Origin of the sequence: Pueribacillus sp. YX66, from assembly GCF_041725775.1 — a bacterium.
GTDB lineage: Bacteria > Bacillota > Bacilli > Bacillales > UBA6769 > Pueribacillus.
In genome coordinates, this window is the sequence record NZ_JBEUEL010000001.1 from 1 (window position 1) to 115343 (window position 115343).

Sequence of the window (115343 nt, forward strand, 5' to 3'; positions counted from 1 at the left end):
ACCTTCTGACATTTTTTGTATAGTTGTTAAGGTTGCTTAAGCACCATTATATTGACAGTTCAAGTGAGAGCCCTATCGACTTACACAAAATTCTTGACGGTACCAAAATCGAGTTCATTTTTTCAAAAATTGAGTCAATCATAAAGTTTGCTTTGTCTTTGCTTAGTAGATCCTCTTTTGTTCACCTTATTTTACTCGAATGTCATGTTTTGAATGACAATGCATTGAGACTTCGATTATATTTTTTTATTTCACTTCAAACAAACCTCTCAACTTTTTCTAGAATGAGCGTTTTTATTTTCGATAGTTCTTAAGAACGATATAGTATATTGGTGAATGTTGTAGAAGGATCTAGAATAAAGGAATCGAAATTAATTGGGTAGAGTGTTTTCTTGGATTGTGGTGTTTGGGTGGATGACGATCATTTTTTATTTTATCGCACCAGCCAGCTACTGCATCGAACCATTTAAATCTTGGCTTAACAGAAATGTTTGCACGTCTCGTAAACACGCTTATTCCGAATGCTATGGTGACACCCGATCTGTTCAATTTTTATGTAAGGAAAGCGGCGCATTTTTTTGCTTACTTCGTGCTTGGCATGCTTGCTTTACATGCTTTCATAAAAAGTGGATTACACGGCTGGCGGAGTATTTGGTGTGCTTTGGCTCTATGTGTGTTGTATGCGATCACGGATGAAGTGCATCAGTTGTTTATTGCTGGTCGAGCGGGTCAAGTTCGGGATGTTCTTATTGATAGCGTTGGTGCAATCGTTGGAATTTCACTTTTTTATGTAGTCATCATCCGCGAGAACTTCACGTTAAGAAAGTAGAGATAGGTGGAGTTTTAGTGTTACAAGCTATGCTTGTGAATGTGGGTTAAGTCATGACGCATGAAGTAGAATTGGGAAAACTTAATAAACAGAGTGAGTGGACATCGGATTACGAAATGATTTAGAAAGTAGGGGTAATATGGGGAAAATCGGTCGGAGTGAACTGTGTTCATGTGGGAGCGGAAAAATAGATAACGAATGTTGTAGTCGTAACAATGTCGTTTCAATGTATCATTTCGTACAAAAAGATATAGAGAAGCTAGAACAACATTTGATTGCTTATACGATGAATGAGTTCGAATTTCCATTTTCACAATGTATGGAAGAAGCGTTAATGACAATCGATGTACCTGAAGATACTGATGTTCTTGAAGTTGTAACGCTTTTTGTTGCAAATTGGTTTGTTTTTTCGCGTCCGGTTCTCGGAGGTGAATCGGTTGTAGATATGTTTGTTGATACGTTCACCCATGTTGTGAAACGACCGTTGTTAAAGCATTCATTGCCTCGCTGGAAAGAGGCAAAATTGAATATTTACCGAATTGAGCATATGGTTAGCGGAAGTCGGTTTACAGTGCGACCTCTTTTCGGTGGAGATGAAATCCGTGTTAATATTTTTGAAGATGATCCATTAATTGCTGAAGGATATTTGCTATTAGGGGTTCTTATACCGATTGGAGATGAATATACGTTTTTTACAACGTTTTTAGACAATCAGCCGAAAGATGAAGATGAGTTGGTCAGAGGGTTATTGCGTTTGATGAACGATTATGGAGAAGATGACTTTGAGCTTTTTATCGAGCATTATTTTCCTGAAGTCCTTCATTTGTTTTTATTTGAAGATGCCGTTTATTCGCATGATGAGATGAAATGGGAATCAGAATCGCAAAAGAACGTGGCGGAACAATTTCAGCGTGCAATGGAAGATGCTGGTATGCTTAAGTCGTTTATTGATTTAGGCATTGTGCTCTGGTATTCATTTTGCCAAAAGCGTAATCCAAATATTAAAAATTCGATGCTGTACGTTGCAACCCTCCACTATATTGTTGAAAAAGTGGCGTTTGGTGAAGATGTAGATTTACACCTCGAGCTTGTCAAAGAATATGGGGTATCACCACATCGTTTGTCTGCAACATATCGAGAGTTCGAGCAAGTACTTAAACCAGAGCTAAAAGAATTGCATGATATGATTGAAACGATGTAAAAGCCGGGGTAATCTCACAAGTACAATTTGCAAGTGAAAGTACATAAAGAAGCGACAACGTGTTAAAAGGTGCACGTTGTCGCTTTTTTTCGTGTCGGCAATATAACGTGTCAACTGCCCGTACCTTACAATGTTATGAATTATGTGCATTGTCCAGTTGTCTCGTTATGAATGTTACATCATGTGGAAACGGCTGTCATTTCCGCATCTCTTGGAACTCGATTGGTTTAACTCAGTGGTCGAAAACATTGGACTATTCCAGTTCCTCACCTGTAAAGTAGTTTGCGATGTAATCTGCCCACACTTGGTGTCCTTGTGTCGTTGGTAAGCTGTTTTCATCAATATAATCAAGAATTTCATCGCTTTCATAGTCCGGCCAATTCGACCAATGATTTAAGTAAATTAACTGTTGTTCTTTTGCGAATTCTTTAAGTGCTTGTACTTGACCAGGGTAGTGAACGGCATTATGTATTGGATTTGGAGGCTGAAGTATGATGACGATTTGTTCAGATGCTTCCTTCAGACGATCTGTAATGATTTCGACACTATCAAGAGTATTGGAAATGGCGACTTTTCCGTTATCATTTAATAGAAAAGGCTCGAATAGAACAATGTCTGGTTTCTGTTCAATGACAGATGTATATTTTTCTTGCTGAACGACATTGATTGAAAGGTCATCACCATAGCTTTCTACACTTATTTGAAATAATCCTTTACCGTACGCTTTATCAAGTCTTTTTTGCAATATGCTTGTCCATGTGCCGCTTCCTTCTGCTGTTGCACTTGAACCGACGGCTACGATTTTTAACGGATGATTTTCATCTTTTGCATTTGTAATTTTTTCGGACAAGTTTTCAGGCAAATGGCGAGTCAGTGTTGAGAACTTTTCTGCTTCGGTTTGTTGTTTCTTTTCGACTACAACTGCTTGTTTTTCATTCGCCGTGTTACTTGCGGCATTAATTTTTTGATTCCAATGGATCTTTCCTACAACGATCGAAAGAATGCAAAGAGTGAATATGAGTGCAGTCATTATATTTTTCATTAAATTTCAACCCCTTACGAAAAGAATGGTTCTTAAGAACGATAAGTTTTCTTTATCATATCTGTAACAATCATTTTACGCAATTGTTGTAAAAATGTCTTTGTTGAAATTTCGTTTTCAGTGTAAGATTGTATAGGTATAAATGTCAAAGGAGAGTTCAATATGTCGAACCGTCTGAAAGTGATGACAGTCTTCGGGACGAGACCGGAAGCGATTAAAATGGCACCGCTCGTTCATGAATTAAAAAAAAGTTCCGAGATCGAAACAATTGTGACAGTAACTGCGCAGCATCGCGAGATGCTTGATCAAGTGCTTGATCTCTTTAAAATTACCCCCAATTTTGATTTAAATATGATGAAATCGCGACAGACGCTCGTGGACATAACGACGAATGCGCTGACAGGTCTACATGATATCATTCAAAAGGTAAAGCCTGATCTCGTACTCGTTCACGGGGATACATCGACGACGTTTGTAGCGAGCTTGGCAGCGTTTTATTCACAGACGAAAGTGGGTCATGTTGAGGCAGGATTGCGTACGTGGAATAAATATTCTCCGTTTCCTGAAGAGATGAATCGACAGCTAACAGGTGTGATTGCTGATTTGCATTTTGCTCCGACGACTCAGGCAGCAACGCATTTACGCAAAGAAAATAAACAAGAAAATGCGATCTACATAACGGGCAATACAGCGATTGATGCGTTAAAAACAACTGTGCGTGAAGACTATGCACATGAGGCATTGGAAAAGCTAGGAGATGACCGCTTGCTGTTAGTGACAGCTCATCGCCGAGAAAATTTAGGTGAACCGATGAAGCATATGTTTCGGGCGATTAAACGGATTGTTCACGAACATGATGATGTTCAAGTTATTTATCCCGTTCATCTAAACCCAGCTGTCCGTGAGCTCGCGAATGATATTTTAGGTGATGATCCGCGCATCCATTTAATTGAACCGCTCGGTGTGCTCGATTTTCACAATTTTGCTGCGAGAGCACATTTGATTTTAACAGATTCTGGCGGGGTTCAAGAAGAAGCACCATCGTTAGGTGTCCCTGTTCTTGTCCTGCGTGATACGACGGAGCGGCCGGAAGGAATTAAAGCAGGAACGCTGAAGCTTGCAGGTACTGATGAAGAGACAATTTATGCGCTTGCGTACGAGCTGTTGTCGGATAAACAAATGTATGAGAAGATGGCAAAAGCATCGAATCCATACGGTGATGGGTATGCATCGAAACGAATTGTTGAGGCGATTTTGTATGATTTTGGAAAACGAAGTGAGCGACCTGATCCGTTTCAAGTGATGTGAGATTTTGGCAGCTTTTCTGAAACTTTTTTGTCGTATACTAATTCGTAATTAACGAATGGTGCGACGTGTTTATATAGAAAGTGGTGAATTGATGCAAAAAGGGATTAGAAGAGGGCATATTCGGATGACGCCAGAGCCACCGTTACCACCGCGTAAAAGGCGGCGGAAAAAGAGAAAAACTGGCTTGCAAAGATTGTTTAGGTTTGTCGTCCTGTTGTTTGTAATTATTTTAGTTTACGGCGGTTATGTTTTATATGAAGCGTATGATGCATCGCAATCATTGTATTATGCACTTGAACGTGGAGAGAAGTCCGAACTCCGTGAGAACACTGTAAAAATAGCAGATGATCCCGTTTCGATTTTAATTTTAGGTGTAGAAGAGTATGCGACTGAGGGACAAAATGGACGGACGGATACGATCATGCTCGTGACTCTTAATCCGTATACAAAGTCAATGAAAATGATTAGTATCCCTCGTGATACGCGAATAGAAATTGTTGGAAAAGATCGGGAAGATAAAATCAACCATGCGCACGCGTTCGGAGGAACAGAAATGGCGATTGAAACGGTTGAAAAATTTCTCAATGTGCCGATTGATTATTTTATAAAAATTAACTTTGAGGGCTTTATCGATATTGTCGATGAAATAGGTGGAATAACGGTCGACGTTCCGTTTGATTTTTCTGAAAATACGACGAAAAAAGGGGAGAAAGCTTATTTTAAAAAAGGACCAATGCATTTAACTGGAGAAGAAGCGTTGGCGTATGCACGCATGCGAAAACAAGATCCTCGTGGTGATTTCGGAAGAAATGATCGTCAAAAACAGGTGCTAAAAGCATCGATTGATCAGGCGTTAACGATGACGACGCTGTTTAAAGTGGATAAAATTGCAGATCATATAGGTGATAACATTCAAACAAATTTAAAGCCGATGGAAATTTTGGCATTGCAAAAAAAATATGCAACGATTGATACGTCGACGATCGATAATTTAACGATTGACGGCTCGGATCATTATGAAAATGGTGTGTATTATTTTATCCCGAATGAAATGAGTGTCGATTCGTTACAGATTCGTTTGCGGGTTCACTTAAATCTTGATTAACTGACTAGTCTAATGACAAGTGCTTGTACGTCAGCTTGTCTAAGTAAAAAAGCGGAACACATCCTATATTTGATGTTCCGCTTTTTCCTATTCTCGTTTTATGACAGGCTTTGTTGGCTTTGTTTCCGTTATTTTTTTTAAAAAAGTAATGAGTGGTTGACGATTTTTATCGATTTGACCGACGATTTCATGTGTGAGTTGCAACGTAAGCAATACTAAAATAATGATAAGTAGCGATCCCCAAAGTGTTGATGCGGTAAAAATAATCGCTGAAATTCCAAAGAATGTACTGACACCATAAATGATAAAGACCGTTGCTCTGTGGCTAAATCCCATTGAAATGAGACGATGGTGTAAATGCTTATTATCAGGACGTGTAATTTTTTGCCCGTTTATCATCCGGCGTATAATCGCAAAAAATGTGTCGAAAATCGGTACCGCGAGAATGACGATCGGAATGACTAAACTAAATAAAGTTACACTTTTAAATAAACCAAGTATGGAAATAATTGAAATCGAAAAACCTAAAAATAAGGCACCTGTATCTCCCATGAAAATTTTCGCAGGATAAAAGTTAAAAAAGAGAAATCCGATCGTTGGTCCGAGTAAAATGACAGATAGTGCAACGACAAGCATTTGGTTGTCCAAAACGGACATGATGAGAATTGTTGCGAGCCCGATCGATGAAACGCCCGCTGCCAGTCCATCAAGTCCATCAATTAAGTTGATGGCATTCGTAATTCCGACAATCCATAAAACAGTAATCACGTAACTAAAAATACCAAATTCAAACTTTCCGTACAGTGGGATCGTCACGTATTCAATATGCAATCCAGATGATATGACGACAAGTGCAGCAATAATCTGTCCAATAAATTTCGTTTTCGCTGATAAAGTCATTTTGTCATCAATAATACCAACGATAATAATGATGAGTGCACCGAGTACGATTCTTGTCATATACGGAGATTCGGGAGTTAAATAAAGAAACCCCGCGACAACGCCAAATACGATTGCTAGCCCTCCAAGTCGTGGCATGTCGCCTTCATGAACTTTACGTCCTGTCGGTTTATCTACTATGTTAAATTGATAAGCAATTTTTTTTACAATTGGTGTCGTAATAACGGTAACAATAAATGCTAAAAGGAATGCAATTATATAGTGATAGGCAGACAATGTATCACTCCTTTTTAAGAAAGCATCAGAAGCAACGTATCACACATATCATAGCAGATATTTTTGAAATGGAAAGGAAAAGTGTAAGAAGTTACATGAATGTAATCAAGTCTTACGTTTGGTTTCCCCAATTAGAGCTATTTTTAAGCTCGTTCTTCCAAATATTCTACGTCACCCGTTCGGAATGTCGCTTTTCCGTTCGTCATATTCGTCATCCATTCGATAAAATCCTCTTTTTTTCCTGACTCAACGTAGATCTCCATTTCGACTTGTTCGGCATATTTCGTGTTTTTTATTTTATATGGTGAGTGATGGAGTTCATTTTCAATTTTTCCAATATACGTATAATCAAACGTTGCGTGCATAATTTGCATCAGTGTCCTTTTAACAACGCCGACCGCATTGATACCTTCGGACGTTGCTGAACCGTACGCACGAATGAGTCCGCCCGCACCTAGTTTAATGCCACCGAAATAACGAGTAACAACGACAACTGTATTTTTAAGTTGCCGCTTTTTTAAAACTTCAAGCATCGGTATACCAGCTGTTCCACTCGGTTCACCGTCATCGTTTGCTTTCTGAATTTCATCGTTTTTTCCGATGAGATATGCTGAACAATTGTGAGTGGCATCGTGATGCTTTTTTTTAATGGATTGAATAAAGGTTTGTGCTTCTTCTTCCGTTTCCGCTCGGTTAACATAGGTTATAAATTTTGATTTTTGTATCATAATTTCATGTGTTCCGTAGCCTTTTATTGTATAATAAGTAGATAGCAATTCGATCACCTCCAATTGAACCCAGCCTATTAGCTAATGATATCATAATGCGAACAGCGACTAATTTCCTATTAAAATCCAGTTTGTAACAAAAAAACAATCAGATTGTTAATTAAAATAGGTAGGAAGGTTCTAGTCCGTATGAGGAAAAGTTCGGTAAGGTGAGATGGGGGAAATCTTATGTCATCGAAAAGAATCTCTACGAAGGCACTTGATCAAATACTGAATTCGACAATTCAGAAAGTTTCTGAAAGTAAACAGGAAATTATTGAAATCGGAGAGATATCACGTAAAGAGTACGAAAGACTAGTTAAGAAACTTCAAGAGATTAAAGTTGAAGTGGCTGAAATTATAGATGAAAATGACATACTCGAAGAACGGATGAGGCTCGCACGTAAACGCCTTGCACAAGTGAGTAAAAACTTCAACAAGTTTAACGAGGAAGAAATTCGTACAGTATACGAGCATGCGAATGATCTACAAGTGAAATTGTCGATTCTAAAACAGCGAGAGATTCAGCTTCGTGAGAGACGTGATGAATTGGAACGTCGTCTCATTCAGGTAAAAGACACGATAACAAAATCTGAAAATCTAACAGGACAAATCTCTATCGTGTTGAATTATTTAAATGGGGATTTAAAAAAGATGGGGGAACTCATCGAAGATGCGAATAGAAGACAGGCGCTCGGTTTACGAATTATTGAAGCACAGGAAGAAGAGCGACGTCGACTTTCTCGAGAAATTCACGATGGTCCAGCACAAATGCTCGCGAACATGTTGCTTCGGGCCGAAATTATTGAGAAAAAGTTCAGTTCCGATGATCCGGAAGCAGTCATTCAAGAATTTCGCCAGTTGCGTGAGCTCGTACGTGAATCGTTACGGGAAGTTCGCAGTATCATTTATGATTTAAGACCGATGGCGTTAGATGATCTTGGATTAATTCCGACACTGATGAAGTATTTAAATACAGCAAAAGATAATTTTGGAGTTCCGATTGTTTTTAAAACGCTAGGTGTTGAACGAAGATTGTCATCAAAACTTGAAATTGCAGTTTTCCGTCTCATCCAAGAATCTGTTCAAAATGCTTGTAAACACGCAGAAGCAACAGAAATCGAGGTGAAGGTTGAATTTCAAGAAGAAGCGATTACGCTTTCGGTTAAAGACGATGGAAAAGGTTTTAATGTCGATGAAAAGAGAGAGAATTCATTCGGTCTTATTGGTATGAGTGAAAGGGTTGATTTATTAGGTGGTAAATTTATTATTAACTCATCGCCAGAACGAGGGACGTTAATCTTAATTCAAATACCTGTTGAAGTTAAGGAGGTACAAAATGAAATTTACTATTGAACGAACGATAAAAATTATTTTAATTGACGATCACCCATTGTTTCGCGAAGGTGTTAAACGGATCTTAGATATGGAGAAAAACTTCCACGTTGTAGCGGAGGGAGAAGATGGAATTGAGGCGGTTGAACTCGTCGATCGGTACCGTCCAGATGTCGTTTTGCTCGACATTAATATGCCACAAGTGAATGGGGTTGAAGCAACACGGCGCTTAGTCGATCGATTCCCAGGAACGAAAGTGATTATTTTATCGATTCATGATGACGAAGCGTATGTGACTCATGCTGTAAAAACTGGTGCAGCTGGGTATTTGCTTAAAGAGATGGATGCGGATGCTTTAATTGAAGCGGTGAAAGTAGTTGCAGATGGCGGTGCCTACTTGCATCCGAAAGTAACTCACAATCTCGTAAATGAATATCGCAGATTGGCGACTCAAGGTCCTGAAGGAATGGAAATCGGTTTTAAAGAAATCGAGTACCGTAAGCCGTTGCATATTTTAACACGCCGCGAATGTGAAGTCTTGCAATTATTAGCAGATGGAAAGAGTAACCGCGGTATCGGTGAAACGTTGTACATAAGTGAAAAAACAGTGAAAAACCATGTTTCGAATATTTTACAAAAAATGAATGCGAATGACCGGACGCAAGCAGTCGTCGAAGCGATTAAAAAAGGTTGGGTCAAAGTTAGATAGATTACTAGTGTGTTCAAAAAGGAAGACAACGAGGGGCGAGGTCGACTAATTTTGGTTCGAGACACCTCATGTTTATTCGGAGAAGATTTGTTCTAGGTCATACTCTAAGCACAGTATATTTGATGAAGCATTGTTTAACTCCTGCGGCAATACAGAATTAGCGAGGACTTATTATGTTTCTAGCACGCGTTATGCCGAAAGCATTCATGGGTGCTTGACATGTGAAAGCGTCGAACTGACAGTCATTCTAGGTGCCTTCGAACTTTTTGAACAACCTCTACTAAAGCAAGAGGGAAGTGGGATCAATGGCAAAAACGGCCGTAATTACAGATAGTACATCATATATTGATGATGCGATACGAAAAGAAAAAAATATCGTAATGATTCCGCTCAATGTTATTTTTGGCGAGGAATCATTTCTAGAAGAAATAGAACTAACTGCTGAACAATTTTATGAAAAAATGCGTGGTGCAGAAGAACTCCCGAAAACATCACAACCTGCTGTAGGTGAGTTCGTTCAATTGTATGAAGAGCTTCGTGAGAGTCAGTATACGGATATTATCGTTGTGACGTTATCAAGTGGAATTAGTGGTACATTTCAAGCTGCGCAAACTGCGGCAACGATGGTAGAGAACGTAAATGTATACGTGTTCGACTCAGAGATTAGCTGTTCAGCACAAGCTTTTTTTGTTTTAGAAGCAGCAGAAATGGCTATTGACGGAAAAGATGGGAAAGCGATTGTCACTCGTCTTGACGAAATCAAGCAAAAGGGCATGGAAGCCTTTTTCGTGGTTGATGATTTAACGAATTTGCGCTTGGGCGGACGACTTAGTGGTGCTCAAGCGTTTTTCGGAGGCCTCTTACAAATTAAACCAGTTTTGGAATTTAAAGATGGGAGAATTGTCCCGTTTGAAAAAATCCGTACACGCAAAAGGGCGCTTGCCCGCTTGCGTGAACTGTTTCATAACGATGTACAAGATGGGGAAAAAGTGAATGCAACTGTCATCCATGGCAATCGTCCGGACGATGCTACAGAAATCAAACAAGAACTTGAAAAAAAGTACGACAACGTTACGGTCGATATTAGCTACTTCGGTCCAGTGATCGGGACTCATTTAGGTGAAGGAGCCATCGGTCTTACGTGGTACAAACCGTAATCGTCTCAAATGAGCTAGGGAAGGTAGCTATATGAGGTTCGCTACCTTTTCTAGTGACGGACGGCGATATCTCCATCCCGAGTCACTTCCAAAAATTCAACGTCCTTCTTTATCCCCATTTACATCGATAGCGAAATTGCCTGATTTCGATGCGCCTCCTCGTGATGAACACTTTCGATATTCAACTTCTCTTCAACGAACTTTACAAGGAAAACTTCTTCTCTTAAATGAACTTCCATTTTCAATTGAATTTATTCATACTCACTATGTTCGCGGCTATCTCGGTTATATGAAATCAATTGTAAAACTGAGCGATGGCTACATCTGTCAACGTTGTGGAAATGAAGAACAGCGTTTGTTCTCATCGTTTATTTGTGCACGCTGTGGTGAAGATTGTACGTATTGTAGAAAATGCATCATAATGGGCCGAGTGAGTGAATGTTTACCACTCGTCTATTGGCGTCATGATGAACAAGCACCCATTTGGACAGAGAATCGCACTCTTATGAATTGGGAGGGAGAGTTGTCCCCTGAACAGGCGAAAGCGTCACAAGTTGTCATCGATACGATTGTCAAACGAGGACGTCAACTCGTTTGGGCGGTTTGTGGAGCAGGGAAAACTGAGCTTTTGTTCGAAGGGTTAGCGTATGCTTTTGAAAAAGGGTTGTGCGTTTGTATTGCAACTCCACGAGTTGATGTCGTGTTAGAACTTGAACCACGATTACGTTCTGTTTTTCCGACGGTTCGTATGACAGCTCTTTACGGCGGAGCAGCGCGCGAAGTAGTGGAATGTCAATTATTTATTTCAACGACACATCAGTTGCTCCGGTATCGTCATGCATTTGACGTGGTGATTGTTGATGAAGTTGATGCATTTCCATATTCTTATGATCCAATGCTTGCCTTTGCGGTTGAAAGGGCGAAGAAAAAAGTTGCAGCGACGATATTATTAACTGCGACACCCGATGAAGAACTAAAACGACAAGTAGAAGCGGGGTCTTTAAGTGCGATAAAAATCCCAATCCGCTATCATCGTCATCCACTTCCAGTTCCGCATTTTGTATGGTGCGGAAATTGGAATAAGAAATTGGTGCGCAAATGTAAGCTTCCAAACGTCGTTTTCAAATGGTGTCGAAAACGAATGGAACATAAACAGCCTTTTTTATTATTTGTACCTTCTGTTATAGTAGCTGAACAAGTGAAGGTCATTCTCGGTGTGGAATCGGTCTATGCAGAAGATACAGATCGGAAAGAAAAAGTCGAAAAATTCCGTCGCGGAGAGATGAAAGCACTAGTGACGACGACAATTTTAGAACGAGGTGTGACCATTCCGAGACTTAACGTAGCCGTACTCGGCTCAGAACATGACATTTTTACTGAAAGTGCTCTCGTGCAAATTGCGGGAAGAGTTGGTCGGAGTGCAGATTTCCCGAATGGAGATGTTTGTTTTTTTCATTACGGTAAAACAAAAGCAATGGTTGCAGCACGTCAGCACATTTTAGAAATGAATGAGTCTGTGAGGTGAGAACATGCTTTGTTGTTTGTGGTGCGAACAGCTTTTTCGAGAGACGGTTTCGTGGAGCACAATCTTCGGCATGAAAGAACAAGAAATGCTTTGCGAGAAATGTCGTCATTCATTGACGATTATTTCCGGGGAAATATGTCGAGTGTGTGGACGAATGCTCGAACTTACGTTACCCGAGTATGTCGAAGGGGGGCATTGTGTCGATTGCATTCGTTGGGAAAAGCGGGATGAGTGGGACGGATACTTTTTTGAAAATCGTTCACTGTTCGTTTATAACGAACCGATGAAGCAGTTTATTGCAAAGTTTAAATTTAGAGGGGATGTAGTATTAGTTGAATCGGTGAAAGTAAAATGGAGAGCATTATGGCGAAAACAGTTTAAAGACCAGCTAATCGTGCCGATTCCATTGAGTGAGGAACGCTTATATGAACGAGGTTTTAATCAGTCGCTCATTCTTGCACATTTGTTGACAGATGATGTAAAAGATTTGTTAACTCGCCCGCATCATCTTGAAAAACAAAGTAAAAAATCACGCATAGAACGTGTTCGTTCAATAAAAAATGTGTTTGACATAAAAGCAGAAAAAGTAACGGGGAAAGAAATTATGCTTATTGATGATGTCTATACGACAGGTACGACCGTCCGCAATGCTGCATGCTTACTGTATGAACATGGGGCGACACGTGTGAGTTCTTTAACGTTAGCGCGAGCAATTTAAGTTTTTTTGTAAATAAAAAAAGCAATTTTGTCTTTTTTCCTAAACTATCGCTAATAGTTGACGATAGATATAATAGATAAAGACAAACGTAAACATGCTATCAATCGGATAGTATAAATAAACGAAGTGTTTACTGAAACATACCCTACAGTAGCAATTGGGTTAAGTTTATTGTTGAACAGCCATTATTATATTTCATTTATGGACTGGAGGCAGGCAGTCATGGCTGAACTAGCACATTGTGCAAATTGTGACAAAGTTTTTGTGAAGACGATACGCAACATATGTCATACATGCTATTTAGAAGAAGAAAAAATGTTCGATAAAGTATATGCGTTTTTACGGATAAAAGAAAATCGATCTGCTACGTTACAAGAAGTTCATGAAGCGACTGGAGTACCTGAAAAAACGATTATTCGTTTTGTGAAAGAAGGACGTTTACGGACAGCGAAATTTACGAATTTGACGTATCCGTGTGATTCTTGTGGAGCTCCGATCACGTCTGGTAAGCTTTGCAAAAACTGTGTAAGCAAGATTGAAGCTGACTTAGAAGTTGCTGAAAGAGAAGCAGAGCGAAAAGCGAAAAGGCAAAAAACATATTTCTTGCTAGAAGATGATGAGTAAATGAGGTGAATGTAATGAAAATTAATCCGATTCATTCGATGGGTACAAATCCATATAAAAAAGTTGCAAAAGAGGACATGGGTAAACAAGAAAAGAAAAAAGAACGAGATCAGCTTGAGATTTCAACAGAAGCGAAACAATTGTTAAACGGAACTGAATGGACAGAACGTGATAAGAAAGTTCATGAATTGAAAAAGTTAATTGAGTCAGGGAAATATGAAATCAATTATAAAAAGACAGCTGAAAAACTACTCGATTATTGGAAAAATAAATAGCAGGGATGGCTAATAAATGATGATACAGACGCTTGCTCAACTGTTGAAGATACAACAACGACTCAATCAATTGGCGAAAGAAAAAACAGAATTGCTTAAGCAGAATGAAGTGCAAAGGCTTGAAAAACTTTTAAAAGCGGAAGAGGTTGAGGTTTACCTTTTAGAGGAAGCCGAACGAAAGCGTCAAACCGCAGTAGTTGATTTTATGCGAAAACATGAAATTAAAAATGAAGAGATGACGATGTCAGCACTTTCTCATTATTTAACAGGTAAAGAGAAGGAATTGTTTGAGCAATTGCATGAGAAGTTAATGGAAACCGTTGTTGAACTGAAGGAACGAAATGATTTAAATGAACAATTAACAAAACAATCGCTTTATTTTGTGAATGCTCAACTTGCGATACTTTCACCTGAATCGTCAGCCAACGTTACGTATCAACGGCCGAATCATAAAAATGAAGAGACAAGTAGGCAATCGATTTTTGATTCGAAAGCGTAAAGCGAAAGAAGGGGGAATTACGATGCGATCAACATTTATGGGATTAGAAACAGCACGTAGAGGATTATCGACTCAGCAATATGCATTAGAAACGACTGGAAATAATATAGCAAACGCCAATACACCTGGTTATACGAGGCAACGGGTAAATTTTGAACCAACAGAACCTTATCCTCCAGTTGGCATGAACCGACCAGAATTACCTGGACAAATGGGGACGGGTGTAAAAGCAGGTTCGATTCAACGTGTTCGTGAATCATTTCTTGATCTACAATATCGTCAAGAAAATACGAAATTTGGGTATTGGAATGCTCGCTCCGAAGCGTTAGCACGAATGGAAGAAATTTTAAATGAACCAGGTCAGGATGGACTTTCGGCTACTCTTGATCGCTTTTGGCAATCGTTGCATGATTTAGCCGCAGATCCAAGTGATTCAGGGGCCCGTTCAGTAGTTAGAGAGCGAGGTATTGCTGTTGCAGACACGTTCAACTATTTAAGCCAATCTTTGCTTACAATCCAAGGGAATATTGAGTATGACATCGACGTAACGGTAAAAGAAGTGAATTCAATAGCACAACAATTAGACAATATAAATAAACAGATTGCAGGCATCGAACCACATGGATATTTACCAAATGATTTATATGATGAACGCGATCGTTTGCTTGACAGACTATCCGAAATTGTTGATATTCGTGTCGATTATAAAAAGTACGATGATGAAAAATTTCCACTCGCAGAAGGTGTCGCTTCCGTTACAATAGTCGGTACAGGTCACCAACTTGTTGATGGTCGTAGTCTGACATACAGTGAAATTGACAACTCGATAAAGGTTGAAGGTCAAAAAGGTAAGCTTAGTGCCTTACTAGAAATGCATGAAGAGTATACAGATATGCTTGAGAATTTGGATGAAATGGCGTATGCGTTTGTTACGCAATTCAATGCAGTTCACCGTCAAGGATATACACTTGGTGAAGAGCCAAACAAGACGGGTATTAATTTTTTTGTTGAATTTGAAGATGATGAAATCGAAGGCGCTGCTCGTCAGATTATGCTCGATGAGAAAATTTTAGAATCATTGGATCATATCGCTGCTTCAGGTTCAGATGAACAATACCCAGGCAATGGCGAAAATGCACTTTTGTTAGCGGAAGTGAAAAATAGTATTGTAGAAGATCCAAACAGTAAATTGAATGGCAAAACAATCCAAGGTTTTTATCAAGAACTAATTGGTCAAATGGGTGTCGATGCACAAGAAGCGAATCGTATGAAAGATAATACGATTGCACTTAAAACATCAGTTGATGTGCGGAGAGAATCAGTTAGTGGAGTTTCACTTGATGAAGAAATGATTAACCTCGTGCGATTCCAGCAAGCGTATAATGCATCAGCTCGGGTTGTAACCTCAATTGACGAAATGCTCGATCGAATTATTAACGGCATGGGAATCGTCGGGAGATAATGGATTTACTAGTCTCACAAGTTGAGGACCATGCAGGCCGTTGCCACAAGACGTGTCATTTCGTTAGCTAGCATGTTAATTATGGTGAATGTATAAAGCTCGTTGTCTCGATAACGATGGAAAGGGAGTTGAAGAAAGATGCGCGTTACACAAGGGATGTTAACGGCAAATTTATTGCGAAATTTAAATAATAGTAACGTTCGTTTGAGCAAACTGCAAGAACAACTATACACACAGCGTAAAATTAGCCGTCCGTCCGACGATCCAGTCGTCGCGTTGAAAGGAATGGCTTACCGCACCAACTTGACAGAAGTTGAGCAATATCGTCGCTATTTAACCGAAATGTATAAATGGATGGAAAACTCAGAAGCGGGAATGGAACAAGCAAATGCGATTTTCCAACGGACACGTGAGCTTGTCGTTAAAGCGTCAAACCTCGGAACACATGATCACGAAGATTTGCAAAAAATTAAAGCGGAAATTAGCCAGCTAAAAGAAGCTCTCGTTGACGTTGCCAATACACAAGTCGCCGGGAAGTATATCTTTAATGGAACGGATGTGAATACGAAGCCAGTAACGCTGAATACAGATGGTACTGTCACGATAAATACAGGTACTTATGAAGCATTCATGATTGAAGTGTCAAAAGAGGTTCCTGTCGCTGCTAGTATTGATCCGGAAAGTACATTTGGTGCAGAAATATTTAAATCGTTTCAAGATTTGGAAGAAGCCCTTAAAGATAACCCGCCTAACATCGATTCATTTATTGAAAGATTCCAAGGCCACATCGACGGAATGCTAGCGGAACGTGCGGAATTAGGTGCTCGTTACAACCGTATTGAACTCGTTGAAGATCGGCTTAGCAAGCAAGAAGTCATCGCCCATACAATTTTGAAAGAAAATGAAGGTGCAGATATGGAACGAGTTATTACGGACTTGAAAATGCAAGAGACGATTCATCGGGCTGCGCTTGCTGTCGGTGCTCGCGTCATTCAGCCGAGTTTAATTGATTTCTTAAGATAGAATGGTAGGTGAATCGTATGAATATTCCTCAAATTCGTATGGAATCTCAGTTTGCAAGAATTGGGATTAAGCAGGATAAGCCTATTCAAGAAATTGAACAACCGCCTGCCGAATTGTCAATTGAACAGCCGTCAGCTAATTTGGAAATTGAACAGATTTCAGGGAAGTTAACGATTGACCAAACTGAAGCTTGGGAAGACATGGATATAAAATCAATTTTTAAGCGAACGGAAGAATTTGCTCAGCTCGGATATGATAGCTGGCTAGAAGGGATGGGACGTATCTCTGAACAAGGTGATGAACTCATGCGAATTGAGAATGGCGGCGACCCGATTGTAGAGCAAGCAATCGAAAATAGTAAACTCCCAGAATTTGAGTTTAACGTCGGATGGATCCCATCTCCTTTCAGTGTTAAGATTCACTATGAACCTGGTGAAGCTCGCATACGTGCTACGGTGAATAAACCGGTTATTCATGCAACACCAAATCAACCGATTCACCGTTATACACCAGGGAAAGTGAATGTTTACGTTGCACAACATCATACGTTATCGATTTCTTTTGTAAACTCGAAAGCATAATGATAAGCAACACGGAAGCTGTTGCTTTTTTGTCATTTAATCATAAAAATTTTATAAAGGTGGAATTTGATGATTACGATTGAAACAAAATACAAAGGAGAAATTACGATACATGCAGCGGATGTGTTTACATTTGAAAAAGGGATACCTGGTTTTTCGAATGAAACATCATTTGTTTTTCTGCCTTTTGTAGAAGAAACGCCTTTTTATATTATGCAATCAGTCAAAACTCCGATGCTAGCGTTTTTCGTAACCGACCCGTTTACATTTTTTCAAACGTATGATTTTCAACTTGATGATGCCGTTGTAAACCAATTAAATATTAAGTCAGAGAAAGAAGTGTCGGTTTTTGTCATTTTAACAGTGGCTGATCCGTTTGCGAATACGACAGCAAATTTACAAGCCCCTATCGTTTTAAATGTAAATAAGAAATTAGGGAAACAAGTCATATTAGCTGATGAGCGTTATACGACGAAACATTCGCTAATGTCAAAAACGACGGAGGAAGCCGAGCATGTTAGTGTTGACTCGAAAACAAAATGAATCGATTCAAATAGGTGAAGAGATAGAAATTACAGTTCTTTCGATTCATGGAGATCAAGTGAAAATAGGAATACACGCACCGAAGCATATTGATATACATCGTAAAGAAGTGTACATGTCGATACAGCAAGCGAACGAACAAGCTGCAAACACACCGACGTTTGACGTGAATGCATTCAAACAGTTCTCACAAAAATCTGAGTAAATGGCTAGAAGAGGAGGTACGGAAATGGATGAAATTAAGTCATTATTAGTAGCGATGTTAGAATCACAAGGTGAAATCCTAGTAAAAAATGGACCATATCGAAGCTCGATTTAACGATATTGTATTTCGTATTGAACAATAGACGGAACGGCAAATAAAGCTTGAAAAAGAAGTTGACGAGTTTAAGTCAAACATCGTTGAACAAGTGTCAAAGCAACTCCTTCGAACGAAAAATATTTATCATTAAATAGGCGATAATCCCCATTGTTTCAACGTTTTTCCAATTAAGCTGTTGTCATATTTTTATCACTTTGTTATAAAACGACATGCTTAGCAGTCATTTTGTTACTTTTGTCACAGTTATGAAAATGTTGCCGATGAATTGAAACGTTTTGTAACGAGATCTTTACTTTGTACTCTCCTTTTCTATGCTAGGATTTTAGTAGAAACAAAAATAAATCTATTAAAAACATCAGGAGGGTAACAACATGAAGATAAAACATCTCGTAATTGCAACATTAGTAGGTGTCGGGCTGCTCGGCTCGCAAGTTGGAACTGCTGAAGCAGCAAATCAAGTGAAAGTCCAAACAAAAGTAAACTATCATTCCGTTACAGTTAAAGACTGGAATTCATTTAAAAATTGGTGTAACGTCCAATTCAAAGACTATCAACCTAACAAAAAGCAATCAAATAAGCAAGATTATGAAGTGAAGCAACCAGCTCCACAGCCTGATCAACCTAAGCAAGAACAACCAGCACCTGCACCAACACCTGCACCAACACCTGCACCAGCACCTGAAAAAGAACAACCGAAACAAGAAGAGCAGGTGAACAATGGTTTAACGGCTGAAGAGCAACAAATGTTAAACCTTGTCAATCAAGAGCGTCAAAAGCAAGGCTTACAACCGTTAAAAGCAAACTTGGAGTTGACAAAAGTCGCGCGAGTAAAGGCGAAAGATATGATTGACAACAATTATTTTTCACATCAATCTCCGACATACGGTTCACCATTTGATATGATGAAACAATTTGGAATTTCGTACCGTACGGCTGGAGAGAACCTAGCTGGAAATCAAACGGTTGAAAAAGCACACAACGCTTTAATGAATTCTGACGGTCACCGTGCAAATATTTTAAACGCAAATTATACTGAAGTTGGTATCGGGATTGTAGCTGGCGGACCATATGGAAAAATGTTTGTACAACTATTTAAAGGATAATTGATCGTAGCCTGTTCTTTTATGGGAGCAGGCTTTTTTTGATCATACATATAAACAATTTTAATTTTAAACCGATAAAGAATACAGAAGCAATTTCGAATGAAAAAGTCTTCAGAAATAAACTGTGGAAACATATGAGGAGGGTTTCGCAATGGAGTTAAAAGGACTTTCAAGTGTTCCGAATGTTATCCGCCCTATGAATCGCATTTCTGAAAGCATCTTAGAATTAAAAGACTTGTCACAACAAGGGTCAAAGCAACTAGCGAAAGAGTCTCAAGAACAATTTGGGAACAGAATAAAAGAGCGAGTCGAGGCAGTTAACGAGTTTTTAGTTCCATTAAATTCGTCAATTAAGTTTACGTTTCATGAAGAGCTACAGGAATACTACGTTGAATTGATTGATAAAGATACGCAAGAAGTCATCCGAGAAATACCGCCGAAGAAGTTTTTGGATATGTATGCTGCGATGGCTGAATTTATGGGACTGTTTGTGGATAAAAAAGGGTAAAGGAAGCGGTGAATGTGATGCAAGTGAATCAAATGCGCTTTGCTGGTCTTGCGAGCGGACTTGATACTGAGAATATTATAAAAGAATTAATGAATGCCGAACGGTATCCACTTAACAAGCTTTTCCAAAAGAAGCAAACACTTGAATGGCAACGCGACAGCTATCGCGATGTCAATAAATTGCTGAAAGATTTTGATACGCTTATTTTTGATGGCGTGTTTCGTCAGTCTACTTTTAATAAGAAAACTGTTTCTTCAAGCAATGAAAATGCAGTGAGTGCAAAAGCGATTAATGCAGGCGCGAACGTTTCAGCGCAAATTAAGGTTGATCAGCTTGCTACTTCAGAAGTTTGGGTTTCGGATGGTAGGCATAATTTTAGCTCAGGCGAGAGAACATTAACGTTTAATGTAATACAACCAGGCCAAACAGAATCAACAGAAGTGACGATAGAAATTGGTGAAAACGATACATTTCAGGATGTCCTGCGTAAATTTAACAGTTCTGGACTTGGAGTAACAATTTTTGAAGATGAATTTAACGGTAAACTCGTCATGACAATGGATGCAACTGGTGCCGGAGCGGAAATCCAACTTGCCGATTCAGATACCATTAATTTTATGAGTGAACAATTAAAATTTGGTCTTTCAACGGTAACACATAGTGATAACACAGAGATAACGATTTTGAGAAGCGAAAATTCTGGTAAGAATGCTAAGTTTGAAATTAATGGCTATTCTACAGAACGCACGTCTAATGTATTCACACTTAACGGTATGGAATACACATTAAAAAATGTGACAGACACTCCGGTTACGATTTCGACAGCTACGGATGTCGATAGCATTTTTGATACAGTCGTAAAGTTTGTCGATGAATATAATAGACTTATTGATGAACTCAACGGCAAGTTAATGGAGCCAAAGTATCGTGATTATCTGCCGCTGACAGATGAACAAAAAGAAGAAATGACTGAAAAGCAAATCGAGATGTGGGAAGAGAAAGCAAAAAGCGGATTGTTGCGAAGTGATTCGATCATTTCTGGCGGGTTAAATCAAATGCGAATGGATATGTATACAGGTGTCGAGCTAGAAGATGGAACGAAGCTGTTTTTATCTGATTTTGGTATTTCACCAATGAATGATTATATGCAGCGTGGTAAATTAGAAATTAATGCTGACAAATTAAGGGAAAAAATCGCTGAAGATCCGATGAAGTTGTACGAGCTATTTAACGGTAGTAGAGGAATGGAAAGTACAGAATCTGCAAATTTAGGGATTGCTGAACGGTTACGTAGTTCGATGAAGCAAGTGACGAATCAAATCGAGGAACGAGCCGGGAACAGTTTGCGGACGAACCATCAATTTGTGCTTGGGCGAAACATCATCGACGTCGACAAACAAATTGACCGTATGCAAGATCGACTGAAGAGAGTAGAGGAACGTTATTGGCGACAATTTACAGCGATGGAAAAAGTGATTCAACAAGCGAATCAACAATCGATGTTTTTATTTGAGCAATTTGGCGGCTTTTAGGTCGAGAAGGAGTGATGTTCATGTCAATGAGAAATCCATATGCGGCTTATGAGAATAATTCTGTTACAACCGCAGCACCTGGGGAATTGACGCTTATGCTATATAACGGATGTCTAAAATTTATAAAGCAAGCGAAGCGTGCAATGGAAGAAAATAATTTTGAAGATAAAAACATGAATATCCAAAAAGCGCAAAACATTATTTCAGAATTAATGGTTACGTTAAATACAGACATTCCAATTGCGAAACAAATGATGCAAATGTATGATTACATGAATCGCCGTTTAATCGAAGCAAACATTAAAAACAATGCAGAGGTTTTGGATGAAGTTGAATCGTATGTTGTTGAATTTCGTGATACGTGGAAAGAAGTCGTATTTATTAACCGTAAGGCACAACATAGCGGAAGTGAACGTGTCTAATGAGCATCGTCAAGCAACTTCATTATGTAACAGAACAGCTAAGTAATCATTTGAACAGTGGAATTCAAGACAGCCGTGATTCGTACATTGAAACAATCTCTGAATTGTTAGAGAGGCGGCAATCGCTTATCGCCAGTTTCCCAGGAACGTTTACAGAAGAAGAAAAGCAAATCGGCAAACAGATTGTGACGTTAAACGAACGTGTTGACAAAAAGTTAAAAGAACAGCTTATTTTTTTAAAAAAAGAACTTGACACGTTTCAGCGAAACAAACGCCGTCAAAAGCATTATTCAAATCCTTACAAAGACATAGCAGTCGATGGAATGTATTTTGATAAAAAAAAATAATCGATTTGTTTGACTTCACTTTTCGAACTGATTATAGTGAATGTATAAATGTTAACAAATTGTGAACATTTATAGTAAAGAATGTGTGAAGGGAATGTATGAAGAAACATGCAAGGAAAAGTAAAATGGTTTAATGCAGAAAAAGGTTTTGGTTTTATTGAGCGGGAAGATGGAGATGACGTATTTGTTCATTATTCCGCAATCCAAGCTGAAGGTTTTAAAACGCTTGATGAAGGTGACGATGTCCAATTTGAAATTGTCGAAGGTGCACGTGGTCCACAAGCTGAAAATGTTGTAAAGCTTTAATCGCATTCCCTTCAAGTGTGTGTTCAAAAAGAAGGATAGCGGAAGACAAAGTTGGCTCAATATGCAACATCGAGATCCACACTTCATATGTATGTGTCGAAAGTCGAACAAGTTCTGTGCTACGCAGCGTACCGTTTTGAATACGTTGGAAGTAGTGCAGAACAAGTTGCACGCTTCTGAGCTTTTTGAACAACCTATCAAGATATGGTTCAACATCGTTGGACGTGATCTTATGAAAGAAGGACTGTAATTGAAGCAAACCCTCTTGAAAAATGAACATTTTTTCAAGAGGGTTTCACTTTTTGTTCATAGTTTTTCACTTTTTATTTCAATCGGTGAATTATAATGAAAGTAGGCATCATTTCGACATTTTTTTCTCGTAGTTTAAGAAGGAATAAGGACGGGTAATAAAGAAGTATAGTAACTAGCAAGGGGATCCCCTCTTGTGTCCGCTGGATATAGGTCAAAAGGCGGAAAAATTGCGCGAGGAGGAGTCAGCGATGAAATTTACAATTCGCGGTGAAAATATTTCAGTGACAGATGCTTTACGAGAGTACATCGAGAAAAAAATCAGCAAGCTAGAACGGTATTTCGATTCTCCAACGAATTCAGAAGTACACGTAAATTTAAAAGTGTACAATGAAACCCAATCGATTGAAGTAACCATTCCAATGAAAAGTTTGCTACTTCGGGCTGAAGAACAACATGCTGACATGTATGCAGCTATTGACTTAGTTGTTGAAAAGCTCGAACGGCAAGTTCGAAAATACAAAACGAGAGTAAACCGCAAAGCACGTCAAAATGGCAGTGTGAAGCAGATGTTTTCAACAGCAATTGAAACAAAAACAGAGGAAGAAGATGATTTTCAAGTTGTTCGAACAAAACGGTTTAATTTGAAGCCGATGGATGTGACTGAAGCTATTTTACAAATGGATATGCTTGGACATAATTTCTTCGTCTTTTCAGATGCGGAAACGAGTAATACAAATGTCGTTTACCGCCGCAAAGATGGTAAATATGGACTTATTGAACCAGAATAAACGAAAAAATTTAAAAGCGCAGCGAATGTTCGCTGTGCTTTTTTCACGTTTTATGGAAACTCAAGAAAGGTCGCCTGTTGTATATCAAAAACAGTCTTGATAAAATGATAGAATAACATGTTATTGTAAAAGAATATATTGAGGGGCGTTTACTATGATTGGATTATTGAAAAAAGTATTTCCAAGCTCAAACGATCGACAAGTGAATCGATTACAAAAGCAAGCCGAACGCATCGATCAACTCGCGCCTGACATGGAGAAGCTCTCTGATGGAGAGTTACGAGCAAAAACAGAAGAGTTTAAAGCGAGACTCGAACAAGGTGAAACGATAGATGATCTTATAGAAGAAGCGTTTGCCGTAGTCCGAGAAGCGTCAACCCGTGTACTCGGCATGACTCCATATCTTGTTCAACTGATGGGTGGCATCGCGCTTCACGAAGGAAATATTGCAGAAATGAAGACAGGGGAAGGAAAAACACTTGTAGCAACAATGCCTGTCTATTTGAATGCATTAACAGAAAAAGGGGTTCACGTCGTTACTGTTAACGAATATTTAGCTCGTCGGGACGCTGAACAAATGGGACAGCTGTACGAATTTTTAGGCTTAACAGTAGGTCTTAATATAAGCGGATTAGATAAAGAAGATAAAAAAGAAGCCTATGCAGCTGACGTAACGTATGGTACGAACAATGAGTTTGGGTTCGATTACTTGCGTGACAATATGGTGCTCTATAAAGAAGACATGGTCCAACGTCCACTTCATTTTGCAATTGTTGATGAGGTTGACTCTATTTTAATTGATGAAGCTAGAACACCGCTTATTATTTCTGGTGCTGCGAATAAATCAACAGATCTTTACATTCGCGCGAACCAGTTCGTTAAAATGTTAACGAAAGATACAGATTTTACGTATGATGAAAAGACAAAAAACGTTCAACTGACGGAAGAAGGAATTAATAAGGCAGAAAACTTTTTCGGAATTGAAAATTTATTTGACATTAAACACGTGCAAATTAATCATCATATTAATCAAGCATTAAAAGCTCATGTCGTTATGCTTCGTGACACAGATTACGTCGTGGAAGATGGCGAAGTTGTAATCGTCGATGCTTTTACAGGCAGGTTGATGAAAGGTAGACGGTATAGTGACGGACTCCATCAAGCGATTGAAGCAAAAGAAGGATTGGAAATTCAAAAAGAAAGTATGACGCTTGCGACGATTACGTTTCAAAACTATTTCCGTCGTTATGAAAAGCTTGCAGGGATGACAGGAACAGCAAAAACCGAAGAAGAGGAATTCCGAAACATTTACAATATGAACGTGATCGCCATCCCTACGAACAAACCGATCCAACGTATTGATAACCCAGACTTAATTTATAAAACGGTGAATGGAAAGTATAAGGCGATGATCGAAGAGCTTATTGAACGCCATAAAAAAGGACAACCCGTTCTTGTCGGGACAGTTGCTGTTGAAACGTCTGAATTAATTTCAAAAATGCTGAAAAAGAAAGGCATTCGCCATAACGTCTTGAATGCAAAAAATCATGAACGAGAAGCAGAAATTATTGAAGAAGCGGGAAAAAAAGGTGCCGTTACGATTGCAACGAACATGGCAGGACGTGGAACCGACATAAAAATTGATGAAGAAGTTGCAAAGTTAGGTGGCTTGTTTATCTTAGGAACGGAACGTCATGAAAGCCGTCGAATTGACAACCAGCTTCGTGGACGTTCAGGACGTCAAGGAGACCCAGGAGAATCACGTTTTTATATTTCAATGGAAGACGAACTTATGCGTAGGTTCGGATCTGATAATTTGATGGGCATGATGGATCGACTCGGAATGGATGAAGATCAACCGATTGAAAGTCGCATGGTGACAAGAGCAGTTGAAGCAGCACAAAAGCGTGTTGAAGGTAATAACTTCGACGCTCGTAAACAGTTGCTCCAATATGATGATGTCATGCGTCAGCAGCGTGAAATTATATACAAACAACGTTTAGAGGTTCTCGAATCAGAAAACTTGCGTGATGTAACCGAAAATATGATAAAGTCCGTAATTGAGCGTACGGTCGCTACGCATACACCAGAAGAGGAAGTGCCAGAAGACTGGGATTTACAAGCGATTGCTGATTACATGAATGCAAACCTATTCCAACAAGGTGCAATTTCTGAAAAAGATTTATATGGGAAAGATCCTGAAGAAATGGTTGAAATTTTATTCGAAAAAGCCCGTGAAAAATACGATGAAAAAGAAGAACACTTTGAGCCTGAACGGATGCGGGAATTTGAAAAAGTTATCGTGCTTCGTGCAGTTGATAGCAAATGGATGGATCATATCGATGCCATGGATCAGCTACGTCAAGGGATCCATCTCCGAGCATACGGACAAAATGATCCGCTCCGTGAATATCAGTTTGAAGGTTTTGAAATGTTTGAAGCAATGGTTGCTGCGATTGAAGAAGATGTCGCTCGCTATATTATGAAAGCAGAAATTCAACAAAATATACAAAGAGAAGCGGTCGCAGTTGGGCAAGCAGTAAACCCGAAAGAGGAGACGAGCAAACCAAAGCGTCAGCCAATTAGAAGAGCGGAATCTGTAGGTAGGAATGCTCCGTGCCCATGCGGAAGTGGGAAAAAATATAAACATTGTCACGGTCGTTAAAGTCGTTAAAATCGTTACTCTAAAAGTAACGCAATTGGACATTATGCGATTGAATTGGGGAAGCTAATTGTGAAGCAATTCAAGTATTAACAATAAAATAGTGAAATAATGGATTATGTTGTGCAAAAAACGAAGGGCGCGTGTTGCTTGGCTCGAGCAACAGTAGCACGATTCGTGGATCGGATGACATGAAATGAACTCGATTTAGGTTTACGGTTTCCCCATCTTTATATTTCTCAAAAAAGTAAAAAGGATGTTGATTTATGGAATTAGCAGAAATTCGAAATGAACTCTCGGAAATGAAAGAAAAACTAACGAACTTTAGGGGGTCTCTTTGACCTCGATGCGAAGCTGTCGAAAATAAATGAGCTTGAAAAAGTGATGCAAGACTCAAGTTTTTGGGACGATCAACAGAAGGCGCAATCGGTCATCAATGAATCAAACGAATTGAAAGAAATGGTTGAACAGTTTCAAGCGATAGAAGAACAATATGAAAACTTAGAAGTGTCTTATGAATTAGTGAAAGAAGAAGACGATGAGGAACTTCGAGCGGAGCTTGAAAGCGAGCTTCAACCACTTATCGACGCGATGAACGATTATGAGATTTCGCTATTGCTTAGCGGTCCTTATGATAAAAACAACGCGATTTTAGAACTGCATCCAGGTGCAGGTGGAACAGAGTCACAAGATTGGGCATCATTATTATTGCGAATGTACACGAGGTGGGCGGAGCAAAAAGGCTTTAAAGTTGAGATGCTTGACTACTTACCTGGAGACGAGGCGGGAGTAAAGAGCGTCACCTTACTGATTAAAGGTCATAATGCATATGGCTATTTAAAAGCAGAAAAAGGAGTGCACCGTCTCGTGCGAATTTCGCCTTTCGACTCGTCGGGAAGACGGCATACATCATTCGTATCATGCAATGTTGTCCCAGAGTTTGATGATGATATTGAAATCGAAATTAAACTAGATGAACTAAAAATTGATACGTATCGTGCAAGCGGAGCAGGGGGTCAACACGTGAATACGACCGACTCAGCTGTTCGAATTACACATACCCCGACAAATACGGTCGTCAGTTGTCAATCAGAACGTTCGCAAATAAAAAACCGTGAAAAAGCAATGAAAATGTTAAAATCGAAGTTATATCAATTGCGAATTGAAGAACAAGAACGAGAAATGGCTGAAATTCGTGGAGATCAAAAAGAGATTGGCTGGGGAAGCCAAATTCGTTCGTATGTGTTTCATCCGTATAGTATGGTGAAAGATCACCGGACGAACGTTGAGATTGGGAATATCCAAAGTGTGATGGACGGCGAGATTGATGAGTTCATTAACAGTTATTTACGTTCGCAAATTGGCTAAACATTGTCTTAGAATATTCAAACGTAAATTGGTAACACTAAATTTTAGCATTTTGTTATAAATGTTTCATTTTTAATACAAATTTTCTCTTTACGTTTTGTTATAGTAAAACTTGGGAACATTAATTTTAGGATTAAAATTGAAAGGAGAAAAGACAGTGAAAAAAACTTGGCTTATGATGTTCAGTATGTTTGCTCTTGCTCTGTTGCTTGTAGCGTGCGGTGGCAATGATGACACTGACACTAACACTGGAACTGATGATGGGGGAACAACTGAACAAACCGATGAAGGAGCTACTGACAAGGATGAAGGTACTGATGGTGCCGACGGTGACACTGACGCAACAAGCTATGATGCAGATGCAGCTGAAAGCTCGTATCAACAATCATGTGCATCTTGTCACGGCGGTGACTTAGAAGGTATAAGTGGTCCTGAACTTACGAAAATCGGTGCAAGTCTTTCAGAAGATGAAATCCTTGATGCAATTTTAAATGGAAGAACTGGCATGCCACCAGGAATGCTTCAAGGTGACGAAGCTGAAAACGTAGCAGCTTGGTTAGCTGACAAGAAATAATTTAAAAAAACAGCGCTGAAAACTTAAGCGCTGTTTTTTTAAATCTTTCTTCGCATTTTCCTGCTTTTTTTTCTTCAAAGTCACAATAGAACTTTAATACCGGTTAATCTTGTAAATCCACACAAATTACATACTAAAGAACTAAAAAGGATGATATGGATAACTATTTTTTACTTTTTTATTAAAAGTGGTAGAAAATTGTTACTTTTGTAATGAAAATGTAATGTTATTTTGACTCAAAAAGTCGAATAACAATGCTATAATTGTTTTTAATTTCATTGTACATACATGAAGTGACTCGCAATATTTGGGAAGTGATACGTTTTGATTAAAATGAAAGATGTTTGGAAAACATATCCGAATGGTGTAATGGCCGTCAATGGGATTGATTTCAAACTCGATAAAGGTGATTTTGTTTATGTTGTTGGTCCAAGTGGGGCTGGCAAATCAACGTTTATTAAAATGATATATCGTGAAGAAAAACCTACGAAAGGAAAAATTGTCGTTAATAATATCGATTTAACTAGGTTAAAAGAACGGGATGTACCTAAGTTACGTCGAAAAATCGGGGTTGTCTTCCAAGATTTTAAATTGCTTCCAAAGCTAACAGTCTATGAAAATGTTGCATTTGCACTCGAAGTGATTGAAGAAGCGCCTGAAAACATTAAACGCAAAGTGATGGATGTTCTTGACTTAGTTAAATTGAAAAATAAAGCTCGCATGTATCCTGATGAATTATCAGGCGGTGAACAGCAACGAGTATCGATCGCTCGTTCAATTGTTAACGGTCCATCACTCGTCGTTGCAGATGAACCTACAGGAAATTTAGACCCTGAAACAGCGTGGGGAATTATGGATATTTTTGAAGATATTAACAGTCGAGGGACGACAGTCATTATGGCAACACATAACAAAGAAATCGTCAACACGATAAAAAGGCGGGTCGTAGCCATTGACGGTGGCCGTATCGTAAGGGATGAGCAACAAGGGGAGTACGGCTATGAAGACTAGGGTTATTGCCCGGCATATTCGCGAAGGAATAAAGAGTTTAATTCGTAATGGCTGGATGACATTTGCTTCAATTAGTGCAGTCACCGTTACGCTTTTACTTACAGGTGTTTTCTTAATCGTGTTGTTAAATATGAATTCAATTGCATCACAAATTGAAGACGATGTCGAAGTGAGGGTATACATAGATCGCTCTGCTGAAGAACAACAAGTGAATGATCTGAAAAATCAAATCGAAGAGTTATCTGAAGTAAAGTCCGTTTCGTTTGTTACAAAAGAACAAGGACTTGAAAATTTAATTGACAGTCTTGGAGATGAAGGCGAAGCATTTGAATCGTTAAAAGATGAAAATCCACTTCAAGATATGTATGTGATTAAAACGAACATACCGAAAGATACAGTTGTTGTGGCACAGAAAGTTGAATCATTCGAAGCTGTAGACGAAGTTCGCTATGGAAAAGGGACGGTTGAAAGGCTGTTCAAAGTTGTTGAAGTTTCTCGTAATGTCGGGATTGTCCTAATTATTGGCTTGATCTTTACAGCTTTATTTCTCATTGCGAACACAATTAAGCTAACAATTTTATCAAGACGACAAGAAATCGAGATTATGAAACTAGTCGGTGCAACGAATGCTTTTATTCGCTGGCCATTTTTCGTAGAAGGTTTGCTTCTCGGATTAATAGGCTCAATTATCCCGATTGTCGTCCTCATTATTGGATACAACTTTGTTTTTAATGAATTTAACGCCAAGTTGAAGACGATGTTTATCGACCTATTGCCAGTGTATCCATTCGTTATTCAACTCACATTTATTTTAGTATTTATCGGTGTGTTCATCGGAGTGTGGGGAAGCTTAACGTCTATTAGAAAATTTTTAAAAGTGTAAGTATGGGGGGGTTAGGCTTGAAACAAAAAGTGTTAACAGGTTTTTTAGCTACAATGTTAGCCATTTCTGGTGTGATCGTTGCCCCAAGTATTGAAACTGTGGAAGCTCAATCACTAAGTGAAATACGAACGAAAAAAGTAGAAAATGATGAAAAGAAAAAGCGAAAGCAATCAGAACTTTCAAAGGTTAAAAGTGAAAAAGCTGCAATTCAAAAGCAAGTTAACCAGTTTAATAAGCAAATTGAAAATACCACTAAAAAAATAGTGGAAAATCAAGATAAAATTATAAAGAATCAAAATGAAATTGAAGAACTTGAAGTTGAAATCGAAGAAACTGAAATTCGTATCGCCGAACGTGACGAATTATTAAAAGAACGCGTTCGGTCAATGCATGTGAATGGCGGTGCTATCAATTATTTGGAAGTTTTACTAGGTTCACAGGGTTTCGGTGATTTTCTTGACCGTGTCCTTGCTTTAAATGTCATTGCTGAGCAAGATCGGATCATTATCGAAGAACAAAAAGCAGACAAAATTTTACTTGAAGAAAATAAAGCTGAAGTTGAAAAGCTCGTCGCACAAATTAAAGCGGAACAAGAACAATTAGATGATCTAAAAAAAGAACTGACATCACAGCTTGACCAAAAAGAAAACATGCTCAGTGAAATTAAAGAAGAAGAAGAGCATCTTCATGCGGAGTACGAGGAACTAGAAGATATAGCAGGGTTGTTAAAGGAACAAGAAAAAGCTTTTGCCAGTCAAGTGGCAACGTCTGGTGGAAAAAAGGAATCTAAAAGTACTGGAGGCGGAAAGGTCAATAAGCCTTCACCAAGAAGTGTAAAATCGAATAAGCCTTCACCAAGAAGTGTAAAATCGAATAAGCCGATTAGTAGCAGTGGGAAACTTATTATGCCGACACATGGCATTTATCAAAGAGGGTTTGGAAATGGACATTTTGGAATTGATATTTCAAATATAAATAAACCGCCAATTCGTGCTGCGGCCTCAGGCACTGTAGTAAGAGTTAAAACTGGATGTGCTCCTCGTGTGAAATCATGTGGTGGAGGCTTTGGAAACCATATTATAATTGCTCACACATTGTCCAACGGTGAAAAAATTGCTACATTATACGCTCATCTTGATCCAGGTAGCATTAAAGTTAAAACAGGTCAATCTGTTGCTCAAGGTGCCGTAATCGGAAAGATGGGTAATACAGGTAGAGTAAGTGGACGAACAGGGATTCATTTACATTTTGAAGTACATAAAGGCGGATATAGTGGACGTGGTTCGGCTGTAAATCCAAAATCGTACTTTTAGATTTACCAATATGCGATTGCATATACCAAAACTTTTACAAGTGTAATTTGGGGGTATTTAATTTTGATGAAACGAAAAATAGTGATAGGATTTTTAACAGGGGCACTTGCTATTTCTAGTATTATCGTCGCGCCAAGTGTTGAAACAGCAAATGCTCAATCTATCAATGATGTGCGTGAAAAGAAAAAACAAACTCAAAAAGAACTTTCAAATGTACGGGAGCAAAAGAAAAAGGCAAAAAACGAAGTCTCACAAATTGATTCCCAAATGACCGAAACAACAAATAAAATTGTAAAAAAAGAAGATGAAGTTGTTAAAAATCGTAAAGAGATTGAACGACTTGAAGAGGAAATAAAGGAAGCCGAAATACGTATTGCCGAACGTGATGCAGTGTTAAAAGAACGTGTTCGATCGATGCATGTGAACGGTGGCGCTGTCAATTATTTAGAAGTATTACTAGGATCACAGAGTTTCGGAGATTTTCTCGATCGTGTCCTTGCTTTAAATGTCATTGCGGAACAAGATCGTACGATTATTGAAGAGCAAAAAGCTGATAAAATGGCTCTTGAAGAAAATAAAGCAGAAGTTGAAAAACTCGTTAAACAAATTGAAGAAGAACTAGCAAACTTAGAAAAGTTAAAAGATGACTTAATTACTCAGATGGCGGAAAAAGAAAAACTGCTAGAAGAAATTGCGGAAGAAGAAGAAGTGCTTGATGCGGAGTTTAAAGGTTATGTAGCTGAAGAAAAAGCATTAGAACAACAATTACGAGCAGCTCAAGCGAGGGCAGACGCTGCAGCTAAAGCGAATTCTAGTGGCTCCTCTTCAAGTGGATCCACTGGAGTTTCATATAGGAAATCATCTGGCATGTTTCTCTGGCCTGCAGCAGGTCGCTTTTCTTCTGGATACGGCTGGCGCATACATCCTATATATAAAACAAGAAAACTTCATAAAGGTATTGATATAGCAAATGCAGCCGGTACACCAATTCGTGCTGCAGCTGCTGGTAAAGTAACCGCAGCTGGCTGGCATTCAGGTGGATATGGAAATTATATAAAAATTGATCATGGGAATGGTTACGTAACTTTATATGCTCATTTAAGTTCAATTTCTGTTCGTAAAGGTCAGTCAGTTTCAGCGGGACAACATATTGGAGGTATGGGGACTACAGGTTCATCAACTGGAAATCACCTCCACTTTGAAGTTCATAAAGGAGGAAGTACGGTAGACCCACTCAATCACTTGTAAAAATTAACGTAAGACAAAACATAATGTAAACAAGCCTTGCATATAGTAGAATAGAAGAAAAGCATCGCATCTGATGGTGTGATGCTTTTTTATGTCGAGTTTTTTTAATTTTGTATTGGGGTGAAAAAAGTGAAACTAAGATGGCAGATCGTGACCGTCCTCGTCACTGTCTCTTTACTTGTCGGGGCAGGCGGAACTTATTTAGGGATGGAGTTTTTTGAAAATCGCTCATATTCGACGGGTAGTGATTCGAAAGGGAATTCAACGTCACTTCAAGCACGTGATTTAGAAAAAATCAAAAAATCTTACGAATATATTAGAGAAAACTACGTAGAAGATGTGAACGATCGTGATGTCATTGAAGGTGCCATTAAAGGAATGATCGGTACACTCGAAGATCCGTATTCTGTTTATATGGATCAAGAGACAGTAAAAGAATTCACAGAATCCCTTGATTCTTCTTTTGAAGGAATTGGCGCGGAAGTGAGCATGCAAAACGGAAAAGTAACGATCGTCGCTCCGTTCAAAGACTCTCCAGCTGAGAAAGCTGGTTTGAAGCCGAACGATAAAGTGATTACGATCGATGGTGAGCCAACCGAAGGCCTTGACTTATATGAAGCCGTATTGAAAATTCGTGGTGAAAAAGGAACGTACGTGACATTAGGAATTGAAAGAGCGGGTCAATCAAACACGATTGATATTAAAGTAAAACGTGATGAAATTCCGATTGAAACAGTATATGCCGAACAACAGGAAGTGAACGGAAAAACGGTCGGAATTATTGAAATCACATCATTTTCTGAAGAAACAGCTGCTGATTTTGAAAAAGAATTAAAAAAGCTGGAAGCTACGAAGATTGACGGACTCGTCATTGACGTACGCGGAAATCCAGGAGGTTATTTGCAAAGTGTTGAAGACATTGCTCAACTCATTATTCCGAACACGAAACCGTACATTTTGATTGAAGATCGTGAAGGAAATAAGAAACAGTCCGTTTCACAACTTAAAGAGAAAAAACCTTACCCGATCGTTGGATTAATCGATGAGGGGAGTGCTTCAGCTTCCGAAATTTTAGCTGCTGCATTGAAAGAAAATGCGGGATACGACTTAGTAGGTACGAATTCGTTCGGAAAAGGAACTGTACAACAAACAGTGAATTTAGGAGACGGAAGTCAGTTAAAATTGACGATGTTTAAATGGTTAACACCAGATGGAAATTGGATTCATGAAAAAGGTGTTGAGCCAACAGTTCCTGTACGTCAGCCAGATTACTACTATACGAGCCCGTTGACCGTGACAGAGGAACCATTTGCTTATGATATGAACAATGAACAAATTAAAAGTGCTCAACTGATGCTTGATGGATTAGGATTTGCTCCAGGTCGAACAGATGGATACTTTAGCAAGCAAACGGAAAAAGCAGTCCTCGCATTTCAGGAAACATTTGATTTGCCAACTACCGGTAAAATTGATGAAGAAACAGCAAGTAAACTACAAGAACAAGTTCTTGAGCAAATTCGCACACACGAAAATGACACACAATTACAAACTGCGATTGAGTTGATTGCTGAATGAAATCTATTTTTGAAGTTCATGCAGGAGTTTTAAATATGTCGTCGAAGTAGTTATATTAGCGATATGATATGATGATAGAAACGCCCCTAGTTAACATTTGGGGCGAGTTTTTTCTTTTCATGAACAATACTTCGCTTCCTAATTTTTTATATGTTTGACACGATGTAACTTGAACCGTACGAATAGTGCATGGAAAGAACGATGACAGCAAAACATCGTTACTGCTTCGGTAGGTTTTGACTAACAGAATTACGGTGTTGGAGGTTAAGGCATGGTACTCGCTTTTTTGACAGAACTCGGCTATGGTTTTTTAAGATTATTTATGAATCCTGTTTTTTATATGGCATTTATCTTATCGTTTGTACTTGCTTTTCGCCGGATCCATAAAGAACGGCTTCATTTTCATACACGCGTGTATGATGTCGTCACTAATTTGTATCAAATGCTCATCCCCGGGCTCATTGCTGGATTTATATTGTATGGACTGTTTATTGGGCTCGGCCTTATGCTTTCTGAAGGGATTATTGTTCTACTTATGGCGGTGACGATGTTATTCGGCTTAACGTTACGCCCGCGTTTTCTCTCTCCAGCATTTGTCATTTTTTTTACAACTGTAATTATTGTTTTTATGCCGAAGTGGGAAGTAAATCACGCTGTGCTGAATCGCTGGATGGAAGGCATTCAAGTTGCATTTCTTCCGTATTTGTTTTTGCTCATGACTATTTTCCTTATCGCCGAAGCCATGCTCATTATGTTTCAAGCAAAACGAAGCTCATCGCCGAGAAGAGTGATAGGCAAGCGCGGAAAACCGATTGGTGGTTTTGCGACCGAGAGTCTTTGGCTCGTACCGACGTTTTTATTAATTCCTGGCTCTGGACTAGAGAGATTAGAGTGGTGGCCATTTTTCGGAATGGGTGAATCTTTTGCATTTATATTTGTTCCGTTTCTTATCGGTTACGAGCAGTTCCAAACGTATGATTTACCTGTTAGAGCACTGAGGCGAGATGGAAAACGTCTAGCAGTCATTGCTTTTGTTGCTCTTCCACTAGCGGTTTTTGCACTTCTTTATGACTGGCTTGTCATAGCTTTTCTCGGAATGGCTTTATTAAGTTTTTGTCGGGTGGCGTTATATGTTCACGAACGTAAGCAAAATGCACGTCGACCAGCATTGTATACGCTACGTAATCAAGGCGTGCAAATTTTAGCAATCGTTCCTAAAAGCCCAGCTGCAGACATGAATGTAAAGGTAGGTGAAGTAATACGTCGCGTGAATGGGATTGAAGTGAATAATGCGATTCAATTTTATGAAGCGTTGCAAACAAGCCCGACATTTTTTAAACTCGATGTCTTGGATGAACACGGGGAACTTCGTTTTGAACAGCGGGCCCTGTACGAAAATGAGCATCATGCACTTGGCTTATTGTTTGTGGATAAGCCGCGTGCCAAATATAGTGAAGCAGAAGAAGCCTGAGAAATCTCAATCTCAGGTTTTCCTTATTTTAGATACCGAATATCAGTTCGTTATAGTGTTATTACACTATGTATTCGTGTTATAATTAGATTAAATTAAACGGAAATAGAGAGGGTTCGTTGTGAGTAATCAATTTGAGCTTGTGTCTAACTATAAACCTGCTGGTGACCAGCCTGAAGCCATTGAAAAGCTTGTCAAAGGGATAAAAGAGGGTAAACGATATCAAACTTTACTCGGAGCGACGGGAACGGGTAAAACGTTTACGATGTCTAACGTAATTCAACAAGTGAATAAGCCGACACTCGTTATCGCACATAACAAAACACTCGCTGGACAATTGTATAGCGAGTTTAAAGAGTTTTTTCCGAACAATGCGGTTGAATATTTCGTGAGCTATTACGATTATTATCAGCCTGAAGCGTATGTACCGCAATCAGATACGTATATTGAAAAAGATGCAAGCATTAACGATGAAATTGATAAACTTCGACATTCCGCGACGAGTGCATTATTTGAACGGGAAGATGTCATCATCGTTGCGAGTGTCTCGTGTATTTATGGTTTAGGTTCACCCGAAGAATATCGAGAGCTTGTTTTGTCTTTACGGATCGGTATGGAAAAAGATCGTAATGAGTTACTACGTGAACTCGTTGATATTCAGTATGAGCGGAATGACGTTAATTTTACACGGGGGACGTTTCGTGTTCGTGGTGATATTGTTGAGATTTTTCCAGCTTCACGTGACGAACATTGTATTCGGATTGAATTTTTTGGAGATGAGATCGATCGGATGACCGAGGTTGATGCGTTAACAGGAGAAATTCTTGGTGAACGTGAGCACGTTGCTATTTTTCCAGCGTCTCACTTCGTCACGCGGGAAGAAAAAATGAAGTTAGCGATTAAACGAATTGAAGAAGAACTAGAGGAAAGGCTGAAAGAGCTAAAAGCAGAAAACAAATTGTTAGAGGCACAACGTCTCGAACAACGTACCCGTTATGATCTTGAAATGATGAGTGAAATGGGGTTTTGTTCAGGGATTGAAAACTATTCCCGACATTTGACGTTTCGCGAAGCGGGGGCAACTCCGTACACGCTACTCGATTATTTTTCGAAAGATTGGCTCGTCATGGTTGATGAGTCTCACGTGACATTACCACAGATTCGCGGTATGTATAATGGAGACCGAGCCCGTAAGCAAGTGCTTGTCGATCATGGATTTCGACTTCCATCCGCATTGGATAACCGCCCACTTCAGTTTGAAGAATTTGAGAAAAAGGTAAATCAAGCTGTTTTCGTTTCAGCGACACCTGGGCCGTTCGAGCGTGAACATACTCCAGAAATGGTCGAACAAATTATTCGCCCGACTGGCTTATTAGATCCGACGATCGATGTCCGTAAAACAAAAGGACAAATCGATGACTTGCTCGATGAAATTCAGGAGCGCGTAAAAAAAGACGAGCGTGTGCTTATTACGACGTTAACGAAAAAAATGGCGGAAGATTTAACCGACTATTTAACTGAAATGGATATTAAAGTTCGGTATTTGCACTCTGAAATTAAAACGTTAGAGCGGATTGAAATTATTCGTGATTTAAGGCTCGGTGTGTTTGATGTTCTCGTCGGGATTAACTTGCTTAGAGAAGGTCTTGATATACCTGAAGTTTCACTCGTTGCAATTCTCGATGCGGATAAAGAAGGTTTTCTCCGTTCCGAACAATCGCTTATTCAAACTATTGGACGAGCGGCACGGAACGCGAATGGGCACGTTATTTTGTATGCGGATACGATAACAAGGTCGATGGACGTAGCGATTTCAGAAACGAAGCGTCGTCGGACGATTCAAGAAGCATTTAACGAAAAGCATGGCATTACACCGCAAACGATTCAAAAAGAAATACGTGACGTCATCCGGGCGACTAAAGTTGCTGAAGAATTGGAAACGTACACGACAGAAAAATCATTAACAAAAATGTCAAAAAAGGAACGAGAGACGCTCATTCAATCGTTAGAGAAAGAAATGAAGCAAGCGGCTCGAGATTTGCAGTTTGAACGTGCGGCAGAGCTTCGCGATTTAATGTTAGAATTACAAGCAGAACGATCGACTTAATCAAACGTTTGTTTAAAAGAAGCTTTAACGGAAAAATTTGCGTCGTTTTAGTGGAGAACGTTGTAATTGAATAGGAAGGATGGAGTAGATGGCAGTAGACAAGATCGTTGTTAAAGGTGCCCGCGTCCACAATTTAAAAAATATTGATGTCGAAATTCCTCGCGATCAGCTCGTCGTTGTAACAGGATTATCAGGATCCGGAAAGTCTTCGCTTGCGTTTGATACGATTTACGCGGAAGGTCAACGGCGTTACGTAGAATCATTATCCGCGTATGCACGACAGTTTCTCGGTCAGATGGATAAACCAGACGTCGATTCGATTGAAGGATTATCACCTGCGATTTCGATCGATCAGAAGACGACGAGTCGGAATCCGCGTTCAACCGTTGGAACTGTAACAGAAATTTATGATTATTTGCGTTTGCTATATGCACGTATCGGTCGCCCGATTTGTCCAAAACACGGTGTTGAAATTACTTCACAAACAGTTGAACAGATGGTTGATCGGGTGATGGTATTTCCGGAAAGAACGCGGCTACAAATTTTAGCGCCTGTCGTTTCTGGCCGAAAAGGTGAGCACGTGAAAGTTTTTGAAGAGATTAAAAAGCAAGGCTTCGTACGTATTCGTGTAAATGGAGAAATGCATGAAATCTCTAATGAAATTTCACTTGATAAAAATAAAAAGCATTCGATTGAAGTTGTTGTCGACCGCATCGTCGTGAAAGAGGGAATTGAAACGCGTCTAGCTGATTCACTTGAGACGGCATTAGAGTTGACAGACGGTCGTGTCATTGTCGATGTGATTGGCGAGGAGGAATTGCTTTTTAATCAACACCATGCATGTCCGCATTGTGGTTTTACAATTGGAGATTTAGAGCCACGACTGTTTAGTTTTAACAGTCCTTTTGGTGCTTGTTCAACGTGTGATGGGCTCGGACAGCAGCTTGAAGTTGATGTTGATCTCATCATACCGAACCCCGATTTAACATTAAATGAACATGCGATTGCGGCATGGAAACCGACGAGCTCGCAATTTTATCCGCAACTTCTGAAAGCAGTCTGCGATCATTATGACATCGATATGGATGTGCCAGTAAAAGATATACCGAAAGAGCAACTTGACAAAATTTTATACGGAAGTAACGGGGAGCTCATTTATTTTCGCTATGAGAGTGAGTTCGGTCAAGTTCGTGAGAACAATATCGTTTTCGAAGGTGTCGTTCGAAACATTGAAAGACGTTATAAAGATACGACGTCTGATTTTATTCGTGATCAAATGGAAGGGTATATGACCGAAAAGCCATGTCCATCTTGCAAAGGGTACCGACTAAAAAAAGAAGCACTTGCTGTTAAAATTAACAAGCGACATATCGGAGAAGTGACAGACTTATCAATTAATGAGGCGTTTGAGTTTTTTAGTCATTTAACGCTTTCTGAGAAAGAAAAAGCGATTGGACAGCTTATCTTTCGCGAAATTTTAGACCGACTCGGCTTTTTACAAAACGTTGGACTTGAATACTTAACGTTAAGTCGTTCGGCAGGGACATTGTCAGGTGGAGAGGCACAGCGCATTCGGCTTGCAACTCAAGTTGGTTCACGATTAATGGGTGTCCTTTACGTATTAGATGAACCGTCCATCGGGCTTCATCAACGTGATAACGATCGATTAATTTCTGCACTTGAAGAGATGCGAAATCTCGGAAATACACTCATTGTCGTTGAACATGACGAAGATACGATGATGGCTGCTGATTACATTATCGATATTGGCCCAGGCGCTGGTGCCCATGGGGGTCAAATTATAGCAGCAGGGACACCCGCAGAAATTATTGAGCATGACGAATCACTTACAGGACAATATTTATCAGGAAAAAAATTCATTCCGATTCCTGTTGAACGTCGTAAAGAAACGAAACGATTTCTTGAAATTAAAGGTGCTGCTGAAAACAATTTGAAAAAAATTGATGTCAAAATCCCGCTCGGTGTCTTTACATGCATTACCGGTGTATCAGGTTCAGGAAAAAGCACGCTCATTAATGAAATTTTATATAAAAAATTGGCGCAATCCTTAAACCGAGCAAAAGTAAAACCAGGCAAGCATAAGCATATAAAAGGTTTGGAAGAGCTTGAGAAAGTTATTGACATTGATCAATCCCCAATCGGACGAACTCCGCGTTCCAATCCTGCAACATATACGGGCGTATTTGATGACATACGTGATGTGTTTTCGGAGACGAATGAAGCGAAAGTGAGAGGCTATAAAAAAGGTCGTTTTAGTTTTAACGTGAAGGGGGGACGCTGTGAAGCGTGTCGCGGGGATGGCATCATAAAAATTGAGATGCACTTTCTTCCGGACGTTTACGTTCCGTGTGAAGTGTGTCACGGAAAACGATACAACCGTGAAACGTTAGAAGTGGTGTATAAAGGGAAAAACATTGCTGATGTCTTAAGTATGACGGTAGAAGAAGCATTGGAGTTTTTTACGAATATCCCGAAAATTAAACGAAAGCTACAGACGCTATTTGATGTCGGTCTAAGCTATATTACACTTGGTCAGCCTGCAACGACATTATCGGGTGGAGAAGCGCAACGAGTCAAACTGGCTAGCCAACTTCATCGTCGTTCGAATGGAAAGACAGTATACATTTTAGATGAACCGACGACAGGCTTGCACGCTGACGATATTGCACGTTTGCTAAAAGTGATACAGCGGCTCGTCGATAATGGCGATACCGTGCTTATTATTGAGCACAACCTCGATGTCATTAAAACGGCTGATTATATTATTGATCTAGGTCCTGAAGGTGGCGACAAAGGCGGAACGATCGTTGCGACCGGAACGCCAGAAGAAGTCGCTGAAGTGAAAAAATCTTATACGGGTCAATATCTCGCACCTATTTTAAAACGTGATCGCAAGCGGACGGAAGCGAGATTGAACGTAACGAAATCATAAAAGGGGTGGGAATGATGAGTGAAGAACGTAAAATGGTCTTAAAAATGGTAGAAGACGGAAAAATTTCGGTGGAGGAAGCGGAACGGCTTTTAAACGTATTGAACGAAAAAGCGGAGAAGCAAAAAGACGATCATTCAGATCGAGATGAAGCGTTAACGCCATCTGAATTTGTCGATTGGGAACGATGGGATGAACGAAAACAGTCGTATAAACAACAGTCTAGCGGTTTTAAAATATCGCAATACATCGATAATGTTATTCAAAAAATAAAAGACGTTGATTTTGATCTTAATTTTGGATCGCATGAACAAGTGAATCATATTTTTCAAGATGACACGGATCATTTTCGTGAATTGAAACTAAATATTAAAAATGGATCGATCGAACTCATCCCTTGGAAAGACAACTATGTGCAAATTGATTGTGATGTGAAAGTGTATCGCGTTCGAAACAATGAAGAAGCGAGACAACGATTTTTAAATGAGGTTCATTTCGACATTGTTGATGAAACGCTTTTATTTACGTGTGATGCTCGTGATCTGAAAATAAATGCAACGATCAACATTCCTGAAAAAATGTACGAATGTGTTGAATGTAAGCTATTCAATGGAAGTATGGTCGGCAAGTCAATCCATTCACAAGAACTGAAAGCAAAAACAGTAAATGGAAGTGTGACATTTCCACAAATATTTGCTAAAAAAGCTGAATTTGAAACGGGTAACGGTACGATTACAGTGAGCGGAGAAACGAGTCTCCTTGAGGCGGAAACGATTAATGGGGCAATTGAAGCGACTGGCTCGTTTCGTGATTTTGAGGCGGAAAGTTTTTCTGGTTCGATTACAACGCATTTACTAAGTGAAGGCCATGCATCTTTAAAATCAACGACGAGTGGAATTACGGTCGTTGTTCCAGCTCATCTCCAAGTGAACGGCGAACTATCTTCATCGATCGGAAGCGTTCATTGTAATCTGCATTCATTTGAAATCTTACATGAGAAAAAAGAACTCGCGCAACGACGATTAAAATTCGTGTCAAATAAAAAAGCCGATCAGGTACTAACGTTAGAAGCGAGTACGAAGACGGGTTCGATCACCGTGGCAGAGCAGGAGGGATAACATGTTTCGAAACTGGATCCTTTCGTTAATTGTGAATAGTGTCATCTTGCTCGTCGTTGCTGGGTATTTCCCCTCCTTTCATTTAGATGGAATTGGAGCGGCACTGCTTGCAAGTGTCATTCTTTCGATTATGAACGTAATTGTAAAGCCTATCCTCGTCATTTTAACGCTACCTGTTACTGTCTTAACACTCGGTTTCTTTTTAATTGTCATTAATGCAGCAACACTTATGATGACGTCAGCGTTAATGGGAGATCTATTTGTAATTGATAGTTTTGGTGCAGCTCTCCTCGCCGCAATCGTTATATCACTGCTAAATATGGCGATTCAAAAGATTATTATTGAGCCTTTGCAAAGAAGAAGATAGCTCAGCCTGTTGACAAACGCTTTCATTCTTTGTTGCTCGTCTCGCTTGTACTCTCATGAAAGTGGTTGTTCGATTCGAGTTTTTCCGGTGTACGTACACGATGTATTAGCGCAGACGTTGCCAAAGGACGTGGCAGACTTAGCCAGCGTCAGTTAAATCAAAGTATGATTTGCATACTCCGACGTACAGAATGTCTAGTAGGACGAGTGCTTAACGTTACCATGATCAAATAAGCATTAGTTTGGACATTTCATACGGTTATCATTGATTGTTTGAACGTGGTGTTCTTTGTTTGCGTTTCATTAATATTTACTCTAATGGTCATCGTATTGCTTTAACGCCTTTCACTAGGCGTTTTTTCTTTTCACGATTCATTGTTAAAATAAAATGAAAGGTGTAGTTCGCTCTTAAACCTGTTAAAATGAAAAAGAGTGAATTGGACGAGGAGGAAATGTGCTTTGGCAAAGGTACGGACAGAAGACTTGCTTGAGAGATTTCAATTAGAGCTGATTAGCGGCGAAGATGGACTTCATCGTCCGATCATTACGAGTGACATTTCACGACCTGGAATTGAATTAGCGGGTTTTTTTACATATTATCCAGCGGAGCGGTTGCAGTTACTCGGACGCTCAGAGCTTTATTTTTTTAATACGCTTGCGGATCATGTGAAACGAGATCGAATGAATAAAATTTGTAACGATGAAACACCTGGAGTTATTTTAACACGTGATTTAGAAGCTCCAAAAGAGTTAATAGAAGCTTCGAATGAAAAAGCTGTTCCCGTCATGCGGGCGAATATGACGACCACTCGTTTGTCAAGTAAATTGACGAATTTTTTAGAAAGCAGATTAGCTCCGACGACTGCGGTTCATGGCGTACTCGTAGATATTAACGGTATCGGTGTATTAATTACAGGATCAAGTGGAGTCGGTAAAAGTGAAACAGCACTCGAACTCGTGAAGCGTGGACACCAACTTGTTGCCGATGATTCAGTTGAAATTCGTCAAGAGCAGGACAATACACTTGTCGGAAGTGCACCGGAATTAATTCGACATTTACTTGAAATTCGTGGTGTCGGGATTATTAATGTGATGACCCTATTTGGTGCGGGAGCGATTCGTCCATCGAAAAAAATCTCACTCGTCGTTCATCTCGAAGCTTGGGATCCGAAAAAGCAATACGATCGTCTAGGTCTTGATGAAGATCGTATGAAAATTTTAGATACAGAATTGACAAAATTAACGATACCTGTTCGACCTGGACGGAACCTTTCGGTCATCGTTGAAGTTGCAGCGATGAATTTCCGTTTGAAACGAATGGGTGTCAATGCAGCACAACAATTTTCTGATCGTCTTTCAGATGTGATTGACGATGGGACATTTGACGACTTTTAACTTAATTTCCGAAAGAAGTCTCCCATCCCCAAGGAATGTGCAGGGCAATAGCCTAATGAGTAGGTGGGAGATGAATTTCGATTGGCTTTAGCTAAATGGTCTGATATCATCAGTCTAGATAGATAAAAGGATTGATATATCAATGAAATTAGATAATAATAATCATTCAGTGTTCTCGCTATATTATCATCTTGTACTGGTTGTGAAAGTATCGTAGAAAAGTGTTCACTAATGAGACATCTGATTTTGCTAAAGAGATGTTCATTGAGACAAAATTACTTTGATGGAGTGGAATCATGATAAAGATCATATCCATATTCTATTCAAAGCACATCCTAATTCTGAATTATCAAAGTTCATCAACGTTTATAAAAGCGCAAGCTCTCGATTGATAAAGAAAAATTTTCCTCAGATCAGAAAAAAGCTATGGAAAGAAATGTTTTGGTCAAGAAGTTTTTGTCTGCTTACAACAGGAGACGCTCCAATCGATGTTATAAACACATATATTGAAAGTCAACGTCAAAAGTGAGGTAATTTGATATGATCAAGCAAAATAAAGCTTTCAAATATCGCTTGTTGCCAAATAAGGAACAAGTCGTGTTATTAGTCAAAACTTTCAGATGCGTTCGCTTTGTCTATAATAAGATGTTGGCAGAACACAAAGAAACCTATGTAAAGTTCAAAGATGATAAAGAAATGCTTAAAAAGCAAAAGTTTCCGACACCAGCCAAATATAAAGATGAATTTCCGTTTCTAAAAGAAGTAGATTCTTTAGCTTTGGCAAATGCACAAATCAACTTGCAAAATGCCTATAAAAACTTTTTCGAAGGTCGTGCGGAATTTCCTAAATACAAAAGCCGTAAACACAAGCATTCTTATACAACAAATATGGTCAACGATAATATTAAGCTAGAAAATGGTTATATCAAATTACCCAAGTTCAAAAAGCCAATCAAAATCAAACAACATAGAGAAATTCCCGTTGATTATAAAATAAAGTCTTGTACAATCTCTAAAACAAAGACGGGCAAATACTCAATACGAGAAAGATATTGAGTCAGTAAAGATTCAAAAAGTTGTTGGTTTAGATTTTGCTATGGACGGACTCTATGTCGAGAGTGAACAGGGTGAGAAAGCCAATTACCCACGATACTATCGACAAGCTTTAGACAAGCTAGCAAAAGCGCAACGGATTCTTTCTCGCAAAAAGAAAGATTCTTCACGCTGGGAAAAGCAACGCCTAAAAGTAGCCAAGCTACATGAAAAGACAGCGAATCAGCGTAATAACTTTCTTCATCATAAATCAAAAGAATTGGCAAAAACTTATGATGCCGTGATCATTGAGGACTTAGATATGAACGGAATGTCCCATGCCCTCAATTTTGGAAAAAGCGTTCACGACAATGGTTGGGGCATGTTCACGCTCTTTTTGGAGTACAAGCTAAAAGAACAAGGGAAACAGCTTGTGAAAATTGATAAATGGTTTCCTTCCACAAAGAAATGTTCTTGTTGTGGCAAAGAAAAAGAAATGCCGTTGTCCGAACGTGTGTATAAGTGTTCTTGCGGCTTTGTATTCGATCGTGATCACAATTCAGCAATCAATATCAAAAATGAAGGATTACGCTTATTAGCATAAAGAACATAACTTTTGGAACAAGAGGGTTAGCTCGGTCAATTTCCTGTCGTTAGATGGGATGACCCGAGAAGCCCCCACTTCAAGCGACCCGTAAGGGTGGTAAGTGGTGGGAGCAGTTCACTAAGAGTTAGTGTAAATCCTACTCTGAAAACTGTTCGAATATAGGGGCTTGAGACAGTCTCGACGAAATTGAGTTATGACGAAAGGACACAGAATTTTCGTTCGTAAGGCTTTATAGCTTCATGTAAAGCTTCAGTGGTCCTCTCAGTAAAGGGGGAGAACACTTTTTGCTCGTAAGTTCATGAATACTATGGTTTTACGGTTGTTCATAAAAATTTTGACAATACGTAATTAGAATCGGAGTGAAATATATGGAGACAGAAATTGTCCCACTTGACCGAGTGGCATTTCAATTAGGGCCCATCTCAATTTATTGGTATGGAGTCATTATTGCAACAGGGGTTTTACTTGCACTCATCCTAGCAAATCGTGAAGGGAAGCGGCTTGGGTTACCGAAAGATACTTTCACGGATCTATTAATGTGGGCTGTACCGTTTGCGATTATCGGGGCTCGTGCTTATTACGTTATTTTTGAATGGGATGCATATAAAAACAATCCGTCGAAAATTTTTGCGATATGGGAAGGCGGTATTGCGATTCATGGAGCGTTAATTGGTGCGGTTATTACAGCCATTGTGTTTGCCAGATTGAAAGGGCTGTCGTTTTGGAAACTAGCGGATATTGCTGCTCCGAGCGTGCTACTTGGACAAGCAATTGGTCGTTGGGGTAATTTTATGAACCAAGAAGCACACGGGGGTCCAGTGACACGTGAGTTTCTTGAAGGGTTAATGCTTCCTGATTTTATTATAAATCAAATGTATATTGATGGTACGTATTATCATCCGACGTTTTTATACGAATCGTTATGGAGTTTTGCCGGTGTCATTCTATTATTGTTGTTGCGTAAAGTGAGCTTACGCCGAGGTGAGATTTTTCTAACGTATGCGATTTGGTATTCGATTGGACGTCTTTTTATCGAGGGATTGCGTACAGATAGTTTATTAGTTGGGGATACGTCGATTCGCATTGCACAAGTCGTATCGGTTCTTATCATTGTCATTGGAACAACACTTATCATCATAAGAAGAAAGCGTGGGTATTCGAAAAAACGTTATGCGGATAAGAGTAACAAATCATAGTGGATTCGCTGTTTCGATGTTAACATGTTAAAATGAAAGTTACGTTGCCTGCCAGTTAAGGTAGGCATTTCTTATATGCTTGTCGATGATCGGTTGATGCAGTTTTTCTCTTTATGAGTGCATCTGTCGCTGTCATTGTGGTTTTGTAGCTGATGTTGATTGGAATGCTGCAATCAATATTAAGCGTAAAGGATTGCGGCTGTTAGCGTTAGCATTCATAATCATGCGTAGAATATGGAATAGGCTCGATAGCTAAATAAACTTCGTATCGTTAGAACGATTGTCTTAGAAGCCTTCACCATCAAGCAAGGTGTAGGTGGTAGGGTAGTTCATTAAAATTTGTTTGTATAAGAAGTAGGGAGTTGCTTTAAATCTCGTTTATTAATTCTGTCCTGTCATACAGACGAATGAGCGGGAATAAAAATAAGGATGTGAGAACGTGAATACGCTCGCCACATTGAAACGAGGATTACGAGCAGGCTTAGAAACGACTTGGAATTTAGGAAAAATAATATTCCCCGTCACACTTATTGTCGGGGTTTTGCAACATACGATCGTCTTGGAATGGCTCATCAAATTGGTGAGGCCCTTCATGTCTTTGTTCGGATTAACGGGTGAAGCTGCAATTCCACTCGTATTAGGGAATGTGCTGAATTTATATGCGGCGATCGGTGCGATGTTAACGTTAGATTTAACCGTAAAGCAAGTATTTATTATTGCGATGATGCTGTCATTTTCGCATGCCTTGCTCGTTGAGTCTAGCATTGCAGCAAAGGTCGGCGTTAATATTTGGTTTATTGCGGCAATTCGTATCGTTCTCGCGGCATTTTCTGGATGGATCATTCATCTCGTATGGCAAGGTGGAAATGAACAAGCGAGGTACGGATTTATTCAACCATCAGGAGAGGAAATATCAGGTTCGCTGTCGATTATCTGGAATGCGGTTGAGCAAGCAACGCTTGGCATTATTCAACTTGCGATCATCGTTATTCCGCTTATGATCGGGATACAATGGTTAAAGGAAAAGCAATGGTTAGCTGTCTTCTCTCGTTGGATGTCACCATTTACGAAAATGTTAGGTATGAAAGAAAATACGTCAACGACATTAGCAGCTGGAATTTTGTTCGGCATCTCGTTTGGAGCTGGCGTCATGCTTCAAGCTGTAAAAGAAGATGGTGTGGCTAAACGTGATTTATATTTAGCATTTATATTTCTCGTCACGTGTCATGCCGTTGTTGAAGACACGTTAATATTTATTCCACTTGGGATATCTGTTTGGCCGTTGTTGCTCATCCGTTTGACCGTTGCGATTTTAATGACTATGCTCACAGCTTCAATATGGAATCGTCTTAGTTTGGAAAGAAAGGATGTCCAATATGAAAATAAACACAGTACTTTTTGATTTGGATGGAACGCTTATTGATACGAACGATCTCATTATCGCATCATTTGAACATACGTTAGCACATTTTTTCCCGAATGAAAAGAAAGAATTTGATATCGTTCCTTACGTTGGTGAACCGTTAATTGATACGTTTCGCCGCATCGATGAAGTACAGGCTGTTGACATGGTTGCTATGTATCGCAAGCATAATGATGAACATCACGATAGGCTTATAAAAGAATATGACGGGGTATATGAAACCGTTCAAGAGTTGAAAAAGCAAGGTATTAAAATTGCTGTTGTTACAAATAAAGTTCGCGATGCTGCGTTAAAAGGACTTGAGCTTACTCGGCTTGATCAATTTTTTGATGTCGTCGTTTCGTTCGATGATGTCGAAAAGGCAAAACCACACGCTGAACCAATTTTAAAAGCACTTGAGGAACTTGAAGCTGAACCCGAAACAACGTTAATGGTCGGAGATAGTCAATTTGATATTCAAGCAGGGAATCGTGCAGGCACATATACGGCGGGTGTCGCTTGGTCGTTAAAAGGAAAGGAGTTTATCGAACATCTTCAGCCTAATTATGTCATTGATCACATGTCCGAAATTATGGATATCGTTGGAGTGGCATCACGATGAGAAGGACGGAACGCTATCCTGTCAAAGGGACAAACTCTCTTTGGCAGTTGTATAAAACGGTATCCTTTTGGAAAGTGTTTAAAAATGTTATCGTCGTTGAACTCGCTCGCTTTACACCATTTATGTCATTAAAAAATTGGCTTTATCGGACCTTTCTTCGTATGCATGTCGGTGAAAATACAGCTGTTGCTTACAAAGTTGTTATGGATATTTTATTTCCAGAGCGAATTCGAATTGGAAGTAATACGATTATCGGTTTTAACTCAACAATTTTGTCGCATGAATATTTAGTCGACGAGTACCGGATAGGCGATGTCATTATCGGGGATAACGTTATGATCGGTGCAAACAGTACGATTCTTCCTGGTGTAACGATCGGCGATGGAGCTGTTGTGTCAGCAGCAACACTCGTTCATCGTGACGTTCCGCCAGGTGCGTTTGTCGGCGGAAATCCAATGCAACTCATCTATACGAAAGAACAGATGGAACAACGGAAACAAGCGCAAGAAAAGGAGAACACTTAATGGAATGATAGGAATAGGAATAGCTGTTGCCGGCTATTTCATTGGTGAAGGGTTGAAAAACTTTAAAAATCAGAAAGTAAAAAGCATTTTTGAATCGTTAGATGAGGATAACGACCACGAACTCATTCATGAAAAAGCGGAAGCTGCATTGCAAAGGCTTTCATTCAACAACAGCCAGACGTTCCACACATCGTGATTAATGGAAATGTGTATTACCCGAAAGCGAAATTAAAGGAATGGCTATCGCAAATAGGGAATAAAAACGCTTGAATCAACCTTTATTAGTGATTCAAGCGTTTTTATGTTTTTATTTTTGCTACCAGCTACGGATTGGCAACGACCCTGGCGCATCGCTAATAAAGATTTGATAAAACGGGACGGCATAAGCGACGATCGAAAGAATAATCGAAACGGTAATCCACACCGACCATTTTTCCAAAATTTTTGGTGGTTCTGCAGCTTTTTCATAAACGACACCAACCGGATATTCGATCGTTTTCTCCGACTTCGGAGATAAAAAGATTAATTTTATCCAAATGTATACAACTAAGGCGATAGCGATAAATAAAATGACTCCGCCAACCGCAATCACTTGGGTATAAGATAGCCATTTTAAACCCATTTCATGTCCACCGTAATCGCTGTAACTCGTTCGTCTCGGTGAACCTAATATTCCTGCAAAGTGCATGACGACACCCATGAGAATCATACCGACTAGCCAAAGGATACTTTGTACAATCGCAAGCTTGTTTAAATGTTTCGTAAACGTTCGACCTGTTAATACGGGAATTAACCAATACGTAATTGCAAAAAAAGTTAAAACAACAGATGTCGCAAGAGTAAGGTGAAAGTGTCCAGTTACCCACCACGTATTATGAACGACTTGGTTGAGCTGAAAGCTAGAATTAATGATACCTCCGGCTCCCCCAGGGATAAACATAAGCATTCCCATAAATGTGACAAAAAAGCGGGCATCTTTCCACGGTAATTTTTTCACCCAGCCAAATAAGCCTTTCCCACCGCGTGAACGTCCTGCGAGTTCAAATGTTGCAATGATGGAAAATGCAGTGATTAGCGAAGGGACGACGACAAGCATTGTTAAAATAACTTGGAGAAATTTCCAAAACGATTCGACGCCGGGGTCTGTTAGCTGATGGTGAAGCCCAACGGGTACAGAAAACAAGATTAAAAGAATAAACGTTAACCGTGGCAATGAACTACTAAAAATTTTGCCGCCGACGATTTGTGGAATGTTTACGTACCAATATATGTACGCCGGCAAAAGCCAAAAATAGACGAGGGCGTGCCCGAAATACCAAAACATCGTCCGAGTTAACGTCGAATCGACACGTTCGATAATTCCGAATGACCATGGAATAAGAAGTCCGACAACTTCAATAGCAACCATGATGCTCGCATGTAGCCATAAAATAATGGTCGCAATCGTCATATATGCAAATAAAGGTGATGATTTACCTTTATGTTTTTTACGCCATCGGACGTATGCGGAAATCATAGCAATTGACGCTAACCAACTGCCGATAATGAGTAATGCTAGTCCGATATAATACCATGGCGAAGCGGCCATCGGCGAGTAAAAAGTATAAAGAACTGTCCCGTCATTGGTTAAGATCATAATAAACGCTAAAATGGTTCCGATAGCCATGAAATAAAAGCCAGCCCACCCAAGTCCTCTTTCTGTCGGTGTTAATTTGCCATCTAACGTTTTTACCATACCAGAAAAGAGATAACCGACAATGAAAAAGGTAGTAAAGACGAGAGCAAGTAAGACACCATGTGCTGTTAGCAACTGATAATACGTTAACCAGCTCGGTAATGTAATCCAACCGGCTCGTTGCGATAGTTGCAACAACCCTGCCAGTCCACCAAGAAAAACAGCAAAAAACGAAAAATAAATATACGCCTTAATGAGATTCGAGTCTTTTTCTTCGAATGTAAAATTGGAGAAAGTGCTGTCGCTTCCACTAGCTTTAGTAGAATCTGTTGTCATTTTCTTTCACTTCCTTCTATGCTAATCTTCTACGATGACTTTTCCGTACATCACTTGATGTCCGATACCGCAATATTCATGACAGACAAATAAATATTCACCGGGTTCTTTGAACGTATGGGTATATTCGGTAACACGTCCAGGCTGAAGCATTAAGTTCAAGGGTGTACCTGCAATATGTAGCCCATGTAAGACATCTTTACTCGTCATTTTAAAATGCACTTTTGCTCCTTTAGGAATGGTGATCGTGTTTGGATCATAGCCAAACATAAATGAAAGCATTGTCACTTCATATTCGTTTGGTCCGATTTTTTCAACCCCCGTATTGTCAAAAGGGGGAGCTGTATCGACGAGTTCAGGTTCGATCGTTGTTTCCATTCCGTCGGGCGGATTAAGACCCATTGAAACAGCTAATACTCCTGTGATGAGGAGAAAGATGATGAGTGAGCCGATACCGATTGTTAGCCAAATTTTCTCGAGTTTAGGCATATCTTCAAACATGAGTGTTTCTCCTTCCTCGTTAAATTAACGTCATATAAATATAAAAAATGGCAAGCCATGAAAGTAATACAAAGAGGCCTACGAAAATCGTGCTAATAAAAGTCCCTTTCAAGTTTTCGTCATAAGAAGCTGTAGTATCTTTTTTGTTATCTGTTCGGTTCACAGTCCTCACCTCTTTCACTTGAAGTAAACAACAATTAGCTTGTACGAGTTTGGTATTTTTATGCATTGCTTTGTCGCATGTTTTAAAAAACGGTATTACACTATAAAAGGTAAAAACCAACACCCATAATGAGGTAAGCGGCAAGCAGTGTTAGACCTTCAAACCAATTCGTATCACCATCATTTGAAATGGCTACGGTCAAAATAACAGCAAGAACCATCGCAACAAGTTCGGGCAGTGTAAAGACGAGTGGCATCGAAATCGGCATAAATAAAGAAATGAGTACGAGAAGTGGTGCGACGAACATTGCAATTTGGATTGAGGATCCGATTGCAATTTCGACAGCGATATTCATTTTATTTTTATAAGCCATAATGATCGCTGTCGCATGCTCTGCGGCGTTCCCAACGATTGCAACGATAATCACCCCGAGAAACAGCTCACTCCAACCGAACGCTTCACCGACCGTTTCAAATGTGGAGACGAGACGTTCTGATACGTAAGCGACAGCGACTGTTGCAAGTACGAGGATCGTGAGCGATTTCTTTTTTGACCACTCAGGTTCTACATCATGGCTCGTTTCGTTTTCATCTGATTTTTGCCGATATACTCCACGATGCGTAACGAGGCGAAAAAGTAAACCTGCGAGATACAACACAATCATAATGATTGAAATCCAAATGCTTAGTGACAAAGTGTCAGTTTCCGATAATTTTATTGAAAATATTTCGGGAAAAATAAAGGCGACGATAACGGAGAAGACAAGCAATCCAGAATTATGTCTAGCATCAAAAAAATTAAATTGTTGCCGCTTATATTTCAGTCCACCGACAAAAAACGATAAACCAGCAACGAGCAACAAGTTTCCGATGACAGAACCGGTTAAAGAAGCAAGGACGATGCTGATAAGGCCTGATTTTAAGGCGAAAATTGAAATGATTAATTCGACTGCATTCCCAAATGTAGCATTTAGCAAACCGCCGATTCGTGGTCCAGTATGCAAGGCGATATTTTCCGTTGCTCGTCCCATGTAAGCTGCGAGTGCAATAATTGTTAATGCATAAACGATAAACATGAGGACCTCAGACCAACGCAATAAGCTACCGATAACGGACAATGGTACACCGACAGCAATCATAAGGAAAAAAAGTCGATTCACAGCCAACCCTCCAAACTTGGATCTCATACAGTTACGTTTGCCCGAAATGACACAATTTTATCCGATGTTTGTGTTGACTGTTTAAACTCATTTCGATAGACTACAAAGTAAATACTTTATCTTGTTAGCATATTAGCGAACTAAAGGATAGAACGGAGATGAACGGCAACATGTCTAAACCGCTAGTGTTTGAAAAACCGCTCGGTATGCGTGATACGCTGCCTGCATTGTATGAAACGAAAAAACGAGTGCGTGTAAAAATGGAAGCACTAATTCAGTCATGGGGCTATCAATTTATTGAAACACCGACGTTAGAGTACTATGACACGGTCGGTGTTGCATCGGCGATCCCAGAAAAACATTTATTTAAACTGTTAGATCAAGCTGGAAATCCTCTCGTGTTACGTCCGGACATGACATCCCCGATTGCGCGAGTGGCGGGTTCGAGTTTAAAAAATGTCGCTTATCCACTGAGACTTGCGTACGATTCAAACTTATTTCAAGCCCAGCAACATGATGGCGGGAGACCAGCCGAATATGAGCAAATCGGAATTGAGCTTATCGGAGATGGTACACGGAGTGCAGATGCAGAAGTCATTGCACTGATGATTGCCGTATTAAAAGAAGCAGGATTAACCGATTTTAAAGTCGCCGTCGGGCACGTGCAGTTTATGAATTCGCTTTTCCTTGATGTCATCGGTAAGGCTGAACGTGCGGAAGTGCTCAGGAAATTTTTGAATGAAAAAAATTACGTCGGTTATCGGGAAAATGTAAGGCAATTGGATTTATCATCGATTGATGAACGTCACTTGATGTCATTGCTTCAGTTACGTGGAGAACGAGATGTCATTGCGAGTGCACGTGAACTTACGAGCAAACAAGCTGCACTCACAGCACTCGATGAGCTCGAGACACTTGCGTCAACACTTGAAGCGTATGGAGTGGCATCAGATGTAACGTTTGATTTGACACTCGTTCGCCATATGAACTATTACACGGGCATCGTGTTTGAAGCGTATGCCGAAGGACTTGGAATGCCGTTAAGTGGCGGTGGTCGTTACGATGAACTACTTGAAAAGTTTAATCGCCCAGCTCAAGCGACGGGCTTCGGTATTCGGCTCGATTATTTACTTGATGCGTTAGGTGAAGTTGAGACAGAAGTGCCGATTACGTGTTTACTCTTTACAAGAGAGCGTCAAACAGAAGCGATTCAAAAAGCGCAACAACTGCGTACTGAAGGCAAACAGGTTGTCTTACAAAATATAGCGGGTGTTGCTGATCTTGATGCACTGACAGCCCGATTTGAAGATGTTATTCAATGTATCGGCCGAAACGGAGGGAAGGGTGAAGTATGAAAAAACAACTAACGGTCGCAATGCCGAAAGGACGGATTTTCGTTGAAGCGGTTGAACTTCTGAAAAAAGCTGGCTATAATCTCCCGCCTGAATTTGATGAATCGCGCAAATTAATTTTAAATATTGAGCAAGCGGGAATGCGATTTATTTTAGCGAAGCCTGTTGATGTCCCGACGTATGTTGAACATGGGGCAGCTGATGTTGGCATTGCGGGCAAAGACGTGCTTCTTGAAGAAAACCGTGATATATACGAAGTGCTTGATTTAAAAATAAGCGAATGTTATTTAGCTGTTGCTGGACTTCCAGATGCGAAAAAACGTGTGGCACGAAAAGTCGCAACGAAATATCCACGAATTGCGTCGAACTATTTTCGCGAACAAGGCGAACAAGTTGAAATCGTAAAATTAAATGGTTCGATTGAGCTTGCCCCATTGATTGGTTTGGCAGACCGCATCGTTGATATCGTGTCAACCGGTCGTACGTTAAAAGAAAATGGGCTCGTCGAATTTGAAAAGATGATGCCAATTACGTCAAGATTAATCGTAAACCCAGCAAGCTATCGTTTAAAAGATCAGCTTATTGATGAGATGGTGAACAAATTATCAGTTGTTATTGAAGGGGGGCAATCAGAGTGAGACGAATCGAAAAACGAGAAGATTTTAAAAAAATGCAGCGTTCGATCGAACATGGGACAGATGAACAGCTTGCGACTGTGCAATCGATCATTAAACAAGTAAGAACGTTTGGAGATCAGGCGTTGTATGAATTAACGGAAAAACTTGATCGTGTCGTTTTGTCAAAATTAAGAGTAAGTGAGAGAGCCATTAACGAGGCATATGAGCAAATCGATTCGGACATGCTTGCGATCATTCGCGAGGCAGCAGAAAACATCCGATTTTATCACGAGCAACAAAAGCGACAATCGTGGTTTGTTACGAAAGAGGACGGCACAGTTCTCGGACAAAAAATAACTCCGCTTGATGCCGTTGGCGTGTACGTTCCAGGCGGTACGGCGGCTTATCCATCGTCTGTCCTTATGGGTGTCATTCCCGCAAAAGTGGCAGGTGTAAAACGGATCGTGTTAATTTCACCGCCACAATCTGACGGGTCACTGCCCGCTGGAGTGCTCGTCGCAGCAAAAGAAAGTGGTGTCGAAGAAATTTATAAAGTTGGCGGTGCACAAGCAATTGCTGCTCTAGCGTACGGAACAGAAACGATTCAACGTGTCGATAAAATTGTTGGCCCTGGTAATATTTTTGTTGCGCTTGCAAAACGAGAAGTGTTCGGTGTCGTCGGCATTGATATGCTTGCAGGTCCGAGTGAAATCGTCGTGCTTGCAGATGAACATGCAAATCCGCGTTACATTGCGAGTGACTTGTTATCACAAGCCGAACATGATCCGCGTTCTTCAGCTGTTCTCGTTACAACGTCTGAAACGGTTGCAGAAGAAACGAGAAGAGAAGTTAAAAAACAGCTTGAATCATTACCGAGAAAGAACATTGCTCAACTTGCTATCCGCGACTACGGTGCCGTTTACGTTGCAAGCAGTTTAGAAGAAGCGGTCGATGTAGTAAATGAGCTCGCTCCAGAGCATTTAGAAGTGATGGTTGAAGAACCGTTTTCTTTACTTTCAAGTATTCGTCATGCAGGTGCAATTTTCCTTGGCGAACATAGTTCAGAGCCTGTCGGTGATTACTTTGCAGGTACGAATCATGTCTTGCCGACGAACGGAACAGCTCGATTTTCTAATCCGTTAAGCGTCGATGATTTCGTGAAAAAATCGAGTATCGTTTCGTATAGTAAACGAGCCATTAATGAAAATGCAAGTAAAATAGCAGCTTTTGCAAGATTGGAAGGGTTAGATGCTCACGCAATAGCAGTGGAAGCGAGATTGGGGGAGAAGAAATGAGTCGAGAAGCAACCGTTACGAGAGAAACGAAAGAAACGCAAATCACGCTTTTAATCAATTTAGATGGTGATGGAAGCGGTGACTTGCAGACACCTGTTCCGTTTATGACCCATATGCTTGATGCGTTTCGGAAACACGGACAGTTTAATTTAGACGTGAATGCATCGGGCGATGTTGAAATTGATGCTCATCATACGACAGAAGATCTCGGTATTTGTCTCGGACAAGCGTTCCATAAGGCGCTCGGAAATAAGTATGGAATTAAGCGTTTTGGGAATGCATTTGTGCCGATGGATGATGCGCTTGCCCAAGTTGTAGTTGATTTAAGCGATCGCCCGCACGTAGAATTTCGCGGGAGCTTGCCAACCAATCGAGTCGGTTCTTTTGATACGGAACTCGTCCATGAATTTTTATGGAAGCTAGCCCTTGAAGCACGGATGAATTTACACGTCATCATTCATTATGGGATGAATACACATCATATGATTGAAGCCGTTTTTAAAGCGCTCGGAAGAGCATTGCACGAAGCCGTATCGATTGACCCAAAAGTAAAAGGGATCCCATCAACGAAAGGAAAATTATAGGACGAGTTCATATGTTGTGGAATTGAAATGGACATAACGGAAAGATCTTTCCTGCTTAAGTAAATCTGAAACAGAGGTGGAGAGTGTGACTTTTACAATTTATCCAGCCATTGACATTCGTGGAGGAAAATGTGTACGTCTCTTTCAAGGTGACTATAATCAGGAGACCGTATACGGTGATTCCCCACTTGCGATGGCTGAGAAATTTCAGTCTGAAGGGGCGACTTGGATTCACCTCGTTGACCTCGATGGAGCGAAAGAAAGAAAACGTGTAAATGATGCTCACGTTATACAAATTGCGAAAGAGTTAGATGTGAACGTTCAAGTCGGTGGAGGCATCCGCACAGAAGATGATGTTCATTACTATTTAGAAAACGGTGTTAATCGGATTATTTTAGGGAGTAGTGCCATTCAAAATCCTAATTTCGTAAAAAAAATGTTAAAGTTCCACGGTGATAAAATTGCGGTCGGTATCGATGCGCGCCACGGTTATGTCGCTGTCGATGGCTGGCTTGAAACGTCAGAGATTAAAGCAGTTGATTTAGCGCAGGAGCTCGTTGAGCACGGGGCAGAAATTTTTATTTTTACCGATATTTCAAAAGACGGAACGCTAACGGGTCCAAACGTAAAAGCGATTGCAGACATGGCTGAAGCCACTGGCAAGCAAGTCATCGCTTCGGGCGGTGTGAGTAAATTAGAAGATTTTGATGACCTTTTACAAGAACAGAAAAAAGGAATCGAAGGCGCGATTGTAGGAAAAGCACTTTATACGAAGCAATTTACGTTGCAAGATGCGCTGAGAAAGGTGAAATGAGCATGCTGAAAAAAATTATTCCTTGTCTTGATATAAAAGACGGACGTGTCGTGAAAGGTGTCCAGTTTGTCAACCTTCGCGATGCCGGTGACCCAGTTGAACTTGCAGCACATTATGAAAAAGAAGGTGCGGATGAGCTCGTTTTCCTAGATATAGCAGCGACGAATGAAGGACGTGAAACGATGCTTGACGTCGTTCGAGAAGTGGCTGAGCAAATTTCGATTCCTTTCACGGTCGGTGGCGGTATTCGTACGGTTGAAGCGATGAAAGCTGTTATTGATGCAGGGGCTGATAAAGTTTCGATCGGCTCAGCTGCGATGAGCCATCCAGCGCTCATTCGTGAAGGTGCAAACGTGATCGGTTCCGAGAGGCTTGTTATTGCCATTGATGGAAAATATGTTCATGACGCAAACACTTGGCGAGTCTTTATTCATGGCGGAAAGACAAGTACAGAAAAATCTGTCGTGGATTGGGCGAAAGAAGTCGTTTCACTAGGTGCAGGAGAAATTTTACTCACAAGTATGGATCGTGACGGTGAAAAACGAGGGTACGATTTAGATATGACGAAGGCTGTGACAGATGCTGTTCACGTACCAGTGACAGCTTCTGGTGGAGCAGGAACGATTGAACATTTTTATGACGCGTTTACGCTCGCGAATGCGACAGGTGCTTTGGCAGCGTCTATTTTTCATTTTAAAGAAACATCAATATCCGCAGTTAAAGAGGCGTTAAAAAAGAGAGGAGTTCCGCTATCATGATGGATGTAAAATTCGATGAACACGGATTAATTCCTGCTGTTGTTCAAGATGTTGTCAGCAAAGAAGTCCTAATGGTTGCATATATGAATGAAGAAGCACTCCAAAAATCAATTGAGACGAAGCAAACATGGTTTTACAGCCGTTCGCGAAATGAACTGTGGCATAAGGGTGCAACTTCCGGAAACAAACAAGATATCGAAGACATCCGCTACGATTGTGATAAAGATACGTTGCTCGTTCTCGTCTCTCCGCATGGACCTGCCTGCCATGAAGGTACGTATTCATGTTTTCGCACTGCCGAAACGGACAAAGAGCGTGAACGAAGTTCAGATCGATTTGCCATTATAAATGAATTAGAGTCGATTATCGCAAAGCGAGAAGCGGAAATGCCCGAAGGTGCGTATACGACGTATTTGTTTGGAAAAGGCGTCGATAAAATTTTAAAAAAAGTAGGCGAAGAAGCGACAGAAGTTGTTATTGCAGCTAAAAATCGTAATCATGACGAACTAAAATGGGAAGTGGCTGATCTCATTTATCATGTGCTCGTCCTTTTAAGAGAACAAAAATTACCATTAGACGATGTGTTGGCTGTGCTGGAAGAGCGTCACCGAAAATAAAACAGTATTGCCTAAAATTTCAAAAAATGGTGGTAAATACGGTTATGTTTCACATAGGATGTGTGTTATACTTGACCACGTGTTACCCGTCCGTTAAACACGATTGTCTAAACGGACGCTAGATAATTGAAGCAGCTAGCAAGTATTCCTTACTGGTTGCTTACATCGTTAGCTTAAACATTTGGAGGGCCTTTACGGCATGAATAAACAGAGAAATGAGCGTGGCCGCTTAATTCCTTTTACACAAAATGCGGAATACTTTTTTCAGCGCGCGTTAACTCATTACCATCAAAATAACCTATATAAAGCAAAAAAATTTTTATTGCGAGCGATCAAAATTGACAATGGAGAGCCTTCTTACATTTGTCAGCTTGCTGCAGTGTTAGCCGAAATGGGTGAATTTGCAGAGTCGAATGAATGGCTCTATTATGTTCTAAATGAAGTTGATCCAACGCTAACCGAGTGCTATTTCTTTTTAGCAAACAATTATGCTTATCTTGGACAATTTGAAAAAGCAGAAGAAGAAGCGCTTTATTATTTAGAACTTGATCCCGAAGGAGATTTCGTAGAAGAAGCCGAAGATTTATTGTATTTTATCGGTTCGGAAATTCCGAAAGACTTTCAAGAGAATGCTATCATTCGTCAACATACAGAAGCTAAAAAGAAAATGGAAGAGGGTCAATTTTCTGAGGCGATTGAACTCTTCTTAATCATGATTCGAGAACATCCGAAATTTTGGGCAGCTTATAACAATTTAGCGCTTGCTTATTTTTATGCGAACGAAAAGCAATTAGCATTGTCCACTCTCGAGCTCGTATTAACGAAAAATCCAGGGAATTTGCATGCCCTTTGCAACTTAGCGTTATTTTATCGTTTTCTCGGATTCATTGATAAAAGTAAGCATGTCATTGAACGACTTAAAAAAGTTTATCCGATTCATGAAGACCATCGTTATAAGCTCGGAAGTACGTTTTCACTCCTTCATGAGCATGAATTTGCGTACAAGTGGCTATCCTCCCTCGATCGAACCCGATTAACCGATGATCTTCCCTATTATCATTGGCTTGCGGTTGCCGCATTCATGACAGACCGACTAAGTGTTGCGAAATTTGCTTGGCAACATGTTGAACGTATCGATCCTGAAGGGGAAGTTGCACCGTACTATTTGGAAAAGCTTGAAGAAGGATCTTTAATGCAAAGAAACGTTGATTATCATTATCGTGTTCCAGAAGAAAAGTCGTACTTCACTCTTTTAACGGAGGAACTAAAAGAAGATGAACGTTCCAAATTATTACACCTGTATATTTTAAGGAAAAACTTTAATGAAAAAGGTTATGAAGCTTTAATGAAGTTTTGCAATGCGCCATTAGAAGCATTGTATTTAAAAGAACTCGCGGCATATGTCATGCTTAAGCAAGCTCCTCAACTTCCTGTCATGATAAAACATGAAGGATTGGAAATGATATATAATGACGAGTCACAATTGCCGAAGTCGATTACGACTGGTGTGCGTGTTGTTGAACGTCTTCAACGAATGCTACAACCGGGTCAGTTGAACGATATCATTTATCGATTATGGTCAAAGCTATTTAAATATGCATATTCTAACGAAATGTTATTTACGAATGATAAAGGATGGGCAGCAGCAGTTGAGTATGTTGCGGGTCAAGAAAGTGAACGTACAACGCAAAAAGCGATAGCTGAAAAATATCAAGTTTCTACCGCAACAGTAAGTTATTATATAAAAAAGGTAAAAACGATCTTAGAACAATCGTGAGCAAATAAATAGACTTGTGAAAGACCATTTTATACGATAAAGGTAGTATTGACGTGTTGAGGGAGTGAGATGAAATGAGTGAAGAGAAACTGTATGACGTTATTATTGCAGGTGCGGGTCCAGCTGGATTAACTGCAGCTGTCTATGCATCTCGTGCAAATTTATCGACATTGATGATTGAAAGAGGAATTCCTGGCGGTCAAATGGCGAACACAGAAGATGTTGAAAACTACCCCGGATTTGATCACATTTTAGGACCGGACTTATCAAACAAAATGTTTGAACACGCTAAAAAGTTTGGTGCAGAGTACCAGTATGGTGATATTCATGAAATTCGTGACGGTGAAGAATATAAAACGGTCATAACTGGTGATAAACAATATAAAGCACGAGCGGTCATTATCGCAACCGGTGCAGAATATAAAAAGCTTGGTGTATCGGGTGAAGCAGACTTAACTGGTCGCGGAGTGTCTTATTGCGCTGTATGTGACGGGGCGTTCTTTAAAAATCAAGAAATTGTTGTGATTGGTGGCGGGGATTCAGCAGTTGAAGAAGGTGTCTATTTAACACGTTTTGCTTCAAAAGTGACGATCATTCATCGTCGTGATGAACTGCGTGCGCAAAAAATTTTACAGCAACGTGCATTTGACAATGATAAAATAGAATTTATTTGGAACCATACGGTGAAAGAGATTAAGGAAAAGGATGGAAAGGTTAGCAGTGTTTTAATCGTCAATACAAAAACAGGTGAAGAACAAGAGTTTGATACAAGTGGTGTTTTCGTTTACATTGGGATGCTTCCATTAAATGATTCGTTTAAGCATTTAAACATTACAAATGAAGAAGGCTATGTCGTTACGAATGATAATATGGAAACATCTGTACCTGGAATTTTTGCAGCGGGTGACATTCGTGATAAAATGCTTCGCCAAATTGTTACAGCTACAGGTGATGGCAGTATTGCGGCAGAAGCCGCCCAAAAGTATATTGAGACGCTAAAAGAAAAAGCGGGTGTATAACGACGGAAGCTAGGTCGAAGGACTTCCCTGCAAAACGTCTACTTAATCACAGTTTTTTAACGTTACTGTAACGCGTCTGACATATACATTCGGTATACTAATAACTGTGAAATTGACCCCCTTTTATAGTTATACATCTTGGAGCGGTGCGGAAGAATTTTTCCGTGCCCTTTTTTTATGAACATACTTTTTCCGTCCAACAATCTAGAGGCCTTCTGAGTGTAAACTGAACGTCTACCTCTTGTGCTCATATACCTAGTCACATTTCACACAATTTCAAAGTCTCGAATTGTTGTTGTCAATGAATCATAGTATAATTTAAATAGATTCTAAGGTTGAGGATGAAACATGATGGAAGACCTGCACGATATACATGTTGTAATTATAACTGGTATGAGCGGAGCGGGAAAGTCGGTTGCAATGCGTAGTTTTGAAGATATGGGCTACTTTTGTATCGATAACTTACCGCCTGCGTTACTTCCAAAATTTATCGAGCTCATTGAAGAATCACGGGGCAAAATGAATAAAATTGCGCTCGTGATGGATTTAAGAGGTCGCGATTTTTTTGATTCACTCGTTGATGCGATTATCGACTTAAATCGATATAAATGGTTAAAAGCACAAATTTTATTTTTAGAAGCGAATGATACGACACTTGTCAGGCGTTATAAGGAAGCTCGCCGTTCTCACCCGCTTGCACGAAGCCAGGCGCCACTAACTGGGATTCAAAAAGAACGGAGTATGCTTGAAACATTGAAAGGACATGCAAATTTAATTATCGATACGACGAATTTAAAGCCGTTAGAGCTCCGTGAGCGCATTCGTCAATATTTTATGCCACAGTCGGATAATTCTTTCATCGTGAATATGTTGTCGTTCGGCTTTAAATATGGGCTTCCGATCGATGCTGACCTCGTTTTTGATATTCGATTTCTTCCTAATCCACATTATATAGAATCTTTGCGCCCACGAACGGGTTTAGAAGAAGATGTCTCGTCTTACGTTTTAAAATGGCCAGAGACGAAAGAGTTTGTTGATAAAATGATTGATTTACTTGAATTTATGTTGCCGCACTACAAGCGTGAAGGAAAAAGTCAACTAATCGTTGCAATTGGTTGTACGGGCGGTAAACATCGCTCGGTTGCACTCGCTGAACATATTGGAAAAGTCTTTGCGAAAGACTATCACACACGTATTACCCACCGTGATATTGAGAAAGGAAATGGTTGAGTTTCAATGAATACTGAAAAGATGCGGAAGGTCGTTGTTATTGGGGGAGGGACCGGTCTTTCCGTATTGCTGAGAGGTCTGAAAACATTACCTCTCGATCTTGCTGCGATTGTAACAGTTGCTGATGATGGTGGGAGTTCTGGCCGATTGCGCGATGAGTTAAACATTCCTCCCCCAGGCGATATCCGAAACGTCTTATTAGCGCTATCGGAAGCAGAGCCCCTTTTTAATGCTTTAATGCAGCATCGTTTTAAAAATGGAAATGGTTTGTCGGGTCATGCGCTCGGAAATTTAATTATTGCTGCGATGACCGATATTACTGGAGACTTTTTTAAAGCAATTACCGAATTTAGCCGTGTTCTTAACGTAAAAGGAAAAGTACTACCTGCATCAAATCAAAGCATCGTCCTAAATGCGACGATGTCTGATGGAACAATTGTGACCGGTGAATCAAAAATTCCTTTATCAGAGAAAAAAATTAAGCGAGTGTTTTTGACACCGAATCATATTAAGCCATTACCAGAAACATTGAAAGCCATTGCTGAATCAGATTTAATTGTACTTGGTCCCGGAAGTTTGTATACGAGTATTTTGCCAAATTTGCTTGTCCCGGGGATTGCAGATGCAATTAAAAAAGCAAAAGCGAAAAAAGTGTATATCTGTAATGTGATGACACAACAAGGTGAGACTGATTCCTATTGTGCAAGCGATCACGTACAAGCGTTAACGGCTCACGTCGGGAACACACTCGTTGATACGATCATCGTAAATGATGCCCCGATCCCTGAAGACATTGCAGCATTGTATGCGTTAGAAGGGGCAAAACCAGTTAAATGTGATTTGGACAGATTGAAATCATCAGGTTATGACATAATAAATGGTACATTCATTCAATACGATAACAATTTGATCCGTCATGATATGAACAAAGTGTCAAATGTTTTATTGTCATTGATTACGTAAGGAGGGGAATGTTGTGTCATTTGCTTCTGAAACGAAAAAAGAATTGACGCAGCTTGACCCGAATGATTGTTGTGCGCGTGCAGAACTCGCTGCACTCATTCGTATGAATGGCTCACTTTCTGTCAGTAACCGAGAGTTTAGCCTTGATATTCCGACAGAAAATGCGGCGATTGCACGCAGAATTTATTCGCTTATCAAATTTGCGTTTAGTTACCATACAGAACTTCTCGTTCGCAAAAAAATGCAATTGAAGAAAAATAACGTATACATCGTACGCGTGAAACAAAATGCGCTAAAACTACTTGAAGAACTCGATATAATGGGTGAAAAGTACTTGCTTAATCGTACCGTAAATCGTGAGCTTTTTCAGCGGTCTTGCTGTAAACGCGCATATTTAAGAGGGGCATTTCTTGCAGGGGGATCGGTTAATCATCCTGAAACGTCGTATCATCTTGAAATTGCATCATTATATGAAGACCACACAATGTCTTTACGTGATATGATGAATTCGTTTTCACTTCATGCGAAAATGTTAGAACGAAAAAAAGGCTATATCGTCTATTTGAAAGAAGCCGAAAAAATAACCGACTTTTTAAATATTATTGGCGCGCATCAAGCTTTGCTTTTTTTTGAAGATATTCGCATTATGAAAGATATGCGAAACTCTGTAAACCGACTTGTGAATTGTGATACCGCCAATTTAAATAAAACAGTCGGAGCAGCGATGCGGCAAGTGGAAAATATTCGCTTCATTGAACGTGAAGTAGGTTTGGACGTGTTGCCAGATAAGCTTAGAGAAGTTGCTGAATTACGTATAAAACATCAAGATATGACGTTGAAAGAACTTGGTGAAGCCGTTCAAGGTAAATCAATTAGTAAATCTGGAATTAATCATAGGTTACGAAAAATTGATGAACTAGCTGATAAAATCCGTAACGGACAATCGATTGAAATGAAATAAAAGGAGGAAAAAAACTATGGTTGAGAGTTCGGTCGTTATAAAACTAAAATCGGGTCTACAAGCGAGACCTGCTGCACTTTTCGTACAGGAAGCGAATAAGTTTCATAGTGAAATTTTTTTAACGAAAGATGGAAAGAAAGTGAATGCAAAAAGTATTATGGGTATTATGAGTTTGGCGCTAGCATCAGGTACAGAAGTTATACTCGAAGCTGATGGAAATGATGAACAGGAAGCGCTTGAGGCACTGACAGCATTTATAAGTAAAGAGACAATATAATTAGACACGACGTCAATTCATGTGCAAAAGTACAAAGATGCCGATTTAACTTAATTTCCGAAAGAAGTCTCCCATCCTCAAGGAATGTGCAGGGCGATAGCCCAATGAGTAGGTGGGAGATGAATTTCGATTGGCTTTAGCCAAATGGTTTGATATCATCAGTCTTAGATAGATAAAAGGATTGATGTATCAATGAAATTAGATAATAATAATCATTCAGTGTTCTCGCTATATTATCATCTTGTATTGGTTGTGAAGTATCGAAGAAAAGTGTTCACTAATGAAACATCTGATTTTGCTAAAGAGATGTTCATTGAGATTGGTAGTAAATACAACATTACTTTGATGGAGTGGAATCATGATAAAGATCATATCCATATTCTATTCAAAGCACATCCTAATTCTGAATTATCGAAATTCATTAACGCTTATAAAAGCGCAAGCTCTCGATTGATAAAGAAAAACTTTCCGCAAATTAGAAAAAAGCTATGGAAAGAAATGTTTTGGTCAAGAAGTTTTTGTCTGCTTACAACAGGAACAGGAGGCGCTCCAATCGATGTTATAAACACATATATTGAAAATCAACGTCAAAAGTGAGGTGATTTGATATGAGCAAACAAAACAAAGCAACGCCTAAAAGTAGCCAAGCTACATGAAAAGACAGCGAATCAGCGTAATAACTTTCTTCATCACAAATAAAAAGAATTGGCAATAACTTATGATGCCGTGATCATTGAGGAGTTAGATATGAAAGGAATGTCCCAAGCCCTCAATTTTGGAAAAAGTGTTCACGACAATGGTTGGGGTATGTTGACGCTCTTTTTAGAGTATAAGCTAAAAGAACAAGGGAAACAGCTTGTGAAAATTGATAAGTGGTTTCCTTCCACTAAGAAATGTTCTTGTTGAACGTGTGTATAAGTGTTCTTGCGGCTTTGTATTGGATCGTGATTACAATTCAGCAATTAATATCAAAAATGAAGGATTGCGCTTATTAGCATAAAGAATGATAACTTTCGGAACGAGGAGGTTAGCTTGATCAATTTCCTGTCGTTAGATGGGATGACCCGAGAAGCCCCCACTTCAAGCGACTCGTAAGGGTGGTAAGTGGTGGGAGCAGTTCACATAATTACTTTATTGAAACGTTAACTCTAGCACTTCGTATCAGTCGTAGAGAAAGGTCGGGTGTAGTGTGCGCTTTTCGTACATGAGCAAAAGCAATGGCGGTAACCTAAAAGTTTGGGTTACTGCTTTTTTATGCACTTTTCGACAAAATCTAATTAAAAAGCTAAAGAAATAAAAAAAAGAACCGATATTATAAGCAAGTGATAAAATAAATCACCTTCTTTTATGTTAGGGGAGTTTATGATGGATAGAACATCTTTAATTGGAATTCTTTTTGGCATTATAGCTGTTGGGGTTGGGATGGCACTTAAAGGAATTAGCCCTCTCGTTATTTTTAATCCCGCTGCTGTGATTATTATTTTTTTAGGAACGATTGCATCAGTTACTATCGGTTTTCCAGGAAAAGAGTTAAAGAAAATTCCAAAGCTTTTTAAAGTGATTTTTAGTGAACAAAAAGTGCCGCAAATTAAAGACTTAATCCCACTGTTTATGGAGTGGGCAAGTTTAGCCCGAAAAGAAGGGATTTTGTTTTTGGAAGGTCGTGTAGGTGAAGTTGAAGATCCGTTTTTGCGCAATGGTATGAAACTCGTCATTGATGGACAGTCACCTGAGTTTATACGCGACGTGATGAATGAGCAACTGAATGCATTGGAAGAACGGCATGAAGCAGGAGCACAAATTTTTTCACAAGCGGGTACGTACGCACCGACTCTTGGAGTGTTAGGGGCAGTGATTGGACTCATTGCTGCCTTAGGTAATATCGCAAACTTTGATATTCTTGGTGAAGCGATAGCAGCTGCATTTATCGCTACGTTGCTCGGAATTTTCTCTGGATATGTATTATGGCATCCGTTTGCTAACAAATTAAGACGGAAATCAAAAGAAGAAATTCGCATTCGTGAAATTATGATTGAAGGTATTTTATCGATTCAAAATGGTCAATCGCCGAGAGCGATTCAAGAAAAGTTAGCGAGCTATCTCCCTTTAAATGAAAGTGCAAGCTTGCTCAAAGAGGGGGAAGAATATGGCAAGAAACAGGAAGCGTCATAAGGAAAACGAAGGAATGAATGAGTCGTGGCTTCTTCCTTACGCAGATATGCTCACTTTGCTACTCGCATTGTTTATCGTACTGTTTGCGATGAGTTCATTAGATGCTGCCAAGTTTCGTGACCTTGCCCAGTCGTTAAGTAGTGTATTTACATCGAGTTCTGGGATTATGGAATATCCGAGCCCTAATGAGCAAATTGTACCTGACGAAATGTCGAGTGAACTGCATGATACAGCTGCGATGAATGAACTGGAAGAATTAATAGCGTTGCAGAAACGGATTGATGAATATATTCAAAGTCACGATTTAACGAACCGTTTAACGACAAATTTATCAGGCGAAGGATTGCAAATTACAATTTTAGATGATGCATTATTTGATTCTGGTAGTGCTGATGTAAAAAAAGAAGCTCATGAATTAGGTGTCGAAATTTCCAAGTTTATCGTATCTGATCCGCCACGGCATGTAACGATAAGTGGTCATACAGACAACGTTCCGATTCATAATGCAGCGTATAGCTCAAATTGGCATCTAAGTGTGATGCGTGCAATTCATTTTATGGAAGTGTTGTTGGAAAATGATAATCTTGAGCCCGATTATTTAAGTGCAAAAGGATACGGGGAATATCGGCCGATTGCAAACAATGATACTGCAGAAAACCGTGCGAAAAATCGCCGGGTTGAAGTGTTAATCACTCCAAACTATGACTTGAAAATTAATGAAGAATAAGCGAACTCGCCCTACTTGTTGGGCGAGTTCAACTCGTTGAGGAACACTTTCATCCATCGTGGCTGAAGTACAGGTTGTATGAGCATAAACGTTGCCATAGAGTTTGTGCTCATTAATAAAGTGTCTCTCTTCTCTCTGTTAATCGTTAAAAAAATATAGACAAAGTCGCTTTTTTTGACTTTGTCTACTTGATACTCATCTAAAGAAAGGTGAGTATTTTATTTCGTCTCGTAAAGGACTTCGTCAATGAGTCCGTATTCTTTCGCTTCTTCAGCAGATAAAAACTTATCTCGGTCGGTATCACGTTCAATGATTTCGAGTGATTGACCTGTACGCTCAGCATAGATTTTGTTAAGTTTCTCACGCATTTGAATAATCCGTTTCGCATGAATTTCAATATCAGCAGCTTGCCCTTGTGTGCCACCAAGAGGCTGGTGAATCATGACTTCACTATTTGGAAGAGCAAAACGTTTTCCTTTTGCACCAGCCATTAATAAAAAGGATCCCATTGAAGCAGCCAATCCGATACAAATCGTGGATACGTCAGGTTTAATGTGTTGCATCGTATCGTAAATCGCCATTCCCGCCGTGATTGAACCACCAGGACTATTAATGTAAAGAGAAATATCTTTATCAGGATCTTCGGCAGCTAAAAATAAAAGCTGTGCGACGATTGAGTTTGCAACCGTATCGTCAATTGCACTTCCAAGCATGATGATGCGGTCTTTCAGTAAGCGAGAGTAAATGTCATACGCACGTTCTCCTCTGCTCGTTTGTTCAATGACTGTAGGTATTAAATGCATATACGTTCATCCTCCTTTTATTTCAAAAAGCACTTTATGTAGTTCCATCATAACTAAAAGGTCAAGATAGGTCAAATATAAAGTTTGCTAAAATTTCCTTTTAATTTAAAAAATGCTTTGATAAAGTCTCCGTCTACATCTTTCCCGTAACATTCTTTTTTAAAACGTCTTTCATTAATGGCTTGTTGTCTGGAAAGATTGTTAAAAAAATGATATTCGTTAAAATCAAACCCGAGCCAATCAGTTGAAAGATGCCGAACGGAATTTGTAACCATAAAACTGAAGTGATGATTGCAGTGAGTGGCTCAACAGTTCCTAGCAAGCTCGTTTCTTGAGGTTTTAAATACGTAAGACTTTCAAGATAAAACCAAAAGGCAAACATCGTACCGAAAATAACGACAAAAATTAAATAACCAACGGTCGAAATCGTCCAGTCGGTCATGTCGACCTCCCAAGGTGGGTAAAAAAGAGCAAGGCAGCTTCCGCCGATGAGCATAGCCCAACCGACGACAGCTAGTGAACCCCACTTATCAAGTAAGCGTTTCGGATAAAGGGTATAGAAGGCGAGGGCAATTCCCGATAAAATACCCCAAATGATTGCGCCGATTGGGACAGACAAATGATGGACAGACCCGTTTGTAAGGAGTAGAAAAGTTCCCGTTAGTGCAAGCAAAATCGCGATGATTTCTTTACGTTGAAGTAGGGTCACTTTATTTATAATTAAATAAATCATAATAAAAATTGGTGCTAAATATTGAAGCAATGTTGCGACCGCAGCGTTACCTAATTGGATGGATATCATATATGTGTATTGAACGGCGAGCATTCCTAAAAGACTAAACACGATCAATTTAATTGCATCTTGTCGATTTGACCATATGCGAATGACGTTCATTTTCTTTTTTCTTAGTCCTGCGATCGTAAGCAACATAAGGCCCGAGACGATGAGACGAAATGACACGAGCCACTCAACGGACATGTTTTCATTATGAAACAAATGTTGAGCAACCGTCCCGCCAACACCCCAAAATGAGGCACCTAAAAGGACATATACATATCCAATCCATCGAGAGTCTCTATTCATACTGAACCCCATTTCATCATATACGGAGCAAGTCAAAGTTCAAACGTATATTTTTTATGTACAAAAAAAGCGGCTGATTAAATCATCCGCTTTTTTCCATTATGTAAGAATAAAAATAAGCTGTCGCTTAATACATTTCATCAAATTATACTTTATGTATGGCGCGCTCGAGAGGACTCGAACCCCTGCATGACGTGGTACCGGAAACCACCGCTCTATCCAGCTGAGCTACGAGCGCAAACTGCATTCTTCATTATACTTGAAAAAAAACAAGTTTGCAATGTCAAATGATGTCATTTATTATTTCGAAAAAAGTCGAACTGTAACAAGTGCTTCTATAGTAATATATTAAGAAGGAGGGCGTGATGATGTTGGAAATTGGTTTATTTCAAAAACAGACAACAAAGCTCGTCATGACGACTGAACTCCGTCAAGCGATTTCGATTTTACAATACTCGAACACTGAATTACTCGATTTCTTGAAAGAAGAAGCGTTAGAAAATCCGTTATTAGAATTAAAAGAAGATAAATCTGACGACGGAGCGTTGTATTACCAGAGCTATTCAAATGGATCGTCATCGCACGATTCAGACAATGAAAACGATAATCCTGTCGATTATTTTCATAATAAAGAAGAAAATTTACAAGCTTATTTGCTAAAACAAGCGCACGAGTTGTCTTTTCCTAAGCATGAGCGAGGAATCGTCGTGTTTTTAATTGAAAACCTTGACGATGCAGGATACTTAACGATTTCGCTTGAAGATGCTGCAACAATATTAAAAATAGATGAAGAAGAGGTTGCAGCTGCCTTCGAGTTGTTTCGCCAGTTTGAACCGATCGGAATCGGAGCTCGATCATTACAAGAATGTTTGCTTTGGCAACTTGAAAATTTGGAAGAGCGCAGTCCACTAACAGAATGGATTGTGAAGGATGATTTGGAACGATTGGCGACCAAAAAGTGGGCAGAACTTGCTAAGAAGTATGATGTCACATTGGCGGACATTCAAGCCTCGGCTGATCTTATACGTATGCTTGACCCGAAGCCAGGGTCGGCATTTAGCGATGAGACGACGAAATATTTAATTCCTGACGTCACCGTTGAAAGAGGCGATGATGGCTATCGTGTCATCGTCAACGATTATATGTTGCCGACTGTTCAGTTAAATCGCCAGTATCAATACATGTTATCACAAACAGGAAAAGACGAGGCACAGAAATATATGCATGAAAAACATAGTAAAGTGCTTTGGCTCATTCGTAGTATTGAACAACGTAGACTTACGCTACAAATGCTGACAGAGGCCATTGTAGAAAAGCAAACGGATTTTCTTGAAAAAGGGTTAGCCTATTTAAAACCTATGACGTTAAAAGAAGTTGCCGAGCAGATTGGGGTGCATGAATCTACAGTGAGCCGTGCTGTAAGACAAAAAGTGATCCAAACCCCGAAAGGTATTTTTGAATTAAAAGATATGTTTACATCAAAAATTCAATCTTCCGATGGAAGCGGAGCTTCTTCAACCGCGGTCAAACACGCAATCGTGAAACTAATTGAATCAGAAAACAAACAAAAACCGTTATCAGACCAAAAGATTTCGGATCTTTTAAAAGAACGTGAAGGGATAGCGATTTCAAGAAGAACGGTAGCAAAGTACCGTGAAGAGTTGCACATCCCATCATCCGCAAAACGAAAGCGTTTCCAATAGAAAGGATAAAATGAAATGACTGATGTTACATTATATACGAAAAACAATTGCCCATTATGTGATGATGCAGAAGAAGCGTTAAGAGCACTTGAAAAAAAGTGGGAGCTTTCTATTAAAAAAATGAACATTTACGAAAACGATGCATTGTTGGAGCGATACCACCTTCGTATTCCTGTCGTCAAAGTAAACGGTGAGGTCATTGTGGAAGGCATCGTTGATGAGCACAATTTGAACGAAGCTTTTGAAAAAATGTTTCAAAATAAATGAAGGATTGGAAGCTTACCGCTTAAGGTAAGCTTATATTTTTGTGTGCGTCTATTTACGAGTCTAAATCTATTTGTCAAAGCGAGGTGGGATGTTCGGAATTTCTCACAGATTTCACAGTTGCGAAATAGAATTTAATAACCGTATAATAAGAAGCAGTGTAAACGATGAAAAATGTCGTTTTTCAAAGAATAATAAAGGCACAGTTTTACAAACTGTGACAATCCTGCATGTAAATCTCATTGAATTTGTGGTATGAATAGTGAAGGGATTTCATGTCACTACTGGTTTAGGTCAATAGAGGGGGTACGTTTTTTGAATAAGAAAACGCTGCATGATATGAATTGGAAAGGGAAAAAAGTCTTTTGTCGCGTCGATTTTAACGTTCCAATGGAAAAGGGATCAATTACTGATGATACGAGAATAACAGCTTCTTTGCCGACGATTACATATTTGTGTGAACAAGGCGCGAAATTAATTTTGGCGAGCCACCTCGGCCGTCCTAAAGGGAAAATAGTTGAAGAGTTACGTCTTGATGCTGTCGCTAAAAGAGTTGGGGAATTAACGGGGCGTCGCGTTACTAAAGTGAATGAAGTGTATGGAGCCCAAGTAGATGAAGCAACTTCTAACTTGTCAGAAGGCGAAATCGTCATGCTAGAAAACGTTCGCTTCCATCCAGGTGAAGAAAAAAACTCGCCTGAACTCGTAGAGCAATTCGCAAATATGGCTGATATTTATGTAAACGACGCTTTTGGTGTTGCCCATCGGGCGCACGCATCAACTGCAGGTGTTGCAGAGCGACTCCCAGCGATCGCTGGTTTTTTAATGGAGAAAGAAATCGATGCGTTAAGCAAAGCATTAACAAATCCAGATCGACCATTTACTGCGATTATCGGTGGAGCAAAAGTGAAAGATAAAATTAACGTCATCGACCATTTACTCGATATTGTTGACAATTTAATTATCGGTGGCGGTCTGGCCAATACATTTATGAAAGCACAAGGGCTTCAAATTGGAGATTCACTATTTGAAGAAGATAAAATTGAATTGGCTGCAAATTTGCTTGAAAAGGCAAAAAGCAAACAAGTGTCGTTTTATATGCCTGAAGACGTTGTTGTTGCTGACGCATTTAGCAACGATGCAAATACAAAAGCTGTCTCCATTCAAAACATTCCTGATGGTTGGCAAGCACTTGATATCGGTCCAAAAACGGGAGCTATTTACCGTGACGTCGTCTTAAAATCGAAGCTTGCCGTCTGGAATGGCCCAATGGGTGTATTTGAAATGGACGCGTTTGCTGAAGGTTCAAAAGCAGTCGCGGAAGCATTAAAAGATGCAACTGAGACGTATACAATCGTCGGCGGTGGCGACTCCGCTGCAGCGATTGAGAAGTTTGGATATACCGCACACATTGATCACATTTCAACCGGTGGCGGTGCATCATTAGAATTTATGGAAGGTAAAGAACTTCCAGGCGTAAAAGCACTTGATGATAAGTAAGGTAGGACAACGTATAAATGAACAAAAGAAGGTGAAAGTCGTGCGAAAACCGATAATTGCCGGAAATTGGAAAATGAATAAAACAGTTGAGGAAGCAAAACATTTCGCAAATGAAGTAAAAATAGCGATTCCTTCTCCAAACGAAGTAGATGTGGTCATATGTGCACCAGCACTAGCGTTATCCACGCTTGTTGAAGAGGCGGATGGAACTGATTTGAACATTGGAGCACAGACGATGCACTGGGAGAAAGAAGGAGCATTTACAGGAGAAATTAGCCCATATCAACTGCAAGCACTCGGTGTGGATTATGTGATTATCGGTCATTCCGAGCGGAGAGAAATGTTTGCGGAGACGGATGAGACTGTAAATAAAAAAGTAAAAGCGGCGTTTGAATATAGACTTACGCCGATTGTTTGTGTCGGAGAAACGCTCGAAGAGCGAAAAGCTGGGGATACAGAAGCTGTGATTCGTAAATCAATTGAACGAGCCTTTTCCGGTGTATCACAATCAGATGTAGAAAAGGCTGTTATTGCATATGAGCCAATTTGGGCGATCGGAACGGGAGAGAGTGCGTCACCAGTTGAAGCGAATGCTGTTTGTCAGTTTATTCGCAACGTTATAAAAGAAAATGTTTCGGAAGGTGTAGCAAACCGAGTTCGCATTCAATATGGTGGGAGTGTGAATGAAAACAATATCGATGATTATTTAGCTGAATCGGATATTGACGGTGCGCTCGTAGGTGGTGCAAGTTTACAAGCACTCCAATTTTTACATTTGTTAGGAGCTGTGCAACGTGTCAATAACTACTAAACAACCTGTTGCCCTCATTATTTTAGACGGATTTGCATTACGTGATGAGGTTAAAGGGAATGCTGTTAAACAAGCGCATAAACCAAATATTGATCGGTATTGGAATGAATATCCGCATACGACATTAACCGCTTGTGGTGAAGCAGTCGGCTTGCCCGACGGTCAAATGGGAAATTCAGAAGTCGGTCATTTGAACATTGGGGCAGGGCGTATCGTGTACCAAAGCTTAACGAGAATTAATGTGGCGATTCGTGACGGAGAATTTTTTAACAATGCAGCGTTTTTAAATGCAACGAAGCACGTTAAGAAAAACCGGACAAGTTTGCACTTATTCGGTTTACTTTCCGACGGTGGCATCCATAGTCATATTGACCATATGTTTGCTCTACTTCAATTAGCGAAAGACGAAGGTGTTGAACGGGTATACGTCCATGCATTTTTAGACGGGCGTGATGTTCCGCCGAAGTCAGCTATCGAATATGTTGAACAGCTCCAAGAAAAATTTGCAGAAGTTGGTATTGGTGAATTAGCGACTTTGTCTGGGCGTTATTATGCGATGGACCGGGACCGGCGTTGGGATCGCGTTGAGAAAGCATATCGTGCAATCGTATATGGTGAAGGTGAAAACGCTTTTGACCCAGTTAAAGCGATTGAAGATGCATATGCCGGCGGAGTAACGGATGAATTTATGTTGCCGACTGTGATGACGAATACAGATGGAACACCAATTTCGACAGTGAGTGACGGAGATGCGATCGTGTTTGCGAATTTTCGCCCTGACCGTGCGATTCAACTTTCGCAAGTGTTTACGAATGAATCGTTTTTAGAATTTGAACGCGGTGATAAGTTCCCATATGATCTTCATTACGTCTGTATGACACATTATAGTGATACCGTTCAAGGGGAGATTGCATTTAACACGCTCGATTTAAAAAATACGTTAGGTGAAGTCGTGTCGGAAGCAGGTCTCACTCAGCTTCGCATTGCAGAAACAGAAAAGTATCCGCACGTGACATTCTTTTTTAGTGGTGGCAGAGAAGAAACGTTTCAAGGCGAAAAACGGATACTCATCGATTCACCGAAAGTAGCTACGTACGATTTAAAACCTGAAATGAGTGCATATGAAGTAACAGATGCACTGCTCGCTGAACTAGATGCAGATCGATTTGATGTCATTATTTTAAACTTTGCTAATCCAGATATGGTCGGGCATTCAGGTATGCTTGAGCCAACGATTAAAGCGGTTGAAGCTGTTGATGAGTGTCTCGGAAAAATTGTTGATCGTATCATTGATAAAGGTGGAGTTGCAGTTATATCCGCTGACCACGGAAATTCAGACGAAGTGATTACACTTGACGGCAAACCGATGACAGCTCATACGACGAATCCTGTCCCTGTCATCGTTACGAAAAAAGGGATCGAACTCCGTGATGGAGGAATTCTCGCTGATCTTTCTCCGACATTGCTTGACTTATTGCAAGTACAAAAACCTGCTGAAATGACCGGAAATTCTTTAATAAAATAAAATTATTGGAGTGATATCGATGTCAATCATTGTAGATGTGTATGGTCGTGAAGTGATCGACTCACGTGGGAACCCAACTGTAGAGGTGGAAGTAATTTTAGAATCTGGAGCCATCGGAAGAGCGCTCGTTCCGAGCGGAGCTTCGACTGGTGAATATGAAGCGGTTGAACTTCGAGATGGGGACAACGATCGTTACCTTGGGAAAGGTGTTTTAAAAGCTGTTGAAAACGTAAATGAAGTGATTGCGCCTGCACTTGTCGGCCTTGACGGTTTAGATCAGCTTGGCGTAGACGAAACATTGTTAGAACTTGATGGCACGAACAATAAAGCCAAACTTGGTGCAAATGCAATTCTCGGTGTATCCATGGCAACCGCTCGTGCAGCTGCAGATGTACTCGGCATCCCGCTTTACATGTATTTAGGTGGTTTTAATGCGAAACAATTGCCCGTTCCAATGATGAATATTTTAAACGGCGGCGAGCATGCGGACAATAACGTTGACATCCAAGAATTTATGATTATGCCGGTTGCAGCCGAAACGTTTAGTGAAGCGATGCGATGCGGAGTTGAAATTTTCCATTCATTGAAAGCTGTTTTACAAGAAAAAGGTTTAAATACAGCGGTTGGCGATGAGGGTGGCTTTGCACCAAATTTATCGTCGAACGAAGAAGCGTTGCAAACGATTATGGAAGCCATCGAAAAAGCGGGATATAAACCGGATGAAGAAGTGAAACTTGCAATGGATGTCGCTTCTTCAGAAATGTACAAAGACGAAAAATATCATCTAGTTGGTGAAGGGCTTGTAAAAACATCGGAAGAAATGATTGATTATTATGAGGAATTGATTTCTAAATACCCCATTGTATCGATTGAAGACGGTCTTGATGAAAACGATTGGGACGGATGGAAAAAGCTAACGGAACGTCTCGGAGATAAAGTACAGCTCGTCGGTGACGACTTGTTCGTAACGAATACAGAAAAACTATCAGAAGGTATTGAAAAAGGTGTTGGAAACTCCATCTTAATTAAAGTGAACCAAATCGGTACTTTAACGGAAACGTTCGATGCGATTGAAATGGCAAAACGTGCGGGTTATACGGCTGTTATTTCACACCGTTCAGGTGAAACAGAAGATAGCACGATTGCCGATATTGCGGTTGCAATGAATGCGGGACAAATTAAAACAGGTGCACCATCCCGTACAGATCGTGTCGCAAAATATAACCAGCTTTTGCGCATTGAAGATGAACTTGATGCCGTTGGAGAATATGTTGGTCTACGTGCATTTTATAACCTTCATAAATAATTTTTTTCGGAGATCGCTGTACAGCGGTCTCCTTTTTTGCTACAGTTAGTAGAAGTAGTCCTGTTAATGGAGGGAAGTTGCGTGGGAACGTTTTTTACAGTGTTACTCATAGTCGTTGCGTTAGCATTAATCGCAATCATTTTATTACAACAAGGTAGAAGTGCGGGATTATCCGGCGCGATTAGCGGTGGCGCTGAACAGCTTTTTGGAAAACAAAAAGCACGTGGCATCGATGCACTATTACATAGATTGACGATCGTCCTCGCTGTCCTGTTCTTTTTACTGGCAATGGCTGTAGCGTATTTTGTATCATAAATAATGGATATCCTAACAGCAGGTTTACTTATCCTGCTGTTTTTTATGTGAAATTTTGGGGAAATTATTAGAGAAACAATTTGAGGAGGAGAGGAACATTGCGGATTGTCCCACCGAAACCATTTACATTTAAAGCTGGAAAACGAGCTGTTCTTTTATTGCATGCATTTACAGGGAATACTGCGGATGTACGAATGCTTGGACGCTATTTACAAAAACAAGGGTATACGTGTCATGCCCCGCTTTACAAAGGTCATGGCGTTCCACCTGAAGAACTTGTGAAAACAGGTCCGGAAGATTGGTGGCAAGATGTGACGGAAGCGTATCAATTTTTAAAAGAAGAAGGTTATGATGAAATCGCTGTCTGTGGCTTATCGCTTGGAGGGGTTTTTTCACTTAAAATAGGTTACACTTTGAATGTAATGGGGATTATTCCAATGTGTGCCCCGACGACATTTAAAAGTGATGAAAGGATGTTTAACCGGCTCGTTAGCTATGCGAAACAATACAAACAATTGCAAGGAAAGGGAAAGGACGAAGTCGAAAAAGAAATTGAAGCGTTTCGCGAAACACCGTGGAATACGTTAAATCGACTGCAAGCACTCAATTTAGATGTAAGAGAAAACCTACATAAGATCACGGTACCAACATTTGTTGTACAAGCTCGACTAGACGAACTTATTCCGATCGAGAGTGCGGACGAAATTTACAATACGATCAATTCTGAGAAAAAGGAATTAAAATGGTACGAAGAATCGACACACGTCATTACACATGGAAAAGAAAAAGACCAATTGCATGAAGATGTTTTTAATTTTCTTGAAAGCCTTGATTGGTCAGTAGAATAAAGAGAGACATCAATCTGTTGAGTCACGACGTTGTTCTTGTTTGATTATGCCAGTTTAACATAATTAATTGGCGTTTATTGAAGTGAAAAGGAGGGAGAAACATGAACAAAGAGAAAGCAGAACAGATTGTAGCGTTTATGCGCGAAGAAGCGTATAAGCCACTTACAGTTCGGGAGCTAGAAGAAGCTTTCGGATTACAGGATTCGAGTGAATTTAAAGACTTTGTCCGAACGTTAAATTATTTAGAAGATAACGGATTTATCGTTCGCACGCGTTCAAATCGCTACGGTGTGCCCGAACGGATGAATTTATTAAGAGGAAAAGTCCAGCGTCATCCGAAAGGTTTTGCATTTATTATTCCTGAGGATTCCGGTATGGAAGACGTGTACGTCACTGAGTCTGATTTAAAAGGAGCTATGAACGGAGATACCGTTATCGTTCGTTTAAATCCAAAAACTTCTGGTTCTCATCCTGAAGGTGTCGTCATACGGATCGTCGAGCGTGGAGTTAAAGAAATTGTAGGTACGTATTCTGACAGCAAATACTTTGGTTTCGTCGTCGCTGATGATAAACGGATTCCGAACGATATTTTTATTCCGAAAGAAGCGACGAAAGGTGCAGTTGAAGGTCATAAAGTACTCGTGAAAATTACGAAGTACCCTGAAGGCAGGATGAGTGCCGAAGGTGAAGTCATTGACATCTTAGGTCATAAAAATGATCCTGGTGTTGATATATTGTCAATTATTTACAAATACGGACTTGCGCGCGATTTTCCAGAAGAAGTGATGGAACAAGCGAATGCAACACCGGACAAAATTAATGTAGATGACCTCGTTGGTCGCCGCGACTTACGGGACGAAACGATCGTAACGATTGACGGAGAAGATGCAAAAGATTTAGATGATGCCGTCAATGTAAAGAAGTTGGATAACGGCAATTATTTGCTTGGTGTCCATATTGCTGATGTGTCTCATTATGTATTAGAAGGCTCGCCTCTTGATAAAGAAGCATATGAACGCGGGACGAGCGTCTATTTAGTTGACCGTGTCATTCCGATGATTCCGCACCGATTATCGAATGGAATTTGCAGTTTAAACCCTCATGAAGATCGGCTTGCACTCTCGTGCGAAATGGAAATTACGCAAGAAGGTGTCGTCGTTCAACACGATATTTTTCCGAGTGTTATTCGTTCGAAAGAGCGGATGACGTACACAAATGTACGAAAAATTTTACAGAAAGAAGATGACAAGGTTTTAGAAACATATGCGGAGCTCGTGCCATTTTTTGAAACGATGGGTGAACTAGCTGAGATCCTACGTCATAAACGAATGAAACGCGGAGCAATAGACTTTGATTTTAATGAAGCGAAAGTTCTTGTTGATGAAGAAAGTAATCCGGTTGACGTCGTGATTAGAGAGCGTTCCATCGCGGAACGGCTCATCGAAGAATTTATGCTTTGTGCAAACGAAACGATTGCAGAACACTTCCATTGGTTAAATATTCCGTTTTTATATCGGATTCACGAAGAACCAAATGAGGAAAAGCTCACGAAGTTTTTTGAATTCCTTACGAATTTTGGATATACCGTGAAAGGAACAGGGAGTGATGTTCACCCTAGAGCATTGCAACAGCTGTTAGAAGAAGTGAAAAATGAACCTGAAGAAGCTGTGATTAGTACGGTTATGCTTCGGTCGATGAAACAGGCGAAATACGATCCGAAAAGTCTCGGACACTTTGGATTATCAACTGAATTTTACACGCATTTTACGTCGCCGATCCGCCGTTACCCAGATTTAATTGTTCACCGGCTCATCCGTACGTATTTATTCGAAAATAAAATCGATCGTGCGACTCAGGAGCGCTGGAACGAAAAGCTTCCAGAGATTGCAAACCATACATCAGAGCGTGAACGGCTTGCTGTTGATGCCGAGAGAGAAACGGATGATTTGAAAAAAGCACAATTTATGGAAGATAAAATTGGTGAAGAGTTTGATGGGATTATTAGTGGTGTGACGAACTTTGGGATTTTCGTTGAGTTAGAAAACACGATTGAAGGTCTAGTACATGTCAGTTATTTAACGGATGATTATTATCGCTATGAGGAGCGGCACTATGCGATGATCGGTGAGCGGACAGGAAATGTATTTCGCATCGGGGACCAAATACGTGTCCGTGTTTTGCAAGTGAATATCGAAGAACATTCCATTGATTTCGAAGTTGTTGGCATGAAAACGAAACGTAGTAGGCCAAAGAAACAAGTGCCAACTGTCATTCAAGGTGGTAAAAGGTCTCAACGAAATGGTAAAAAAGCTAAGCAATCAGTGAAACCTTTTTATTATAACGTTGCGAAAAAGAAAAAACGAAAGCGGTAAGCATTGGAAGACCCCGGGAGGTCGTTTGCCTTCGTCATTTGGGGTTTTCTTTTGATTTTCACACATTTTTTTGCTACAATTAATAACCGTTTTAAAGGGAGGGGATTAGCATGTCAAAAGGAGCAGAAAATAACGTCATCGCTCAAAACAAAAAAGCGAGGCACGACTATTTTATTGAAGAAACGTATGAAGCGGGCATCGTGCTGAAGGGAACCGAAATTAAATCGATCCGTGCGCGACGCGTTAACTTAAAGGATTCGTATGCGAGAATTCATAATGGTGAAGTCGAGCTACTTAACATGCACATTAGCCCGTATGAACAAGGGAATCGCTATAATCACGATCCACTCCGCACACGCAAGCTTTTGTTGCATAGAAAAGAGATTGATAAGCTAATTGGCAGAACGAAAGAAGATGGTTTCACGATCGTGCCATTGAAGCTCTATATCAAAAATGGCTTTGCAAAAGTATTGCTCGGAGTCGGAAAAGGGAAAAAGAAATACGATAAACGAGAAGAATTAAAGCAAAAAGCAGCTAAACGCGAAATTGAACGCGCGTTTCGCGAACGTCAAAAAATGTAAAAAAAGTGAAAGTTTTTCATTTGGAATTTAAGCTTTTTCGTGTTATACTAAAAAGTGCACTCTAAATGAGGATTTGGGGCTTTGACGTTGCGTCATAACCTATTCCACCAATGGGAGTCCCAATGAGCAACTTTAAAATCTCTCCGTTTATTATTTTATCAAGGGGACGTTTTGGATTCGACAGGGGTAGGTCGAGCTTGGATTGCGAGCCGAGCTGGAGAACTCGTTAATCCCTCCAATGCCAATAATAACTGGCAAAGAAAACAATAACCTCGCTTTAGCTGCTTAATAGCACTTTAGCGGTTCCTCCCTCCATCGCCCATGTGGTAGGGCCAGGGACTCACTCTTAGTGGGCTACGCCGGAAGTCGCCGTCTGAGGCTGAAGGAAGAGACGAATCAGACTAGCAGCTTGGAAGCCTGTCAGCAGGCCGAATGGTTTGCGAAATACTAATATGCTGACTACGCTCGTAGATATTCAAGTGGCGATGCCTTTGGACGAGGGTTCGACTCCCTCCGTCTCCATAGTATAATTCAATCGGATTTTAAACAACATCAGAAAGTGTCAAAGCCTTTGATTAATAAGGTTTTCGGCGCTTTTTTTATTTCATTGAATTTCATCTACAAATAATCTTACGTATTCAAAAATGTAGTGATCACCTTTTAATAGATTCGGGGAAATTTTCTTTACGTTTATACTACTCTACAAATATTTGATTAAATTTGCGAGCGAGTTTTATTTAGCATGATGCCTATGAATCGAATACTTAACATATTGAAGTAAATCGTTAGTAATAAACGGGTTTCACCTGCTCCTGATAATCTCCTAACAAACATCTCTCTTTTATATTTTTCTACCGATGAAAGTATAATAGTGAATCCAGAGACAAATAGGAGAGCATTAGATCCGAGAAATATAAGAAGCGCATATTTTTGATTGAATAGATCAGTCCGCCATGCTTTTTCAACTTTCTCATAATAAATTTCAGTCTCGCTGTTTGTTTTTTGTATCGCAGTTAATAGGTCTTGTATGAGTAGCTCACTTTTTTCACCAGCGTCAATATAATATTTCTTCTTCATCGGTTTAGTGATGGAATAATATTTGCCACTACATTAGTAAAATTATCAATATAGCCAACTACTTCACACTCTATGATTTGTCATCTATTCTTCTACAGTTAAAATTATACTGTAAGTAGTATAAGCAGTTTTTAATGGATTATTTATTTTTGATAACTTTGTTGTCCAGCCACGTTTCCCTTCTCTTAATCTTACTTTACATCCAGTCACTACCTTGTTTTTATTTGTATCGTATAGACCTGTTCCTTTTACGCCAACAGTATTGTACCCTTGAATATAAACAGTAGCGCCAGATCCCATAGAATAGAAATATGCTGGTGTGTCAATCCTTGCGCTGTAATAGCACCTATAGCTATTATGACTACTGCTATCGATGCTGTATGAATAATTGATTTTACTTTTCTCATCATAAAATATATCCATTTATCTACATGCTATTAGCGGAGAGTACAAGAGATGGAAATCCCAGAACTTTCAGAATAAAACGTGTTAAAAAGGGAAGAGGGGTCGGGTCCCTCTGTTCCTATTTGTATAAGCAAAAAAGACAAGGAATCGATTGTCTCAGATCCAAATTCCACGTAATACTGGATCAAATCAACAACGGATTAAATTATAGTAAAACATAAAGAACTAGTAAATGTCATTTTCTTATAAAAATAAACTTATTGCAAACACTTCATCGAATGTATCGGGTCTTTGGCAAATGGCGATTCACAGCGTCAAAGGTATTACTTTGTTTAAAACGATGAGTCTGTTTTTTTGTATTTAAATCGATTATAAAATTGATTTTTAAAACTCATTTGATAATATAAAATTTACGAGGTGAAAGTATTCATAAGTAGGTGAAAAACATGTCGGAACATGAGAAAAAAACGGTTCAACCACATAAACAACAACTTCTTAACCGCTTAAAACGAATTGAGGGACAAGTTCGCGGTATTCATAAAATGGTTGAAAATGACCGTTATTGTGTAGATATTTTGCATCAGATCAGTGCAGTGAAATCAGCGATAAATAAAGTCTCTCTTGCTTTGCTAGAAGATCACACACATCATTGTGTAACGAACGCAGTTAAAGCAAATAATGGAGAAGAGGCAATTAAGGAATTAATGGATGTGATGAAAACGATGACAAAATGAAAAACACAAGTTTTTTATTTTGTTTTAAATATACTATACAAGGGTATTGTAAATCTGAATTGAAGTTAAAATCCAAAAATGATGAATGAGGTGAGGGATACTGTAGACCTTTTAATCTCAGCATTTTTGATGTGGCCGATTTTGTTCTCTTCGTTTTTCCTGAGATTTTTGCATAGTATGAATATGGATGCAATCTGAAAATGATTTTCAAACATAAGAGTAGAAATCTGATACAAATAGAAAGGAGTGATGACAAATCACGACTTTATATTTAGTAAGGCACGGTGAAACAGAATGGAATGCAACAGGAAGACTTCAAGGGAGAACGGATATCTCTTTAAATGAAACCGGAATGAAACAAGCGGAACAGTGTGGTCACTTCTTAAAAAGCATCCACTTTGATGTTATGCTAACGAGCCCGTTACAAAGAGCAAAACAAACAGCGGAGATTATAAATCGCTTTTTAAACCTTCCATTCTATGAAATTCATGAATTTATTGAAAGAGATTTTGGTGATGCGGAAGGTATGACGATGGAGGAGGTTATTTCGGCGTTCCCCGATCGGAAGTATCCAAATAAAGAAGACCGATTTTCGTTGAACAACCGAATTATGGAAGGATTACGTAAAATCAACGAACAATATCGAGACAGTCAAGTTTTGCTTGTTTCACATGGTGCTGTCATTAATTCACTATTTGATTCGTTATCGAACGGGGAATATGGAAGAGATAAGTTAAAATTAAGGAATGCTTCGATAAGCAATATCCGTTATGATAAAGGACGTTGGAACATCATCGAATTTAATCAATGTTCCCATCTTTCTCAGTTTAGTTAACGAGATGTTTTTCATTCCAGTATACTTATGTTTTTCAGAAAGGACTATCTTATGAATCAGACAAAAGCTTCTAAGTTGGATCAATTGTTAAAAGAAACGAAAGAAGGGCTACAATCAGAACATTATGTTGCGGATGAACGAACGATTACAACCGTATCATTAGCATTATCGTTGGAAAAACCGATTTTAATTGAAGGACCAGCAGGTGTAGGGAAAACAGAATTGGCTAAAGTGATTAGCTCTTGGAAAGGCTTTCCGCTTATTCGACTGCAATGTTATGAAGGACTTGATGAAGCGAAAGCCTTATATGAATGGGATTATAAAAAACAGCTTCTTTCTCTCCAAGCGAGAAAAGGTGATTCGTCATCGGTTAATCATCTTTTTTCCGAAGAATATTTATTGGAAAGACCACTACTTGCTGCGATTCGCTCACATGAGCAGGTTGTTCTTCTCATTGACGAAATCGATAAAGCAGAACCTGAATTTGAAAGTATGTTATTAGAATTGTTAAGTGATTTTCAAGTGACAATTCCTGAGCTCGGAACGGTAAAAGCGGTGAAGCGTCCGATCGTTGTTCTAACATCGAACCAAATGCGGAATTTATCAGAGGCTCTTCGTCGTCGTTGCTTGTACTTATATATTGATTACCCGAATCCTGAAAGAGAAGCAGCGATTATTCGCGAACGTGTCCCTGAGCTAAAAGAAGAGTTAGTGGATGAAGTGGCGATGGCGCTTTCACAGCTTCGAAATATGGATCTTCGTAAAGCGCCGAGTGTAGCAGAAGCAGTTGACTGGGCGGAAGCATTGTTAGCGATAGGAATTCAGACGCTTGATGTTCAGACTGTTTTGCAAACATTAAATGTTTTAATTAAAGATCATACCGACATTGAAGAAGCAAAGCGAAGATTATCTAAGATTGTTGAAGGTGAAAAACATGATCGGCAAAATTGTTGATTTTGGAAGTTCTTTGCGATTTTCTGGGGTTCCGGTATCGATTCCAGAAACATTAGAGGTCGCCTCTGTTCTTAACGGTATTCCGTCTCCAACGACTCAAGATAAAGAACGCATTCGTCTTATTTTTCAGACCTGTATGCTTAAAGATGAAAAAAAGTCTGATATCTTTCATGAGCAGTTTGAACGTTGGTGGATTAGGTGGTATGGAGAACATCCGCCACACGACTCTTTATCTTCGATTCTCAGCTCTCTTCGCCATTCAATCTTGACCGGAAACCAAAGTGAATTAGAAAATCTTTTTAATCTTGCGATGGCGAATGCTACAGAGTCAATGGGTGAAGAAAGCTTTTTGCCAGGTCAAGGACAAGGTGGCGGAACAGGGGAAGGCGAAGGCAACAATGAAGGGAATCCCTTTTTGAGAACGAAAAAGCGACGCGCCTTGTATCACTATCTTCGGGCGATGTTGAAGTTTGAAGAAATTGCAAATGAAATTCAAGAAGATCCTAACTTAAGTGTCTGGCACCGAAAAAATGCAGAACATTCGTTGAATCGGGCAGAGGCGCTTTTACGAAAAACGGTTTTTAGTTCGGGGTATAATAGTGGAGACCGCAATGTACGAGTTATGCGTACACGATTGAAAGAGGAGTATGAAGATGTTTCCGATGTCGCAATTTATAAAGCGACGTTTACGCAAATTCAAAAAATGCAGCAGATCGTACCGGATATTGTGAGACAACTTTCTTATCAGAAAAAATATAAAGATCATGATCAAAAAGGAATATTACATTTAAGGAAAACGATGAGAAGCTCGCTATCGAATGGAGGGATACCGATTGATATCACTTTTAAACGAAAATTGCCGAAGCGCGAAAGGATTGCAATTCTTTGTGACTTATCTGGCTCTGTCGAGATTTTTAGCCAATTTGCACTTCAACTAGCGAATTGTTTTAGCAGTCAATTTGCAGGAATTACGTGTTACGGTTTTATTAGTGATATCGATGAGATTACTCGTTACGTATCGAGAGAAGACTTCCCGCGGTCAATGGGAAACTTGTATTCCGAATGTGATCTCGTCTTAAACACGAGCAACAGTGATTACGGTCAAGTTTTTCGGCAATTTGTAAAAAAATATCTTCATGACCTCGCAAAAAGCTCCTCCGTCATCATTTTAGGAGATGCAAGAAACAATGGACGGGATCCGGGACTAGACGCCCTTAAAACGATCCGAAACTGGGTGAAAAAAGTATACTGGCTAAATCCTGAGCCAAAGACATCATGGGCTTATGGGGATAGTGTGATGACCCAATACATCGCTCTTTGCGATTCTGCTCATTATATTGAAAGTGTAAACGATCTTGCGAAGTTCGTGGCTAGTTTACGTGGGGTTTGAATGGAAGTAGAATGGGATGACTAGAGTATTCATTATCATTTATTGAAATTAATAGATTATTGAACTAATTTCGAAACTGAAAAGCTGCATGAGTTAAGTAGCACTGCTTCACGGGAACAATGTCGGTGTCAAAAAGAAGCCGGCTTAAAGAAATATTTGAACGAGGCAGGGCGGAAATTCATTCTGACTTATATTTATACTCGTCATATTATATTTACACGTGTGGATCTTTTAAAAATTGAAATCGCTCACGTTCTCGAAGAAGAGATCGATAAAGAGTTATCGCTGTAGCATAGAAGAGGTTAGAAAAATTATCAATGCGATTCCAGTGCGACTCCAGAAAAATGATTATGTGGGCGTTCATTTTGATCCAAGGAAGTACACAGATTGCACTTTTTAACCTAGTGCCACATCGAGAATCATCATCAATGTAAAGCCAATCATTAAACTCATCGAAGCTAAGTCTTTGTTTCCTTTTTCGTGTGAGCTTGGGATGACTTCTTCAGCTACAACAAAAATCATCGCACCAGCTGCAAAACTTAATGCGTATGGAAGAAGCGGTTCGACAAACGCAACTGCTAATGCTCCGATAACGGCTGAAACTGGCTCAACCGCACCTGAAAGTTGCCCGTAGAAAAAACTTTTCCCGCGCGATAAACCGTCACCTCTTAAAGGCATTGAAACAGCAATACCTTCGGGAATGTTTTGGACGCCAATCCCAAGTGCCAACGTTAATGCGCTCGTCAATGTTGCCTCTGTTCCAGCTGAAGCAAGCGCACCAAAAGCAATCCCGACAGCCAAACCTTCCGGAATATTATGTAATGTAATCGCTAGTACTAATAGCGTACTTCTTTTTCGATCTCTTGGATAGTAGCCTTCAGCTTTACGAATCGGAGTATTTGGATGAAGATGAGGTAATATTTTATTAATGATCCATAAAAAAACCCCACCTAGTAAAAATCCTAATCCTGCAGGAAACCAATTTCCGATTGTATGGTATTCTGACATTTCAATCGCTGGGGATAACAGTGACCAAAAACTCGCGGCAATCATGACACCACCGGCAAATCCGAGCATACTATCTAACATGCGCTGGTTGAAGTTTTTTGTTGTAAAAACGACCGCTGCTCCGAGTGCGGTCATTCCCCACGTAAATAATGTCGCGATGAAAGCCATTGTGATAGGGTTAAACTGTTGAAAAAAATCGTTCATAATCGTTATGAAACTCCTTTTAACGTTTCTATTTTTATCATACTATAACAAATATCATTCGGCTAAATTTTGATCTGGAGCAAAAGAAGTGAAGTCCTTACTACTTTAATTTATGATTGGAATCGATGGTTCATCACAATATTATAGACTATGGGAGGCTACAACATGAGTGGAGAGTATCGAGTCTCGAGGAAGATTCGCAACGTACGAGATGTTATGATTCAAGAACATTCGCTTGCGCATTCGTCAGGTTTCGTCATTGAACCTGGACTTTGGAAACAACATGATCCGTTTTTAATTATGGCAGAAGACTATTTTCAGCGCGGTACTTTCGGAATGCATCCACACCGTGGTATGGAAACCGTCACATATGTCATTGAGGGGAAACTTGAACATGAAGACAATAAAGGGGGCAAAGGGGAACTGCTTCCTGGAGATGTTCAATGGATGACAGCTGGGAAGGGAATCATTCATGCAGAAGAGCCAGCGCACGGAGAAACTGTCCATTCGTTGCAACTTTGGGTGAATCTTCCGAGTCACAAAAAGATGACAGCTCCACGCTATCAAAATTTGCGCAGTCAAGACATGCCCGTTCGGCATGAAGACGGTGCGGTTATACGAGTGTTTTCCGGTTCATCTGGGGATGTAAAGGCAAGTACAAAAAATCACGTGCCGATTACGATGGTTGAAGTAAACCTCGAACCAAATGCAACGTTTACTCAAGACCTTCCTGGAAGCTACAACGGATTTCTTTATATCGTCGAAGGAAAAGGAACGTTCGGCAGTGAAAAGACAAAAGGCAAGAAAGGACAAGTGCTCTGGCTAGAACGGACTAGCGATGAAGAACAGACAGAAGTAGAAATCCATGCAGAAGAAAAGTTGCTTGTTTTGTTATACGCTGGGGAGCCTATTAGGGAACGTGTTTTCGCACGTGGTCCGTTTGTTATGAATTCAGAGGAAGAAATCGTCCAAGCGTATCAAGATTATCGAGAAGGAAAATTTGAGTAGACGGGTATCCCTTGACATTTTCAAGGGCTTAAATTCTTGCATATGATGACAAACATAAAAACGTTGCTGTAGCACTTCATTCTAAGTCGTTATTATTTGCGAACGATGTACTGCAACGATTTTCCGTCTTTGGCCAGGGTATTCACTATAAGGAATTGGCTTGTCTTACTATCAACGATGGGACCGTCTACTAAAATAACCGCTTCTTTTTTATGTTTTTAAAAATCCGTTTTGAAAATGATTCGAACGGATTTTTTTATGTGTGCCCGACATGGGCTATAACTTGGTGGTGAAAGTCCACTACAGGCTTGGCAGTAGGAACTGTTAGCTAAAGGCAAGGGTGTCCACCGTGAGTGGAATCTGAAGGCAAAATTCCGAACTGACGAACAGAACCTGCATAATAAGGCTGACTTGGAATGGATGAGTTTGTATAACAAAACAATGTCCGATACTGCCCAAGTTCCATACAGTAAATGCAGCAGTTACATGGGAGGAAGGTTATTCAATTAACAATCACCTTAGTGATAAGGTGATGAATGGTGAGAAGTCAGCAGAGACCAAAGTAGTTTCTACGAAACAAAGGGCTGAGCAACCTTATATCTTGAAGAACAAGGAGGTGCAGACATCGCCGCCTAAGCTCAGAAAATTATCGTGGCAATTGCTGGAGAGATGACTGCCCATGGAGAAATACGTTGGAAACGGAAAGGTACATAGGAGAGCGTAGGGATGTCGCATGGATATGAAGAAACAAGAGGGTATCAATTTAATCGAGAAAGTTATTTCCGATAGTAACTTTTGGACTACATACGAAAAGGTGTATGCCAACAAAGGAGCACCGGGAGTGGATGGAATAACAGTCTATGAACTTAAAAGTTACATGAGTAAGTTCTATGAACCGTTAAAACAAAAGTTAAGGGATGGAACATACCAACTACAACCCGTTAAACGGGTAGCCAAACCAAAACGGGTCGAAAAGATACTTAAGGAATTCCCTGTACAAGTCATTGACCCGATTATCGATCCACACTTTTTGTAAAATAGCTTTGGCTTTCGCAAAGGAAGAAATGTCATCAAGCGATGAGAATACTTTCGGGATGGCTATCGAGTCGTTATGGACTGTGATTTAAAGAGTTACTTTGACACGATACACCACAAAAGAATACGAGCATACCTTGATTGTTTTGAAATGGATTTGGAAATTTTTACGCTCAGGTATACTTGATAAAGATATCTACATCGAAACAACTAAGGGAACTCCACAATGAGGTCCTTTATCACCACTCTTCCACAATTTAAAATGTAAACGAATGGAATTCGGCTCGTTTTGACTCAAAAAAGAGTAAAACCTAATGGTAAGTAATAACATCCGTGGATAAAAAAATTTTCCCATCATTAAAGAGTGAAAGACATAAATTTACTCCTCACAGCTGGATAAAAAGGCATTCGCTACTCATCTCACACTTTTTTTGCTAAAATGGGAATGATCTACATAGAGAAAACAGCTAAGGGGAAAACGTCACGTGAAGAAAAAGAAATCGTTAATGTCTGCAATACTAGTCGCAGTTGTGATTACGGTAGGCTCTTATTATGGACTTGATTTAAGTGAATTTTTTGGAACCGAAACCGTTCAAAGTGAAACATTCGATGTTATTAAAGTGATTGACGGAGATACAATTAAAATTAATTACAATGGCAATGAGGAAAATATTCGCTTTTTACTCATTGATACACCTGAACTATCACATAAACAATTTGATGGTCCGCAGCCGTTTGCGGTGGAAGCAAAGGAAAAAGTGGAAGAGCTTCTGAAAGAGAGAAAGGTCGATATCGAAATTGGCATCCAAGAACGGGATAAATACGGAAGACTGTTAGGATATTTATATGTGGACGGAAAAAGTATACAAGAAGAGCTTTTGCGGGAGGGTCTCGCAAGAGTCGCTTACGTATATAATGATAAAAGGAATCTTGATCGTTACTTGGAAATCGAAAAAGAAGCAAAGCAAGAAGGAAGAGGCATTTGGAGCATTGAAGATTACGTAACTGAAGATGGGTATGTGAATGTGAAGTAGCCGAGGGGGTAAATGACCGTGGACGGAGTTTTTTCTAATTATACATGGTATGAATTGTGGGGACCGGTTTGGATTGTCGTTTTGTTATTCCTATCGTATTTGTATGTTAGAAAAATTGTAGCATCTCAATTTTATGAAGTGACGAGCAGGCAAGTAAAATTCTTTTTCACGGCTGTTGTGTTGCTTTATGCTGTAAAAGGAAGCCCTTTTACCGTCATTGCGAACGACTATATGTTTAGTGCCCATACGTTTCAAATCTCAATAATGTTTTTCGTCGTCACGCCATTGTTTATTTTAAGTTTGCCTGTAGACTTTATTCGCCGTTACTTTTGGGATTATCGGATGAGAAATGCGATTAAACTGTTCGCTCACCCTTGGATGACTGCGATTTTCTTTAATGGCTTGCTTACGATTTATTTCGTACCGGGTGTTTTTAATACGATTCAAGCGAATGTGTTTTACACGTCTTTGGCGCAAACGATACTAATGATTCATGCCTTTTTAATGTGGTGGACGATCATTACCCCTCTACCAGAAGTCAGCAAGTTAACTGATTTCACAAGAGCGGCTTATGTGTTTTGTACAGCGATGTTACTCATGCCGATCGGAATTTTCTTAATCATTATTGAAAAGGCGCATTACCCTGTGTATGCTGCGGTCGTTGACATGATGCCGATGATGACAGCAGTGTATGATCAACAATTGGCTGGTGGAACGTTAAAAGCGATTCAATTGACGAGCTACGGTATCGCTTTATTTAAAATTATGATGCTGTGGGCGAAAAAGGAAGAAGATAAGGAAGGGCAAGTCGATGATGAAAATATCCGTATCGCCCGCGGGGTTGTCATTCATTTAGATGATAAAAAGTAAAAGCTGTTTAAGCCACCATCGCTTGAACAGCTTTTCTTCAATTAAAAAATGATAGCAAGGAAAAACCAAATGATCATGATAAGCTGGACGATAAATTTTGCTAATGTTCCGCTTAAAAGCCCAATCAATGTTGCAATTCCGATGTTGAAGGCTTTTTGAATGTCTTTTTCAATGAGGAATTCAGTTATGATGACGGCGAGAAATGGAACAATAAGAATGCCGTATGGAGGCACGATGAACGCACCGATGATGATGGCAAGCGCGGCGATGCGTTCACCCCATTTGGAACCGCCGTATTTTTTTACAAAATAACTGCTCGCTAAAAGGTCAGCAATAAAAATAAATAACGTTAAAATCGCCATGGCGATCCAAAAAAGTAAGGATAATTCATCTTTTTCGATTCCGAAATAATAGAGAAGAAAACCACCCCAAACCGCTAAAACGGACGGAATAATCGGAAAGATTAATCCGAAGAAACTTAATAAAAATAATAGGACGATTCCAATCCATATGATGACTGTCATTGTTAATTCATCTCTTTTCGCAAGAAAATACAAAACAACCTTATATAGAAAGAAGTTGATCTTATGGTATTTACATTTAAAAACATTCCGTTTTCAGTGTTAGATTTAGCACCGATTGTCGAAGGCGGATCAGCAGAAGATACGTTTCGAAACACACGTGAACTTGCCAAACACGCGGAAAAGTTAGGCTATAACCGATATTGGCTGGCTGAACATCATAACATGCCAGGCATCGGAAGCTCAGCAACATCGCTTTTAATTTCTCATGTTGCGCAAGCGACGTCAAGCATTCGGGTTGGTTCCGGAGGTATTATGCTTCCGAACCATTCGCCACTTGTCATTGCTGAACAGTTTGGAACGCTAGAAACGTTATATCCAGGTCGGATCGATCTCGGGCTTGGGCGCGCGCCAGGTACGGATCAATTGACAGCATTTGCGCTTCGAAGAAATAACATGAGTGATGGCAGTGATTTTCCGGATATGCTTGCTGAATTGCGTCGTTATTTTCAACCATTTGACGGCACTCAACGTGTCCGTGCGATACCGGGAGAAGGTTTAAGCCATATTCCAATTTGGCTACTCGGTTCAAGTGGATTTAGTGCACGACTTGCTGGACGGCTTGGACTTCCGTTTTCGTTCGCAAGCCATTTTTCGCCTGAAAATACGATACCAGCGTTGGAAATTTATCGTTCATCTTTTGAACCGTCTGAAGTCCTTGATGAACCATACGTTATGTTGGGAATTAACGTGGTTGTTGCTGATACAGATGAAGAAGCAGAGCGATTATCGACGTCGATGCAACAACAATTTTTAAATCTGATTCGGAACAAACCGGCGAAGCTTCAACCGCCTGTTGAGAGCATGGAAGGTTTATACACAGAATATCAAAAAGCAGCACTAGAGAGTAGGCTCAGTTCATCGATTATCGGCGGACCAGAAAAAGTGAAAGCGCAGTTGCAAGCCTTTATCGAACGAACGAAAGCAGATGAACTGATTATCAATGCACAAATTTACGATCATAAAGCACGCCTAAGGTCCTATGAAATACTCGCAAATCTGTAACTTGTGTCATCGATTCATTTGAATAGTTACTCCTCTTCCGAACAATGCTAAGAACATTGGCAGCGTGTTTTGTACTGGAGGAGGCTAACATGGATAACAAAGTATGGCGAAATCCAGTATTTCTTATTTCCGCACTCGTCATTTTAGTTCTCGTTATCATTGGAGCAGTTATGCCTGACGCGATTGGGCGTGTCGCGAACATACTGTATGAATTAACGACAATTGATTTCGGCTGGTTTTATTTGTTGACGGTTTTTATTATCGTTGTTTTTCTCATCGGGTTAGCAATTAGCAAATATGGGTCAATTCGGTTAGCTGGGGAAGGGGAACGACCGGAGTTTCCATTTTTTTACGTGGATCGGTATGCTTTTTTTCGCTGGTTTCGGCGTCGGTCTCGTGTTTTGGGGCGTCGCCGAACCGATGAGCCACTTTTTCACACCTCCATTTGAAAACATACAAGCGCAAACCGAATCCGCTGCAAGGCTTGCGATGGGCTATGCTTTTTTCACTGTGGGGTCAGTCAGTGGGCAATTTTTGCACTCTTCGGGTTAGTCATCGTTTTTTGCAATTTCGGAAGAAGAAGAGTGGACTCGTCTCTACAGCGTTAGAACCAGTTGCTGGGAAAAGACGTCCTATTAAATATACGGTTGAATCGTTAGCCGTCATAGCAACAGTGATGGGGATTGCTACTTTGCTTGGTTTAGGCGTTCTTCAAATGAACGGTCTGCAAGCGCTATTTGGGATCAACAATTCGATTGGCACTCAGATGATTATAATTGTAATTATGTTTGCTGCATATACAGGGTTGGATAAAGGCATCCGATACTTAAGCAATTTCAATTTAGGATTTGCCCTTGGATTGCTCGTCTTTGTATTTATTACAGGACCGACTCTGTTTATTTTAGGAACCTTTACGCTTGCCCTTGGTGACTATTTATCGAATTTTATTCAGTATAGTCTACGTTTGCAATCGTACGTAGGTGGAACGTGGGTGAGTTTTATTGGGCGTGGACGATTGCGTGGTCGCCGTATGTCGGTGCATTCGTTGCTCGCGTTACGAAAGGCAGAACGATTCGTGAATATTTACTCGGTGTGATGGTCGTTCCACCATTAATTGCTTGCTTATGGATTGCTGTTTTTGGTGGAACTGCACTGTGGTAAATCAAGGTACGGAGATTGCAGCATCAGTAAATGCTGATGTTACGTCAGCATTATTCCAGACGTTTGAACAGTTGCCGTTTTCGGGATTGTTATCGGTCATCTCGATTTTATTAATTTTAACCTTTCTCGTAACGTCTGCAGATTCCGCAACGTACATTTTAGCAAGCATGTCTTCAACCGCCATTTATTGGAAAAATTGTATGGGGGAGTGCTTATGTCGGCAATTGCGGCTGTGTTTTTATATTCTGGTGGATTAGACGCATTGCAAACGGCTTCGCTCGTATCGGCTTTTTACCGTTCACAGCACTTTTATTGTTGCTGATGCTCGCGCTCGCAAAGCTGCTTCGAAAAGAACCGCTTCCGATTCGAAAAGCCGATGTTCGACGATTTAAACGGTTGGAAAAAGTGACAAACAGTGATAATCGAAAATAGAGGGAATGCTAAGATATGCTACAATAAGAGTTCATAGGTTCTAGTTCTCTAGGGTTCCGCAGATGTGTATGTAACTGGTCTGGACCGAGAGAGAACGCACAGCATGGGGTTGTGTATACGGAGGGACAAAAGCCCGGGAGGATATCTTTGTCGATATTCCCGGGTTTTTCTGTTGGTGTTTAGCGTGAAAAGGAAAGAAACGTCATATTTTGATTTATCGGGAAACCGAATTCAGTAGAGGGATGGCCGTCCTTGTGACGGATTAGTGAAATGATGAATGTTTCAACCGTAATGTTTATCTAAAGTAAAGGAGAATCTCACTTGAATAAAAACTGGTTATACATTTTCATTGCTGTAGCTTTTGAAATTATTTGGGTCACAGGATTAAAACATGCGTATGACTTGTTCACGTGGACGATAACGATTATCGCAACGATTGGATGTACGATATTTTTAATTAGGGGGACGAAACGGTTACCTGTCGGTACGGCGTATGCTGTGTTTGCCGGCTCAGGAGCTGGCGGTACTGTACTTGTTGAAATGTTTGTTTTTCATGAGCCGGTTTCTCTCGGAAAGCTTTTTTTTATCGCATTGCTTCTTACCGGTGTAATCGGATTGCAAATAGTGACAGAAGAGAGTGAAGTTAAAGGGGACGAGGGTTAATGGAGTGGTTTATATTACTGTTTGCAGGCTTGTTTGAAGTACTCGGTGTTGTCGCTTTAAATCAATTAAGTGTAAAAATAAATGTAAAGTGGTTGCTAATATTAGTCGGTGGTTTTGGGATTAGTTTAACGCTTTTAACAATCGCGATGAAAGAAATTTCAATGGGAACTGCTTATGCCATTTGGACGGGTGTCGGTACGATCGGAGGAGTGCTTATTGGAATGATTTTTTACGGTGAACCGAAAGACAACATTCGGCTTTTTTTCATTAGTTTAGTCGTGATTTCAGCAGTCGGGTTAAAACTTGTTTCGTAAAATTATTCGTTCAATTCTTCCATATTTGCATCCTTTTCATATATACTAGTACAAAGGGATATAAAAATGTAGAGGAGGAATTGAGATGACAGAAGCAGTACAAAAGCAATGGCTAGATCTTTATCCCGATGAAATCCCTCATCACATTGACTATGATGAGAGACCGCTATATGCCTATTTGCAAGAAGCGGCGAAGGAACAGCCAGACAAAATTGCACTTCACTTTATGGGGAAGGAGCTGAGTTACCGAGAAGTTTATGAAAGCGCTTTGAAACTTGCAAATGAACTACGCAATCTCGGCTTGCAAAAAGGGGATCGTGTAGCGATCATGTTGCCGAATACACCTCAGTCAGTTATCAGTTACTACGGGGTTTTGCTCGCCGGTGGAACGGTTGTACAAACGAATCCGTTGTATACGGAACGTGAGCTTGAGCATCAATTGAAAGATGCTGGTGTAAAAATCCTTATTTGCGTGAATCTCGTGCATCCGCGAGTCATGAAAGTAAAAGCGAATACGTCTTTGGAACACATTATTGTCACAAGTATAAAAGATTACTTGCCGTTTCCAAAAAATTTATTGTATCCGCTCGTTCAGAAAAGAGATTATCCTGATTTGAAATTAGACATTCAGTACAATGAGACGATGCATCGATTTACTGACCTCATAAAAAGAGGAGCAACAAATGAAATCTCGCTCGACATCGAGCCGAAAAAAGACGTTGCTCTTTTGCAATATACGGGAGGAACGACGGGGCTTGCTAAAGGGGTAGTTTTAACTCACTTTAATTTGACGGCAAATACTCAACAATGTCGTGCTTGGGTATATAAGATGGAAGATGGGAAAGAACGAGTACTCGCAATACTGCCTTTTTTCCACGTATATGGGATGACAGTTGCTATGAACTTGTCGATTATGAGTAGATCAAAAATGATTATTATGCCGAAATTTGATCCGCTTGATACGTTAAAAACAATTCAAAAACAAAGACCAACATTATTCCCTGGAGCACCGACGATGTATATCGGACTAGTAAACCACCCTGAAATTAATAATTATGATTTATCTTCAATCGATGCGTGTATTAGTGGTTCTGCTGCTTTACCTGTCGAAGTGCAACAGAAATTTGAGGAAATCACGAAAGGGAAGCTTGTTGAAGGGTATGGATTAACGGAAGCGTCACCAGTCACACATGCGAATTTCATTTGGGGAAATAGAGTATCTGGAAGTATCGGCGTACCTTGGCCAGACACGGATGCTAAAGTGATGAAAGAAGACGGCAAAGAAGCTGAAGTCGGTGAAATTGGGGAACTCGTTATCAAAGGTCCACAAGTGATGCAAGGATATTGGAACCGCCCTGAAGAAACGGCTGAAACATTGAAAGACGGTTGGCTGTATACAGGTGATATGGCGTACATGGATGAAAAAGGCTATTTTTATATCGTTGATCGTAAAAAAGATATGATTATCGCTGGTGGATTTAACATTTACCCTCGTGAAATTGAGGAAGTACTATACGAACACGAAGCGATACAAGAAGCGGTCGCTGTCGGAGTGCCTGATGAGTACCGTGGAGAAACGGTGAAAGCATTTATCGTATTAAAAGAAGGCAAGCAAGTCACAGAAAAAGAATTGGATGAATATTGCCGGAAACATTTAGCGGCCTACAAAGTTCCAAGACTTTATGAATTCCGTGATGAGCTTCCGAAAACGATGGTCGGAAAAGTATTGCGTCGCGCATTGCTAGAAGAAGAAAAACAAAAAGCGAACAAATAGTTGGATTTTGAATTTATTAATTATTTTTAAGCAATAATGAGTGATTATTCATTCAGTCTTTAATATAAAAACTCGAAATGGCAGAGCACGTTCCATTTCGAGTCTTTTTCTTAGATGATCAATAAAATTTGGAATTGGTTGTATTGTCGCTTTCCCAGGTCTGCTCAAACAAGTTCAAGGGGGTGAAGTTCTAATTTCCGATTGATGAACCCAAAAGTCGTCATCCCCTTTTCTTAAAAAAAGGTAGCAAGCTATATATATATCCTGAACTATTCATAGAAATTAATCGGCGTTCTAGTAATGCTTATTTATCAAGTGGTCTGGATAAATTGGCTATGCACCAAATAAATGAAAAAAGAATCCGTTTCTGTTAAAGTTAAATCACCACAAAATAACCACAGAAAGGATTCTTATAATGGCTACTTTATCGGATTTAACTCTCAATTTCAATCGTCAAATTAAATTGTCAAATAATGGAGGTTCCCTTTCCTCAGATACGGGCGAATTCCTCTTTAGGGAATTCGATGAAACAATAGGGTTTTCAAAGACATTAACTCAACGTCTAGATCTAAAAGATGAAAGGCTGTACCATTTCCATTCGAATGAAAATTTACTTCGTCAAAAGATTTATCAAATCATTGCCGGATATTCCGAAGACGATGCTGCTGATCAATTGACGAATGATCCCGTTTTTACACAAATCATTGGAACAGAAGCATTAGCCTCCCAACCTAGTTTGTCTCGTTTTTTCGCTCGATTTGATCCCGAATCCATTGTGCAATTAAATCAAGCCAATCAAGAACAGCTAGACAAAGTACATCAATTCAGAAAATCAAAGGCACTCATCATCGATTTGGACTCAACACATGCTGACACGTATGGAGAACAAGAGTCTTCAGCGTACAATTCCCATTACGGCACAGTCGGTTTCCATCCAATGGTTGCTTTCGATGGTATAACAGGTGATTTTCTAAAAGCCCAACTGCGACCGGGAAATGTTTATACTTCAAATGGCGTTGTGGACTTTGTAAGACCCCTTATCGAACATTATAACGAGAAATTTCCAGAGACGATCCCATTCTTGCGCGGAGATAGTGGTTTTGCTGTTCCTGCTCTATATGATTTATGTGAAGGTGAGTCGGTCTATTACGTGATTCGTTTGAAATCTAATGCGATTTTGCAACGTCTCGCCGATGAACTACACCCTGCGACCGCACCATCTGATACAACAAAAACAGAGTGTTATTATGAGGAAACCGAATATCAAGCAAAATCATGGTCTAAGCCAAGAAAAGTAATCATCCAATCCGTTCGTCCTGCTGGCGAATTGTTTTTCACACATTCATTCTTTGTAACGAACTTGATCGACGCATTTTCTCCAAAAGATATCGTTAGGTCGTACCAGAAAAGGGGCACGATGGAAAACTATATCAAGGAAGCCAAGCATGGATTTGGTTTCGACAAAATGAACAGTCACTCTTTCCAGGTAAACGAAGCAAAGATGATGTTGAGTCTGTTAGCGTATAACCTAACGAATTGGCTACGCACGCTGTGTTTCCCAGAAGGGCAAAAAAGAGTGCAGATTGAAACGATACGTACAAGAATCATCAAAGTGGCTAGTAAGTTAGTGAAGTCAGGACGATCCCTTTACTTTAAATGGTCCTCTAGTTTTGTGTACCAAGAATTCTTTTGGAAAATACTTCGGCGAATTCAACAACTAAAGCTAGAATAAACCATTCTAAACCTCTTTTTAAAAAATCTAATGTTAGACCAAGGGAGTAGTATACCCAAAAACAGGAATTTTTCGGGCTATCAGATAAATCTTTACCAAAATTTGAAAAACTCTCTTAGTTAGTGCCAACGGAACAAAAAAATGATATCTTTACCTCAATTAATGCCTCCATGAGCAAGGTGTGAATAAATCAGGTATATATCACCTTAGCTCAATATAGCCATGCATAACACAAGCGATAAAAACGTATATGGAGACATATTTTATCGGTACGTTAGCAATGAACGGTCGATTTCAGAAACAGATTTTTTGCCTGATAGCGCCATCGTTAAATCAAAGTCAGCGAGCAAATTACGTATCACTTCTTCCACGCCTTTTTGTCCGGAAACGGCGAGCCCGTAAATATATGGACGTCCAATTAAAACAGCCGAAGCACCGAGTGCTAACGCTTTCAAAATATCCGAACCTCGTCGTATTCCACTATCCATAAGAAGCGGGATTCGACCTTGTGTGACTTGAGAAACTTCAGTAAGCGCATCAAGTGCTGAAATGGCTCCACTTACTTGCCTTCCGCCGTGGTTTGAAACGATGATACCATTGGCACCATGGTACATTGCAAGTTCAGCATCACCAGGATGTAAAATTCCTTTCAAGACGATTGGCAATTGCGTATGTTCACGAATAAAAGCTAAATCTTTCCACGTTAAGCTCGCATTCGAAAAAATTCGTAAAAAATATTGAACGGCTCCCATTACATCTTCTTCCGGACTTTTCTTAAGTTTTGAACGAAATGCAGGGTCTGATAAATAGTTTGCAATTCCTTCTGCTTGCAAGAAAGGCAAGTATGCATTTTCTAAATCTTCTTCTCTCCAACTCAGCATTTGTGTATCAAGTGTGATGACAATGGCCGAATAGCCTGCTTGTTCTGCTCGTTTTAACATGCTTGCTGTGACATCTTCGTCTTTTCCCCAATACAGTTGAAACCATTTTGGCTTATCACCTATCGCTTTAGCAATGTCTTCCATAGAACGCGAAGAGGCTGAACTTGTAATAAACGGGACATTCATCTCTGCTGCTGCTTTGGCTGATGCAATTTCAGCATCGTCATGGACGATCGATTGCACCCCAATCGGTGCAAGCAACAAAGGATAGGGGAATGTTTGTCCTAAAATGGTTACGGACATATCGCGTGTATCGACATCGTTAAACATTCGTGGTGTAATCGACCAACGTTGAAAAGATTCAAGATTGGCTTTCATCGTATCGCCTGCGCCCGCTCCACCTGCGACATACCAAAACGGACCGTCTTCTAACTTTAAACGTGCTTGTTGTTCCCATCTTTCAACGGAGACTGGTAATTTCTTTTCATTTTTCATTCGCTGATAATGTTGCGCTTGTACAACGTTTCCAAATCCTGGCATATGTTATAACCTCCAGTTTGTGTAGAAGTGGTATATGTTTTGCATTCGATTGGATGAATAAAAATCCTCTTTTATTTTGAGAATCTCGTATGTATTTGGTTTGGTTATACTAATTGAATACTTGAATCACTAGGGGAGCATTTTTGCTGAGAGAGAGGAATCTTGTCCCTTTGAACCTGATCTAGGTCATACTAGCGTAGGGAAGTGGTAAAGCTTTTATTGAGCAAATTTTTTGCCATTCCCTTTTCTTGTGGAATGATTTTTTATTTTGTGCTTCTTCCTCGTTTCGAGTATTCAAAACATATAAAGGAGAAGTGATTATGATGCAATTTAGTGATAGGCTTTTTAAAACCGTTGAACCGATTTGGAACAGTTATTTGAAACACCCTTTTGTAAAAGGTATTGGTAAGGGGACTCTTGAGAAGGAAAAGTTCATTTACTATATATGAAGCAAGATTATGTATACTTAATCGAGTACTCGCGAGTATTTGCCATTGGAAGTGCAAAAGCAAATGATTTGAAAACGATGGCAATGTTTGCGAATTTACTTCACGGGACGATGAATTACGAAATGGATTTGCATTGTGAGTATGCGCGGAAATTTGGGATTTCAAATGAAGAGTTGGAAGCGACTAAACCATCGGCAACGATGACGGCATACACGAGTTATATGCTTTCTTAAGCACAGTTAGGCGGGGTTGAAAATGCTGTTGCAGCCGTGCTTGTTTGCGCTTGGAGCTATAATTGGATTGGGAAAGAACTAGCGACATGGCCTGGTGTATTAGAACATGAATTGTACGGTAATTGGGTGAAAATGTATTCTTCTGATGGGTTTACAAAAATTGCGAACGATTGTATCGAATTAATCAATGGCATCTTAAAAGGTAAGTCAGAATCTGAATTCAAACGATTAGAAGAGATTTTCGTTAATACAAGTTGTTTTGAGTATATGTTTTGGGATATGGCTGAAAATGTATCGATGTGTCCGACTCCTTGAAAGTCTTTAAATAAAAAGTGAAGAAGAGGCGTTTGCACGTAGCCGCTTATTTGGCTTGTGAACGCCTTTTTTAGATCAATGCGGAAACTGCGTTGTCATATAGTTTGAGAATTGTTGATGAGACTGTTGCAACTGCTGACCCGTCGCAGCGTCCATTTTGTACCATCCTTTTTGAAACATAATGTTAAAAATCTCACGCTGGCAGTTTTGTGTTTCTGTGTAAATGGAGAGGATGTCTTCGTATAATGCAGCATGACTCGCTTCATTTAATGCCGTATCATACCCATCCGTCATATATTTTTCCGTTGCTAGCATGTCATTAATCCGATCCCGGTCGTTCATCTCAGGAGTTTTCGGTACTTGTGTATTCGGATTTTGAATTTTATTGCTATTGTTCGATTGCATCGTAAACCTACCTCTCTTATATTAGTTTTGCTGTGATTGTATTGTTGGCATTGACTGCGCGTTCAAATGTGTTAGCAGTTTTTCATAATGGCGTTGATGCATTTGGCCAGCTTTTTCAATCGCAAGTTTGATCTCTTGGTCCGCACATTCATTAGCAAAATGATACGCTTTTTTCATCGCGAGCAAATTCCAAGACAACATGTCAGTGACATAAAGATGATCTTTTGTTGACATAACGTTTGGCGGTTGTGGCATAATATTTTGTCCTGCTTGTGAAGATTGCATTTGATTCGTATTCATTAATTTCCCTCCTCTAAAAAATGGGTTAGTCTTAATCGAGATATTAACAAGCCTTTCTTTGAACTATTCTTTACTTTGTTTGCCGATTCTATGCTTATAAAAAATGAATAAATATCTTAAACAGTTATACGAAACGATGCTATTCAATGCCCTTGTCTAAATAAGACGCTTTTCGACAATCGAACGTAAAAAATGTATTTTTTTATTGATAAAACGAAGAATTTCCGTTAATATTAAACATGTAATCTGTAGCAGTTTTTTTTAGTGAAAAAAATGAATGAGCATTCATTCAAGACTAGGAGGTTGTTTCATGATCCGTGATATACAAAGTGCTGCAGTCATCGGTTCAGGAATAATGGGATCAGGAATCGCAGCTCATTTAGCGAATATCGGAATTCCGACGCTACTATTGGACATCGTGCCAAATGAGCTTACGAAAGCAGAGAAAGAGAAAGGACTTTCCCTTTCAAATAGGGCGGTTCGTAACCGCCTTGCTGATGAGGCGATTAAAAAGCTTTTTAAACAAAAGCCTGCTCCGCTTACGAAAAAAGAAAATGCGGGTTTAATTACCGCTGGGAACTTAGAGGACGACCTTGAGAAGCTGTCCCAAGTCGATTGGATTATTGAAGTAGTTGTAGAAAATCTTGACGTTAAAAAACAAGTGTTTGAAAAAGTTGATGCTCATCGCAAAGCTGGAACGATTGTAAGTTCAAATACTTCAGGGATTTCAGTTGAAGCGATGGCAGAAGGCCGTTCAGATGATTTTAGAAAATATTTCTTAGGCACACACTTTTTTAATCCTCCACGTTATTTAAAATTGCTTGAAATTATTCCGACGAAAGATACGCTCCCAGAAGTTGTCGACTATATGAAAACGTTCGGCGAAGACGTACTTGGAAAAGGTGTCGTTGAAGCGAAAGATACGCCGAATTTCATCGGAAACCGTATCGGGACATTCGGACTTCTTCAAACCGTACAAGTGATGCTAAAAGACGGTTATTCGATCAGTGAAGTTGATTCCGTAACAGGAACATTAATTGGTCGGGCAAAGAGTGCAACATTCCGTACACTAGATGTAGTCGGACTTGATACGTTCTACCACGTGGCAAATAACGTTTACAATAATGTTGAAGGCGAAGAAAAAGAAAAGTTTTCTTTCCCTGATTTTATGAAGAAAATGGTTGAAAAAGGCTTGCTTGGAAGTAAGACGAAACAGGGCTTCTTCAAAAAAGAAGGTAAAGAGATTTTGCAACTGAATCCGGAAACGCTGGAATATGAGCCACGTCAAAAATTACAAGCACCTTCGATTGAAATGGCGAAGCAAGCGAAGCGTTCCGAACGTTTAAAAACACTCGTTTACGCTGATGACCGTGCAGGTCAATTGCTATGGAATACGATGGCGCCGTCATTTATTTACTCCGCTGAAAAAGTCGGAGAAATTGCCGATAATATCTATGCGATTGACCAGGCGATGAAATGGGGATTCGGCTGGGAGCAAGGTCCATTTGAATCATGGGATTCCATTGGCCTTGAAAAATCCGTTGCGAAAATGGAAGAGGAAGGAAAAACCGTTCCTCAATGGGTGAAGGACATGCTCGCAGCAGGTCATACGTCGTTCTATAAAAAAGAAAACGGCAAGCTCCATTATTACGATAACGGAACTTACGTACAAGTAGCAGATAACCCGAAAGTGATTCATCTTGCGACAGTCAAGCAAGAAAAAGAAGTTATAAAGAAAAATAGTGGAGCAAGTCTTATCGACCTCGGCGACGGGGTGCTAAATCTTGAGTTCCACTCACAAAACAACGCGCTTGGACTTGATACAATCCAAATGATTAACAATGCAGTCGATGAAATCGAGCAAGGCGATTACAGAGGACTCGTGATCGGAAACCAAGGGAAGAACTTCTGTGTCGGTGCAAATTTAGCACTTATGCTAATGGAAGCACAAGACGACAACTTTTTTGAATTAGAGTTGACGATTCGTCAATTCCAAGATGCGATGATGAGAATTCGTTACGCGAAAAAACCGGTTGTCGCTGCACCATTCCAAATGTCACTCGGTGGTGGTGCTGAAGTTGCGATGCCAGCTGCTCGTATTCAAGCATCATCAGAAACGTACATGGGTCTTGTTGAAGTGGGTGTCGGTCTTATCCCAGGAGGTGGCGGAAATAAGGAGCTTTATCGTCGTCTGCTCGAGCGTATGCCGAAAGGGGTTAACTTTGACCTGCAACAAGTCGCAAACAAAACGTTCGAACTCATTTCAATGGCGACTGTTTCAACTTCAGCGCATGAAGCACAACAAAATGGCTTCTTAAGCTCTGACGATGGGATTAGCTTCAACGGCGATCATTTGTTATATGATGCGAAGCAACAGGTAATTGCGTTATCTGAGCAAGGATACCGCGCACCGCAACGTAAAAAGCTTCCAGTTGTTGGTGAAACAGGTTATGGAACGTTGCTTATGGCGGCGAAAACAATGCAATATTCCGGCTATGTCAGTGATCACGATGTACTCATTGCAAGCAAGCTTGCTTACGTCATCGCAGGTGGAAGATTGCCGTTCGGTACCGAAGTCGATGAACAGTATTTGCTTGACCTTGAAAGAGAAGCATTTTTGAGCTTACTCGGTGAACGAAAAACACAAGAACGTATGCAACATATGCTCGTAAAAGGAAAACCGCTACGTAATTAATTACAAAAAGCATTGAGAGGGAGGAAAAAGCGTGAGAGAAGCAGTCATAGTTGCAGGTGCGAGAACACCAGTTGGAAAAGCAAAAAGAGGAAGCCTTGCACAAGTTCGACCTGATGATCTTGCAGCCGTTGCAGTGAAAGAAACGCTACGTCGTGCGGATGGCTACGATGGTCACATAGATGATTTGATTATGGGGAATTCTACACCTGAAGCGGAACAAGGAATGAACCTTGCAAGAAATGTTGGAGCTCTAGCTGGTCTACCGGAAACTGTACCAGGAGTGACAGTAAACCGCTACTGTTCTTCAGGACTTCAAACAATTGCTTATGGTGCAGAACGGATAATGGTTGGGAGCGCTCAGGCGATTATCGCTGGTGGAGTAGAGTCAATGAGTATGCTTCCGATGGGAGGACATGTGTATCGTCTCAATCCGAAACTCGTTGAAACAGCACCAGAATACTACATGGGGATGGGTCATACAGCAGAGGAAGTAGCACGTCGGTATGGCATTTCTCGTGAAGATCAAGACGCATTTGCCGTCGAAAGCCATCGCCGAGCAGCTGCAGCCATTAAAAACGGGAAGTTTGACGACGAAATCGTTCCGGTTGAAGTGACGAAACGTTACGTTGATGAAAATAACAAGCTCGTTGAAAAGAATTTTACGTTTAGTATGGATGAAGGTGTAAGAGAAGGTACAAATATGGAAGTTCTTTCAAAGCTTCGTCCAGCATTCTCTGTGAATGGAACAGTGACAGCTGGAAATGCTTCACAAATGAGCGATGGTGCGGCAACCGTTTTGATTATGGATCGTGAAAAAGCTGAGGCTGAAGGGTTTAAGCCAATTGCAAAGTTCCGTTCCTTTGCAGTGGAAGGTGTCCCACCAGAAGTAATGGGGATTGGTCCAGTAAAAGCGATTCCTAGAGCACTCGAAATTGCTGGCTTAAGCTTAGCGGATATTGATTTATTTGAATTAAATGAAGCGTTCGCTTCACAATCTCTACAAATCATTCGTGAACTTGGACTTGACCACGATAAAGTAAATGTAAATGGAGGCGCGATTGCTCTCGGTCACCCACTCGGTTGTTCAGGAGCGAAATTAACCCTTACATTGCTTCACGAATTAAAACGCCGTAATGAACAGTTCGGTGTTGTAACGATGTGTATCGGTGGAGGAATGGGTGCGGCTGGCGTCTTTGAAATGCTGTAGGTTTTTAGGGAGAGGCGGTTTTTGACCGTCCTCACACCCTTATTTAAATAAAAATAACCTTATTGGATTTTAAGGGAGGAAACTACAAAATGGCAGACACGAACATGTTAAAACAGGGCGGAAGCTTTTTAGTTGAAGAAACAACGCCTGAGGAAATTATTACACCAGAAGATTTTACTGAAGAACAGAAAATGATTGCAAAAACAGCATCAGACTTTTTAGAAAAAGAAGTACTTCCCGTTCATGAGAAGCTTGAAAATCATGAATTCGAACATTCTGTGGAGTTAATGAAAAAAGCTGGTGAACTCGGTCTATTAAGTGCTGATGTGCCTGAAAAATACAATGGCTTAGGTCTTGATAAAATTAGTTCATCATTAATTACTGAAAGTATGTCTGGAGCAGGCGGTTTTGGAATTACGCATGGTGCTCACGTCGGAATCGGTTCATTACCAATCGTCTACTTCGGTAATGAAGAGCAAAAGAAAAAATATCTTCCGAAACTGGCTACAGGTGAATTGATTGCAGCTTATGCATTAACCGAGCCCTCCTCTGGTTCAGACGCGCTCAGTGCGAAAACAACAGCAGTTTTAAATGAAGAAGGAACACACTACATTTTAAATGGTGAAAAGCAATGGATTTCAAATGCAGGTTTTGCAGACGTCTTTGTCGTTTACGCAAAAATTGATGGCGAGAAGTTCAGTGCATTTATCGTTGAACGTGAGTTTGAAGGTGTGTCAACGGGTGTCGAAGAGCAAAAAATGGGAATTAAGAGTTCTTCAACACGTACATTAATTTTAGAAGATGCTAAAGTTCCGAAAGAAAACTTGCTTTATGAAGCTGGAAAAGGGCACGTGATCGCCTTTAATATCTTGAATGTTGGACGTTATAAGCTTGCTGTCGGTAACGTTGGTGGTGCGAAACGTGGTATTGAGCTTGCAGTCAAATATGCAAACGAACGTAAACAATTTAACACACCAATTTCAAGCTTCGGCATGATCCAAGAAAAGCTTGCAAACATGGCGACAAAAACATATGCTGCAGAAAGCTCAACGTATCGTACAGTCGGATTGTTTGAGCAACGTTTCCAAACGTTATCAGAAGAAGAGCTAGAAGATGGAACAGCTGTAGCCAAAGCAATTGCAGAATATGCAGTTGAATGTTCATTGAACAAGTTCTTCGCATCTGAGGTCCTTGATTATGTGGCAGATGAAGCTGTTCAAATCCATGGTGGATATGGCTTTATGGATGAGTACGAAGTTTCAAGAATGTACCGTGACTCGAGAATTAACCGTATTTTCGAAGGAACAAACGAAGTAAACCGTCTCCTCGTTCCAGGTACACTAATTAAGAAAGCAATGAAAGGTGAACTTCCACTTCTTCAAAAAGCTCAAGAACTACAATCTGAAATTATGTCGATGATGCCTGAAGAAGTTGGTACAGAGCCACTCGAACAAGAAAAATATTTAATCAAAATGGCGAAAAAAGTATTCCTTGCTGTTGCAGGCATGGCACTTCAAAAATTCGCCCAAAAAATCGAACATGAGCAAGAGATTCTTGCGAATGCAGCTGACATCGTGAGTGAAATTTATGCAATGGAATCTGCCGTACTCCGTACTGAAAAAGCGATCAATAAAGACGGTTTAGAGAAAGCGAAGCAAAAACTTCTTCTAACAGAAGTCTTTTGTCAAGAAGCATTTAACAAAATTGAAGCACACGCGAAAGAATCACTTCTTTACGTTGAAGAAGGTGACAACTTGCGCATGATGCTCTCTGTTCTTCGCAAACTTACTCGTCATAACCCAATAAACGTCATTGCGAAAAAACGTGAAATTGCTGATGCAATTATCGAAGCAGAGCGATATGTTCTTTAATGGCAAAAAGCTCCCAAATCGGGAGCTTTTTATTGTTCAACTTTTTTAAAGATCTCCAACTTCTTGCCATTGTTCTAAGAAGCCTTTATTTAATGAAGCACCACCGTCTGCTGTAATCACATCACCTGTAATGTAACTAGAATAATCAGAAACAAGAAAGAGGGCAAGGTTTGAAATTTCTTCTTTCTTTCCGAGTCGTCTTAACGGGATGCCACGTAAAATTCGCTGTTTGATTTGCTCGTTAGGCCAAAGCTTGTCGGCGCCACCCGTATCTCCAATTGGACCAGGTGCAATGCAATTGACACGAATGCCATGATGCCCCCATTCGGCAGCTAAAGTTTTAGACATGGCGACAACACCTGCTTTTGCAGAAGCGGAATGAACGACACCAGGACTACCCGTCCATGCGTATGTAGCGACCATATTAAGGATGCTTCCACCGTGTCCAGACTCAATCATACGTTTCCCGACAGCTTGTGAGCAGTACCACGTTCCATTCAGGACGATATTTTCAACAGCACGCCAACCGTTAACAGATAAATCTTCTGATTTAACGACGAAGTTACCAGCAGCATTGTTCACTAAAATATTGATGTTTCCAAATTGTTCAATCGTATATTGCACCATATTGTTCACTTTTTCAGGTTCACGTACATCACATTCAAAGGCTTGGGCCACTCCACCATTACGTTTAATTTCATCAACAACTGGTTCTAATCGTTCCATACTTCGTCCGCAGATGAGAACACTCGCACCGTGACGTGCAAATGTCATGGCGATATCTTTTCCCATTCCTGATGAACCGCCTGTAATAATAGCTACTTTGTCTTCTAACCATTGTCCTTCCATTGTAAATCCTCCTCGTATATTATGTTTGACATCTCACCGCAGGTCTATTTTATTAAACGTTTGTTTGAAGTTCTTTCAAGTGAATAATTGTTTCCTCACACCATTTTAAAACCGCTTCACAATAATGAATACCAAATTGAAGTGTCATATAACGATACGTTAAAGGTTGGTCGTAAGAATTTTGTTTTGCCAATAACTTTTTGTTCACTTCATAATATTCAACTAACGTTGTTTTCATTTCTGATTGAAATCTTTCAACATGGGCAATCATTATGCAAGGGTCGACATTGTGGGCAAAAAAAAGTTTTAACAATAATTCAATTCTCATCGGATAATGTCCGATAATCGGTTCATCTAGCCATTCAATCAGCAGTTTCTTGCCTTGTTCTGTAATGTGGTAAACATTGCGATATGGTTTTCCGTCTTGCTTTTCTACTGTTACGGTCGCCAAACCATCAGCGGTGAGTTGTTTTAAAATAGGATAAATTTGTGAGAAACTTTCGTTCCAAAAGTTGCCGATACCTTGCTCGATATTTTTTTTAATATCGTAGCCTGCCATTGGTTTTAAGCTTAACATACCTAATATGGCGTACTTACTTTTGTTTCTTCGTGACAATGCAACACCTCCATATATAATACATATATATCAATTACATATAATCTCTCACGTTAAGAAAAAATTGTCAATTCGGCTTTGTAAGATGAGTTTTGGAATAATAATAAAAATCGTGAATGATAGGAGGATCATAGTGACTTTAACATTTTATGCGTATCCGAAATGTGGAACATGTCGAAAGGCGAAAAAGTGGTTAGAAGAAAACAACGTCGATTTTACTGAAATTCATATCGTCGAACATCCCCCGTCCAAACAAAAGCTTAAAGAGCTTTATGAAAAAAGTGGGCTTGAACTGAAAAAATTTTTTAATACGAGTGGGAAGAAGTACCGTGAACTCGGTTTGAAAGACAAGCTGAAAGATATGACTGAAGATGAGATGCTTGAGCTGCTTGCGTCGGATGGGATGCTCATTAAGCGTCCGATCGTTACGGACGGAAAACAAGTGACGGTTGGATTTAGAGAAAAAATGTTTGAAGAAGTTTGGAAGTTGTAAATAAGTAGTCGTTCATTCATAATGATGGCAATTACAAATACATAATTTTTCGTTTGGAGGGATTGTCGTGGGTGTACCTAACAATTTACGTTATACAGATGAACACGTTTGGGTGAAGGTTGAAGGCGATCACGCCCGTGTTGGGGTGACAGATTTTGCGCAGTCGGAACTCGGTGATATTGTGTTTATTGAGTTGCCAGAAAAGGGAACTTTTATCGAAGCAGACGAACCATTCGGAAGTGTCGAGTCTGTTAAGACAGTTTCTGAACTATACGCACCAGTAAGCGGAAAAGTGCTCGAAGTGAACAAAGAACTTGATGATCGCCCAGAACTTGTGAATGAATCACCTTTCGATAAAGCGTGGATAATTGTCGTGGAACCAACGGAAATGTCTGAGGTCGAGAAGTTAATGTCAGCTGAAGAGTATAAAAAAATTGTATCTGAAGACGAATAAGCAAAAAAAGATCCTGTACAATATGGCACTTTACAGGATCTTTCGTTTTCTTACTAGTCATCGCTTTTAAGCAAGGCCACTGCGCGAACCCAGCCGCCACTTGCACCTGCAATTTTAATTGGAAATGCGATGACAGTGAAACCGATTGGTTTTGGAAGCTGATTTAAGTTTGCTAGTTTCTCGATTTGGCAATACTCTAACTCTTTTCCGACGTAATGGGCGGCCCAAAGTACAGTCGGGTCCTTTGTGTCACGAAACTTTTTACCTTGAATTTCAAACGGAACGTCCCATCCGTAGCCATCTGTCCCCATCACTTTAATACCACAGTGGATTAAATAGCGTGTTGCTTCAGCGCTCATACCAGGATGAATCGATGTGTACCCGTGTTTGAAAAAGTGTTTGTCTGCATCCGTACGTATGAGCACGATGTCGCCTGCTTGAAGGGTATAATTAATCCGTTCTAATTCTTTGACAATATCTTTTTTCGTAATTTCTTCGCCTGCTCGTTTCCAAGAAAAATTTAATAAAACTCCGTTCCCATAAAACCAGTCTAGGGGTAGTTCATCAATTGTTTTTGCACGTGCGTTACCCGTCTTATCCCAATAATGATACGGAGCATCGACGTGTGTGCCAGTATGTGTCGTCAATGTAACAAGTTCAACAGCCCACGCTTTTCCTTCAGGCCAATCGGAAGGGTTAATTCCGAAAGCTTTAGCCGCCCGGCCGACAGACTGTTCATGATTTTGATATGTAATATTTGGCGGCGAAAATTCTTTTGCTTTTGAATCCATCGGGACACTTAGGTCAATAAATTTCTTTTGCATCGTTCTCACTCCCTTTCGAATTTTTCGTTATACTTAGTATACAAGTTTGTTCGAGGAGGAGTTTGAAAATGAAACTTGTTCGTTTTATTCCGTTACAAAGTTATCCGAGGCTCCCTCGTCTAGGTGCATTACAGCAACATGTGATTGTCGACTTACAACAAGCGTATCGGCTGTACTTGCTTGAGGCGGATATTTGTTCGCCAGAAGCTGCCCTACGAGTAAGTCAGCAATTTTTGCCTTCCGACACCGTTCAATTTTTAGAAAATGGTACGTTTTCAATGGAAGCAGCGAAACAGGCGATAGCATTTGCAGAAACGTTTGAAAGTCGAGAAGACGAAAAAATCACGTATGAACAACATGATGTTCGCTTGTTAGCGCCGATCGAAAAGCCGCGTAACTTGAGAGATTTTATTTCATTTGAAGACCACATTAAAAACTCACGAAAAACGAGAGATAAAAAAGTACCAGATGCGTGGTATAAGCTTCCTGTATACTATAAAGGGAATACGGCAACGATTATCGGACCGGATGATGATGTTGTTTGGCCTAACTATACGTCACTTTTAGATTATGAACTTGAGTTTGCATGTATAATCGGAAAGCAAGGCATCGATATTTCCGAAGAAAATGCAAATGACTACATTTTTGGTTATACGATTATGAATGATTTTAGTGCACGAGACATTCAAATGCAGGAGATGAGCGTCGGACTTGGACCCGCAAAAGGAAAAGACTTTGCAACCGCGCTTGGACCCTATATTATTACAAAAGATGAGCTTCCAGATCCGTACAATTTAAACATGATTGCACGTGTGAATGGGGAAATCTGGTCAGAAGGGAATACGAAAACGATGTACCGACCGTTTTCAAAAATTGTTGAACACGTATCGGAAAGTGAGCTGATCGTCGCGGGGGATGTGCTCGGTTCTGGAACTGTCGGTTTCGGGTGCGGATTGGAGCTTGGGAAGTTTTTGAAAGATGGGGATGTCGTTGAGTTAGAGATTGAAAAGCTCGGTGTGCTCCGTAATAAGATTATAAAAAGATAGGAGTTTTTCTTGGGTGATTGTTGAAGTAAATGAATCACAATTTCGACAGCATATGGAAGAGAAAAATCGTTTCGCCGCTTTTTTTCATACACCATTTTGTGCAAATTGTTCCTTTGCTAGAAATGTGCTTAATACGGTTACGAAACGATTGCCGATTGATGTACCGATTGTATCAAGTAATTTAAATGTTATGCCTACATTAGCCGAACCATTGCAAGTGATGACTGTTCCACTTTTACTCTTCATTAAAGATGGTGAACCAGTGGAACAATTTGTCGCTTTCGGAAGAGCGGACGAACTGTATTTTTCGCTCATTCATTTTTTTGGACAAAATGAAAAAGACTAATTGACAAAATATCATCCAGTTGGTAATATTTATTAAACCAATAAATTTAGTAGGGATTTTAAGGGGGCAACATCATGTCAGAAGATAAACAGTATCGGTTGGAAACGCTCGGGGTTCATGCAGGATTGGAAGCAGACCCTGTGACAGGGTCACGAGCATTGCCGATCTACTTAACGAATGCATACGAATTTAAAAACACAGAGCATGCGGCGAATTTATTTTCATTAGCTGAGCCAGGAAACATTTATACACGAATTATGAATCCGACGGTCGGGGTGTTGGAGGAAAGAATTACGGCACTTGAAGGTGGGATTGGAAGCTTGGGGCTGGCGAGTGGCTCAGCTGCGATTACGATGGCAATTATGAATATTGCTGGAACGGGTGATGAAATCGTATCCTCTTCTGAAGTTTACGGGGGTACATACAATTTATTTGCGGTTACATTACCAAAATACGGAATTAAAACTCGTTTTGTTGATCAGAAAGATCCAGAAAACTTTCGAAAAGCAATTACGCCAAAAACAAAAGCGATCTTTGCTGAAACGATTAGTAACCCAGGTTTGAATGTCCTTGATTTTGAAAAAGTAGCTGAAATTGCTAAAGAACATGGTATTCCGCTAATTATTGATAATACGTTTGGAACACCTTATCTATGCCGTCCTATTGAACATGGTGCAAATATCGTCGTACATTCAGCAACGAAATGGCTCGGTGGAGCAGGTGCAACAATGGGCGGATTGATTGTAGACGGTGGGAACTTCGATTGGAATTCACCGAAATTCCCAGGATTTACAGAGCCAGACCCAAGCTATAACGGCTTAGTATATGCTGAAGCACTTGGTAATGCAGCATTTATTACGAAAGCTCGTGTTCAGCTTTTGCGTGATACAGGTCCATCATTAAGCCCGTTCAATGCGCATCAGCTTGCATTAGGCTTAGAAACATTGCACGTAAGAATGAAAGAGCATGTGGCGAACACACGAAAAATTGTGGACTACTTAAAAAATCATCCGAATGTAGAATGGGTCTCTTATCCTGAGCTTGAAGATCATCCATCATATGAATTGTCGAAAAAATATCTCCCGAAAGGGGCAAGTTCAGTCGTTGCTTTCGGTATAAAAGGTGGAAGAAAAGCAGGTGAAGAGCTAATCAATTCAGTTAATCTTTGGACACTTCTCGTTAACGTTGGAGATGCGAAAAGCCTTATCGTTCACCCTGCAAGTACGACACACTCACAACTAGATGGAGAAGAATTAGCTTCAACAGGTGTAACAGAAGATATGGTTCGCCTTTCTGTTGGAATTGAAAATGTCGAGGATTTAATTGAAGACTTAGAGCAAGGCATACAAAAAGCGAGTAAGTATGCATAAGAAAAGACAAAGTGTTAAGGTGTCGAAGTTGAGCTATAACTCCAGTAAATTAAATCGTGGTGCCTATACTTTGATTAGTGAAAGGTGCCACGATTTTCATTTGTTGCTGCTTTCCCATTTTATCCACGTAATTTTTTATAGACGCTTTTTGTCAGACTTTATTATCGATTACTTTTATGTGATTAAAACATATATAATAATACGAGAACCCTCGAATAAATTAGGTGCTTGCTCTAATGCAAAATGTCATTATAATTTATTATATTATTTGTAATGTAATGGAAATTTGCATAACAAAGACAATGATATTTATTTAAGAAAGGAAAGCTGGACCAAGGATTGTTTGCAGTAATCAGTGGGTGGATAATTCCGGATTTCGCAGATTTGAAGATTCAATTAACGCGTCAATCCAGAATTAAGTGCAGATGAAATTGCTATATTAATTAAAGAATACGCAACATCTTAAGGATTGACTGAGGAAGCTTATAGACAACAAATTGAACAAAAAATAATGAATAATATTTGGACAAGCTCGAAATAAATGTGACGTAATGTATTCAAAAGCTTGGACAATAAAAAATACAGTTGTTCATGCACCAGGACTAGGTAGAAAAAGTAGATAATCTAATCTAGGATTGAAAAATGGTATTCAATTTCAGTATTTCAATAATCGCGATAGAGCAGCAAACCGTACCTATAAACTTTTTTGAAGGTGTTTTTTTCATTAGTTAAAATATCTGTTCAAATAAGCATCGTTTATTAACGATGTAAAATTTGTACTTTTTAAATGAAATTTGATATGCTGTAAATGATAATCCATTTCCGAAAAAATGAACAATGAAGAACGTAAAAATTCAGTCAATGATAGGCTGTTTTTTTGTTTTATAGGACATTCTATCTATGAATAGACCGTTTGCTTGCTTATTATTTTTATTTGTTTTAATATTGTAATGAGAATAGATTGAGAATGAAAAAATCAACCTATTTCTTATAGAAAAATTGAGAAAATGCTTATCACAACTGGAGGTATCGTTCATGTCAGCACCACACTTAAAAATCGAAAATTTACATGTGTCCATTGATGATACAGAAATAATTAAAGATTTAAGCCTTGAAATCAAAGGCGGGGAAGTCCATGCCGTTATGGGACCAAACGGTACTGGAAAATCTACACTTGCTGCTGCTCTTATGGGGCATCCTCGTTATGAGGTGACGAAAGGGTCCATTACGTACAATGGTGA

The 115343-nt window shown here is 39.9% G+C and carries 109 protein-coding genes, 1 tRNA gene, 1 other RNA gene, 5 pseudogenes and 2 riboswitches (1 of these 118 running past the window's edge); of the genes and pseudogenes, 97 read left to right on the top strand and 19 right to left on the bottom strand.

The genetic code is table 11. The features are described from left to right. The first annotated feature begins 487 nt into the window (after nucleotides 1-487). Nucleotides 488-829, top strand: coding sequence for a VanZ family protein (locus tag ABU914_RS00005; RefSeq protein WP_379667701.1), 342 nt, complete (start codon nucleotides 488-490; stop codon nucleotides 827-829). A 139-nt stretch (nucleotides 830-968) separates the two neighbouring features. Beyond that, nucleotides 969-2030, top strand: coding sequence for a hypothetical protein (locus ABU914_RS00010; protein WP_379667702.1), 1062 nt, complete (start codon nucleotides 969-971; stop codon nucleotides 2028-2030). Between the two features lie 253 nt (nucleotides 2031-2283). Here the strand turns inward: ABU914_RS00010 and ABU914_RS00015 are convergent, their stop codons facing one another. Beyond that, the gene (locus tag ABU914_RS00015; RefSeq protein ID WP_379667703.1) at nucleotides 2284-3072 is read right to left on the bottom strand and encodes an SGNH/GDSL hydrolase family protein; all 789 of its coding nucleotides are present in this window, start codon (nucleotides 3070-3072) and stop codon (nucleotides 2284-2286) included. A gap of 162 nt (nucleotides 3073-3234) precedes the next feature. Between ABU914_RS00015 and wecB the strand changes: the two genes are divergently transcribed. Together wecB and ABU914_RS00025 are read left to right on the top strand one after the other, a co-directional pair. Next, nucleotides 3235-4380 (top strand): non-hydrolyzing UDP-N-acetylglucosamine 2-epimerase, encoded by a 1146-nt coding sequence (gene wecB, locus ABU914_RS00020; protein WP_379667704.1) that lies wholly within the window; start codon nucleotides 3235-3237, stop codon nucleotides 4378-4380. A 91-nt stretch (nucleotides 4381-4471) separates the two neighbouring features. Next, entirely contained in the window at nucleotides 4472-5485 is a 1014-nt protein-coding gene (locus ABU914_RS00025) for an LCP family glycopolymer transferase (protein WP_379667705.1), read from the top strand. Between the two features lie 87 nt (nucleotides 5486-5572). On the opposite strand, the gene ABU914_RS00030 is transcribed toward ABU914_RS00025, so the two are convergent. Both ABU914_RS00030 and ABU914_RS00035 read right to left on the bottom strand, forming a co-directional pair. Further along, nucleotides 5573-6661, bottom strand: coding sequence for a glycosyltransferase family 4 protein (locus ABU914_RS00030; protein ID WP_379667706.1), 1089 nt, complete (start codon nucleotides 6659-6661; stop codon nucleotides 5573-5575). Between the two features lie 143 nt (nucleotides 6662-6804). Continuing rightward, nucleotides 6805-7437 (bottom strand): YigZ family protein, encoded by a 633-nt coding sequence (locus tag ABU914_RS00035; RefSeq protein ID WP_379667707.1) that lies wholly within the window; start codon nucleotides 7435-7437, stop codon nucleotides 6805-6807. Between the two features lie 180 nt (nucleotides 7438-7617). Between ABU914_RS00035 and ABU914_RS00040 the strand changes: the two genes are divergently transcribed. The 41 genes and pseudogenes from ABU914_RS00040 (at nucleotide 7618) to ABU914_RS00240 (ending at nucleotide 49079) form a co-directional block, all read left to right on the top strand. Beyond that, complete coding sequence (locus ABU914_RS00040; protein WP_379667708.1) at nucleotides 7618-8784, top strand: sensor histidine kinase; 1167 nt, start codon at nucleotides 7618-7620, stop codon at nucleotides 8782-8784. After that, nucleotides 8768-9472, top strand: a complete 705-nt coding sequence (locus ABU914_RS00045; RefSeq protein ID WP_379667709.1) for a response regulator — start codon at nucleotides 8768-8770, stop codon at nucleotides 9470-9472. The genes ABU914_RS00040 and ABU914_RS00045 overlap by 17 nt, the downstream gene beginning before the upstream one ends. Nucleotides 9473-9777: 305 nt before the next feature. Next, entirely contained in the window at nucleotides 9778-10629 is an 852-nt protein-coding gene (locus ABU914_RS00050; protein WP_379667710.1) for a DegV family protein, read from the top strand. 31 nt (nucleotides 10630-10660) lie between these two features. After that, nucleotides 10661-12154: an ATP-dependent helicase ComFA gene (locus tag ABU914_RS00055; protein ID WP_379667711.1), complete on the top strand. Its 1494-nt coding sequence runs from the start codon at nucleotides 10661-10663 to the stop codon at nucleotides 12152-12154. A 70-nt stretch (nucleotides 12155-12224) separates the two neighbouring features. After that, entirely contained in the window at nucleotides 12225-12872 is a 648-nt protein-coding gene (locus ABU914_RS00060) for a ComF family protein (RefSeq protein ID WP_379667712.1), read from the top strand. A gap of 222 nt (nucleotides 12873-13094) precedes the next feature. Beyond that, nucleotides 13095-13496, top strand: a complete 402-nt coding sequence (locus ABU914_RS00065) for a TIGR03826 family flagellar region protein (protein ID WP_379667713.1) — start codon at nucleotides 13095-13097, stop codon at nucleotides 13494-13496. 14 nt (nucleotides 13497-13510) lie between these two features. After that, on the top strand, nucleotides 13511-13771 hold the full coding sequence (flgM, locus tag ABU914_RS00070; RefSeq protein WP_379667714.1) for a flagellar biosynthesis anti-sigma factor FlgM: 261 nt from the start codon (nucleotides 13511-13513) through the stop codon (nucleotides 13769-13771). Nucleotides 13772-13787: 16 nt separating this feature from the next. After that, nucleotides 13788-14270 carry a flagellar protein FlgN gene (locus ABU914_RS00075; protein WP_379667715.1) on the top strand — a complete coding sequence of 161 codons (483 nt, stop codon included), beginning with the start codon at nucleotides 13788-13790 and terminating at the stop codon, nucleotides 14268-14270. 22 nt (nucleotides 14271-14292) lie between these two features. Continuing rightward, nucleotides 14293-15732: a flagellar hook-associated protein FlgK gene (gene flgK / locus ABU914_RS00080; protein ID WP_379667716.1), complete on the top strand. Its 1440-nt coding sequence runs from the start codon at nucleotides 14293-14295 to the stop codon at nucleotides 15730-15732. Nucleotides 15733-15870: 138 nt separating this feature from the next. Then, entirely contained in the window at nucleotides 15871-16755 is an 885-nt protein-coding gene (gene flgL / locus ABU914_RS00085) for a flagellar hook-associated protein FlgL (protein WP_379667717.1), read from the top strand. 17 nt (nucleotides 16756-16772) lie between these two features. Further along, on the top strand, nucleotides 16773-17336 hold the full coding sequence (locus ABU914_RS00090) for a DUF6470 family protein (RefSeq protein ID WP_379667718.1): 564 nt from the start codon (nucleotides 16773-16775) through the stop codon (nucleotides 17334-17336). A 72-nt stretch (nucleotides 17337-17408) separates the two neighbouring features. Then, nucleotides 17409-17879 (top strand): flagellar assembly protein FliW, encoded by a 471-nt coding sequence (fliW, locus tag ABU914_RS00095; RefSeq protein WP_379667884.1) that lies wholly within the window; start codon nucleotides 17409-17411, stop codon nucleotides 17877-17879. Beyond that, nucleotides 17851-18084 (top strand): carbon storage regulator CsrA, encoded by a 234-nt coding sequence (gene csrA / locus ABU914_RS00100; protein WP_379667719.1) that lies wholly within the window; start codon nucleotides 17851-17853, stop codon nucleotides 18082-18084. The genes fliW and csrA overlap by 29 nt, the downstream gene beginning before the upstream one ends. Nucleotides 18085-18572: 488 nt before the next feature. Next, nucleotides 18573-19304 (top strand): CAP domain-containing protein, encoded by a 732-nt coding sequence (locus tag ABU914_RS00105; protein ID WP_379667720.1) that lies wholly within the window; start codon nucleotides 18573-18575, stop codon nucleotides 19302-19304. 151 nt (nucleotides 19305-19455) lie between these two features. Continuing rightward, nucleotides 19456-19812, top strand: coding sequence for a flagellar protein FlaG (gene flaG / locus ABU914_RS00110; RefSeq protein WP_379667721.1), 357 nt, complete (start codon nucleotides 19456-19458; stop codon nucleotides 19810-19812). A 17-nt stretch (nucleotides 19813-19829) separates the two neighbouring features. Continuing rightward, nucleotides 19830-21344, top strand: coding sequence for a flagellar hook-associated protein 2 (locus tag ABU914_RS00115; RefSeq protein ID WP_379667885.1), 1515 nt, complete (start codon nucleotides 19830-19832; stop codon nucleotides 21342-21344). 20 nt (nucleotides 21345-21364) lie between these two features. Continuing rightward, nucleotides 21365-21766, top strand: coding sequence for a flagellar export chaperone FliS (gene fliS / locus ABU914_RS00120; RefSeq protein WP_379667722.1), 402 nt, complete (start codon nucleotides 21365-21367; stop codon nucleotides 21764-21766). Then, nucleotides 21766-22113: a flagellar protein FliT gene (gene fliT / locus ABU914_RS00125; RefSeq protein WP_379667723.1), complete on the top strand. Its 348-nt coding sequence runs from the start codon at nucleotides 21766-21768 to the stop codon at nucleotides 22111-22113. Before fliS ends, fliT begins: the two co-directional genes overlap by 1 nt. Nucleotides 22114-22221: 108 nt before the next feature. Continuing rightward, nucleotides 22222-22419 carry a cold shock domain-containing protein gene (locus tag ABU914_RS00130; RefSeq protein ID WP_379667724.1) on the top strand — a complete coding sequence of 66 codons (198 nt, stop codon included), beginning with the start codon at nucleotides 22222-22224 and terminating at the stop codon, nucleotides 22417-22419. 500 nt (nucleotides 22420-22919) lie between these two features. Beyond that, nucleotides 22920-23459 carry a ribosome hibernation-promoting factor, HPF/YfiA family gene (gene hpf, locus ABU914_RS00135; protein ID WP_379667725.1) on the top strand — a complete coding sequence of 180 codons (540 nt, stop codon included), beginning with the start codon at nucleotides 22920-22922 and terminating at the stop codon, nucleotides 23457-23459. Nucleotides 23460-23613: 154 nt separating this feature from the next. Beyond that, nucleotides 23614-26124, top strand: coding sequence for a preprotein translocase subunit SecA (gene secA, locus ABU914_RS00140; RefSeq protein WP_379667726.1), 2511 nt, complete (start codon nucleotides 23614-23616; stop codon nucleotides 26122-26124). A 263-nt stretch (nucleotides 26125-26387) separates the two neighbouring features. Beyond that, a protein-coding gene (gene prfB, locus ABU914_RS00145) for a peptide chain release factor 2 (protein ID WP_379667727.1) occupies nucleotides 26388-27489 on the top strand; the annotation gives its coding sequence in 2 pieces (ribosomal slippage) (nucleotides 26388-26459 and nucleotides 26461-27489; 1101 coding nt in all). Between the two features lie 157 nt (nucleotides 27490-27646). Continuing rightward, nucleotides 27647-28063, top strand: coding sequence for a c-type cytochrome (locus ABU914_RS00150; protein ID WP_379667728.1), 417 nt, complete (start codon nucleotides 27647-27649; stop codon nucleotides 28061-28063). Nucleotides 28064-28387: 324 nt separating this feature from the next. Then, a complete protein-coding gene (ftsE, locus tag ABU914_RS00155; RefSeq protein ID WP_379667729.1) occupies nucleotides 28388-29074 on the top strand; it encodes a cell division ATP-binding protein FtsE in 687 nt (228 codons plus the stop codon). Then, nucleotides 29064-29957, top strand: coding sequence for a permease-like cell division protein FtsX (gene ftsX / locus ABU914_RS00160; protein ID WP_379667730.1), 894 nt, complete (start codon nucleotides 29064-29066; stop codon nucleotides 29955-29957). The genes ftsE and ftsX overlap by 11 nt, the downstream gene beginning before the upstream one ends. 17 nt (nucleotides 29958-29974) lie before the next feature. Continuing rightward, nucleotides 29975-31270, top strand: coding sequence for a murein hydrolase activator EnvC family protein (locus ABU914_RS00165; RefSeq protein ID WP_379667731.1), 1296 nt, complete (start codon nucleotides 29975-29977; stop codon nucleotides 31268-31270). A 66-nt stretch (nucleotides 31271-31336) separates the two neighbouring features. After that, nucleotides 31337-32518 (top strand): murein hydrolase activator EnvC family protein, encoded by a 1182-nt coding sequence (locus ABU914_RS00170; RefSeq protein WP_379667732.1) that lies wholly within the window; start codon nucleotides 31337-31339, stop codon nucleotides 32516-32518. Nucleotides 32519-32647: 129 nt separating this feature from the next. Further along, nucleotides 32648-34093 carry a S41 family peptidase gene (locus tag ABU914_RS00175; RefSeq protein WP_379667733.1) on the top strand — a complete coding sequence of 482 codons (1446 nt, stop codon included), beginning with the start codon at nucleotides 32648-32650 and terminating at the stop codon, nucleotides 34091-34093. Between the two features lie 271 nt (nucleotides 34094-34364). Then, entirely contained in the window at nucleotides 34365-35564 is a 1200-nt protein-coding gene (locus ABU914_RS00180; protein ID WP_379667734.1) for a hypothetical protein, read from the top strand. 121 nt (nucleotides 35565-35685) lie between these two features. After that, nucleotides 35686-37671, top strand: coding sequence for an excinuclease ABC subunit UvrB (gene uvrB / locus ABU914_RS00185; protein WP_379667735.1), 1986 nt, complete (start codon nucleotides 35686-35688; stop codon nucleotides 37669-37671). An 88-nt stretch (nucleotides 37672-37759) separates the two neighbouring features. Beyond that, on the top strand, nucleotides 37760-40624 hold the full coding sequence (gene uvrA / locus ABU914_RS00190; RefSeq protein ID WP_379667736.1) for an excinuclease ABC subunit UvrA: 2865 nt from the start codon (nucleotides 37760-37762) through the stop codon (nucleotides 40622-40624). Between the two features lie 14 nt (nucleotides 40625-40638). Then, nucleotides 40639-41739 carry an SHOCT-like domain-containing protein gene (locus ABU914_RS00195; protein ID WP_379667737.1) on the top strand — a complete coding sequence of 367 codons (1101 nt, stop codon included), beginning with the start codon at nucleotides 40639-40641 and terminating at the stop codon, nucleotides 41737-41739. Between the two features lies 1 nt (nucleotide 41740). Further along, entirely contained in the window at nucleotides 41741-42106 is a 366-nt protein-coding gene (locus ABU914_RS00200) for a phage holin family protein (RefSeq protein ID WP_379667738.1), read from the top strand. A 458-nt stretch (nucleotides 42107-42564) separates the two neighbouring features. Continuing rightward, complete coding sequence (gene hprK / locus ABU914_RS00205; RefSeq protein ID WP_379667739.1) at nucleotides 42565-43500, top strand: HPr(Ser) kinase/phosphatase; 936 nt, start codon at nucleotides 42565-42567, stop codon at nucleotides 43498-43500. Between the two features lie 142 nt (nucleotides 43501-43642). Continuing rightward, nucleotides 43643-44029, top strand: a pseudogene (gene tnpA / locus ABU914_RS00210) (IS200/IS605 family transposase). Nucleotides 44030-44040: 11 nt separating this feature from the next. Then, nucleotides 44041-45136, top strand: a pseudogene (locus tag ABU914_RS00215) (RNA-guided endonuclease InsQ/TnpB family protein). A 371-nt stretch (nucleotides 45137-45507) separates the two neighbouring features. Next, nucleotides 45508-46335: a prolipoprotein diacylglyceryl transferase gene (lgt, locus tag ABU914_RS00220; RefSeq protein ID WP_379667740.1), complete on the top strand. Its 828-nt coding sequence runs from the start codon at nucleotides 45508-45510 to the stop codon at nucleotides 46333-46335. 439 nt (nucleotides 46336-46774) lie between these two features. After that, nucleotides 46775-47737, top strand: a complete 963-nt coding sequence (locus ABU914_RS00225; protein WP_379667741.1) for a nucleoside recognition domain-containing protein — start codon at nucleotides 46775-46777, stop codon at nucleotides 47735-47737. Beyond that, nucleotides 47712-48359 (top strand): pyrophosphatase PpaX, encoded by a 648-nt coding sequence (gene ppaX / locus ABU914_RS00230; protein WP_379667742.1) that lies wholly within the window; start codon nucleotides 47712-47714, stop codon nucleotides 48357-48359. Before ABU914_RS00225 ends, ppaX begins: the two co-directional genes overlap by 26 nt. Then, nucleotides 48356-48883, top strand: coding sequence for an acyltransferase (locus tag ABU914_RS00235; RefSeq protein WP_379667743.1), 528 nt, complete (start codon nucleotides 48356-48358; stop codon nucleotides 48881-48883). Before ppaX ends, ABU914_RS00235 begins: the two co-directional genes overlap by 4 nt. A 4-nt stretch (nucleotides 48884-48887) precedes the next feature. Beyond that, a complete protein-coding gene (locus ABU914_RS00240) occupies nucleotides 48888-49079 on the top strand; it encodes a hypothetical protein (protein WP_379667744.1) in 192 nt (63 codons plus the stop codon). A gap of 120 nt (nucleotides 49080-49199) precedes the next feature. On the opposite strand, the gene ABU914_RS00245 is transcribed toward ABU914_RS00240, so the two are convergent. From ABU914_RS00245 to cax, 3 genes are all read right to left on the bottom strand, one after another. After that, the gene (locus tag ABU914_RS00245; protein ID WP_379667745.1) at nucleotides 49200-50894 is read right to left on the bottom strand and encodes a cbb3-type cytochrome c oxidase subunit I; all 1695 of its coding nucleotides are present in this window, start codon (nucleotides 50892-50894) and stop codon (nucleotides 49200-49202) included. A 21-nt stretch (nucleotides 50895-50915) separates the two neighbouring features. Next, entirely contained in the window at nucleotides 50916-51395 is a 480-nt protein-coding gene (locus tag ABU914_RS00250; protein WP_379667746.1) for a cytochrome c oxidase subunit II, read from the bottom strand. Nucleotides 51396-51658: 263 nt separating this feature from the next. Further along, entirely contained in the window at nucleotides 51659-52717 is a 1059-nt protein-coding gene (cax, locus tag ABU914_RS00255) for a calcium/proton exchanger (RefSeq protein ID WP_379667747.1), read from the bottom strand. 170 nt (nucleotides 52718-52887) lie between these two features. Here cax and ABU914_RS00260 point away from each other — a divergent pair, with 170 nt between their 5' ends. The 17 genes and pseudogenes from ABU914_RS00260 (at nucleotide 52888) to motB (ending at nucleotide 67880) form a co-directional block, all read left to right on the top strand. Continuing rightward, nucleotides 52888-54072: an ATP phosphoribosyltransferase regulatory subunit gene (locus ABU914_RS00260; protein ID WP_379667748.1), complete on the top strand. Its 1185-nt coding sequence runs from the start codon at nucleotides 52888-52890 to the stop codon at nucleotides 54070-54072. After that, nucleotides 54069-54707 (top strand): ATP phosphoribosyltransferase, encoded by a 639-nt coding sequence (gene hisG / locus ABU914_RS00265; RefSeq protein WP_379667749.1) that lies wholly within the window; start codon nucleotides 54069-54071, stop codon nucleotides 54705-54707. The genes ABU914_RS00260 and hisG overlap by 4 nt, the downstream gene beginning before the upstream one ends. Before the next feature lie 32 nt (nucleotides 54708-54739). Further along, entirely contained in the window at nucleotides 54740-55981 is a 1242-nt protein-coding gene (gene hisD, locus ABU914_RS00270; RefSeq protein WP_379667886.1) for a histidinol dehydrogenase, read from the top strand. Then, on the top strand, nucleotides 55978-56565 hold the full coding sequence (hisB, locus tag ABU914_RS00275) for an imidazoleglycerol-phosphate dehydratase HisB (protein ID WP_379667750.1): 588 nt from the start codon (nucleotides 55978-55980) through the stop codon (nucleotides 56563-56565). Before hisD ends, hisB begins: the two co-directional genes overlap by 4 nt. Nucleotides 56566-56650: 85 nt before the next feature. Next, a complete protein-coding gene (gene hisA / locus ABU914_RS00280; RefSeq protein ID WP_379667751.1) occupies nucleotides 56651-57379 on the top strand; it encodes a 1-(5-phosphoribosyl)-5-[(5-phosphoribosylamino)methylideneamino]imidazole-4-carboxamide isomerase in 729 nt (242 codons plus the stop codon). Next, on the top strand, nucleotides 57376-58137 hold the full coding sequence (gene hisF, locus ABU914_RS00285; RefSeq protein WP_379667752.1) for an imidazole glycerol phosphate synthase subunit HisF: 762 nt from the start codon (nucleotides 57376-57378) through the stop codon (nucleotides 58135-58137). The genes hisA and hisF overlap by 4 nt, the downstream gene beginning before the upstream one ends. Then, entirely contained in the window at nucleotides 58134-58754 is a 621-nt protein-coding gene (gene hisIE, locus ABU914_RS00290) for a bifunctional phosphoribosyl-AMP cyclohydrolase/phosphoribosyl-ATP diphosphatase HisIE (protein ID WP_379667753.1), read from the top strand. The genes hisF and hisIE overlap by 4 nt, the downstream gene beginning before the upstream one ends. A gap of 199 nt (nucleotides 58755-58953) precedes the next feature. Next, nucleotides 58954-60531: a tetratricopeptide repeat protein gene (locus tag ABU914_RS00295; protein ID WP_379667754.1), complete on the top strand. Its 1578-nt coding sequence runs from the start codon at nucleotides 58954-58956 to the stop codon at nucleotides 60529-60531. A gap of 74 nt (nucleotides 60532-60605) precedes the next feature. Further along, a complete protein-coding gene (gene trxB / locus ABU914_RS00300) occupies nucleotides 60606-61550 on the top strand; it encodes a thioredoxin-disulfide reductase (RefSeq protein ID WP_379667755.1) in 945 nt (314 codons plus the stop codon). Nucleotides 61551-61898: 348 nt separating this feature from the next. After that, nucleotides 61899-62780: an RNase adapter RapZ gene (gene rapZ / locus ABU914_RS00305; RefSeq protein WP_379667756.1), complete on the top strand. Its 882-nt coding sequence runs from the start codon at nucleotides 61899-61901 to the stop codon at nucleotides 62778-62780. 6 nt (nucleotides 62781-62786) lie between these two features. Next, on the top strand, nucleotides 62787-63743 hold the full coding sequence (locus ABU914_RS00310; RefSeq protein ID WP_379667757.1) for a gluconeogenesis factor YvcK family protein: 957 nt from the start codon (nucleotides 62787-62789) through the stop codon (nucleotides 63741-63743). A 13-nt stretch (nucleotides 63744-63756) separates the two neighbouring features. Then, nucleotides 63757-64704, top strand: coding sequence for a DNA-binding protein WhiA (gene whiA / locus ABU914_RS00315; RefSeq protein WP_379667758.1), 948 nt, complete (start codon nucleotides 63757-63759; stop codon nucleotides 64702-64704). 16 nt (nucleotides 64705-64720) lie between these two features. Further along, nucleotides 64721-64981 carry an HPr family phosphocarrier protein gene (locus ABU914_RS00320; RefSeq protein ID WP_379667759.1) on the top strand — a complete coding sequence of 87 codons (261 nt, stop codon included), beginning with the start codon at nucleotides 64721-64723 and terminating at the stop codon, nucleotides 64979-64981. 192 nt (nucleotides 64982-65173) lie between these two features. Then, complete coding sequence (gene tnpA / locus ABU914_RS00325; RefSeq protein WP_379667760.1) at nucleotides 65174-65578, top strand: IS200/IS605 family transposase; 405 nt, start codon at nucleotides 65174-65176, stop codon at nucleotides 65576-65578. Between the two features lie 27 nt (nucleotides 65579-65605). After that, a pseudogene (locus tag ABU914_RS00330) lies at nucleotides 65606-65981 on the top strand (RNA-guided endonuclease InsQ/TnpB family protein); the annotation flags it as partial. 365 nt (nucleotides 65982-66346) lie between these two features. Next, nucleotides 66347-67153 carry a flagellar motor stator protein MotA gene (gene motA / locus ABU914_RS00335; protein ID WP_379667761.1) on the top strand — a complete coding sequence of 269 codons (807 nt, stop codon included), beginning with the start codon at nucleotides 66347-66349 and terminating at the stop codon, nucleotides 67151-67153. After that, on the top strand, nucleotides 67128-67880 hold the full coding sequence (gene motB / locus ABU914_RS00340; protein ID WP_379667762.1) for a flagellar motor protein MotB: 753 nt from the start codon (nucleotides 67128-67130) through the stop codon (nucleotides 67878-67880). Before motA ends, motB begins: the two co-directional genes overlap by 26 nt. A gap of 218 nt (nucleotides 67881-68098) precedes the next feature. Here motB and clpP read toward each other — a convergent pair whose 3' ends face one another. The 3 genes from clpP to ABU914_RS00355 all read right to left on the bottom strand — a co-directional run bounded on the left by clpP (nucleotide 68099) and on the right by ABU914_RS00355 (nucleotide 70005). Continuing rightward, nucleotides 68099-68683 carry an ATP-dependent Clp endopeptidase proteolytic subunit ClpP gene (clpP, locus tag ABU914_RS00345; RefSeq protein WP_379667763.1) on the bottom strand — a complete coding sequence of 195 codons (585 nt, stop codon included), beginning with the start codon at nucleotides 68681-68683 and terminating at the stop codon, nucleotides 68099-68101. A 133-nt stretch (nucleotides 68684-68816) separates the two neighbouring features. Next, the gene (locus ABU914_RS00350; RefSeq protein ID WP_379667764.1) at nucleotides 68817-69767 is read right to left on the bottom strand and encodes a DMT family transporter; all 951 of its coding nucleotides are present in this window, start codon (nucleotides 69765-69767) and stop codon (nucleotides 68817-68819) included. Nucleotides 69768-69926: 159 nt separating this feature from the next. Further along, nucleotides 69927-70005, bottom strand: a tRNA-Arg gene (locus tag ABU914_RS00355). Nucleotides 70006-70135: 130 nt separating this feature from the next. Here ABU914_RS00355 and rpoN point away from each other — a divergent pair. The 11 genes from rpoN (at nucleotide 70136) to ssrA (ending at nucleotide 81517) form a co-directional block, all read left to right on the top strand. Then, the gene (gene rpoN / locus ABU914_RS00360; RefSeq protein WP_379667765.1) at nucleotides 70136-71470 is read left to right on the top strand and encodes an RNA polymerase factor sigma-54; all 1335 of its coding nucleotides are present in this window, start codon (nucleotides 70136-70138) and stop codon (nucleotides 71468-71470) included. Between the two features lie 15 nt (nucleotides 71471-71485). Next, on the top strand, nucleotides 71486-71737 hold the full coding sequence (locus ABU914_RS00365; RefSeq protein ID WP_379667766.1) for a glutaredoxin family protein: 252 nt from the start codon (nucleotides 71486-71488) through the stop codon (nucleotides 71735-71737). Nucleotides 71738-72049: 312 nt separating this feature from the next. Then, nucleotides 72050-73234: a phosphoglycerate kinase gene (locus tag ABU914_RS00370; protein ID WP_379667767.1), complete on the top strand. Its 1185-nt coding sequence runs from the start codon at nucleotides 72050-72052 to the stop codon at nucleotides 73232-73234. Between the two features lie 40 nt (nucleotides 73235-73274). Next, entirely contained in the window at nucleotides 73275-74045 is a 771-nt protein-coding gene (gene tpiA, locus ABU914_RS00375) for a triose-phosphate isomerase (RefSeq protein WP_379667768.1), read from the top strand. Further along, a complete protein-coding gene (gpmI, locus tag ABU914_RS00380) occupies nucleotides 74035-75570 on the top strand; it encodes a 2,3-bisphosphoglycerate-independent phosphoglycerate mutase (protein WP_379667887.1) in 1536 nt (511 codons plus the stop codon). Before tpiA ends, gpmI begins: the two co-directional genes overlap by 11 nt. Nucleotides 75571-75589: 19 nt before the next feature. Continuing rightward, a complete protein-coding gene (eno, locus tag ABU914_RS00385; protein ID WP_379667769.1) occupies nucleotides 75590-76876 on the top strand; it encodes a phosphopyruvate hydratase in 1287 nt (428 codons plus the stop codon). Between the two features lie 81 nt (nucleotides 76877-76957). Further along, complete coding sequence (gene secG / locus ABU914_RS00390) at nucleotides 76958-77191, top strand: preprotein translocase subunit SecG (RefSeq protein ID WP_379667770.1); 234 nt, start codon at nucleotides 76958-76960, stop codon at nucleotides 77189-77191. Between the two features lie 98 nt (nucleotides 77192-77289). Continuing rightward, nucleotides 77290-78039, top strand: coding sequence for an alpha/beta hydrolase (locus tag ABU914_RS00395; RefSeq protein ID WP_379667771.1), 750 nt, complete (start codon nucleotides 77290-77292; stop codon nucleotides 78037-78039). A gap of 101 nt (nucleotides 78040-78140) precedes the next feature. Next, entirely contained in the window at nucleotides 78141-80411 is a 2271-nt protein-coding gene (gene rnr, locus ABU914_RS00400) for a ribonuclease R (protein ID WP_379667772.1), read from the top strand. 110 nt (nucleotides 80412-80521) lie between these two features. Then, on the top strand, nucleotides 80522-80992 hold the full coding sequence (gene smpB, locus ABU914_RS00405; protein ID WP_379667773.1) for an SsrA-binding protein SmpB: 471 nt from the start codon (nucleotides 80522-80524) through the stop codon (nucleotides 80990-80992). Between the two features lie 162 nt (nucleotides 80993-81154). Next, nucleotides 81155-81517, top strand: a transfer-messenger RNA (tmRNA) gene (ssrA, locus tag ABU914_RS00410). Between the two features lie 189 nt (nucleotides 81518-81706). Here ssrA and ABU914_RS00415 read toward each other — a convergent pair. Both ABU914_RS00415 and ABU914_RS00420 read right to left on the bottom strand, forming a co-directional pair. Then, on the bottom strand, nucleotides 81707-82069 hold the full coding sequence (locus ABU914_RS00415; protein WP_379667774.1) for a hypothetical protein: 363 nt from the start codon (nucleotides 82067-82069) through the stop codon (nucleotides 81707-81709). Between the two features lie 84 nt (nucleotides 82070-82153). Beyond that, nucleotides 82154-82492, bottom strand: coding sequence for a hypothetical protein (locus tag ABU914_RS00420; RefSeq protein WP_379667775.1), 339 nt, complete (start codon nucleotides 82490-82492; stop codon nucleotides 82154-82156). Between the two features lie 428 nt (nucleotides 82493-82920). Between ABU914_RS00420 and ABU914_RS00425 the strand changes: the two genes are divergently transcribed. The 4 genes from ABU914_RS00425 (at nucleotide 82921) to ABU914_RS00440 (ending at nucleotide 86387) form a co-directional block, all read left to right on the top strand. After that, on the top strand, nucleotides 82921-83208 hold the full coding sequence (locus ABU914_RS00425) for a metal-sensitive transcriptional regulator (RefSeq protein ID WP_379667776.1): 288 nt from the start codon (nucleotides 82921-82923) through the stop codon (nucleotides 83206-83208). Between the two features lie 256 nt (nucleotides 83209-83464). Then, on the top strand, nucleotides 83465-84043 hold the full coding sequence (locus ABU914_RS00430) for a histidine phosphatase family protein (RefSeq protein ID WP_379667888.1): 579 nt from the start codon (nucleotides 83465-83467) through the stop codon (nucleotides 84041-84043). Nucleotides 84044-84094: 51 nt separating this feature from the next. Further along, nucleotides 84095-84997 (top strand): AAA family ATPase, encoded by a 903-nt coding sequence (locus ABU914_RS00435; RefSeq protein WP_379667777.1) that lies wholly within the window; start codon nucleotides 84095-84097, stop codon nucleotides 84995-84997. Beyond that, nucleotides 84978-86387: a VWA domain-containing protein gene (locus ABU914_RS00440; RefSeq protein ID WP_379667778.1), complete on the top strand. Its 1410-nt coding sequence runs from the start codon at nucleotides 84978-84980 to the stop codon at nucleotides 86385-86387. Before ABU914_RS00435 ends, ABU914_RS00440 begins: the two co-directional genes overlap by 20 nt. 396 nt (nucleotides 86388-86783) lie before the next feature. On the opposite strand, the gene ABU914_RS00445 is transcribed toward ABU914_RS00440, so the two are convergent. After that, the gene (locus ABU914_RS00445) at nucleotides 86784-87599 is read right to left on the bottom strand and encodes a ZIP family metal transporter (protein WP_379667779.1); all 816 of its coding nucleotides are present in this window, start codon (nucleotides 87597-87599) and stop codon (nucleotides 86784-86786) included. Between the two features lie 165 nt (nucleotides 87600-87764). Here ABU914_RS00445 and ABU914_RS00450 point away from each other — a divergent pair, with 165 nt between their 5' ends. The 4 genes from ABU914_RS00450 (at nucleotide 87765) to ABU914_RS00465 (ending at nucleotide 91546) form a co-directional block, all read left to right on the top strand. After that, complete coding sequence (locus tag ABU914_RS00450) at nucleotides 87765-88607, top strand: pirin family protein (protein ID WP_379667780.1); 843 nt, start codon at nucleotides 87765-87767, stop codon at nucleotides 88605-88607. 739 nt (nucleotides 88608-89346) lie between these two features. Then, nucleotides 89347-89643 carry a hypothetical protein gene (locus tag ABU914_RS00455; protein ID WP_379667781.1) on the top strand — a complete coding sequence of 99 codons (297 nt, stop codon included), beginning with the start codon at nucleotides 89347-89349 and terminating at the stop codon, nucleotides 89641-89643. 484 nt (nucleotides 89644-90127) lie between these two features. Continuing rightward, nucleotides 90128-90676: a thermonuclease family protein gene (locus ABU914_RS00460; protein ID WP_379667782.1), complete on the top strand. Its 549-nt coding sequence runs from the start codon at nucleotides 90128-90130 to the stop codon at nucleotides 90674-90676. An 18-nt stretch (nucleotides 90677-90694) separates the two neighbouring features. Beyond that, nucleotides 90695-91546, top strand: coding sequence for a cytochrome c oxidase assembly protein (locus ABU914_RS00465; RefSeq protein WP_379667783.1), 852 nt, complete (start codon nucleotides 90695-90697; stop codon nucleotides 91544-91546). A 41-nt stretch (nucleotides 91547-91587) separates the two neighbouring features. On the opposite strand, the gene ABU914_RS00470 is transcribed toward ABU914_RS00465, so the two are convergent. Then, the gene (locus ABU914_RS00470) at nucleotides 91588-92070 is read right to left on the bottom strand and encodes a DUF456 domain-containing protein (RefSeq protein ID WP_379667784.1); all 483 of its coding nucleotides are present in this window, start codon (nucleotides 92068-92070) and stop codon (nucleotides 91588-91590) included. Nucleotides 92071-92133: 63 nt separating this feature from the next. Here ABU914_RS00470 and ABU914_RS00475 point away from each other — a divergent pair, with 63 nt between their 5' ends. The 6 genes and pseudogenes from ABU914_RS00475 to ABU914_RS00500 all read left to right on the top strand — a co-directional run bounded on the left by ABU914_RS00475 (nucleotide 92134) and on the right by ABU914_RS00500 (nucleotide 99208). Continuing rightward, nucleotides 92134-93132, top strand: coding sequence for an LLM class flavin-dependent oxidoreductase (locus ABU914_RS00475; protein WP_379667785.1), 999 nt, complete (start codon nucleotides 92134-92136; stop codon nucleotides 93130-93132). A gap of 89 nt (nucleotides 93133-93221) precedes the next feature. Next, a pseudogene (locus ABU914_RS00480) lies at nucleotides 93222-94725 on the top strand (BCCT family transporter). Nucleotides 94726-94762: 37 nt separating this feature from the next. After that, nucleotides 94763-94867: riboswitch (guanidine-I (ykkC/yxkD leader) on the top strand. A gap of 179 nt (nucleotides 94868-95046) precedes the next feature. After that, nucleotides 95047-95388: a DMT family transporter gene (locus ABU914_RS00485; RefSeq protein ID WP_379667786.1), complete on the top strand. Its 342-nt coding sequence runs from the start codon at nucleotides 95047-95049 to the stop codon at nucleotides 95386-95388. Then, nucleotides 95388-95702 (top strand): DMT family transporter, encoded by a 315-nt coding sequence (locus tag ABU914_RS00490; RefSeq protein ID WP_379667787.1) that lies wholly within the window; start codon nucleotides 95388-95390, stop codon nucleotides 95700-95702. The genes ABU914_RS00485 and ABU914_RS00490 overlap by 1 nt, the downstream gene beginning before the upstream one ends. 85 nt (nucleotides 95703-95787) lie before the next feature. Further along, nucleotides 95788-97476, top strand: coding sequence for an AMP-binding protein (locus ABU914_RS00495; RefSeq protein ID WP_379667788.1), 1689 nt, complete (start codon nucleotides 95788-95790; stop codon nucleotides 97474-97476). A 415-nt stretch (nucleotides 97477-97891) separates the two neighbouring features. Beyond that, a complete protein-coding gene (locus ABU914_RS00500) occupies nucleotides 97892-99208 on the top strand; it encodes an IS1380 family transposase (RefSeq protein WP_379667789.1) in 1317 nt (438 codons plus the stop codon). A gap of 263 nt (nucleotides 99209-99471) precedes the next feature. Here ABU914_RS00500 and ABU914_RS00505 read toward each other — a convergent pair whose 3' ends face one another. Beyond that, nucleotides 99472-100629, bottom strand: a complete 1158-nt coding sequence (locus ABU914_RS00505) for a lactate 2-monooxygenase (RefSeq protein WP_379667790.1) — start codon at nucleotides 100627-100629, stop codon at nucleotides 99472-99474. A gap of 121 nt (nucleotides 100630-100750) precedes the next feature. Next, nucleotides 100751-100849: riboswitch (TPP riboswitch) on the top strand. A 103-nt stretch (nucleotides 100850-100952) separates the two neighbouring features. On the opposite strand from ABU914_RS00505, the pseudogene tenA reads away from it, so the two are divergent. Then, a pseudogene (tenA, locus tag ABU914_RS00510) lies at nucleotides 100953-101626 on the top strand (thiaminase II). 75 nt (nucleotides 101627-101701) lie between these two features. Here the strand turns inward: tenA and ABU914_RS00515 are convergent. After that, nucleotides 101702-102031 (bottom strand): spore coat protein, encoded by a 330-nt coding sequence (locus ABU914_RS00515; protein WP_379667791.1) that lies wholly within the window; start codon nucleotides 102029-102031, stop codon nucleotides 101702-101704. A gap of 21 nt (nucleotides 102032-102052) precedes the next feature. Beyond that, entirely contained in the window at nucleotides 102053-102331 is a 279-nt protein-coding gene (locus tag ABU914_RS00520) for a hypothetical protein (RefSeq protein ID WP_379667792.1), read from the bottom strand. A 313-nt stretch (nucleotides 102332-102644) separates the two neighbouring features. On the opposite strand from ABU914_RS00520, the gene ABU914_RS00525 reads away from it, so the two are divergent. The 3 genes from ABU914_RS00525 to ABU914_RS00535 all read left to right on the top strand — a co-directional run bounded on the left by ABU914_RS00525 (nucleotide 102645) and on the right by ABU914_RS00535 (nucleotide 108104). Next, nucleotides 102645-105026, top strand: coding sequence for a 3-hydroxyacyl-CoA dehydrogenase/enoyl-CoA hydratase family protein (locus tag ABU914_RS00525; RefSeq protein ID WP_379667889.1), 2382 nt, complete (start codon nucleotides 102645-102647; stop codon nucleotides 105024-105026). A gap of 31 nt (nucleotides 105027-105057) precedes the next feature. Further along, on the top strand, nucleotides 105058-106233 hold the full coding sequence (locus tag ABU914_RS00530) for an acetyl-CoA C-acetyltransferase (protein ID WP_379667793.1): 1176 nt from the start codon (nucleotides 105058-105060) through the stop codon (nucleotides 106231-106233). A gap of 89 nt (nucleotides 106234-106322) precedes the next feature. Further along, nucleotides 106323-108104 (top strand): acyl-CoA dehydrogenase family protein, encoded by a 1782-nt coding sequence (locus ABU914_RS00535; protein ID WP_379667794.1) that lies wholly within the window; start codon nucleotides 106323-106325, stop codon nucleotides 108102-108104. 45 nt (nucleotides 108105-108149) lie between these two features. Here the strand turns inward: ABU914_RS00535 and fadH are convergent, their stop codons facing one another. Both fadH and ABU914_RS00545 read right to left on the bottom strand, forming a co-directional pair. Then, nucleotides 108150-108953, bottom strand: coding sequence for a 2,4-dienoyl-CoA reductase (fadH, locus tag ABU914_RS00540; protein ID WP_379667795.1), 804 nt, complete (start codon nucleotides 108951-108953; stop codon nucleotides 108150-108152). Nucleotides 108954-109005: 52 nt separating this feature from the next. Further along, complete coding sequence (locus ABU914_RS00545) at nucleotides 109006-109569, bottom strand: PadR family transcriptional regulator (protein WP_379667796.1); 564 nt, start codon at nucleotides 109567-109569, stop codon at nucleotides 109006-109008. Nucleotides 109570-109702: 133 nt separating this feature from the next. Between ABU914_RS00545 and ABU914_RS00550 the strand changes: the two genes are divergently transcribed. Both ABU914_RS00550 and gcvH read left to right on the top strand, forming a co-directional pair. Beyond that, nucleotides 109703-110062, top strand: a complete 360-nt coding sequence (locus ABU914_RS00550) for an arsenate reductase family protein (protein WP_379667797.1) — start codon at nucleotides 109703-109705, stop codon at nucleotides 110060-110062. 67 nt (nucleotides 110063-110129) lie between these two features. Beyond that, on the top strand, nucleotides 110130-110516 hold the full coding sequence (gene gcvH / locus ABU914_RS00555) for a glycine cleavage system protein GcvH (RefSeq protein WP_379667798.1): 387 nt from the start codon (nucleotides 110130-110132) through the stop codon (nucleotides 110514-110516). A gap of 53 nt (nucleotides 110517-110569) precedes the next feature. On the opposite strand, the gene ABU914_RS00560 is transcribed toward gcvH, so the two are convergent. Continuing rightward, nucleotides 110570-111340, bottom strand: a complete 771-nt coding sequence (locus ABU914_RS00560; RefSeq protein ID WP_379667799.1) for a cyclase family protein — start codon at nucleotides 111338-111340, stop codon at nucleotides 110570-110572. 68 nt (nucleotides 111341-111408) lie between these two features. Between ABU914_RS00560 and ABU914_RS00565 the strand changes: the two genes are divergently transcribed. From ABU914_RS00565 to sufC, 4 genes are all read left to right on the top strand, one after another. After that, nucleotides 111409-112386: a fumarylacetoacetate hydrolase family protein gene (locus ABU914_RS00565; RefSeq protein WP_379667800.1), complete on the top strand. Its 978-nt coding sequence runs from the start codon at nucleotides 111409-111411 to the stop codon at nucleotides 112384-112386. Between the two features lie 13 nt (nucleotides 112387-112399). Beyond that, nucleotides 112400-112732, top strand: a complete 333-nt coding sequence (locus ABU914_RS00570; protein WP_379667801.1) for a thioredoxin family protein — start codon at nucleotides 112400-112402, stop codon at nucleotides 112730-112732. A gap of 74 nt (nucleotides 112733-112806) precedes the next feature. Then, complete coding sequence (locus ABU914_RS00575) at nucleotides 112807-114102, top strand: O-acetylhomoserine aminocarboxypropyltransferase/cysteine synthase family protein (RefSeq protein WP_379667802.1); 1296 nt, start codon at nucleotides 112807-112809, stop codon at nucleotides 114100-114102. Nucleotides 114103-115137: 1035 nt separating this feature from the next. Further along, nucleotides 115138-115343: the start of a Fe-S cluster assembly ATPase SufC gene (sufC, locus tag ABU914_RS00580; protein WP_379667803.1), read on the top strand. The gene runs 577 nt beyond the window's last position; the window shows 206 of its 783 coding nt (coding positions 1-206); it begins with the start codon at nucleotides 115138-115140; its stop codon lies off the right edge, out of view.

Coding starts and splice junctions, on each gene's coding strand:
- ABU914_RS00295 (WP_379667754.1), top strand. CDS start 58,954: ATGAATAAACAGAGAAATGAGCGTGGCCGCTTAATTCCTTTTACACAA.
- ABU914_RS00535 (WP_379667794.1), top strand. CDS start 106,323: ATGGCAGACACGAACATGTTAAAACAGGGCGGAAGCTTTTTAGTTGAA.
- ABU914_RS00310 (WP_379667757.1), top strand. CDS start 62,787: ATGAATACTGAAAAGATGCGGAAGGTCGTTGTTATTGGGGGAGGGACC.
- ABU914_RS00050 (WP_379667710.1), top strand. CDS start 9,778: ATGGCAAAAACGGCCGTAATTACAGATAGTACATCATATATTGATGAT.
- ABU914_RS00575 (WP_379667802.1), top strand. CDS start 112,807: ATGTCAGAAGATAAACAGTATCGGTTGGAAACGCTCGGGGTTCATGCA.
- ABU914_RS00170 (WP_379667732.1), top strand. CDS start 31,337: ATGAAACGAAAAATAGTGATAGGATTTTTAACAGGGGCACTTGCTATT.
- wecB (WP_379667704.1), top strand. CDS start 3,235: ATGTCGAACCGTCTGAAAGTGATGACAGTCTTCGGGACGAGACCGGAA.
- ppaX (WP_379667742.1), top strand. CDS start 47,712: ATGAAAATAAACACAGTACTTTTTGATTTGGATGGAACGCTTATTGAT.
- ABU914_RS00450 (WP_379667780.1), top strand. CDS start 87,765: ATGAGTGGAGAGTATCGAGTCTCGAGGAAGATTCGCAACGTACGAGAT.
- ABU914_RS00005 (WP_379667701.1), top strand. CDS start 488: ATGTTTGCACGTCTCGTAAACACGCTTATTCCGAATGCTATGGTGACA.
- motA (WP_379667761.1), top strand. CDS start 66,347: ATGGATAGAACATCTTTAATTGGAATTCTTTTTGGCATTATAGCTGTT.
- ABU914_RS00440 (WP_379667778.1), top strand. CDS start 84,978: ATGATCGGCAAAATTGTTGATTTTGGAAGTTCTTTGCGATTTTCTGGG.
- fliT (WP_379667723.1), top strand. CDS start 21,766: ATGAGCATCGTCAAGCAACTTCATTATGTAACAGAACAGCTAAGTAAT.
- hisD (WP_379667886.1), top strand. CDS start 54,740: ATGCAGCGTTCGATCGAACATGGGACAGATGAACAGCTTGCGACTGTG.
- rapZ (WP_379667756.1), top strand. CDS start 61,899: ATGATGGAAGACCTGCACGATATACATGTTGTAATTATAACTGGTATG.
- ABU914_RS00520 (WP_379667792.1), bottom strand. CDS start 102,331: ATGAATACGAATCAAATGCAATCTTCACAAGCAGGACAAAATATTATG.
- ftsX (WP_379667730.1), top strand. CDS start 29,064: ATGAAGACTAGGGTTATTGCCCGGCATATTCGCGAAGGAATAAAGAGT.
- ABU914_RS00350 (WP_379667764.1), bottom strand. CDS start 69,767: ATGAATAGAGACTCTCGATGGATTGGATATGTATATGTCCTTTTAGGT.
- secA (WP_379667726.1), top strand. CDS start 23,614: ATGATTGGATTATTGAAAAAAGTATTTCCAAGCTCAAACGATCGACAA.
- ABU914_RS00445 (WP_379667779.1), bottom strand. CDS start 87,599: ATGAACGATTTTTTTCAACAGTTTAACCCTATCACAATGGCTTTCATC.
- ABU914_RS00435 (WP_379667777.1), top strand. CDS start 84,095: ATGAATCAGACAAAAGCTTCTAAGTTGGATCAATTGTTAAAAGAAACG.
- ABU914_RS00075 (WP_379667715.1), top strand. CDS start 13,788: ATGATGATACAGACGCTTGCTCAACTGTTGAAGATACAACAACGACTC.
- hisB (WP_379667750.1), top strand. CDS start 55,978: ATGAGTCGAGAAGCAACCGTTACGAGAGAAACGAAAGAAACGCAAATC.
- ABU914_RS00200 (WP_379667738.1), top strand. CDS start 41,741: ATGTTTCGAAACTGGATCCTTTCGTTAATTGTGAATAGTGTCATCTTG.
- ABU914_RS00025 (WP_379667705.1), top strand. CDS start 4,472: ATGCAAAAAGGGATTAGAAGAGGGCATATTCGGATGACGCCAGAGCCA.
- flgK (WP_379667716.1), top strand. CDS start 14,293: ATGCGATCAACATTTATGGGATTAGAAACAGCACGTAGAGGATTATCG.
- ABU914_RS00505 (WP_379667790.1), bottom strand. CDS start 100,629: ATGCCAGGATTTGGAAACGTTGTACAAGCGCAACATTATCAGCGAATG.
- flgL (WP_379667717.1), top strand. CDS start 15,871: ATGCGCGTTACACAAGGGATGTTAACGGCAAATTTATTGCGAAATTTA.
- trxB (WP_379667755.1), top strand. CDS start 60,606: ATGAGTGAAGAGAAACTGTATGACGTTATTATTGCAGGTGCGGGTCCA.
- ABU914_RS00250 (WP_379667746.1), bottom strand. CDS start 51,395: ATGTTTGAAGATATGCCTAAACTCGAGAAAATTTGGCTAACAATCGGT.
- ABU914_RS00195 (WP_379667737.1), top strand. CDS start 40,639: ATGAGTGAAGAACGTAAAATGGTCTTAAAAATGGTAGAAGACGGAAAA.
- hisF (WP_379667752.1), top strand. CDS start 57,376: ATGAGCATGCTGAAAAAAATTATTCCTTGTCTTGATATAAAAGACGGA.
- flgM (WP_379667714.1), top strand. CDS start 13,511: ATGAAAATTAATCCGATTCATTCGATGGGTACAAATCCATATAAAAAA.
- ABU914_RS00115 (WP_379667885.1), top strand. CDS start 19,830: ATGCAAGTGAATCAAATGCGCTTTGCTGGTCTTGCGAGCGGACTTGAT.
- ABU914_RS00130 (WP_379667724.1), top strand. CDS start 22,222: ATGCAAGGAAAAGTAAAATGGTTTAATGCAGAAAAAGGTTTTGGTTTT.
- ABU914_RS00320 (WP_379667759.1), top strand. CDS start 64,721: ATGGTTGAGAGTTCGGTCGTTATAAAACTAAAATCGGGTCTACAAGCG.
- ABU914_RS00475 (WP_379667785.1), top strand. CDS start 92,134: ATGGTATTTACATTTAAAAACATTCCGTTTTCAGTGTTAGATTTAGCA.
- tnpA (WP_379667760.1), top strand. CDS start 65,174: ATGAAATTAGATAATAATAATCATTCAGTGTTCTCGCTATATTATCAT.
- ABU914_RS00565 (WP_379667800.1), top strand. CDS start 111,409: ATGAAACTTGTTCGTTTTATTCCGTTACAAAGTTATCCGAGGCTCCCT.
- ABU914_RS00065 (WP_379667713.1), top strand. CDS start 13,095: ATGGCTGAACTAGCACATTGTGCAAATTGTGACAAAGTTTTTGTGAAG.
- ABU914_RS00515 (WP_379667791.1), bottom strand. CDS start 102,031: ATGCAATCGAACAATAGCAATAAAATTCAAAATCCGAATACACAAGTA.
- fliS (WP_379667722.1), top strand. CDS start 21,365: ATGTCAATGAGAAATCCATATGCGGCTTATGAGAATAATTCTGTTACA.
- ABU914_RS00415 (WP_379667774.1), bottom strand. CDS start 82,069: ATGAAGAAGAAATATTATATTGACGCTGGTGAAAAAAGTGAGCTACTC.
- ABU914_RS00420 (WP_379667775.1), bottom strand. CDS start 82,492: ATGGATATATTTTATGATGAGAAAAGTAAAATCAATTATTCATACAGC.
- ABU914_RS00090 (WP_379667718.1), top strand. CDS start 16,773: ATGAATATTCCTCAAATTCGTATGGAATCTCAGTTTGCAAGAATTGGG.
- ABU914_RS00470 (WP_379667784.1), bottom strand. CDS start 92,070: ATGACAGTCATCATATGGATTGGAATCGTCCTATTATTTTTATTAAGT.
- smpB (WP_379667773.1), top strand. CDS start 80,522: ATGTCAAAAGGAGCAGAAAATAACGTCATCGCTCAAAACAAAAAAGCG.
- ABU914_RS00235 (WP_379667743.1), top strand. CDS start 48,356: ATGAGAAGGACGGAACGCTATCCTGTCAAAGGGACAAACTCTCTTTGG.
- hisG (WP_379667749.1), top strand. CDS start 54,069: ATGAAAAAACAACTAACGGTCGCAATGCCGAAAGGACGGATTTTCGTT.
- uvrA (WP_379667736.1), top strand. CDS start 37,760: ATGGCAGTAGACAAGATCGTTGTTAAAGGTGCCCGCGTCCACAATTTA.
- ABU914_RS00010 (WP_379667702.1), top strand. CDS start 969: ATGGGGAAAATCGGTCGGAGTGAACTGTGTTCATGTGGGAGCGGAAAA.
- ABU914_RS00240 (WP_379667744.1), top strand. CDS start 48,888: ATGATAGGAATAGGAATAGCTGTTGCCGGCTATTTCATTGGTGAAGGG.
- ABU914_RS00560 (WP_379667799.1), bottom strand. CDS start 111,340: ATGCAAAAGAAATTTATTGACCTAAGTGTCCCGATGGATTCAAAAGCA.
- ABU914_RS00365 (WP_379667766.1), top strand. CDS start 71,486: ATGACTGATGTTACATTATATACGAAAAACAATTGCCCATTATGTGAT.
- clpP (WP_379667763.1), bottom strand. CDS start 68,683: ATGCATTTAATACCTACAGTCATTGAACAAACGAGCAGAGGAGAACGT.
- ABU914_RS00015 (WP_379667703.1), bottom strand. CDS start 3,072: ATGAAAAATATAATGACTGCACTCATATTCACTCTTTGCATTCTTTCG.
- motB (WP_379667762.1), top strand. CDS start 67,128: ATGGCAAGAAACAGGAAGCGTCATAAGGAAAACGAAGGAATGAATGAG.
- eno (WP_379667769.1), top strand. CDS start 75,590: ATGTCAATCATTGTAGATGTGTATGGTCGTGAAGTGATCGACTCACGT.
- ABU914_RS00180 (WP_379667734.1), top strand. CDS start 34,365: ATGGTACTCGCTTTTTTGACAGAACTCGGCTATGGTTTTTTAAGATTA.
- ABU914_RS00045 (WP_379667709.1), top strand. CDS start 8,768: ATGAAATTTACTATTGAACGAACGATAAAAATTATTTTAATTGACGAT.
- ABU914_RS00495 (WP_379667788.1), top strand. CDS start 95,788: ATGACAGAAGCAGTACAAAAGCAATGGCTAGATCTTTATCCCGATGAA.
- ABU914_RS00060 (WP_379667712.1), top strand. CDS start 12,225: ATGAAAGAACAAGAAATGCTTTGCGAGAAATGTCGTCATTCATTGACG.
- hpf (WP_379667725.1), top strand. CDS start 22,920: ATGAAATTTACAATTCGCGGTGAAAATATTTCAGTGACAGATGCTTTA.
- flaG (WP_379667721.1), top strand. CDS start 19,456: ATGGAGTTAAAAGGACTTTCAAGTGTTCCGAATGTTATCCGCCCTATG.
- hisIE (WP_379667753.1), top strand. CDS start 58,134: ATGATGGATGTAAAATTCGATGAACACGGATTAATTCCTGCTGTTGTT.
- ABU914_RS00055 (WP_379667711.1), top strand. CDS start 10,661: ATGAGGTTCGCTACCTTTTCTAGTGACGGACGGCGATATCTCCATCCC.
- ABU914_RS00425 (WP_379667776.1), top strand. CDS start 82,921: ATGTCGGAACATGAGAAAAAAACGGTTCAACCACATAAACAACAACTT.
- rnr (WP_379667772.1), top strand. CDS start 78,141: ATGAACAAAGAGAAAGCAGAACAGATTGTAGCGTTTATGCGCGAAGAA.
- ABU914_RS00040 (WP_379667708.1), top strand. CDS start 7,618: ATGTCATCGAAAAGAATCTCTACGAAGGCACTTGATCAAATACTGAAT.
- ABU914_RS00490 (WP_379667787.1), top strand. CDS start 95,388: ATGGAGTGGTTTATATTACTGTTTGCAGGCTTGTTTGAAGTACTCGGT.
- ABU914_RS00260 (WP_379667748.1), top strand. CDS start 52,888: ATGTCTAAACCGCTAGTGTTTGAAAAACCGCTCGGTATGCGTGATACG.
- csrA (WP_379667719.1), top strand. CDS start 17,851: ATGTTAGTGTTGACTCGAAAACAAAATGAATCGATTCAAATAGGTGAA.
- ABU914_RS00500 (WP_379667789.1), top strand. CDS start 97,892: ATGGCTACTTTATCGGATTTAACTCTCAATTTCAATCGTCAAATTAAA.
- ABU914_RS00455 (WP_379667781.1), top strand. CDS start 89,347: ATGAAGAAACAAGAGGGTATCAATTTAATCGAGAAAGTTATTTCCGAT.
- ABU914_RS00245 (WP_379667745.1), bottom strand. CDS start 50,894: ATGACAACAGATTCTACTAAAGCTAGTGGAAGCGACAGCACTTTCTCC.
- rpoN (WP_379667765.1), top strand. CDS start 70,136: ATGTTGGAAATTGGTTTATTTCAAAAACAGACAACAAAGCTCGTCATG.
- ABU914_RS00105 (WP_379667720.1), top strand. CDS start 18,573: ATGAAGATAAAACATCTCGTAATTGCAACATTAGTAGGTGTCGGGCTG.
- lgt (WP_379667740.1), top strand. CDS start 45,508: ATGGAGACAGAAATTGTCCCACTTGACCGAGTGGCATTTCAATTAGGG.
- fadH (WP_379667795.1), bottom strand. CDS start 108,953: ATGGAAGGACAATGGTTAGAAGACAAAGTAGCTATTATTACAGGCGGT.